The organism is Pseudomonas palleroniana (genome assembly GCF_003031675.1).
GTDB lineage: Bacteria > Pseudomonadota > Gammaproteobacteria > Pseudomonadales > Pseudomonadaceae > Aquipseudomonas > Aquipseudomonas palleroniana.
This window is the reverse complement of record NZ_PYWX01000006.1, coordinates 1-115,343: the sequence shown is the minus strand read 5'-3', so window position 1 is coordinate 115,343 and position 115,343 is coordinate 1. Positions and strand designations below refer to the sequence as shown.

At 60.7% G+C, this 115,343-nt stretch carries 93 protein-coding genes and 2 pseudogenes (1 of these 95 running past the window's edge); 43 read left to right on the top strand and 52 right to left on the bottom strand.

Annotation, left to right across the window (positions count from 1 at the left end):
* The 16 genes from C9383_RS28330 to C9383_RS01645 all read right to left on the bottom strand — a co-directional run.
* Positions 1-772, bottom strand: the 5' end (the start) of a protein-coding gene (locus C9383_RS28330; RefSeq protein WP_235863183.1) for a tail tape measure protein. It extends 896 nt beyond the left edge of the window; only the first 772 of its 1,668 coding nucleotides appear in the window; its start codon is at positions 770-772; its stop codon lies beyond the left edge, outside the window.
* A 5-nt stretch (positions 773-777) separates the two neighbouring features.
* The gene (locus C9383_RS28505; RefSeq protein ID WP_017844653.1) at positions 778-903 is read right to left on the bottom strand and encodes a hypothetical protein; all 126 of its coding nucleotides are present in this window, start codon (positions 901-903) and stop codon (positions 778-780) included.
* A complete protein-coding gene (locus C9383_RS01705; protein WP_090366465.1) occupies positions 900-1,472 on the bottom strand; it encodes a phage tail assembly protein in 573 nt (190 codons plus the stop codon). The genes C9383_RS28505 and C9383_RS01705 overlap by 4 nt, the downstream gene beginning before the upstream one ends.
* Before the next feature lie 50 nt (positions 1,473-1,522).
* On the bottom strand, positions 1,523-2,029 hold the full coding sequence (locus tag C9383_RS01700) for a phage major tail tube protein (RefSeq protein ID WP_060753970.1): 507 nt from the start codon (positions 2,027-2,029) through the stop codon (positions 1,523-1,525).
* The gene (locus C9383_RS01695; protein WP_060753969.1) at positions 2,029-3,195 is read right to left on the bottom strand and encodes a phage tail sheath protein; all 1,167 of its coding nucleotides are present in this window, start codon (positions 3,193-3,195) and stop codon (positions 2,029-2,031) included. Before C9383_RS01695 ends, C9383_RS01700 begins: the two co-directional genes overlap by 1 nt.
* A gap of 2 nt (positions 3,196-3,197) precedes the next feature.
* Positions 3,198-3,371 (bottom strand): hypothetical protein, encoded by a 174-nt coding sequence (locus tag C9383_RS28090; protein WP_162843515.1) that lies wholly within the window; start codon positions 3,369-3,371, stop codon positions 3,198-3,200.
* Between the two features lie 85 nt (positions 3,372-3,456).
* Positions 3,457-3,714 (bottom strand): phage tail assembly chaperone, encoded by a 258-nt coding sequence (locus tag C9383_RS01690; protein WP_090366466.1) that lies wholly within the window; start codon positions 3,712-3,714, stop codon positions 3,457-3,459.
* The gene (locus C9383_RS01685) at positions 3,715-4,332 is read right to left on the bottom strand and encodes a hypothetical protein (RefSeq protein WP_090366468.1); all 618 of its coding nucleotides are present in this window, start codon (positions 4,330-4,332) and stop codon (positions 3,715-3,717) included. It lies immediately after the preceding gene.
* A gap of 59 nt (positions 4,333-4,391) precedes the next feature.
* Positions 4,392-4,931 (bottom strand): hypothetical protein, encoded by a 540-nt coding sequence (locus C9383_RS01680; RefSeq protein WP_090366470.1) that lies wholly within the window; start codon positions 4,929-4,931, stop codon positions 4,392-4,394.
* Positions 4,928-5,659, bottom strand: coding sequence for a phage tail protein I (locus tag C9383_RS01675; RefSeq protein WP_090366472.1), 732 nt, complete (start codon positions 5,657-5,659; stop codon positions 4,928-4,930). The genes C9383_RS01680 and C9383_RS01675 overlap by 4 nt, the downstream gene beginning before the upstream one ends.
* Positions 5,656-6,651, bottom strand: coding sequence for a baseplate J/gp47 family protein (locus tag C9383_RS01670; protein ID WP_090366473.1), 996 nt, complete (start codon positions 6,649-6,651; stop codon positions 5,656-5,658). The genes C9383_RS01675 and C9383_RS01670 overlap by 4 nt, the downstream gene beginning before the upstream one ends.
* Positions 6,648-6,980 carry a hypothetical protein gene (locus C9383_RS01665; RefSeq protein ID WP_060753964.1) on the bottom strand — a complete coding sequence of 111 codons (333 nt, stop codon included), beginning with the start codon at positions 6,978-6,980 and terminating at the stop codon, positions 6,648-6,650. Before C9383_RS01665 ends, C9383_RS01670 begins: the two co-directional genes overlap by 4 nt.
* Positions 6,981-6,992: 12 nt before the next feature.
* Complete coding sequence (locus tag C9383_RS01660) at positions 6,993-7,601, bottom strand: phage baseplate assembly protein V (protein WP_060753963.1); 609 nt, start codon at positions 7,599-7,601, stop codon at positions 6,993-6,995.
* A 3-nt stretch (positions 7,602-7,604) separates the two neighbouring features.
* Positions 7,605-8,120 (bottom strand): hypothetical protein, encoded by a 516-nt coding sequence (locus C9383_RS01655; protein ID WP_090366474.1) that lies wholly within the window; start codon positions 8,118-8,120, stop codon positions 7,605-7,607.
* Positions 8,121-8,142: 22 nt separating this feature from the next.
* Positions 8,143-8,481: a phage holin family protein gene (locus C9383_RS01650; protein WP_090366475.1), complete on the bottom strand. Its 339-nt coding sequence runs from the start codon at positions 8,479-8,481 to the stop codon at positions 8,143-8,145.
* Positions 8,482-9,089: 608 nt separating this feature from the next.
* Positions 9,090-9,833, bottom strand: coding sequence for a LexA family transcriptional regulator (locus C9383_RS01645; protein WP_174554046.1), 744 nt, complete (start codon positions 9,831-9,833; stop codon positions 9,090-9,092).
* Between the two features lie 189 nt (positions 9,834-10,022).
* Here C9383_RS01645 and mutS point away from each other — a divergent pair, with 189 nt between their 5' ends.
* Positions 10,023-12,614 carry a DNA mismatch repair protein MutS gene (mutS, locus tag C9383_RS01640; RefSeq protein WP_090366476.1) on the top strand — a complete coding sequence of 864 codons (2,592 nt, stop codon included), beginning with the start codon at positions 10,023-10,025 and terminating at the stop codon, positions 12,612-12,614.
* A gap of 142 nt (positions 12,615-12,756) precedes the next feature.
* A complete protein-coding gene (gene fdxA / locus C9383_RS01635; protein ID WP_090366477.1) occupies positions 12,757-13,080 on the top strand; it encodes a ferredoxin FdxA in 324 nt (107 codons plus the stop codon).
* Between the two features lie 496 nt (positions 13,081-13,576).
* On the opposite strand, the gene apbC is transcribed toward fdxA, so the two are convergent.
* Positions 13,577-14,671, bottom strand: a complete 1,095-nt coding sequence (gene apbC, locus C9383_RS01630) for an iron-sulfur cluster carrier protein ApbC (RefSeq protein ID WP_090366478.1) — start codon at positions 14,669-14,671, stop codon at positions 13,577-13,579.
* Between the two features lie 172 nt (positions 14,672-14,843).
* Here apbC and metG point away from each other — a divergent pair, with 172 nt between their 5' ends.
* The 4 genes from metG (at position 14,844) to C9383_RS01610 (ending at position 19,321) form a co-directional block, all read left to right on the top strand.
* Entirely contained in the window at positions 14,844-16,895 is a 2,052-nt protein-coding gene (gene metG / locus C9383_RS01625; RefSeq protein ID WP_090366479.1) for a methionine--tRNA ligase, read from the top strand.
* A gap of 232 nt (positions 16,896-17,127) precedes the next feature.
* The gene (rsxB, locus tag C9383_RS01620) at positions 17,128-18,288 is read left to right on the top strand and encodes an electron transport complex subunit RsxB (RefSeq protein WP_090366480.1); all 1,161 of its coding nucleotides are present in this window, start codon (positions 17,128-17,130) and stop codon (positions 18,286-18,288) included.
* A 104-nt stretch (positions 18,289-18,392) separates the two neighbouring features.
* Complete coding sequence (gene nth / locus C9383_RS01615) at positions 18,393-19,031, top strand: endonuclease III (RefSeq protein ID WP_060753955.1); 639 nt, start codon at positions 18,393-18,395, stop codon at positions 19,029-19,031.
* Positions 19,032-19,138: 107 nt separating this feature from the next.
* On the top strand, positions 19,139-19,321 hold the full coding sequence (locus tag C9383_RS01610) for a PA3496 family putative envelope integrity protein (protein ID WP_060753954.1): 183 nt from the start codon (positions 19,139-19,141) through the stop codon (positions 19,319-19,321).
* 82 nt (positions 19,322-19,403) lie between these two features.
* Here the strand turns inward: C9383_RS01610 and C9383_RS01605 are convergent, their stop codons facing one another.
* From C9383_RS01605 to C9383_RS01595, 3 genes are all read right to left on the bottom strand, one after another.
* On the bottom strand, positions 19,404-20,036 hold the full coding sequence (locus tag C9383_RS01605) for a response regulator transcription factor (RefSeq protein WP_060753953.1): 633 nt from the start codon (positions 20,034-20,036) through the stop codon (positions 19,404-19,406).
* A 622-nt stretch (positions 20,037-20,658) separates the two neighbouring features.
* Complete coding sequence (locus C9383_RS01600; protein ID WP_025856870.1) at positions 20,659-21,876, bottom strand: argininosuccinate synthase; 1,218 nt, start codon at positions 21,874-21,876, stop codon at positions 20,659-20,661.
* A 142-nt stretch (positions 21,877-22,018) separates the two neighbouring features.
* Entirely contained in the window at positions 22,019-22,927 is a 909-nt protein-coding gene (locus C9383_RS01595; RefSeq protein ID WP_090366481.1) for a flagellar protein MotY, read from the bottom strand.
* Positions 22,928-23,083: 156 nt separating this feature from the next.
* Between C9383_RS01595 and pyrC the strand changes: the two genes are divergently transcribed.
* Both pyrC and rnt read left to right on the top strand, forming a co-directional pair.
* Positions 23,084-24,130, top strand: coding sequence for a dihydroorotase (gene pyrC, locus C9383_RS01590; RefSeq protein ID WP_090366482.1), 1,047 nt, complete (start codon positions 23,084-23,086; stop codon positions 24,128-24,130).
* Entirely contained in the window at positions 24,127-24,798 is a 672-nt protein-coding gene (gene rnt, locus C9383_RS01585) for a ribonuclease T (protein WP_090366483.1), read from the top strand. The genes pyrC and rnt overlap by 4 nt, the downstream gene beginning before the upstream one ends.
* Before the next feature lie 65 nt (positions 24,799-24,863).
* Here rnt and C9383_RS01580 read toward each other — a convergent pair whose 3' ends face one another.
* The gene (locus C9383_RS01580) at positions 24,864-25,466 is read right to left on the bottom strand and encodes a peroxiredoxin (protein ID WP_034096135.1); all 603 of its coding nucleotides are present in this window, start codon (positions 25,464-25,466) and stop codon (positions 24,864-24,866) included.
* A 244-nt stretch (positions 25,467-25,710) separates the two neighbouring features.
* On the opposite strand from C9383_RS01580, the gene C9383_RS01575 reads away from it, so the two are divergent.
* Together C9383_RS01575 and bfr are read left to right on the top strand one after the other, a co-directional pair.
* Complete coding sequence (locus C9383_RS01575; RefSeq protein ID WP_081086986.1) at positions 25,711-25,929, top strand: bacterioferritin-associated ferredoxin; 219 nt, start codon at positions 25,711-25,713, stop codon at positions 25,927-25,929.
* Positions 25,930-26,130: 201 nt separating this feature from the next.
* Positions 26,131-26,601, top strand: a complete 471-nt coding sequence (gene bfr / locus C9383_RS01570; RefSeq protein WP_090366484.1) for a bacterioferritin — start codon at positions 26,131-26,133, stop codon at positions 26,599-26,601.
* An 81-nt stretch (positions 26,602-26,682) separates the two neighbouring features.
* Here bfr and grxD read toward each other — a convergent pair whose 3' ends face one another.
* Positions 26,683-27,021 carry a Grx4 family monothiol glutaredoxin gene (gene grxD / locus C9383_RS01565; RefSeq protein WP_034137173.1) on the bottom strand — a complete coding sequence of 113 codons (339 nt, stop codon included), beginning with the start codon at positions 27,019-27,021 and terminating at the stop codon, positions 26,683-26,685.
* Between the two features lie 86 nt (positions 27,022-27,107).
* Entirely contained in the window at positions 27,108-29,216 is a 2,109-nt protein-coding gene (locus C9383_RS01560) for a molybdopterin oxidoreductase family protein (RefSeq protein ID WP_090366485.1), read from the bottom strand.
* A gap of 433 nt (positions 29,217-29,649) precedes the next feature.
* On the opposite strand from C9383_RS01560, the gene argF reads away from it, so the two are divergent.
* Both argF and C9383_RS01550 read left to right on the top strand, forming a co-directional pair.
* A complete protein-coding gene (gene argF / locus C9383_RS01555; RefSeq protein WP_090366486.1) occupies positions 29,650-30,570 on the top strand; it encodes an ornithine carbamoyltransferase in 921 nt (306 codons plus the stop codon).
* Positions 30,567-31,673: an ABC transporter ATP-binding protein gene (locus C9383_RS01550; RefSeq protein ID WP_090366487.1), complete on the top strand. Its 1,107-nt coding sequence runs from the start codon at positions 30,567-30,569 to the stop codon at positions 31,671-31,673. Before argF ends, C9383_RS01550 begins: the two co-directional genes overlap by 4 nt.
* 233 nt (positions 31,674-31,906) lie before the next feature.
* Here C9383_RS01550 and ybaK read toward each other — a convergent pair whose 3' ends face one another.
* Positions 31,907-32,377: a Cys-tRNA(Pro) deacylase gene (gene ybaK, locus C9383_RS01545; protein ID WP_060753943.1), complete on the bottom strand. Its 471-nt coding sequence runs from the start codon at positions 32,375-32,377 to the stop codon at positions 31,907-31,909.
* Positions 32,378-32,704: 327 nt separating this feature from the next.
* Here ybaK and C9383_RS01540 point away from each other — a divergent pair, with 327 nt between their 5' ends.
* From C9383_RS01540 to aauR, 10 genes are all read left to right on the top strand, one after another.
* Positions 32,705-33,559 (top strand): MIP/aquaporin family protein, encoded by an 855-nt coding sequence (locus C9383_RS01540; RefSeq protein WP_090366488.1) that lies wholly within the window; start codon positions 32,705-32,707, stop codon positions 33,557-33,559.
* Between the two features lie 81 nt (positions 33,560-33,640).
* A complete protein-coding gene (gene glpK / locus C9383_RS01535; protein ID WP_090366489.1) occupies positions 33,641-35,146 on the top strand; it encodes a glycerol kinase GlpK in 1,506 nt (501 codons plus the stop codon).
* Between the two features lie 95 nt (positions 35,147-35,241).
* Entirely contained in the window at positions 35,242-35,997 is a 756-nt protein-coding gene (locus C9383_RS01530; protein ID WP_060753940.1) for a DeoR/GlpR family transcriptional regulator, read from the top strand.
* A gap of 303 nt (positions 35,998-36,300) precedes the next feature.
* A complete protein-coding gene (gene glpD, locus C9383_RS01525; protein WP_090366490.1) occupies positions 36,301-37,839 on the top strand; it encodes a glycerol-3-phosphate dehydrogenase in 1,539 nt (512 codons plus the stop codon).
* 375 nt (positions 37,840-38,214) lie between these two features.
* Complete coding sequence (locus C9383_RS01515) at positions 38,215-39,141, top strand: glutamate/aspartate ABC transporter substrate-binding protein (RefSeq protein WP_090366491.1); 927 nt, start codon at positions 38,215-38,217, stop codon at positions 39,139-39,141.
* Positions 39,142-39,335: 194 nt separating this feature from the next.
* Entirely contained in the window at positions 39,336-40,082 is a 747-nt protein-coding gene (locus C9383_RS01510) for an amino acid ABC transporter permease (protein ID WP_060753937.1), read from the top strand.
* Positions 40,082-40,753: an amino acid ABC transporter permease gene (locus C9383_RS01505; protein ID WP_060753936.1), complete on the top strand. Its 672-nt coding sequence runs from the start codon at positions 40,082-40,084 to the stop codon at positions 40,751-40,753. Before C9383_RS01510 ends, C9383_RS01505 begins: the two co-directional genes overlap by 1 nt.
* Positions 40,750-41,484: an amino acid ABC transporter ATP-binding protein gene (locus tag C9383_RS01500; RefSeq protein ID WP_060753935.1), complete on the top strand. Its 735-nt coding sequence runs from the start codon at positions 40,750-40,752 to the stop codon at positions 41,482-41,484. Before C9383_RS01505 ends, C9383_RS01500 begins: the two co-directional genes overlap by 4 nt.
* Before the next feature lie 162 nt (positions 41,485-41,646).
* A complete protein-coding gene (gene aauS / locus C9383_RS01495) occupies positions 41,647-43,548 on the top strand; it encodes a two-component sensor histidine kinase AauS (RefSeq protein WP_060753934.1) in 1,902 nt (633 codons plus the stop codon).
* Positions 43,545-44,894, top strand: a complete 1,350-nt coding sequence (aauR, locus tag C9383_RS01490; RefSeq protein ID WP_090366492.1) for a two-component response regulator AauR — start codon at positions 43,545-43,547, stop codon at positions 44,892-44,894. The genes aauS and aauR overlap by 4 nt, the downstream gene beginning before the upstream one ends.
* Positions 44,895-45,070: 176 nt before the next feature.
* On the opposite strand, the gene C9383_RS01485 is transcribed toward aauR, so the two are convergent.
* The 6 genes and pseudogenes from C9383_RS01485 to C9383_RS01460 form a co-directional block, all read right to left on the bottom strand.
* Positions 45,071-46,468 carry a sigma-54-dependent transcriptional regulator gene (locus tag C9383_RS01485; RefSeq protein ID WP_060754438.1) on the bottom strand — a complete coding sequence of 466 codons (1,398 nt, stop codon included), beginning with the start codon at positions 46,466-46,468 and terminating at the stop codon, positions 45,071-45,073.
* Complete coding sequence (locus C9383_RS01480; RefSeq protein WP_090366493.1) at positions 46,458-48,236, bottom strand: sensor histidine kinase; 1,779 nt, start codon at positions 48,234-48,236, stop codon at positions 46,458-46,460. Before C9383_RS01480 ends, C9383_RS01485 begins: the two co-directional genes overlap by 11 nt.
* Positions 48,236-48,355: pseudogene (locus C9383_RS28565) on the bottom strand (GNAT family N-acetyltransferase); the annotation flags it as partial. The gene C9383_RS01480 and the pseudogene C9383_RS28565, both read right to left, overlap by 1 nt.
* Before the next feature lie 123 nt (positions 48,356-48,478).
* Positions 48,479-49,345 carry an alpha/beta hydrolase gene (locus tag C9383_RS01470; protein WP_090366494.1) on the bottom strand — a complete coding sequence of 289 codons (867 nt, stop codon included), beginning with the start codon at positions 49,343-49,345 and terminating at the stop codon, positions 48,479-48,481.
* On the bottom strand, positions 49,342-50,736 hold the full coding sequence (locus C9383_RS01465; RefSeq protein ID WP_060754441.1) for an aspartate aminotransferase family protein: 1,395 nt from the start codon (positions 50,734-50,736) through the stop codon (positions 49,342-49,344). Before C9383_RS01465 ends, C9383_RS01470 begins: the two co-directional genes overlap by 4 nt.
* On the bottom strand, positions 50,729-51,427 hold the full coding sequence (locus tag C9383_RS01460; protein ID WP_060754442.1) for an MtnX-like HAD-IB family phosphatase: 699 nt from the start codon (positions 51,425-51,427) through the stop codon (positions 50,729-50,731). The genes C9383_RS01465 and C9383_RS01460 overlap by 8 nt, the downstream gene beginning before the upstream one ends.
* A gap of 226 nt (positions 51,428-51,653) precedes the next feature.
* Between C9383_RS01460 and C9383_RS01455 the strand changes: the two genes are divergently transcribed.
* On the top strand, positions 51,654-52,424 hold the full coding sequence (locus tag C9383_RS01455; RefSeq protein WP_090366495.1) for a MipA/OmpV family protein: 771 nt from the start codon (positions 51,654-51,656) through the stop codon (positions 52,422-52,424).
* Between the two features lie 3 nt (positions 52,425-52,427).
* Here C9383_RS01455 and C9383_RS01450 read toward each other — a convergent pair whose 3' ends face one another.
* Positions 52,428-53,081, bottom strand: coding sequence for a DsbA family oxidoreductase (locus tag C9383_RS01450; RefSeq protein ID WP_090366496.1), 654 nt, complete (start codon positions 53,079-53,081; stop codon positions 52,428-52,430).
* Between the two features lie 67 nt (positions 53,082-53,148).
* Complete coding sequence (locus tag C9383_RS01445; protein WP_090366498.1) at positions 53,149-54,168, bottom strand: alpha/beta fold hydrolase; 1,020 nt, start codon at positions 54,166-54,168, stop codon at positions 53,149-53,151.
* A gap of 199 nt (positions 54,169-54,367) precedes the next feature.
* Between C9383_RS01445 and C9383_RS01440 the strand changes: the two genes are divergently transcribed.
* On the top strand, positions 54,368-59,974 hold the full coding sequence (locus tag C9383_RS01440) for a dermonecrotic toxin domain-containing protein (RefSeq protein WP_090366499.1): 5,607 nt from the start codon (positions 54,368-54,370) through the stop codon (positions 59,972-59,974).
* 91 nt (positions 59,975-60,065) lie between these two features.
* Entirely contained in the window at positions 60,066-60,983 is a 918-nt protein-coding gene (gene metR, locus C9383_RS01435; protein WP_056858838.1) for a transcriptional regulator MetR, read from the top strand.
* 26 nt (positions 60,984-61,009) lie between these two features.
* On the opposite strand, the gene C9383_RS01430 is transcribed toward metR, so the two are convergent.
* From C9383_RS01430 to nosR, 3 genes are read right to left on the bottom strand one after another with little or no spacing between them, the layout of a single operon-like run.
* Entirely contained in the window at positions 61,010-61,516 is a 507-nt protein-coding gene (locus tag C9383_RS01430) for a GNAT family N-acetyltransferase (protein ID WP_060754447.1), read from the bottom strand.
* The gene (locus C9383_RS01425; protein WP_090366500.1) at positions 61,513-61,923 is read right to left on the bottom strand and encodes an NUDIX hydrolase; all 411 of its coding nucleotides are present in this window, start codon (positions 61,921-61,923) and stop codon (positions 61,513-61,515) included. The genes C9383_RS01430 and C9383_RS01425 overlap by 4 nt, the downstream gene beginning before the upstream one ends.
* Complete coding sequence (gene nosR, locus C9383_RS01420) at positions 61,923-63,233, bottom strand: response regulator c-di-GMP phosphodiesterase, NosR family (protein ID WP_090366502.1); 1,311 nt, start codon at positions 63,231-63,233, stop codon at positions 61,923-61,925. The genes C9383_RS01425 and nosR overlap by 1 nt, the downstream gene beginning before the upstream one ends.
* A 253-nt stretch (positions 63,234-63,486) precedes the next feature.
* Here nosR and C9383_RS01415 point away from each other — a divergent pair, with 253 nt between their 5' ends.
* The 8 genes and pseudogenes from C9383_RS01415 (at position 63,487) to C9383_RS01380 (ending at position 79,246) form a co-directional block, all read left to right on the top strand.
* A complete protein-coding gene (locus C9383_RS01415) occupies positions 63,487-65,361 on the top strand; it encodes a putative bifunctional diguanylate cyclase/phosphodiesterase (protein WP_090366503.1) in 1,875 nt (624 codons plus the stop codon).
* 57 nt (positions 65,362-65,418) lie between these two features.
* Entirely contained in the window at positions 65,419-66,345 is a 927-nt protein-coding gene (locus C9383_RS01410) for a cytochrome-c peroxidase (RefSeq protein WP_090372244.1), read from the top strand.
* Positions 66,342-68,156 carry a DAHL domain-containing protein gene (locus C9383_RS01405; protein ID WP_090366505.1) on the top strand — a complete coding sequence of 605 codons (1,815 nt, stop codon included), beginning with the start codon at positions 66,342-66,344 and terminating at the stop codon, positions 68,154-68,156. The genes C9383_RS01410 and C9383_RS01405 overlap by 4 nt, the downstream gene beginning before the upstream one ends.
* Positions 68,153-69,532 carry an ATP-binding protein gene (locus C9383_RS01400; protein ID WP_090366506.1) on the top strand — a complete coding sequence of 460 codons (1,380 nt, stop codon included), beginning with the start codon at positions 68,153-68,155 and terminating at the stop codon, positions 69,530-69,532. Before C9383_RS01405 ends, C9383_RS01400 begins: the two co-directional genes overlap by 4 nt.
* Before the next feature lie 54 nt (positions 69,533-69,586).
* A pseudogene (locus C9383_RS01395) lies at positions 69,587-69,773 on the top strand (LuxR C-terminal-related transcriptional regulator); the annotation flags it as partial.
* Positions 69,770-71,389: an FMN-binding glutamate synthase family protein gene (locus tag C9383_RS01390; RefSeq protein ID WP_090366508.1), complete on the top strand. Its 1,620-nt coding sequence runs from the start codon at positions 69,770-69,772 to the stop codon at positions 71,387-71,389. The pseudogene C9383_RS01395 and the gene C9383_RS01390, both read left to right, overlap by 4 nt.
* 165 nt (positions 71,390-71,554) lie before the next feature.
* Positions 71,555-72,685 carry an OpgC family protein gene (locus C9383_RS01385; RefSeq protein WP_090366509.1) on the top strand — a complete coding sequence of 377 codons (1,131 nt, stop codon included), beginning with the start codon at positions 71,555-71,557 and terminating at the stop codon, positions 72,683-72,685.
* 108 nt (positions 72,686-72,793) lie between these two features.
* Positions 72,794-79,246 carry an NEL-type E3 ubiquitin ligase domain-containing protein gene (locus C9383_RS01380; protein WP_090366511.1) on the top strand — a complete coding sequence of 2,151 codons (6,453 nt, stop codon included), beginning with the start codon at positions 72,794-72,796 and terminating at the stop codon, positions 79,244-79,246.
* A gap of 29 nt (positions 79,247-79,275) precedes the next feature.
* On the opposite strand, the gene C9383_RS01375 is transcribed toward C9383_RS01380, so the two are convergent.
* On the bottom strand, positions 79,276-80,694 hold the full coding sequence (locus C9383_RS01375; protein ID WP_060754457.1) for an amino acid permease: 1,419 nt from the start codon (positions 80,692-80,694) through the stop codon (positions 79,276-79,278).
* Between the two features lie 383 nt (positions 80,695-81,077).
* Here C9383_RS01375 and C9383_RS01370 point away from each other — a divergent pair, with 383 nt between their 5' ends.
* Positions 81,078-84,257, top strand: coding sequence for a transglycosylase domain-containing protein (locus tag C9383_RS01370; RefSeq protein ID WP_090366512.1), 3,180 nt, complete (start codon positions 81,078-81,080; stop codon positions 84,255-84,257).
* Here C9383_RS01370 and C9383_RS01365 read toward each other — a convergent pair.
* The 5 genes from C9383_RS01365 to C9383_RS01345 form a co-directional block, all read right to left on the bottom strand.
* Positions 84,215-85,426 (bottom strand): hypothetical protein, encoded by a 1,212-nt coding sequence (locus C9383_RS01365; RefSeq protein ID WP_090366514.1) that lies wholly within the window; start codon positions 85,424-85,426, stop codon positions 84,215-84,217. The genes C9383_RS01370 and C9383_RS01365 overlap by 43 nt on opposite strands.
* A 10-nt stretch (positions 85,427-85,436) precedes the next feature.
* Positions 85,437-85,925 (bottom strand): CS1 type fimbrial major subunit, encoded by a 489-nt coding sequence (locus tag C9383_RS01360; protein WP_090366516.1) that lies wholly within the window; start codon positions 85,923-85,925, stop codon positions 85,437-85,439.
* A gap of 19 nt (positions 85,926-85,944) precedes the next feature.
* On the bottom strand, positions 85,945-86,685 hold the full coding sequence (locus tag C9383_RS01355; protein ID WP_090366518.1) for a pilus assembly protein: 741 nt from the start codon (positions 86,683-86,685) through the stop codon (positions 85,945-85,947).
* Positions 86,686-86,712: 27 nt separating this feature from the next.
* Positions 86,713-89,235 carry a TcfC E-set like domain-containing protein gene (locus tag C9383_RS01350; protein WP_090366519.1) on the bottom strand — a complete coding sequence of 841 codons (2,523 nt, stop codon included), beginning with the start codon at positions 89,233-89,235 and terminating at the stop codon, positions 86,713-86,715.
* 119 nt (positions 89,236-89,354) lie between these two features.
* Complete coding sequence (locus C9383_RS01345; protein ID WP_090366521.1) at positions 89,355-89,855, bottom strand: CS1 type fimbrial major subunit; 501 nt, start codon at positions 89,853-89,855, stop codon at positions 89,355-89,357.
* 453 nt (positions 89,856-90,308) lie between these two features.
* Between C9383_RS01345 and C9383_RS01340 the strand changes: the two genes are divergently transcribed.
* Together C9383_RS01340 and C9383_RS01335 are read left to right on the top strand one after the other, a co-directional pair.
* A complete protein-coding gene (locus C9383_RS01340) occupies positions 90,309-90,851 on the top strand; it encodes a PadR family transcriptional regulator (RefSeq protein WP_060754463.1) in 543 nt (180 codons plus the stop codon).
* Entirely contained in the window at positions 90,848-91,615 is a 768-nt protein-coding gene (locus C9383_RS01335; protein WP_090366522.1) for a siderophore-interacting protein, read from the top strand. The genes C9383_RS01340 and C9383_RS01335 overlap by 4 nt, the downstream gene beginning before the upstream one ends.
* A gap of 1 nt (position 91,616) precedes the next feature.
* Here C9383_RS01335 and C9383_RS01330 read toward each other — a convergent pair whose 3' ends face one another.
* Together C9383_RS01330 and C9383_RS01325 are read right to left on the bottom strand one after the other, a co-directional pair.
* Complete coding sequence (locus tag C9383_RS01330) at positions 91,617-92,240, bottom strand: Pr6Pr family membrane protein (RefSeq protein ID WP_090366524.1); 624 nt, start codon at positions 92,238-92,240, stop codon at positions 91,617-91,619.
* A gap of 4 nt (positions 92,241-92,244) precedes the next feature.
* Entirely contained in the window at positions 92,245-92,478 is a 234-nt protein-coding gene (locus C9383_RS01325; RefSeq protein ID WP_060754466.1) for a VF530 family protein, read from the bottom strand.
* A gap of 214 nt (positions 92,479-92,692) precedes the next feature.
* On the opposite strand from C9383_RS01325, the gene C9383_RS01320 reads away from it, so the two are divergent.
* Positions 92,693-94,711 (top strand): TonB-dependent receptor, encoded by a 2,019-nt coding sequence (locus C9383_RS01320; protein WP_090366526.1) that lies wholly within the window; start codon positions 92,693-92,695, stop codon positions 94,709-94,711.
* A 438-nt stretch (positions 94,712-95,149) separates the two neighbouring features.
* Positions 95,150-97,567: a glucose/quinate/shikimate family membrane-bound PQQ-dependent dehydrogenase gene (locus C9383_RS01315; RefSeq protein ID WP_090366528.1), complete on the top strand. Its 2,418-nt coding sequence runs from the start codon at positions 95,150-95,152 to the stop codon at positions 97,565-97,567.
* Positions 97,568-97,645: 78 nt separating this feature from the next.
* On the opposite strand, the gene C9383_RS01310 is transcribed toward C9383_RS01315, so the two are convergent.
* Entirely contained in the window at positions 97,646-100,000 is a 2,355-nt protein-coding gene (locus C9383_RS01310; RefSeq protein ID WP_090366530.1) for a putative bifunctional diguanylate cyclase/phosphodiesterase, read from the bottom strand.
* A gap of 324 nt (positions 100,001-100,324) precedes the next feature.
* Between C9383_RS01310 and C9383_RS01305 the strand changes: the two genes are divergently transcribed.
* From C9383_RS01305 to mvaD, 3 genes are read left to right on the top strand one after another with little or no spacing between them, the layout of a single operon-like run.
* Positions 100,325-101,551 (top strand): hydroxymethylglutaryl-CoA reductase, encoded by a 1,227-nt coding sequence (locus C9383_RS01305; RefSeq protein WP_090366532.1) that lies wholly within the window; start codon positions 100,325-100,327, stop codon positions 101,549-101,551.
* Positions 101,526-102,611: a mevalonate kinase family protein gene (locus C9383_RS01300; protein ID WP_090366534.1), complete on the top strand. Its 1,086-nt coding sequence runs from the start codon at positions 101,526-101,528 to the stop codon at positions 102,609-102,611. The genes C9383_RS01305 and C9383_RS01300 overlap by 26 nt, the downstream gene beginning before the upstream one ends.
* Positions 102,611-103,612 carry a diphosphomevalonate decarboxylase gene (mvaD, locus tag C9383_RS01295; protein WP_090366536.1) on the top strand — a complete coding sequence of 334 codons (1,002 nt, stop codon included), beginning with the start codon at positions 102,611-102,613 and terminating at the stop codon, positions 103,610-103,612. The genes C9383_RS01300 and mvaD overlap by 1 nt, the downstream gene beginning before the upstream one ends.
* 10 nt (positions 103,613-103,622) lie before the next feature.
* Here the strand turns inward: mvaD and C9383_RS01290 are convergent, their stop codons facing one another.
* From C9383_RS01290 to C9383_RS01255, 8 genes are read right to left on the bottom strand one after another with little or no spacing between them, the layout of a single operon-like run.
* The gene (locus C9383_RS01290) at positions 103,623-104,795 is read right to left on the bottom strand and encodes an ABC transporter substrate-binding protein (protein ID WP_090366538.1); all 1,173 of its coding nucleotides are present in this window, start codon (positions 104,793-104,795) and stop codon (positions 103,623-103,625) included.
* On the bottom strand, positions 104,792-105,766 hold the full coding sequence (locus C9383_RS01285; RefSeq protein WP_090366539.1) for a CobW family GTP-binding protein: 975 nt from the start codon (positions 105,764-105,766) through the stop codon (positions 104,792-104,794). The genes C9383_RS01290 and C9383_RS01285 overlap by 4 nt, the downstream gene beginning before the upstream one ends.
* A complete protein-coding gene (locus C9383_RS01280; RefSeq protein ID WP_090366541.1) occupies positions 105,763-106,059 on the bottom strand; it encodes a hypothetical protein in 297 nt (98 codons plus the stop codon). The genes C9383_RS01285 and C9383_RS01280 overlap by 4 nt, the downstream gene beginning before the upstream one ends.
* A gap of 13 nt (positions 106,060-106,072) precedes the next feature.
* Positions 106,073-106,822 carry an SDR family NAD(P)-dependent oxidoreductase gene (locus tag C9383_RS01275; RefSeq protein ID WP_090366543.1) on the bottom strand — a complete coding sequence of 250 codons (750 nt, stop codon included), beginning with the start codon at positions 106,820-106,822 and terminating at the stop codon, positions 106,073-106,075.
* 43 nt (positions 106,823-106,865) lie between these two features.
* On the bottom strand, positions 106,866-107,627 hold the full coding sequence (locus C9383_RS01270) for an SDR family NAD(P)-dependent oxidoreductase (RefSeq protein WP_090366545.1): 762 nt from the start codon (positions 107,625-107,627) through the stop codon (positions 106,866-106,868).
* A gap of 10 nt (positions 107,628-107,637) precedes the next feature.
* A complete protein-coding gene (locus C9383_RS01265) occupies positions 107,638-108,978 on the bottom strand; it encodes an MFS transporter (RefSeq protein WP_090366547.1) in 1,341 nt (446 codons plus the stop codon).
* Between the two features lie 45 nt (positions 108,979-109,023).
* Positions 109,024-109,902: a polysaccharide deacetylase family protein gene (locus C9383_RS01260; RefSeq protein ID WP_010212857.1), complete on the bottom strand. Its 879-nt coding sequence runs from the start codon at positions 109,900-109,902 to the stop codon at positions 109,024-109,026.
* Between the two features lie 11 nt (positions 109,903-109,913).
* Complete coding sequence (locus C9383_RS01255) at positions 109,914-111,245, bottom strand: amidase (protein WP_090366548.1); 1,332 nt, start codon at positions 111,243-111,245, stop codon at positions 109,914-109,916.
* A 337-nt stretch (positions 111,246-111,582) separates the two neighbouring features.
* Between C9383_RS01255 and C9383_RS01250 the strand changes: the two genes are divergently transcribed.
* On the top strand, positions 111,583-112,572 hold the full coding sequence (locus tag C9383_RS01250; protein ID WP_060754478.1) for a GntR family transcriptional regulator: 990 nt from the start codon (positions 111,583-111,585) through the stop codon (positions 112,570-112,572).
* A 118-nt stretch (positions 112,573-112,690) separates the two neighbouring features.
* A complete protein-coding gene (gene lon, locus C9383_RS01245; RefSeq protein WP_090366551.1) occupies positions 112,691-115,111 on the top strand; it encodes an endopeptidase La in 2,421 nt (806 codons plus the stop codon).
* Positions 115,112-115,343: the final 232 nt, after the last annotated feature.

Below are 115,343 nucleotides of genomic sequence, written 5' to 3'. Positions count from 1 at the left end.
CGGTCTGCTTTCTGACGACGCTGGTCTTGATCGACCGTGAAGTTGCCTGGCGGGTCTTGTAACGCTTGCCGCGTGGCCCCTTCGCATTAGCCTTGGCGCTTGGCTTGCCTTTGCCGCTGTCCTTGTCCCTGGCGGTTTCGCCGACACGTTCAGGCAACTGAGCGGTCGCTGAATCCAGCGGGCCGCGGATCCCGGCAGGCAGAGCGCCCGTACAGCAGCACTCCTTGCCTGCGTTGCTGCCCTTGCCCTTATCGTCCTTCTTGAGCCACTTGGCAGCGGTTGGAAACTTGTCAGCCACGGCATCAAGCGCCTTGTCCGAAACCCGTTCCTTGGCTTTATCCCACAAGCTGGTGAGCAGTTCTTTGCCGACAAACTTACCGGCATCCGTTGCGCCTTGCAGGCCTTTGTCCACCCAGGAGGTCGAAGCCGGAGCGGGTTCTTTCGGCTGACTTTTGGCAGGCTCGCCACTGACCTCAACCGTCTTGGTTGCCAGCGTATTACCGGTAATGAACAACGTGCGGGTGAGCGTTTCCAACGCCTCGCGCAGCTGCACTTGCTCCAACGTCAAAGCGTTGATATCCACACTGACGGTCACCAGCGCCGAGGCGAGCACCGACTGCGGATCCTGTTGTGGCCGCGATGCCGCATCCAGGCTTGCTGGCGCTGCAAGGCTGGCGGAAAACGGTGCCAGCACACTGCCAAGGTCCGCGTCGTCAAGCAGCCAGCGTTTGTCTTCCTGGGCGAGCCTCATCCCAGATTGAGTCTCTTGCATCCCGCTTACTCCTGTTTAACGCCAAGGCGGGTGATCGCGATGTCGTAGCGGCGCAATGCTTTGCCGGCGTCCCAGTCGAGGATCTCCGCCTCATTGACCGAGTAGATCAGCGGCACCACATCGAGGATCACTTCGATGTCGCGCTCCGAAAGAAGTCCGCCGGTTGATTTAAAAAATCGTCGATGCGCTCCTGCAATTCCGTCCAGTCGGGCACGGTCAGGTTGGCAAGATCCGGGATCATCAGGCCGGTGCAATGAGCGGTGATGAACTCGGCGCGCTCTTTGTTGGTGGCGAGTTTTTTCATCACCTTGGTGGCGCGCAGCGCCGGCATTTCCAGCGACAGCTCAGTCAGGGCGCGACCTGCGGCATCGAGTGGCAACAGCAGCTGGACGGGCTGGTCGTGGCTAGTTTTTTCGGGGGTTTTCAAGAAGAACGACGCAGGCTGCGTCGACATTTCGTGTACGTACTGCGCAATGCTTACGTAGTCCGGACGCTTGAGTTGGTCCAGTTCTTTTTCCGACAGGCCGGTGGCGAGTTTCGCCAGTTCGAAGAACTGATCGTCCTCGTCATCACCGGCCCGGGCCAGCGCGTCTTTTTGCGCGGCGTAGAACAGTGGCTTGAGTTGAATCTGCTCGATCGTCGCGCCGGTGTCGGCAGCGATCGGCGAGAGCAGCAGGTGCAAGGGTGGCATCCAGGCCATGGGGCTATTCCTTGGTGAAGTAGGGGGCGAGCAGGCCCGCCCCTTTGGGTTTAAGGCATCAGCACGGCGCGGCGGGCGTCGCCGAGAATATCGACGCCGTTGAGCACGAACTTCTGGGTGCGTACGTCGATGTCGATCACCGGGATGCCGTTTTCCAGGCGGTTGTAGGTGCGGCAGGACAGTTCCAGGGTGGTGGTGGGCTTCTCACCCATTTTCAGCGCAGTCTCGGCCAGGCTTTTCAGCTTGCCGCCGACGGTGTGATAGGTGAAGTAAGTCTTGCCATCCTGATCCTGGCCGGCTTCGCGCACGTTCAGCAGAATGTCGTCGCCCAGGCGCACACCCAGGGCCAGCATGACTTCCGGGCCTGCACCTTGCAGCTCCAACGTGGCGTTGAGCACTTTGGCGCTCTTGGCCATTTCCTCGGCGATGAATCGCCCGCCGGTCATAGGCTCCATATCGAAATCAATCTTCGGCGGCGTGAAGGAGTTGACCGTCGCGGACAACGGCAGGCCTTGAAGGGTGGCCGCAATGGCCTGTCTTACACGGTTGGTAAACATTAGAGAACGTCCTCCAGGAACTGCTCGATGATTTCATCGCGGGCGTTGAGTTGATAAATCATGTGTTCGTTCGGCGCGTAGCGGCCGTAGTCGATGACGATGAACCAGGTGCCGTTCTTGTACTTCTCGACACTGTTGAGTTCCGGGTGCAGGTAAACGCTGCCGCCAGGGATGGTTTCGTCGGCGACCAGGGTCTGCAGCCAGTCGTTGATGCGCTTGACCTCCTGGTCCATGAAGGACTTGGTGAGGTTCTTGGCCATGGCTTTCTGGCCGGCCTTGACCAGCTTGCGGCTGATGGCATCTTCCAGGCCGACGTAGCTGATGAACTTGCCGGTAATGGAACGGTTACCCAGCAGCGAGAAACCGCCGAGGATAGTGCGGGCGTAGTAGCTCACGCCGTAACGGTTGAGCAGGTCGCCTTCGGTGGAGGTATCGAGGATGTTGTACTCGACCACGCGGGAAACGTCTTCGGCGAAGGTCACCTGGTTACCCGGGCTTTCCCATTGCTTGACCTTGGCCAATGCGGCAATGGCCAGGGACGATGGCGACAGGAACACGTTTTTCTTCGCGGCCTTGGAGTACACCGACGGCATGTTGTGTACCAGCAGGCAACGGTCGAAGCCGAGGTCGGCACCGCCCAGTTCGCCGCTATAGGTCACTTGGTCGGCGACGGACGCATCCTTGCCATCCAGCACCACGCGGGCCTTGATGCGTTTGCCGAAGGCGGCGAACTCACCAGCCACGGCCTTGGTGCCGGTAAAGCCAGGCGCGCCGATGATGGTCAGGTCTTCCGGCACGCTGCTCAGGGCCGCCAGGCCCAGCTTGCGACCGGTGATGGGGTCGTTGCCGCCGATCACATTGTTGACGGTGTCGGCCGGGGTTGCGCCCTCCTCCACGATCACCACATAGACCGGCACCTTCACCACCTTGAGGATCTGGTACACCGCGTGAAACAACGTGCCCGACTCAGTACCGGTAGGGTCCAGCAGCGCCTGAGTGGTAAAGCTGTTGATACGGAACGGGGCGTTTTTCGGGATCGACGCATGGGCGTTCGGCGCGGTGCCGACCAGACCGATAACGTTATCGCCCAGGCCACCCATGGCCTCGGGGGATTCGGTGGCATTCACGGTGATGCCGTTATGCTCGAAGTTCAAAACCTCAGCCATGATTAGTCAGCCTTCTTGGGGGTGGAGTTAAGGACGCTGGTCAGTTCCAGGCGGCCGGCGGTGCGCAGGGCGGATGCTTCGACGTCGAGCAGTTCCAGCTCCTCGCCGACGGTGGACCAATGGCCACCTCCGGTGGGGAACGGGATGAGGACGGTGTAGGTTTGGCGGTTGTGCATAAGTGGAATTCTCCGGGTGAGAAACGCCAAAGCCCCTACGGAGAGGGGCTTTGGGCGGGCGTAAAAAAACCGCTTTCGCGGTGGGTTATTTCAGGAAGGTTGGCGACTCTGGCCATACAACTTTATAAGGGTCCCCTGAGCCTTGCGGAACATCACGCAATGCCTGCCGATAGAGCGATACCTCACTACGCTGGGTATCCGTGAGCGAGTTGTCTAAAGACAGCATTGCCTCGGTAGACGCCAACAGTTGTTGGCGCAAGGTGCGAATGGATGCCCACTCGGCAAGGGCAATAGACTCAGGATTGGGTTTATATTGAAAGCCCACGTCAATTATTTCGTCCAATTAGAATTCCACCTTATCAGTAAGCGACAGTTTCGATTTAAGACTTCCTACGGCAAACAGACCACCGATGCCTACTTGCATGGTGTCAACACGAATGGTGGTCACATAGATACTTGGAAACTTCAAACGCATGATCACGTTGCCATTTGTATCGGTGTAAATCCCTGGAGACATGTTCCCGAAAACAGCTTTATTCAAGACAGCACGCTGAGGTGAATAGCAATAACCTACAATAGTTTCGTCCACGATACTAGCGCTGCCGTAGCTATAGCCACGAATGTTGAACCAGAACATTTGATCGTGAGTATTGATATTCACAGGTAGTTTAAAGTGCATATAAACGTTTTCTGACGTTCCGAGATCAACGTCAGAGAAACCGCCGGATGCGCCGGTATTTTGTGGACCACCAGTGCCCCAGACGCCACCTTGAAAGACGTTGAGCTGAACTGAACCGGAAGCGCCAACAACACCCACCATGTCTTTTTTACTGCGAAACTCATCAAACTCTGCACGGGCCGCATCCATGCGGCTGTCGATTTGGGAGATTTTCCCATTGACCGCAGTCGTCAAACTATCTGTTGCAGTGACCAAATCACCAATTTTCTGCTCAATACCCATACTGAACCTCTGAACTATCAAAATGCCAAGAATTACTCATGCAAAACAACTCTTTTGAATTATCGCTGCGCCTTACGCTCCAGCGCCATCACACGAAATAACACGCCTAAATGCCTAACCATGTTATTAACGTTAGCGGTGGCAACAGTCGCCAGCTCTTCAGCCATTAACAAATTAAGACTGTTACCGCCCACCACAATCGTCACGCTATCCGCCGGCAACGGCGAAATATCCAGCGTGAACTTTTGCAACACCCGCGCCGCCGCCGCTTTATACGTCAGCAACTTCCCCGCCACCGAATACACCGCCAGCAAGGTCCCGCTGGCGAGGTAGAAACCGAACTCGCCAATTTCATACTCCGCCTCGCCATCGAACAGCGCGGCCATCCTGAGTTGGCGGTCGCCGAGGTCTTCGTAATCGACGATGGCAACCCGCTGACGTTCGTCCCGCAAGGCCACTTCGCTGCCGTCCGGGTTGTAGCGGCCGGTGCCGGCGCCGATGTGAGTGATTTCGCCTTTCAGGCCCTGGTTCTTTGCCTGCAGCACTTCATCCAAACCTTTGGAGGTGAAGCGCACCAGGCGCGTAATGTCATCTGTCATGGCTGCGCCCTGAGGTCGTAGTCGTTAATGGTGTAGTGCTGGGCAATCCCAGTACTGTTAAGCCGGGCGGCTAGCCCGAGTTCCGGTAGTACGCCTTCAAGCTGCAACTCACCATCACTCAAGGGTATGTGGGCTGCGCTGTTGAAGGAGACGGCACCGTGTAGCTTCACTTCGGGCAGCGCACCGGGCTGGCTGTCCTCGCCGATACTCAAGCCAGGATCTGCGGCAGCGGCGAGGCGCAAACCTGCTGCGGTTTCATGCACGATGGTGATCGTCGCCCGATCCCGCTCACTCTGCGCCGCATTGATGCGGCGGATCAGCCGGTTATGGTCACCGCTGGACCAACTGCGCCCGATGATCGCCTGGACGTCGAAGGTGTAAGGCACACCCAGCGGGCGCTGTTGATACCAGGCGCTGATGTTGGGGGTGAAACCCAGCGACTCCACCGCGTAGCTCAAGGCCTTGGGCGTGCCTGCCTGGCGTTGGATCTGCCAGGACAGGGCCACGGTGAGGCGTTTTTCGGTTTCGCTGGCGTCGGCATCCCACTCACTGACGCCACGGTCGGCCGCCAGGTAGGGCAGGAATTGGGTGGGGGTTTGCAGCGGGTTCATCAACGCCGGAAACGGCGGCATGACCCGGTCGAGCAACTGCCCGAACCCCAGGTCCAAGGCTTTTTCCAACGGCGAACTGTTGGCCGGCAGCAGGCTTGCTTTGGGTTCCTCACTCATAGCGTGCGCACCTCCACCTCAACCCCCGTGCAATACGGGGCCTGGAACGCGGTGCTGATAATCGGCTGCAAGGGTTCGAGGATTTGCAGTTGCGCCGCGCCCGCACTGTGGATGGCGTAGTCGATCCAGCTCGGGTCCACTCGCCCTTCCAGGCGATGGCAGGAGTCGGCATAGGTTTGCAGCAGCTTCTGAGCGGCAACTTGAGTGAGCCCGGAGTCAGGGCCGGCATTGATCTTGGCCACCACACGAATTTTGTAGGGTTGAATCTGTGCCCCCTGCACGCTGACCAGGTCTGTCTCCGGTCGTACATCGGGCCGTGCGAAATGGCGTCGCACACCGTCAAGCAGATCGGCGGATGGCGTGCCGTCACCTTCCCGCGAAAGCACCGTGACCATCACTTCACCCGGCGCGGTGCGGCGGGCGTTGCCGTCCTTGACCTGGGCGGCATAGCCGTCCGGGTCGAAGGTGTAGCTGACGGTCACCACGCCCGGCGTTGCACTTTGCACCTTCACCGCAGGGCGTTCACCCAGGGTGAAGACCTCGCGCCGATACTGCATCCGCGAGCCCGCCGCAGGAGCGTGGGGTGCCAGGTAGTAGCGCAGTCGAGCGTCGTCGTCCCTTTCCAGGGTCGGCGGCACCGGCGGGAAAGCCGCGGGGTCGCCCGGGTCGAGCACTTGGCGTTCCAGGCCCATGTCGGCCAGGCGGGCATCCAGGTTACTGCCGGTAGCCCACCATGCCAGCATCTGTTTGATGCGGGCGTTGTATTTGCGTTCGTGAGTCTGCAGGCGCACGCAAAACGCTTCCAGGGCCAGGGTCAGCAGCTCGCTTTCGTTGTCGAGGCTGACCTTGAGTTTGGCCGCGCTTTGCGGCGCTCGGGTGGCGACATAGTCGACGACAAACGCCTTGAATTCGGCCAGCAGCGGTTCGAACTCATCCACCGCAATGATGGCCGGCTCCGCCAGTTGGTTCTGGCCTGGGATCAGCATGCTCATGTCACGACCTCGAAGGTTTGTTGGCGGTTTTTCCAGGTGCCGGCGAACCGCAGCAGCAGGCCGGCGCCCTGGCGGGTGGCGACGATGACCTGGGGTTGAAAGTCGCCAATGCCGTTCTGGGTGTTGTAGAACGCCTGGGCAGCATGGCTTTGGGCGAGGATCAGCAAGTCATCGCCGAGGTTCTGGCCCAGCAGTTGCGGGATCATCGAGCCGTACAGCGGGCGCTTCTGACGAGTGCCCAGGGGGGTAGTCAGCGCTCGGGTGGCGCGCTGCACGAATTGCAGCCAGTCATCGACGGCTGCCCCGGTGTTGCGATCGATGCCGATCATGGGATGTCCTTATCACGGGCTGATGACCCGACCTTGGTGGTCCACCAACGGACCGCTGAAGTGCGCGCCGCCGGCATCCAGCACCAGGCGGGTACCACCGATTTGCAGGATGATGCCTTGGGCGTTGAGGGTCAGGCCGGCAGCGCCGACCTTGACGTCGACTTGCTCGCGCGAACCGCTGAACGTGGTGGGGCCGTTGACCCAGTTGAAGGTGTGGCTGGCGTCGTCGTAATCGCTTTGGGTGCCGTCTTGATGGCGCCGCCGGGTCAATGTCGCCAGGCTCGAAACCGGCGGGAAGCGATCACTGTTCAAACCGAACAAGGCCACGGACTGCCCGCCACCTTCACCGCCGCCATAGTTGAACAACAGGCATTGTTCGCCCACGGACGGGATACGGGTCTCGGTCTGCGTACCGGCGCTGGGGTTGAAAAAGCGGATGGCCGGGGTGAGCAATTCACCGTGGCTGACCTTGCAGGTATGACTGGCAGCGTCGACCTCCTGGCACACGCCGATGCGACAGAAGCTTTCGGCGCGACGATAAAGGTCTTCGAGCTGGGCTTCCATTTCCGCCAGGCGCTCGACAATCGGCCCCAGTTGCATGCGTAACAGTGCGTCGAACATGGGCTACTCCGACAGGGGTTTGTATTGAGCGGGGTCGTCGATGTTCGTGACGTCCCAGGTGCAGGCAAACAGCGGCTGGCCTGTGGGATCGTTGAGCAACACAGGCCCGATATAGAGGGTTTGGGTGAAAGAAACCGTCCAGGTGTCATAGTCCATCCCTGCGCCAGCCCGCAGCGTGGGAGCAGCGACGATATTCGTCGGCAGATCACACTGTGGTTGGGGCAGGTTCCAGCGGTTATCCAGCACCAAATCCATGAGCTGGCTGGCCAGGTCGCAGGCGTCAAACGGCAAGGCGCCTGGCGCGACCATGGCCTTGAGCGAAATCGCCAAGGCGTGCGCCTTGCGCCCTTCGCGGGAGCGGATGCCCGGGCCGTTGCCCTCGACCGTGATCATCACGCCGGTTTCGCCCCCTGTGCCCCGGAAGTCCTGATGACTGCCGACCTTCAAATTCGGGAACGCAGCGTGCAGCGCCTCGCCGATGGCCTGGGGCAGTTGAGATGGCTTTTCAATAAGCGTCATTTAAGTAGCGTCCTTGCAGCGGTTACTGCGGGTCCTGGCGGGAACTTTCATTGACCCCGATGCGCTTGGCTGCCCACCGTTCATAAAGGCCGATGGCAACATCGGCACCGGCCATGGCGGTCAAGCACCCAATGGCGCCGGCGGTCCAGATCGACATGCCGGCGGCGTAGCACAGCATCAGCGCCGAAACCCCGCACACCATGCAGGCTCCAGAGCGCAGGGCGAGTCGGCGGATCAGCGACCAACCACGGGCGCCCTCCTTGTCTGCCCGCCACATTTCGCCGGATACCCCGCCGATCACTGCCAATACGATGACCAGCCAGATAGGCATTTCCGCTAACGCTTGCTGTTCATTTGTCATGTCACGCCTCCTGGCTGAGCACTAGATAGTCCGTTTTTCATTTACACATGCTTCGATAGGTAGGCATTCCAAAAAGCCCGGTCGCCCGGGCTTTTCAGTAATGATGTCCTCGAACTTTCGGCGCTACTGGCGCGGTACGGTTCTTTCCTCAATGTTTTTCCGACCACGATCCCTGTCTGCCGGATAACTGCTTCTGGTGCTTTACGCTGCACACCCGGGTCAGTTGCCAACCCTCTGAACCGTTATTAGGCCGGTTCATCGCTGCCTGTTTTGTGCTTCCTGTCAAGAAAGCCGGTTGAGACTAAAGAGCGTCGGCATCCTTGCCGGTGTTGCCTGGCATCCCTGCCATCGCTTCGATGGCGTCCTTGCCGATGTTGCGTGCCTTCCTTGTCTTCCCTGGCAGCATCCGTGCCGCCTCCACCAAGCCTTGTTGGCTGGCTTGAGACAAAGAATATGCATGTATGCATATACAGTCAATGCGTAAATGCATTTATTTTTGCACTAAAAATGCGCATGTGCATTTTCGACCTTGTGGACAAAGGGTTTGGCGATTTTCTACGGGCGAAAAAAAGCCCGCACAATGGCGGGCTGTGTCTTACGCATGGGGGTTAACGGGCGTACATGCCCCACCAGAACACATGGCCGAGGATGCTGATCTGCTCATCCTGGATATCCTGGAAGCTGTAGTCCTCGTCCGGGTGCTCATCACGGTTGAAACTGCGCAGGCGAATCCCGGAAGGCAGGCGGTAGAGCTGCTTCACACGCAACTGGCCATTGTGATTGATGGCATACAGGTCGCCATCGACGATATCGCCAATGCCACTCTTGCCCGCATTCACCCCCACCGTGGCGCCGTCGCGCAGCACCGGCAACATGCTGTTGCCACGTACCGTCACACACTTGGCCTGGTCGAACTGCACACCGTTATGTCGCAGGCTGCGCTTGCCGAAACGCAGGCTGGCCTTCTCGCTTTCCTCGATGACGAATCTTCCTGATCCAGCAGCCAATTCAACCTCGCGCAGAAAGGGGATCGACACCTCGTCATCATTAACGGGCGTGTCGTCATCCCACAGGCTTATGTCCTTGAGTTCCGAATGCATCGGGTCGCGCCCTTCATCCCGCTGCGCACCCACTGCCGCGCGCCCGCGCAGGTAATCGGTGCCCACGCGAAAGTACTCGGCGATGCGGGAAATGTGCTTGTCCGACGGGTCAACGATCTTGCCGCTGAGGATCCGGGACAACGTGGATTGAGGCACGCCGGTACGCCGGTGAAGCTCCGTAGGGGAGATCCGGTCACGGTCCAGCAGCTCTCTTAAGACGATAGAAACGTTGCGTTTTTGCATAGCGCGGATATTGACGGGAGTTTTGAGGGTTGGCAAATGCTAATTTGCATATTTTATGCATTTTCCCTGCCTTCTCCCTGCCCACTTATGACCTGCGAAGCGCCAACCTCGCGTGTTAACCTTGCGGCCATTGCAAAATCAGCCGGGCCAGTGACCCATCTTTGCCCCACCACTTTCAACGAACTTGCCAACTATCTGATGAGTAAAAACACTTCCGATCTGTCCTCCCACACCCCGATGATGCAGCAGTACTGGCGCCTGAAGAACCAGCACCCTGATCAGTTGATGTTCTATCGCATGGGCGACTTCTACGAGATCTTCTATGAAGACGCAAAGAAGGCCGCCAAGCTGCTGGACATCACCCTGACCGCACGCGGGCAGTCGGCGGGGCAGTCGATTCCGATGTGTGGGATTCCTTACCATTCGTTGGAAGGTTACCTGGTCAAATTGGTGAAGCTGGGCGAATCGGTGGTGATCTGTGAACAGATCGGCGATCCGGCGACCAGCAAAGGCCCAGTCGAGCGCCAAGTGGTGCGGATCATCACGCCGGGAACGGTGAGTGACGAGGCGTTGCTGGATGAACGGCGCGACAACCTGATCGCGGCGGTGCTGGGCGATGAGCGCCTATTTGGGCTTTCCGTACTGGATATCACCAGCGGCAACTTCAGCGTGCAGGAGATCAAGGGTTGGGAAAACCTGCTGGCGGAGTTGGAGCGCATCAATCCGGTGGAGCTGTTGATCCCGGATGATTGGCCGAAGGACTTGCCCGCAGAAAAACGCCGTGGGACCAAACGTCGTGCGCCGTGGGATTTCGAACGCGATTCGGCGCTGAAAAGTCTGTGCCAGCAGTTCTCGGTGCAAGACCTCAAAGGCTTCGGCTGCGAGACCCTGACCCTGGCGATCGGCGCCGCCGGTTGCTTGCTCAGCTATGCCAAGGAAACCCAGCGCACCGCCCTGCCCCATTTGCGCAGCCTGCGTCATGAGCGCCTGGACGACACCGTGGTGCTGGATGGCGCAAGCCGTCGAAACCTGGAGCTGGATACCAACCTGGCCGGTGGGCGCGACAACACGTTGCAATCGGTCGTAGACCGTTGCCAGACCGCGATGGGCAGCCGTTTGCTGACGCGCTGGTTGAACCGTCCGCTGCGCGACCTCGGCGTGCTGCAAGCCCGTCAATCCTCCATTACTTGCCTGCTGGATGGCTATCGCTTTGAAAAGCTGCAGCCGCAACTGAAGGAAATCGGCGATATCGAGCGCATCCTGGCGCGGATCGGCCTGCGCAATGCGCGGCCCCGTGACCTCGCGCGCCTGCGCGATGCCCTCGGCGCGTTGCCGCAACTGCAAGTGGCGATGACCGAACTGGACACGCCGCACCTGCAACAACTTGCTGTCACCGCAGGCACTTATCCGGACCTCGCGGCCCTGCTGGAAAAAGCCATTATCGACAATCCGCCGGCGATCATCCGTGACGGCGGCGTGCTCAAAACCGGTTACGACACCGAGCTGGACGAGCTGCAGTCGCTGAGCGAGAACGCCGGGCAGTTCCTGATTGATCTGGAAGCCCGTGAAAAAGCCCGTACGGGCCTGGCCAACCTGAAGGTCGGCTACAACCGCGTGCACGGCTACTTTATCGAGCTGCCGAGCAAGCAGGCCGAGTCGGCCCCGATCGACTATCAGCGGCGCCAGACCCTCAAGGGTGCCGAGCGCTTTATCACGCCGGAGCTCAAAGCGTTCGAAGACAAGGCACTGTCGGCCAAAAGCCGTGCCCTGGCTCGGGAAAAGATGCTCTATGAAGCCTTGCTCGAAGACCTGATCAGCCGTCTGGCACCGCTGCAAGACACCGCCGCCGCCCTGGCCGAGCTGGATGTGTTGAGCAACCTGGCCGAACGCGCACTGAACCTTGACCTGAATTGCCCGCGCTTCGTCAGCGAGCCGTGCATGCGGATCGTCCAGGGACGTCACCCGGTGGTCGAACAAGTGTTGACCACCCCGTTCGTGGCCAATGACCTGTCGCTGGACGACGATACCCGCATGCTGGTGATCACCGGTCCGAACATGGGCGGTAAATCCACCTACATGCGCCAGACCGCATTGATTGTGTTGCTGGCGCACATCGGCAGTTTTGTACCGGCCGCCAGTTGCGAGCTGTCGCTGGTGGACCGCATTTTCACGCGGATCGGTTCCAGCGACGACCTGGCCGGTGGCCGCTCGACCTTTATGGTGGAAATGAGCGAAACCGCCAATATTCTGCACAACGCCACCGAGCGCAGCCTGGTGCTGATGGACGAAGTCGGTCGCGGCACCAGCACTTTCGACGGCCTGTCCCTGGCGTGGGCGGCGGCTGAACGCCTGGCGCACCTGCGTGCCTATACGCTGTTCGCCACCCACTACTTCGAACTGACCGTATTGCCGGAAAGCGAGCCGCTGGTCGCCAACGTGCACCTCAACGCCACTGAGCACAACGAGCGCATCGTGTTCCTGCACCACGTGCTGCCAGGCCCGGCCAGCCAGAGTTACGGCCTGGCTGTGGCCCAGTTGGCTGGCGTGCCCAACGATGTGATCACCCGCGCCCGTGAACACCTCAGCCGCCTTGAAACCACGGCCCTGCCCCACGAAACCGTGGTCGCAAACCCGGCCAAGGCGCCCCGCAAGCCTAGTGCACCGCATCAGAGCGATATGTTCGCCAGCCTGCCTCATCCCGTGCTGGATGAGTTGGCTAAACTTGATGTGGACGACTTGACGCCGCGAAAAGCGCTCGAAATGTTATATGCACTTAAGACTCGGATATAACGCAGACGCTTGCAAGCTGGTAGACTCTCGCGCGGTTTGGGATGCTGCAGGCTCTTAGCCTGGCCTGCAGACTATCGCTCCCGAACCTCGCGAGCCCTGCCACAAAGGGTTTCGCTGCCGCCGCCTGAGGAGAAAATTAGAAATGACCTTCGTCGTCACCGACAACTGCATCAAGTGCAAGTACACCGACTGCGTAGAAGTGTGTCCGGTGGACTGCTTTTACGAAGGCCCGAATTTCCTGGTCATCCACCCGGATGAGTGCATCGACTGCGCCCTGTGTGAACCGGAATGCCCGGCCGTCGCGATTTTCTCCGAGGATGAAGTCCCGGCAGAGATGCAGGAATTCATTCAGCTGAACGTCGAGCTGGCGGAAATCTGGCCAAACATCACCGAACGCAAAGACCCGTTGCCGGATGCAGCGGAGTGGGATGGTAAAAAAGGCAAGATTGCAGACCTCGAACGCTGATAGCGTCGTCGCCCCCCAAAAAGGCCCCTTGCGGGTCTTTTTGCGTTTCTGGGTGAGCCGTTGCTTTTCTACAGGCAAAAAAAAGGGGCGGTTTGACCCGCCCACATTTTTTCCCTAGTCCCTGTATTCCTTTTCATCATCCTGATGAATCGCATCCTGCGACGTTCCTTCAAACCATCGTTCCTTGATGGCCGTGTCAATCCGTGGACACAGGGCTGATGTTAGAGAGTTCCAAAGGAAGTTCAACGGGATGCGTCCAGCCACTGCGCCAACGACCACCGCCAAAACTCGATAAATAATTCTTATATTTCAAACAATTAGAAAAATCTCTCGACGATTCGAGGCGCCCGTGCAGGGCAAAAAAACCAAACACTTACGAAAAAGTAAGCGAATGCTTACACCCGCAATTGCGTAAAAGCGCGAGCGCGCCTCATTGACCATCTTGCAGGCAAGAAAAAGCCCCGACAGTGTCGAGGCTTCTTTCCCTGCAACCTGCTCAGTCTTCGCTGACGGTAATCGTCGGCATTGCTGGCGCGACGGCCTCCTGCAAGACAATCCGTGCGCCCACATGGCGCGCCAGCTCTTGATAGATCATGGCGATCTGGCTGTCCGGCTCAGCCATCACGGTAGGCTTGCCACCATCGGCCTGCTCACGAATCAGCATCGACAGGGGCAACGAGGCCAGCAATTCGACGCCGTACTGGGTCGCCAGCTTCTCGCCTCCGCCTTCACCAAACAGGTGCTCGGCATGCCCGCAGTTGGAACAGATGTGCACCGCCATGTTTTCCACGACACCGAGTACCGGGATGTTGACCTTGCGGAACATCTCCACACCTTTCTTCGCGTCGAGCAGCGCCAGGTCCTGGGGCGTGGTCACGATCACCGAGCCGGCCACCGGGACCTTCTGCGCCAGGGTCAGCTGGATGTCACCGGTACCCGGCGGCATGTCGATCACCAGGTAATCCAGGTCGCCCCAGGCGGTCTGGGTGACCAATTGCAGCAGCGCACCGGACACCATCGGCCCGCGCCAGACCATCGGCGTGTTGTCATCGGTGAGAAATGCCATGGACATCACTTCCACGCCCAAGGACTCGATAGGTACAAACCACTTCTGGTCCTTCACTTTGGGGCGCGTACCTTCGGCGATACCGAACATCACACCCTGGCTCGGGCCGTAGATATCCGCATCGAGAATGCCCACCCGCGCGCCTTCGCGGGCAAGGGCCAGGGCCAGGTTGGCCGCCGTGGTCGATTTACCTACGCCGCCCTTGCCGGAGGCCACCGCCACCACGTTCTTGACGTTGGCCAGCCCCGGAATTTGCGCCTGTGCCTTGTGCGGGGCAATCACGCACTGGATGTCGACCTTGGCGGAACCGACGCCGTCGAGGCCCTCGATGGCCATTTGCAGCATCTGCGCCCAGCCGCTTTTGAACAGGCCGGCGGCATAGCCCAACTCCAGCAGGACCGACACCTGGTCGCCCTGAACCTCGATGGCCCGCACACAACCGGCACTGACCGGGTCCTGGTTCAAATAGGGGTCGGTGTACTGGCGAAGAACGGCTTCCACCGCTGCGCGATTGACGGCGCTCATGGGCTACTCCCGAAAAAGACTGACTGAAACAGGCGGCTATCCTAACCGTTCCCGTCGCCCAACGGCATGCGTTTCGAACGCCGGGATGATTTTGAAACAACGCCACGGGGTGAAATATATTTCCCGGCGCTTTATAGTGGCCGACCTCCGTTTCATCAAGTAGCCGAGCCCCATGTCCGAGCCACGCAAGATCCTCGTCACCAGCGCCCTGCCCTATGCCAATGGTTCCATCCATCTTGGCCATATGCTTGAGTACATCCAGACCGATATGTGGGTGCGCTTCCAGAAGCATCGCGGCAATCAATGTATTTATGTCTGCGCGGACGACGCCCACGGTTCGGCCATCATGTTGCGCGCCGAAAAAGAAGGGATCACGCCAGAACAACTGATCGCCAATGTGCAGGCTGAACACAGCGCCGACTTTGCCGAGTTCCTGGTGGATTTCGACAACTTCCACTCGACCCACTCCGAAGAAAACCGCGAGCTGTCGAGCCAGATCTACCTGCGGCTCAAGGATGCCGGGCACATCGACCAGCGTTCGGTCACCCAGTATTTCGACCCGGAAAAGAAAATGTTCCTGGCCGACCGCTTCATCAAGGGCACCTGCCCGAAATGCGGCTCCGAAGACCAATACGGCGACAACTGTGAGAAATGCGGTGCCACCTACGCACCCACCGACCTGAAAGATCCGAAGTCGGCCATCTCCGGCGCCACCCCGGTACTGAAGGACTCCCAGCACTTCTTCTTCAAGCTCCCGGATTTCCAGCAGATGCTGCAAGCCTGGACCCGCAGCGGCACCCTGCAGGATGCCGTGGCCAACAAACTGTCCGAGTGGCTCGACAGCGGCCTGCAACAGTGGGACATCTCCCGCGATGCGCCGTACTTCGGTTTCGAGATCCCGGGCGAACCTGGCAAGTACTTCTATGTATGGCTGGATGCGCCGATCGGCTACATGGCCAGCTTCAAGAACCTGTGCGACCGCACCCCGGCGCTGGACTTCGACGCGTTCTGGGGCAAGGACTCCACCGCCGAGCTGTATCACTTCATCGGCAAGGACATCGTCAACTTCCACGCACTGTTCTGGCCGGCGATGCTTGAAGGTTCGGGCTACCGCAAGCCGACCGGCATTGCCGTACACGGCTACCTGACGGTCAACGGCCAGAAGATGTCCAAGTCCCGTGGCACCTTCATCAAGGCGCGCACGTACCTGGACCATCTGTCGCCGGAATACCTGCGTTATTACTACGCCTCCAAGCTGGGCCGTGGCGTCGACGACCTGGACCTGAACCTGGAAGACTTCGTACAGAAGGTCAACTCGGACCTGGTCGGCAAGGTGGTCAACATCGCCAGCCGTTGCGCAGGTTTTATCCACAAGGGCAACGCCGGCCTGCTGGTCGCCGAAAACGCCGCGCCGGAGCTGACCGAAGCCTTCACGGCCGCTGCGCCAAGCATCGCCGACGCCTATGAAGCCCGCGACTTTGCCCGCGCCATGCGCGAAATCATGGGCCTGGCCGACCGAGCCAACGCCTGGATCGCCGACAAGGCACCGTGGTCGCTGAACAAGCAGGAAGGCAAGCAGGCTGAAGTGCAGGCGATCTGCGCCACGGGCGTCAACCTGTTCCGCCAATTGGTGATCTTCCTCAAGCCGGTACTGCCACTGCTGGCCGCCGACGCCGAAGCGTTCCTGAACGTCGCGCCGTTGACCTGGAACGATCACGCCACCTTGCTCGGCAACCATCAGTTGAATGAGTTCAAGCCACTGATGACCCGCATCGACCCGACCAAAGTCCAGGCCATGACCGACGCTTCGAAAGAAGACCTGACTGCCAGCCAGACCGACACCGGCGAGTCCGCCACGACCGGCAACGGCGAGCTGGCCAAGGACCCGATTTCTCCGCAAATCGAGTTTGACGCCTTTGCGGCCGTGGACCTGCGTGTTGCACTGATCGTCAAGGCCGAAGCAGTAGAGGGTGCCGACAAGCTGCTGCGCCTGACCTTGGACATTGGTGACGAGCGACGCAATGTATTCTCCGGGATCAAGAGCGCGTATCCGGACCCGTCCAAACTCGACGGGCGCCTGACGATGATGATCGCCAACCTCAAGCCACGGAAGATGAAGTTCGGCATTTCCGAAGGCATGGTGATGGCGGCAGGCCCTGGCGGCGAAGAAATCTACCTGCTCAGCCCGGACAGCGGCGCAAAGCCGGGCCAACGCATCAAGTAACGGCTGTTGTAGTGAGCGGGCTTGCCCCGCGCTGGGTGGCGCAGCCGCCCCGATAAGGACGCCGCAGTAGTTTCAGAAACACCAAGGCGCCTGGATTTGGGGAGGCTTCGCCCCAATAAGGACGCCGCAGTAGTTTCAGAAACACCAAGGCGCCTGGATTTGGGGCGGCTTCGCCACCCAGCGCGGGGCAAGCCCGCTCACTACAAGCCCTGTTTGTTCAACTGGCATGCCAATGGTCACGAACCTGATTCAACGTATCGACGCGCTGCTGCCGCAGACCCAATGCGGCAAGTGCGGGCATCCGGGCTGCAAGCCTTATGCTGAGGGTATCGCCCTTGGTGAGGCGATCAACAAGTGCCCTCCCGGCGGGGAGGAAACCATCGCCGGCTTGGCGCAATTGCTGAAAGTGCCGATTCTGGCGCTGGATACCAGCCGAGGAGAAGCCCCGGCCCAAGTCGCCTACATCCGAGAAGCCGAATGCATCGGTTGCACCAAGTGCATCCAGGCCTGCCCGGTGGACGCGATTGTCGGAGCCGCCAAGTTGATGCATACCGTTATCATCGATGAGTGCACAGGTTGCGACCTTTGTGTCGCGCCCTGCCCGGTCGATTGCATTGAGATGCGCCCAGTGACCTCTGTGTTGCCGATTGTGGGTGGCCTTGCAGCTAATGACCACCAGCACCATGAACGCGGCCTCAAGCGCGACCGGGCACGACGGCGCTTCGAGCAGCGCAATGCCCGCCTGCAACGCGAAGAAGCGCGCAAGCTCGACGAACGCCTGGCACGGGCCAAGCGCTCGGCGCCGGTTATGCCCATGCCGACCGATTCCGCCCAGGACGCGGCGGTCAAAAAAGCCAAAATCACGGTCGCAATGAGTCGCGCTCAGTTGCACAAATCCCTGAAAGCGTTTGGTCACCCACCGACCTTTGAGCAGCAGTCGCAACTGATCGTGCTGCAACAGCAGTTCGAAGCGGCGGAGCAGGCCCTGGCGGCCCTGGAGGTCCCCAGCCCGACAGCGCTGCCGAGTCAAAAAGACCCAGCGCTCAAGCGCGCAAAAATCCAACTGGCAATGCGTCGCGCCGAACTGAAAAAAGCCCAGGACCTGAACGCTGACCAACAGCAATTGGCAACCTTGAGCGCAGCGCTGGTCAGCGCCGAGCAAGCCTTGCATGACGCTGAGAATGACAGCGAGCAACCCAGGCCCGACTTGCAGCGCGTAGAAAAACGCCCCATCGACGCCGAACTGCGCCAGTTGAAAACCGCCTTGGCCTATGCCCGGGCCGAGGTCAGCAAGTTACAACGCCAACCTGGCTGCGGCGTGGCTGAGCTGGAGGCCGCACAGCACAAGCTGGACGAGGCGCAGCGCCAAGTGAACGCGCGTACCGGCGCGTAAGCCGCGACAGACGCTGCCGGGTGTGCGGGTGATGGTTTATCCTGCACAACCCGGCCCCCACCTTTGAACACTATGCTGCCCGCTTGCAAGGAAACACCTGCCCCATGAACGCTGCCAAACGCCTGGAAATTTTCCGCAGGTTTCACGAAGACAATCCCGAACCCAAAACCGAGCTGGCCTACTCGTCGCCGTTCGAGTTGTTGATTGCGGTGATCCTTTCGGCTCAGTCCACAGACGTTGGCGTCAATAAGGCCACGGCCAAACTGTATCCGGTTGCCAATACACCGGAGGCCATTTACGCCTTGGGGGTGGACGGATTGTCGGAATACATCAAGACCATCGGCTTGTACAACAGCAAGGCCAAGAATGTCATCGAGACCTGCCGCCTGCTGATTGAACTGCATGGCAGTGAAGTGCCGCAGACCCGTGAAGCGCTGGAAGCGCTCCCCGGTGTGGGCCGAAAAACCGCTAACGTCGTACTCAATACGGCATTCCGGCAACTGACCATGGCGGTGGACACGCATATCTTCCGCGTCAGCAACCGTACCGGGATTGCTCGCGGCAAAAACGTGGTGGAGGTGGAAAAACAATTGATGAAGTTCGTGCCCAAGCCGTATTTGCTCGATTCCCACCACTGGCTGATCCTGCACGGGCGATATGTCTGCCAGGCCCGCAAACCGCGCTGCGGGAGCTGCCGCATCGAAGACCTGTGCGAATACAAGGACAAGACGTCCGACGATTGAGTGATTATTAGTTTTTGCAATCAATCGATTGAAAAAATCTTTTTTACCCGATCATGGATTATCGTTATAAGGAGCGCCAACGGCAGTCTTAGCCTGGAGTTAACCTTATGAGCACTGGCAAAGAACAACTGGATGTAGAAGACGACCTCATTGCAGAGGCGGATGACGAAGGAGATGCCCCTGTTGTAGAGGTGGCCAAGACCAATTTGAGCAAACGCCGCACTATCGACAATCTTCTGGAAGAGCGACGCTTGCAAAAACAGCTGGCCGATTACGACTTCGATCTCTGATCGACTCGTGAACGACCGGAAGCCTCCCTGACGGAGGCTTTTTTGCCGGTATACGAATGCCGGAGCGGTGGAATGTCTTAACTCATACCAACCCGTTGCGCTGGGCCAGTTCAATCAGGTCGACGAGGGAGCGGGCATTGAGCTTGAGTAGCAAACGGGTCTTATAGGTGCTGACGGTCTTGTTGCTGAGGAACATACCGTCGGCAATCTCCTTGTTGGTCTTGCCCCGGGCCAGTTGCTGCAGCACCATCATCTCTCGCCCCGACAAGCGCTCGACCATGTCAGCTTCACTGGCGTTGCCCATGGTGGAGCGCACCGAATTAAGCGCCTGGTTCGGAAAATAGCTGTAGCCGGAAAGCACCGCCTTGATGGCACTCAACAACTCGGTCAGGTCCTGCTGCTTGCACACATAACCGGCCGCCCCGGCCTGCATGCAGCGCATGGAAAAATGCCCCGGGGCCTGGGATGTCAGTACCAACACCTTGAACGGTGCAGGTTGTTTGGTTGAAGCAAGCCGGCAAATGACTTCCAGCCCATCGAGCTTGGGAATTCCGATGTCCAGTATGACAATGTCCGGCGTATGTTCCCGTGCAAGTTGCAAGGCATCGACACCGTTATCAGTCTCGGCAACGACCTCATAACCATGACGTTCCATCAGCATGCGCACAGCAAGACGAATGACGGGATGATCATCCACGATCAGCACTTTATTCATGAGAAAGTCCAATTTCGCTGTTCGAATTATTTAGAGCAAGCACAATAGCCTAGTCGTTTCATAGTTGGCATAGCGTTACCCCCCGAGCAACAGCAAGCAGAGACCCAACCCACAACGATATAAGAATTAACCTACAAAAAACCAACAACTCGGATGTGTCGAGTTTTATAAGACCTTTCAGACCTTTCCGGGCTTTTACATATTTTGAGTGAAATCTCCAGCGGGTATGGGGCATGCGGTAAACGTGGCGCACACACCTTTCAGCAAATGCCCCTTGCCTCTTGCCTGTACACGGGAAAGCCGGCATAAAAAAATCGACTGCTTTAGTTCCACTTAACATATTTTCTTACACCCAAAATTCCTACAGACGTTTCAGCGCCAAATGGCTTCGCTGTACTTTTGTGAGTGAATTTCCTGTAAGGCTAGTTCCTGTTCAGGTGTAAAAAATTCATTCCCCCTACAAAATTCAATTATCCCTGGAGCAAATCAAACAAAATAAAATGCGCCAACTACAAAACTATCAACAGGCGTTTATAACTTTAAACACTTCACCCCGGTTAAAAATAACAGGCAAAAAAATGGCCCCTTGAGCAAGGGGCCATTTTCACTGCGGGCGAATCACTCAGAACAACGAGCGACCTTTGTTGGCCGCGATGCGCATGCGCAATGCGTTCAACTTGATAAAGCCTGCCGCGTCCGCCTGGTTGTAGGCGCCGCCATCTTCTTCAAAAGTGGCTATGTTCGCGTCGAACAACGACTCATCGGACTTGCGACCGGTGACGATCACATTGCCCTTGTACAGCTTCAGGCGCACAACGCCGTTCACGTGGACCTGGGAAGCGTCGATCATCTGTTGCAGCATCAGACGCTCAGGGCTCCACCAGTAGCCGGTGTAGATCAGGCTGGCGTACTTGGGCATCAACTCATCTTTGAGGTGTGCCACTTCACGGTCCAGGGTGATGGACTCGATGGCACGGTGAGCGCGCAGCATGATGGTGCCGCCTGGGGTTTCGTAGCAGCCGCGGGACTTCATGCCCACGTAACGGTTCTCAACGATGTCGAGACGACCGATACCGTGCTCACCGCCGATACGGTTCAGGGTCGCCAGTACGGTGGCCGGGGTCATTTCGACGCCGTCCAGCGCGACGATGTCGCCGTTGCGGTAAGTCAGTTCCAGGTACTGCGGTTTGTCGGGTGCGTTCTCCGGGGAGACGGTCCAACGCCACATGTCTTCCTCGTGCTCGGTCCAGGTGTCTTCCAACACGCCGCCTTCGTAGGAGATGTGCAGCAGGTTGGCGTCCATCGAGTACGGGGATTTCTTCTTGCCGTGACGCTCGATCGGGATTGCGTGCTTTTCAGCGTAATCCATCAGCTTTTCACGGGACAGCAGGTCCCATTCGCGCCAAGGTGCAATCACTTTTACGCCTGGCTTGAGCGCATAGGCGCCCAGTTCAAAACGGACCTGGTCGTTGCCCTTGCCGGTGGCGCCATGGGAAATGGCGTCGGCGCCGGTTTCATTGGCGATTTCGATCAGACGCTTGGCGATGAGCGGACGCGCGATCGAAGTACCCAGCAGGTACTCGCCTTCGTAGACGGTGTTGGCGCGAAACATCGGGAAGACGAAATCGCGGACGAATTCTTCGCGCAGGTCGTCAATGTAGATCTCTTTCACGCCCATGGCTTGCGCCTTGGCACGTGCAGGTTCGACCTCTTCGCCCTGACCCAGGTCAGCGGTGAAGGTCACCACTTCACAGTTATAAGTATCCTGCAGCCACTTGAGGATCACCGAAGTGTCCAGGCCGCCGGAATACGCGAGAACGACCTTGTTTACGTCGGCCATGCCATCACTCCACGGGGTTGTACGGAAAGGCGTCGATTCTACCGACCAAAACCGTGAATTTACAGAGGCGCGACAGCAAATGAAGATAAAGCGACAGATTATGTCGAGCGGGCGACCGATGGTCGCACCTTATGAGCGCGCTTTATGAAATATGCGCGGGGTTGCTTGGGGCTGCGGTCGCAGGCGCCGGCTTCTCGGGCGCCGCGACCCGTTCAAGCTGGATATTCACGCGACGGTTGCGCGCACGGTTGGCCGCATTGGTGTTGGGCGCCAGCGGGTAGCTTTCGCCGTGGAAACGCAGGGTGATTTGCGATTCTGGAATACCGTTGGCCTTGAAGTAGTCCATCACTGCCAGCGCACGACGCCGCGACACATCGCGGTTGGTCAGGCGGTTACCACTGTTATCGGAATGACCGTTCAATTCGATATGATTGACCGTGGGATCGGCTTTCATGAACGCAAGAATCACCGACAGCTTTTTCTTGGCCGCCGCATCCAGCTCGATACCGCCGCCAGGGAACCCGACCTCGGTCTGCTTGACCTGATCGTAATTCATCGGCAGCAGCTTCGCGGTACACAACTGATAATCGTTGTAGGCCTTGCTGAACTTCACCGGCAGCAGGCGAATTTCCGAATAGCCGCCTTCACGCGCGTAATGCCGCACGGTTGGGCTACGCCCTTCCAGTAAACCACTGAACAGGCGACCGGCTTGGGCCTGGGAGCTATTGAACAACACGTCGCCGCTGCCCACTCGCACGGCACCGAGGTTGATATCACCGCGGCCGGGTTGCCAGGGAGCAGCGGCGGCCAACAAGGTGGCTGAACCGGCACCCAGCGAGCCGTTAAAGGCTTTCAGACGAAACGTCGCCTGCTCGCCGGCCCGGCGCACGAACTCACCAGAGCCGAAATCGGTGATCGGCTGGGTCAGACGGCACTCGAACTGATCGCCTTCCACCTTCCACTCAATATTCTCCAGGCGTGTCTGGAACGTGAGGGCCATCACAGGCAGGCTGGCGAACGCACTGAGCAGGGCTAGATAATGCTGGCGCACGGGAGGCTCCACTGGTTTCTACAACACTTCAAAGCGTCATACATCGTTAAGGCATACCCGGGGATATCGGTCGCATCCTGCAAAACTTGATAGCGAGTGCCTGCAAGAGTCTTTTCCGGTAGCATTCCCACTAGATTGACCCGCCTGGAATCCCCAATGTCCGACCGCCTGACCCTGCTGCGTCCCGACGACTGGCATATTCATCTTCGCGATGGTGCTGCGTTACCCCAAACTGTGGCCGATGTCGCGCGCACGTTCGGCCGCGCCATCATCATGCCTAACCTGGTACCGCCGGTCCGTAATGCCGCCGAAGCCGATGCCTATCGCCAGCGTATCCTCGCTGCACGGCCGGCCGGCAGCCGCTTCGAACCGCTGATGGTGCTCTACCTGACCGACCGCACCCAACCTGACGAGATCCGCCAGGCCAAAGCCAGCGGTTTCGTGCATGCCGCCAAGTTGTATCCGGCGGGCGCGACCACCAATTCCGATTCCGGCGTGACCAGTATCGACAAGATCCTGCCGGCCATCGAAGCCATGGCCGAAGTCGGCATGCCGTTGCTGATCCACGGTGAAGTCACCCGTGGCGATGTCGACGTATTCGACCGTGAAAAGATTTTCATCGACGAGCATATGCGCCGGGTGGTCGAGCTGTTCCCGACCCTCAAGGTCGTGTTCGAACACATCACTACAGCCGACGCCGTGCAGTTCGTCACCGAGGCTTCGGCCAACGTCGGCGCTACCATCACCGCCCACCACCTGCTCTACAACCGCAACCACATGCTGGTAGGCGGGATTCGGCCGCACTTCTATTGCCTGCCGATCCTCAAGCGCAACACCCACCAGGTGGCCTTGCTGGATGCGGCGACCAGCGGCAACCCGAAGTTCTTCCTCGGCACCGACTCCGCCCCCCACGCCCAGCACGCCAAGGAAGCCGCGTGCGGCTGTGCCGGCTGCTATACCGCGTATGCGGCGATCGAGTTGTATGCCGAAGCGTTCGAACAGCGTAATGCCCTGGACAAGCTCGAAGGCTTCGCCAGCCTCAATGGCCCGCGTTTCTACGGCCTGCCGGCGAATACCGACCGTATTACCCTGGTCCGTGAAGACTGGACCGCCCCTGCCAGCCTGCCGTTCGGCGAGCTGACTGTCATCCCGCTGCGCGCCGGTGAAACACTGCGCTGGCGCCTGCTGGAGGAATACACGTGAGTGAAGACCATTTCGACGACGAACACGAGCACAGTGGCGGCGGCTCCCGTCACCCGATGGCCGAGCGGTTTCGCGGCTATCTGCCGGTTGTCGTCGACGTAGAAACCGGTGGTTTCAATTGCGCCACCGACGCGCTGCTGGAAATCGCCGCCACCACCATCGGCATGGATGAGCAGGGCTTCGTATACCCTGAACACACCCACTTCTTCCGTGTCGAGCCGTTCGAAGGCGCCAACATCGAAGCGGCAGCCCTGGAATTTACCGGCATCAAGCTGGACCATCCGCTGCGCATGGCTGTAAGTGAAGAAGCGGCACTGACCGATATCTTCCGTGGCGTACGCAAGGCGCTGAAGGCCAATGGCTGCAAGCGGGCAATCCTGGTGGGGCACAACAGCAGCTTCGACCTGGGCTTCCTGAACGCCGCCGTGGCGCGGCTGGACATGAAGCGCAATCCGTTCCATCCGTTCTCCAGCTTCGACACGGCAACGCTCGCCGGCCTGGCTTACGGCCAGACGGTATTGGCCAAGGCGTGCCAGGCAGCCGGTATCGACTTTGACGGTCGCGAGGCCCACTCGGCACGCTACGACACTGAGAAGACCGCCGAGCTGTTCTGCGGCATCGTCAACCGTTGGAAAGACATGGGCGGCTGGGAAGACTTCAACGACTGAAGTCATACCCCGCACATAAAAAAACCGGCCTTCTCAGGCCGGTTTTTTTGTACCGCGATTCTGGCTTACAGCTTGCCTGCGTTCTCGGTCAGGTAAGCCGCAACACCTTCTGGCGAAGCGTTCATGCCTTTGTCGCCTTTTTTCCAGTTGGCAGGGCAAACTTCGCCGTGCTCTTCGTGGAATTGCAAAGCGTCAACCAGACGGATCAGCTCTTCCATGTTACGGCCCAGCGGCAGGTCGTTGATGATCTGCGAGCGCACGACGCCCTTGTCATCGATCAGGAATGCGCCACGGAAAGCCACGCCGCCTTCGGACTCAACGTCGTAGGCTTTGGCAATCTCGTGCTTCATGTCGGCAGCCATGGTGTATTTGACTTTGCCGATACCGCCATCATTGATGGCAGTGTTACGCCAAGCGTTGTGGGTGAAATGGGAGTCGATGGAAACGGCTACCACTTCAACGTTGCGCGCCTTGAAATCGTCCATGCGGTGGTCCAGAGCGATCAGCTCCGAAGGGCAGACGAAGGTGAAGTCCAGCGGGTAGAAGAACACCAGGCCGTATTTGCCTTTGATGGCTTCAGACAGTTTGAAGCTGTCTACGATTTCGCCGTTGCCGAGGACGGCAGGTACGTCGAAATCCGGGGCTTGTTTACCGACGAGTACGCTCATGGGGTATCTCCTGATGTGGGGTGACGATTGAAGTGAAAGGACCGGTCGTGAGTCTGCCGCATTCCGACGACAGCCCCGTGACGCAGTCACGCTTCGTGAAGACCGACCATCATACACTGAAAAAACCGTTCGTCAGTGCGGGCGCAGTGCCAGTAACGGACCCTACGATTCTACTTTGACAATCATTCTCGTTAACATTAAGATCCACCGCACTTAAGCCTCAAACCTGCGACGGTTCTCCCTTATGTATGTCTGCCTCTGCACTGGCGTCACCGACGGACAAATCCGCGAAGCAATCTACGAAGGTTGCTGCAGCTACAAGGAAGTACGCGAAACCACCGGCGTTGCCAGCCAGTGCGGAAAATGTGCGTGCCTGGCCAAGCAGGTGGTACGGGAAACCCTGACGCAGTTGCAGACAGCCCAGGGCGCGCTCCCCTATTCAGCAGAATTTACACACGCTTAAATCAGCATATTTTGAAGAACCGGACTTAGTGTCCGGTTTTTTTATGCCCGTAATTCAATTAGTTAGCGCCAAGACGCGGAACACAAACATTCTTATTCCTATTAATTTTCATTTATTATTCAATAACTTAGGTTTGACACCCCGTAATTGGCCGCTCAAACTCCGCCCTATACACAGCAATTACAGGGCAGGACCCCAGTCATGAAAGGCGACATCTCAGTCATCCAGCAACTCAATAAAATCCTTGCCAATGAACTGGTCGCGATCAATCAGTACTTTCTGCATGCGCGCATGTATGACGATTGGGGCCTGGAAAAGCTGGGCAAGCGTGAATACAAGGAATCCATCAAGGCCATGAAGGATTCGGACGCCCTGATCAAGCGCATCCTGTTCCTGGAAGGCCTGCCGAACGTCCAGGATCTGGGCAAGCTGAACATCGGCGAACACAGCCAGGAAATGATCAGCAGCGACCTGAAGTTCGAACACAAGAGCCACAGCGACCTCAAGGCTGCCATTGCACATTGCGAAAGCAAGGGCGACTTCGGCAGCCGTGAACTGCTGGAAGACATCCTGGAAGATCAGGAAGAGCATATCGACTGGCTGGAAACCCAACTGGGCCTGATCGACAAAGTCAGCCTGGAAAACTACCTGCAATCGCAGATGGGCGAATAAGCCCTTCGTACGCAGGTACAAAAAAGCCCCGCTCTCTCACGAGAAGCGGGGCTTTTTATTGCAGGACTTTCTACAAGAGCATCAAGCGTCAGTCTTGGCTGCTGCGTTTGCCGCTGCATCTTTGATCAGCGCTTGCAACGAACCATCAGCCGCCATCTCAACGATGATGTCACTGCCGCCGACCAGCTCACCGGCTACCCACAGTTGCGGGAACGTCGGCCAGTTGGCGTATTTCGGCAGGTTGGCGCGGATCTCAGGGTTTTGCAGGATATCCACGTAAGCGAATTTCTCGCCACACGCCATGATGGCCTGGGAAGCCTTCGCGGAGAAACCGCACTGAGGAGCGTTTGGCGCGCCCTTCATGTAAAGCAGAATGGTGTTGTTGGCAATCTGCTCTTTGATCGTTTCGATGATATCCATGGAACACCTCTGCAGGAACTTCGCGACTCACAGGTCGGCACGGTGACGCATTGTAACGCAAAATTCCAGCCTGGTGCTCAGGCAGCTTAAGCCGCCGCCACCCGCACGGGCACCCCGTTCAGCGCGGCGTTCCCGGATAACTCATCCAACTGCCGTTCATCGGTCAAGTCATTCGCACTGGCCCCTGGCTGCCCGCTGGCGATGGTCATCTGTACCCCGGGGCGGCCATGGCCCCAACCGTGGGGCAGGCTGACCACCCCGGGCATCATGTCCAGGCTGGCTAGCACCTCCACTTCGACCATGCCGATACGCGAGCTGACGCGTACCCGCTGACCATCACTCAACTGGCGCCGGGCAAGGTCGTCGGGATGCATCAGCAACTGGTGGCGAGGCTTGCCTTTCACCAGGCGGTGATAGTTATGCATCCAGGAATTATTGCTGCGTACGTGCCGGCGACCGATCAGCAGCAGCTCATCGGCCATGGGCACCGGCTGTGCCGCGAAGCGCGCCAGATCCGCCAGGATCACGGCGGGCGCCGCCTGCACATGGCCATTCGCGGTTTTCAGGCGCGCCGCAAGATTGGGCTTGAGCGGTCCCAAGTCCACGCCATGGGGATGATCGAGCAACATCGCCACCGACAATTTGTGGCTGGAGGCATCGCCGTACACGCCGGCACGCAACCCGAAATCAATCATCTGTGCGGGCTCCATCGTCGGCTTGAGCGCCACACCGGTCCGCGTGGCAAAGGCCTTGGCCAGCCCGACAAAGATCTCCCAATCATGCAAGGCGCCTTCAGGCTTGGGCAGGATCGAGCGATTGAAACGGGTGACGTTACGCACGGCGAACATATTGAAGGTGGTGTCGTAGTGGTCGTTCTCCAGCGCCGAGGTGGACGGCAGGATCAGGTCGGCATAGCGCGTGGTTTCGTTGATGTAGAGGTCGATGCTGAGCATGAACTCAAGGCCATCCAGCGCTTGCTCCAGCTGGCGGCCGTTGGGCGTCGACAGTACCGGGTTGCCTGCCACCGTCACCAGCGCACGGATCTGCCCTTCGCCTTCGGTCAGCATTTCTTCGGCCAACGCCGACACGGGCAACTCACCACCGTACTCCGGACGCCCGGAAACCCGACTCTGCCAACGATTGAAATGCCCGCCGCCGGTGGACGCCACCAGGTCCACCGCCGGGGTGGTGCACAGCGCACCGCCGACACGGTCCAGATTGCCGGTCACCAGGTTGATCAGTTGCACCAGCCAATGGCACAGCGTGCCGAACGCCTGGGTCGAGACGCCCATTCGCCCATAACACACGGCCCTGTCGGCGGCGGCAAAGTCCCGCGCCAACTGGCGAATCTGCTCGGCCGGCACTGCACATTGACGGCTCATGGCGTCGGCGCTGAAGCCGGCGATCGCGCGCCTCACCTCCTCAAGTCCCTCAACCGGCAAATGACTGGCGCGGGTCAGGTTCTCGCTGAACAGCGTGTTGAGCACTCCGAACAACAGCGCTGCATCCCCTCCCGGGCGCACGAACAGGTGTTGATCAGCTATCGCTGCCGTCTCGCTGCGCCGTGGGTCGACCACCACCACTTTGCCGCCACGCGCCTGGATGGCTTTCAGGCGCTTCTCTACATCCGGCACGGTCATGATGCTGCCGTTGGACGCCAGCGGGTTGCCGCCGAGGATCAGCATGAAGTCGGTGTGGTCGATATCCGGGATCGGCAACAGCAGGCCGTGACCGTACATGAGGTGGCTGGTGAGATGGTGGGGCAACTGGTCCACCGAGGTCGCCGAGAACCGATTGCGCGTCTTGAGCAGGCCGAGGAAGTAGTTGCTGTGGGTCATCAGCCCGTAGTTGTGCACGCTGGGGTTGCCCTGATACACCGCCACTGCGTTCTGCCCATGCCGGGCCTGGATGCCGGCCAGCCGCTCGGCGACCTGTGTGAATGCCTCCTCCCATGAGATCGGCTGCCACTCGCTGCCCACCCTCAGCATCGGTTGGCGCAGACGGTCCGGATCATTCTGGATATCTTGCAGTGCCACGGCCTTGGGGCAGATATGCCCACGGCTGAACGTGTCCTGCGGGTCACCCTTGATCGAGGTGATCGCCAGGTGGCCGTCGTCGGCCAGAGTGGTTTCCAGGGTCAGCCCGCAAATGGCTTCACACAGATGGCAGGCTCGGTGGTGGAGAGTCTTGGTCATGGCCAGTCTCTTTATAAGGGCTTTGGCCAGACTATGGACCCAGCCCCCCAGCGCCGCCAGCACCGTTCGCCGTGTGAATCGACGGCTATCAGGCCAAGCCATGGGGGCAAGCGTGAGCAAATGTTACAAGCTGCGCATGCCCTTCTGAAACCGACACAGCCTGGCCTGGGCCCGCCCTGGCGCATTGCAAAAGGCTGCAATGCCAGTGTACAAAGGCCCCACTGCTGTGAGGAATCAGTCTTCAAAAGCGCCTTCGCGCCCTTCTTGAACACCCATAAAACCGTAGCCCTATTGGTAAGACGCGACATTTAATGTCAATATCGCGCCTTCCCCTATTTCGTCGCCCCGTGCGGCTTTCGCCGCAGGTCTCGCCCGTTGTCACAATAAACAAGGCTTTGAGTATCTGCGGTCTGTTGCAAAAAGGTAGTTAATGATGAGCGCAAGGCACTTTCTCTCCCTGATGGATTGCACGCCCGAAGAGCTGGTCAGCGTGATCCGTCGAGGCATTGAGCTTAAAGACCTGCGTAACCGCGGCGTACTGTTTGAGCCCTTGAAAAACCGCGTACTCGGGATGATTTTCGAAAAGTCCTCGACGCGCACCCGCTTGTCCTTCGAAGCCGGCATGATCCAACTGGGCGGCCAGGCGATCTTCCTGTCGCCGCGTGATACCCAACTGGGACGGGGTGAGCCGATCAGCGACTGCGCCATCGTCATGTCGCGCATGCTCGATGCGGTGATGATCCGTACCTTCGCCCACAGCACATTGACTGAATTTGCCGCCAACTCCCGTGTACCGGTGATCAATGGCCTGTCCGATGACCTGCATCCCTGCCAATTGCTGGCCGACATGCAAACCTTCCTTGAGCATCGCGGCGCGATCCAGGGCAAGACCGTGGCCTGGATCGGCGATGGCAACAACATGTGCAACAGCTATATAGAAGCGGCGATCCAGTTCGACTTCCAACTGCGCATTGCTTGCCCCGAAGGCTACGAGCCGGATGCGCGCTTCCTTGCGCAGGCGGGTGACCGCGTCACCATCGTGCGCAACCCGCGCGATGCGGTGATCGGTGCGCACCTGGTGAGTACCGACGTCTGGACCTCCATGGGCCAGGAAGAAGAAACTGCCAAGCGCCTGACCCTGTTCGCACCCTTCCAGGTCACCCGCGCCCTGCTCGACCTGGCTGCGCCGGACGTCCTGTTCATGCACTGCCTCCCGGCTCACCGTGGCGAAGAAATCAGCCTCGACTTACTCGACGACCCTCGCTCGGTCGCCTGGGACCAGGCCGAAAACCGTCTGCACGCGCAGAAAGCCCTGCTCGAATTCCTGGTTGAGCCGGCGTATCACCACGCATGAGTCATAGTCTTCTGCTGAACCTGCACAATCTGGCATGCGGCTATCAAGCTCAACGGGTGGTGCAGAACCTCAACCTGCACCTCAATGCAGGTGACATCGGTTGCTTGCTGGGCTCCTCGGGCTGCGGCAAAACCACCACCCTGCGTGCGATTGCCGGGTTTGAACCGGTGCACGAAGGTGAAATCCGCCTGGCCGGCGAAGTCATCTCCAGTGCAGGTTTCACCTTGGCACCCGAGAAGCGTCGCATCGGCATGGTGTTCCAGGACTACGCACTGTTTCCGCACCTGAGCGTGGCCGACAACATCGCCTTCGGCATTCGCAAACACCCGCAAAAAGACCGCGTGGTCGCCGAGCTGCTCGAACTGGTCAACCTGAAAAGTCTGGGCCAGCGCTTTCCCCATGAGCTTTCAGGAGGCCAGCAGCAAAGGGTCGCCCTCGCCCGCGCCCTGGCGCCGGAGCCGCAGCTTTTGCTGCTCGACGAACCCTTCTCCAACCTCGACGGCGAACTTCGACGCAAGCTCAGCCATGAAGTGCGCGACATCCTCAAGGCTCGCGGCACCAGTGCGATCCTGGTCACCCACGACCAGGAAGAAGCTTTCGCCGTCAGTGATCAGGTCGGTGTTTTCAAAGAGGGTCGCCTTGAGCAATGGGACACGCCCTACAACCTCTATCACCAGCCGCAGACACCCTACGTGGCCAGCTTCGTCGGCCAAGGCTATTTCATTCGCGGCCAGCTGAGTTCGCCGCAATCAGTCAGCACCGAACTGGGTGACTTGCGCGGTAAGCATGCCTATACCTGGCCTACAGGTGGCGCAGTGGACGTATTGCTGCGCCCGGATGACATCGTTTATGCACCGGACAGCCCGTTGAAAGCGCGGATTGTCGGCAAAACCTTCCTCGGTGCCTCGACCTTGTACCGCTTGCAGTTGCCAACGGGCGCTCAATTGGAGTCGATCTTCCCCAGTCATGCCGATCACCGGGTCGGGGCAGATGTGGGCATTCGTGTTGCCGCTGAACATCTGGTGCTGTTCCAGACGTCAGGCAGCGTTGCCGCGCAGGTCCCGCACGCCGACGCCGGCGTACGCCGCTACAACCCGGCGTAACGACCGGTCACGCCCTAATGCCAGTCAGTTAAAGGGTGGGATGTAGAACACATCGTCTGTAGTGAGCGGGCTTGCCCCGCGCTGGGTGGCGCAGCCGCCCCAACAAGGACGCCGTGGTGTTTCAGGAAGATCGCGGTGACTGGATTTGGGGCGGCTTTGCCACCCAGCGCGGGGCAAGCCCGCTCACTACAGACTTTGGTCGCGGCAGGTTCTCTTAACTGACGAGCATTAGGTCATGCCCGGCCAATTTCGGCGAATTTGGCCTGGGTATGTTCAGCCAGTACGGCCGCCGGTAGCTCAACCTCCAAGCCCCTCCTGCCTGCACTGACAAAAATCGTCGCAAACGGTTGTGCCGTCACGTCGATGAACGTGCGCAAACGCTTTTTCTGGCCCAACGGGCTGATTCCGCCCAACAGGTAACCGGTAGCGCGTTGCGCCGATGCCGGGTCCGCCATCTCGACTTTTTTCACCCCTGCAGCGTGGGCCAGGGCTTTTAAATCCAGACTTCCGACGACCGGCACCACCGCCACCAGCAACTCACCTTTCTCGCTGCTGGCCAGCAGCGTCTTGAATACCTGCGCCGGGTCGAGCGCCAATTTTTCCGCGGCCTCCAAGCCATACGACGCCGCCTTGGGGTCATGTTCATAACTGTGGATGCGATGTTCGGCGCGAACTTTTTTCAACAGGTCCAATGCGGGGGTCATGAGCGCTCCAGGCTGGGCAAACTGATGGCCAATTCTAGGCCAAGTCCATGCAAAACGCTCTAGTGCGCCCCTGAGATAACCCTTGTGCAACGCGCCTGGCATGATCATTCACCACACCAATAGTTCGAAAATGACCAATAGTTCACTTTCGACCTTTGACAGGCGTCATTCTTGTCTATATTTTTTCGTTTACGAATACTGCAGGAATACCACCCGCAGCACTCGAGCAGTAGACCGCGAGTCAGGATGGGGATCCTTTCCACGGTAAAAGTCGACGCTCGCCCATTGCGACGAGACAACAGACAACAACAAAAACAGAGGTTTTCCATGACAACTGCTCTTCAACAGCCTTCACTTTCGAGCCAATGCATGGCCGAGTTCCTGGGGACTGCGCTTCTGATCTTCTTCGGTACCGGTTGTGTGGCTGCGCTCAAGGTCGCGGGTGCCAGCTTCGGGTTATGGGAAATCAGCATTATCTGGGGGGGCGGCGTAAGTATGGCGATCTACCTGAGTGCCGGCATTTCCGGGGCTCACCTCAACCCGGCAGTCAGCATCGCCCTGTGCATCTTTGCCGATTTCGAAAAGCGCAAACTGCCCTTCTATATCCTGGCCCAGATCGCCGGTGCGTTTTGCGCCGCCGCGTTGGTCTATACGCTCTACAGCAACCTGTTTTTCGATTACGAACAAAGCCACCATATGGTTCGCGGCTCCCAGGCCAGCCTGGAATTGGCGTCGGTGTTCTCCACCTACCCCCATGCGCTGTTGAGCACAGCCCAGGCGTTCCTGGTGGAGATGATCATCACCGCGATCCTGATGGGTGTGATCATGGCGCTGACCGACGACAACAATGGTTTGCCACGCGGCCCGCTGGCACCTCTGCTGATCGGCCTGCTGATTGCGGTGATCGGTAGCGCCATGGGCCCGCTGACCGGTTTTGCGATGAACCCGGCACGTGACTTTGGCCCCAAGCTGATGACCTTTTTCGCCGGTTGGGGTGAAATGGCCTTCACCGGTGGTCGCGATATTCCTTACTTCCTGGTGCCGATTTTCGCTCCGATCGTCGGCGCATGCCTCGGCGCTGCTGCCTATCGCGGGTTGATTGCCCGTCACCTGCCGAGCGCCGCACCCACTGTTTCTGAAACAACTGACACGGCTGTCAACGGCAAGACGCATATTTCCTGATAGCGCCGGCCTGGCGCCCACTGCCCTTTTTGCGGCCCAGGCTGGTTAATAACTTCCTTATTTTCGTCCAAGGCAATCGACATGACCGACATTCAGAACAAGAACTACATCATTGCCCTTGATCAGGGCACCACCAGTTCGCGGGCGATCATTTTTGATCGCGACGCCAACGTGGTGTGCACCGCCCAGCGTGAATTCGCTCAGCATTACCCACAGGCTGGCTGGGTTGAACATGACCCGATGGAAATCTTCGCCACCCAGAGCGCGGTAATGGTCGAGGCCCTGGCCCAGGCTGGCCTTCACCATGACCAGGTAGCCGCCATCGGCATCACCAACCAGCGTGAAACCACCGTGGTGTGGGACAAAATCACCGGCCGCCCGATCTACAACGCGATCGTCTGGCAGTGCCGCCGCAGCACCGAGATCTGCCAGCAGCTCAAGCGCGATGGCCATGAGCAATACATCAGCGACGCCACGGGCCTGGTGACCGACCCGTATTTCTCTGGCACCAAGCTCAAGTGGATCCTCGACAACGTCGAAGGCAGCCGCGAGCGTGCCCGCGCCGGCGAGCTGCTGTTCGGCACCATCGACAGCTGGCTGATCTGGAAGTTTACCGGCGGCAAGACCCACGTTACCGACTACACCAACGCCTCGCGCACCATGCTCTTCAACATCCACACCCTGGAGTGGGATGCGAAGATGCTGGAGATCCTGGACATCCCGCGGGAAATGCTGCCGGAAGTGAAATCTTCCTCGGAAATCTACGGCCGCACCAAAAGTGGCATTGCCATCGGCGGCATCGCCGGTGACCAGCAAGCCGCCCTGTTCGGCCAGATGTGCGTAGAAGCGGGTCAAGCCAAGAACACCTACGGCACCGGTTGTTTCCTGCTGATGAACACCGGCGACAAAGCCGTGAAGTCCAAGCACGGCATGCTCACCACCATCGCCTGTGGCCCGCGCGGCGAGGTGGCCTACGCCCTGGAAGGCGCGGTATTCAATGGTGGCTCCACCGTGCAGTGGCTGCGCGATGAGTTGAAAATCATCAACGACGCCCACGACACCGAATACTTCGCCGGCAAGGTCAAGGACAGCAACGGCGTATACCTGGTGCCGGCCTTCACCGGCCTGGGTGCTCCGTACTGGGACCCCTATGCACGCGGCGCACTGTTCGGCCTGACCCGTGGCGTACGCGTGGACCACATTATTCGTGCAGCCCTGGAGTCGATTGCCTACCAGACTCGCGACGTTCTCGACGCCATGCAGCAGGACTCGGGCGAACGCCTCAAGGCCCTGCGCGTGGACGGCGGCGCAGTGGCCAACAACTTCCTGATGCAGTTCCAGGCCGACATCCTCGGCACTCAGGTCGAGCGCCCGCAAATGCGCGAAACCACAGCCCTCGGTGCGGCATACCTGGCAGGCCTGGCGTGCGGTTTCTGGGGCAGCCTGGACGAGTTGCGCGGTAAAGCGGTGATCGAGCGCGAATTCGAACCTCAGCTCGACGAGGCGGCCAAGGAGAAGTTGTACTCCGGCTGGCAAAAAGCGGTCAGCCGCACCCGCGACTGGGAGCCTCACGAAGGCGCTGAATAAGCCAGGCACCGAGCCCAAATCGGGTTGTAACTGGCGGGGAGCCGCTTGCTGCGTCATCATGGGCCACTTTTGTATGGCAGCCCAAAGGACGCCCCATGAATCTGCCTCCCCGCCAACAACAAATCCTCGAACTGGTCCGCGAACGCGGCTACGTCAGTATCGAGGAAATGGCGCAGCTGTTCGCTGTCACCCCGCAAACCATCCGCCGCGATATCAACCAGCTGGCGGACGCCAATCTGCTGCGCCGCTACCACGGCGGCGCGGCCTATGACTCCAGTGTCGAGAACACCGCGTACGCCATGCGTGCCGACCAGATGCGCGATGAGAAACAGCGCATCGGTGAAGCCATCGCCGCGCAGATTCCCGACCATGCCTCATTGTTCATAAATATTGGCACCACCACCGAGTCCATAGCCCGTGCGCTGCTCAATCACAACCACCTGAAAATCATCACCAACAACCTCAACGTCGCCGCCATGCTCAGCACCAAGGACGATTTCGATGTGTTGCTGACCGGTGGCAATGTGCGCCGCGACGGCGGTGTCGTGGGCCAGGCGAGTGTCGACTTCATCAACCAGTTCAAGGTCGATTTTGCCCTGGTCGGCATCAGCGGCATCGACGAAGACGGCAGCCTGTTGGATTTCGACTATCAGGAAGTGCGGGTTTCGCAGGCGATCATCGCCAATGCGCGCCAAGTGATCCTGGCGGCGGACTCGAGCAAATTCGGGCGCAATGCCATGATTCGACTGGGGCCAATCAGCCTGGTGGATTGCCTGGTGACCGACCAGCAACCGGTACCGGCGTTGGTGCAGCTATTGAACCAGCACAAGGTTCGCCTGGAAGTCGTCTGAAAACTACAAATAACCTGTAGTGAGCGAGCTTGCCTCGCGCTGGGCTGCGAAGCGGCCCCATTAGGTCCACTGCAATCTTCCAGACAGACATGCGGTGGCTGGGTTAGGGCCGCTTCGCAGCCCAGCGCGAGGCAAGCTCGCTCACTACAGACTGCCTTCATGTTCACAAATTTTCCTTTCCCCGCCCTTCGATGAGTTTTTTCAATCGAAGTCGGGTGGCTGTGCGCGCGTTTATCAGCTACCATTTTCGCAAATGAACATTAATGTTCGAATTCAAAGACGAAAAGATCGCGAGGCCAGCCGATGACTCCTTCCACCTTGCCTGCTCCACCGCTTGCCGAAGTCTATGACGTTGCCGTAATTGGTGGCGGGATCAACGGCGTCGGCATTGCAGCAGACGCAGCCGGGCGCGGGTTGTCGGTATTCCTTTGCGAAAAGGACGACCTGGCCAGCCACACATCGTCTGCCAGCAGCAAGCTGATTCACGGCGGCCTGCGCTACCTGGAACATTACGAGTTCCGCCTGGTGCGTGAAGCCCTGGCTGAACGTGAGGTGTTGCTGGCCAAGGCGCCGCACATCGTCAAGCCCATGCGTTTCGTGTTGCCGCACCGCCCGCACCTGCGCCCGGCATGGATGATTCGCGCCGGCCTGTTCCTGTATGACCACCTGGGCAAGCGCGAAAAACTTGCAGGCTCCAAAAGCCTCAAGTTCGGCCCTGACAGCCCGCTGAAAAGCGAAATCACCAAAGGCTTCGAATATTCCGATTGCTGGGTGGATGACGCCCGTCTGGTGGTACTCAACGCCATGGCCGCCCGCGAGAAAGGCGCCCATGTCCATACCCAGACCCGTTGCGTCAGTGCACGCCGCAGCAACGGCATGTGGGAAATGAACATGGAACGTGCCGATGGCAGCCTGTTCTCGATCCGCGCCCGTGCGCTGGTGAATGCCGCAGGCCCCTGGGTCGCCAAGTTCATCAAGGACGACCTGAAACTGGATTCGCCTTACGGCATCCGCCTGATCCAGGGCAGCCACCTGATCGTGCCGCGACTGTACGAAGGCGCCCACGCGCACATCCTGCAGAACGAAGACCAGCGTATCGTTTTCACCATTCCATACCTGAACCACCTGACCATCATCGGCACCACCGACCGCGAATACACCGGCGACCCGGCTAAAGTGGCGATTACCGAAGGTGAAACCGACTACATGCTCAAGGTGGTCAACGCGCACTTCAAGAAGCAACTGAGCCGCGACGACATCGTCCACACCTACTCCGGCGTGCGTCCGCTGTGCAATGACGAGTCGGATAACCCGTCGGCCATCACCCGCGACTACACCCTGGCACTGTCCGGCGGCAATGGTGAAGCGCCGATCCTGTCGGTATTCGGCGGCAAGCTGACCACCTACCGCAAGTTGGCGGAGTCGGCGATGGCTCAGCTGGCGCCGTTCTTCACCCAGATGCGTCCAAGCTGGACCGTAACAGCCAGCCTGCCCGGCGGCGAAAACATGACCACGCCACAAGCGCTGGCCGATGCCATTCGCAGCCGGTTCGACTGGGTGCCGAGCGAGCTCGCCCAACGCTGGGCCACCACGTACGGCAGCCGTACCTGGCGCCTGTTGGAGGGTGTGCAATCGCAGGCCGACCTGGGCGAGCACCTGGGTGGTGGCCTGTACACCCGTGAAGTCGACTATCTGTGCGCCGAAGAGTGGGTGACACAAGCGCAGGACGTGCTGTGGCGCCGGACCAAACTGGGCCTGTTCACCACTGCGCAAGAACAGGACAACCTGCAACGCTACCTCTCCCAGGTTGAACAGAACCGCAGCAAGACCCAGGCGGCCTGACCCTCCATCCCGTAGAAGCGAGCCCGCTCGCGAAAAACCTGAGAACGCCGCGTTTATCCAGAATGAACGCGGCGTTTTTGCGCCTGTTGGCGAGCGAGTCTGGTCCTACATGCCCTCCCCATTGCATTCGGTTTTCCGAACGCAACACTCCAACCTATTCGGTTTGCCGGATCCGACGGTTACATATTTGCCGTCACACAAAGTTAATCATCATATAAATCATGCAGTTAACCTTTTATTCCTGGTCTGGCACGACTCATGCTCTACACTCCCTGAGGATTGCCTGAGACGCTTCAGGAGCCGTTACGGGCATTCGCTGTACAAGAGAGCCGTTTAGCCGGCTTTATAAAAAAAACAAATGTCGAGGAAGTATTGATGCGCATCGTTCCCCATATCCTGGGCGCAGCTATCGCTGCTGCTCTGATCAGCACTCCAGTTTTCGCCGCCGAACTCACCGGCACACTGAAGAAAATCAATGACTCCGGCACCATCACTCTCGCGCACCGCGACAGTTCCATCCCGTTTTCCTACATTGCGGATGGTTCGGGCAAACCTGTGGGCTACTCCCACGACGTTCAGCTGGCTGTGGTTGAAGCCCTGAAAAAAGACCTGAACAAACCCGACCTCAAGGTCAAGTACAACCTGGTCACCTCGCAAACCCGTATCCCGTTGATCCAGAACGGCACCGCGGACCTCGAGTGCGGCTCCACCACCAATAACGCCGAACGCGCTCAGCAAGTTGATTTCACCGTCAACATCTTCGAAATCGGCACCCGCCTGCTGGTCAAGAAAGACAAGGATGGCAAGCCGTCCTACGCTGACTTTGCCGACCTGAAAGGCAAGAACGTCGTGACCACCGCCGGCACCACGTCCGAGCGCATCATCAAGGCGATGAACGCCGACAAGCAGATGGGCATGAACGTCATCTCCGCCAAAGACCATGGCGAATCCTTCCAGATGCTGGAAAGCGGCCGCGCCGTTGCCTTCATGATGGACGACGCCCTGCTCGCCGGTGAAGAAGCCAAGGCCAAGAAGCCGGATGACTGGGTCATTACCGGCACTCCACAGTCCTTCGAAGCCTATGCCTGCATGGTTCGCAAAGACGACCCAGCGTTCAAGAAAGCTGTAGATGACGCCATCGTTGGCCTGTACAAATCTGGCGAAATCAACAAGATCTACAGCAAATGGTTCGAAAGCCCGATCCCACCAAAAGGCCTGAACCTGAACTTCCCGATGAGCGAGAAGGTGAAGGAGCTGATCGCCAACCCAAGCGACAAGCCGGCACCTGACGTAAAAATCTGATACCTGACTAAGCTTATCTCCTGAGGGAGCCAACCCTCCCTCAGGCGTCTGTTACTACCTGCTGGCTTTAATTTGGAACACTCGACCTGGCGGTTTTCGAGCCGATCGCGTGTGCCTGGCGTTCACCGTCAGGTGGGAAAGGATCTTCCCCAAGCGGGTGCTTGTACATCGATCGATCTCGAGGGGAGACCCTAATGAATTACAACTGGGACTGGGGCGTATTCTTCAAGTCCACCGGCGTTGGCAGCGAGACTTATCTCGACTGGTACATCGCCGGCCTGGGCTGGACCATCGCCATCGCTGTCGTGGCATGGATTATCGCCTTGCTGCTGGGCTCCATTCTGGGGGTCATGCGCACCGTGCCAAGCCGCCTCGTATCGGGCATCGCGACCTGCTACGTGGAACTGTTTCGTAACGTGCCGCTGCTGGTTCAGCTGTTCATCTGGTACTTCCTGGTGCCCGACATGCTGCCGCAGAACCTGCAGGACTGGTACAAACAAGACCTGAACCCGACTACCTCGGCCTACCTGAGCGTAGTGGTGTGCCTGGGCCTGTTCACCGCCGCCCGTGTGTGTGAGCAAGTGCGTACCGGCATCCAGGCGCTGCCACGCGGCCAGGAATCCGCGGCGCGCGCCATGGGCTTCAAGCTGCCGCAGATCTACTGGAACGTGCTGCTGCCCCAGGCTTACCGGATCATCATTCCGCCGCTCACCTCGGAGTTCCTCAACGTGTTCAAGAACTCCTCCGTGGCGTCCTTGATCGGCCTGATGGAGCTGCTAGCGCAAACCAAGCAGACCGCCGAGTTCTCGGCCAACCTGTTTGAAGCGTTCACCCTGGCCACACTGATCTACTTCACCTTGAACATGAGCCTGATGTTGCTGATGCGCCTGGTCGAGAAGAAAGTCGCCGTGCCCGGCCTGATCTCCGTGGGGGGTAAATAATGGACTTCGATTTCAGCGGCATCATCCCCGCTATCCCAGGCCTGTGGAACGGCATGCTCATGACCCTGCAACTGATGGTCATGGGCGTGATCGGCGGCATCGCGCTGGGCACCGTGCTCGCGCTGATGCGCCTGTCGTCCAGCAAGCTGCTGTCGAGCCTGGCCGGCGCCTATGTGAACTACTTCCGCTCGATCCCACTGCTGTTGGTGATCACCTGGTTCTACCTGGCGGTGCCGTTCGTATTGCGCTGGATCACCGGCGAGGACACTCCGATCGGCGCGTTCACGTCCTGCGTCGTGGCCTTCATGATGTTCGAAGCCGCGTACTTCTGTGAAATCGTGCGGGCCGGCGTGCAGTCGATCCCCAAGGGCCAGATGGGCGCGGCACAAGCGATGGGCATGACCTATGGCCAGACCATGCGCCTGATCATCCTGCCCCAGGCGTTCCGCAAGATGACCCCGTTGCTGCTGCAACAGTCGATCATCCTGTTTCAGGACACCTCGCTGGTCTATACCGTGGGCCTGGTGGACTTCCTCAACTCTGCCCGCTCCAACGGCGACATCATCGGCCGCTCCAATGAGTTCCTGATCTTCGCCGGTGTCGTCTACTTCATCATCAGCTTTTCCGCCTCGCTGCTGGTCAAGCGTCTGCAAAAAAGGTTTGCCGTATGATCTCTATCAAGAACATCAACAAGTGGTATGGCGACTTCCAGGTGCTGACCGATTGCAGCACCGAGGTTAAAAAAGGCGAAGTGATCGTGGTGTGCGGGCCTTCGGGCTCGGGCAAATCCACCCTGATCAAATGCGTCAACGCGCTGGAACCGTTCCAGAAGGGCGACATCGTGGTCGACGGCACCTCCATCGCCGACCCGAAGACCAACCTGCCGAAACTGCGCTCGCGCGTGGGCATGGTGTTCCAGCACTTCGAACTGTTCCCGCACCTGACCATCACCGAAAACCTGACCATCGCGCAAATCAAGGTGCTCGGCCGCAGCAAGGAAGAAGCCACCAAGAAGGGCCTGCAACTGCTTGACCGCGTCGGCCTGTCGGCACACGCCCACAAGCATCCGGGCCAACTGTCCGGCGGCCAGCAACAGCGAGTGGCGATTGCCCGCGCCCTGGCCATGGACCCGATCGTCATGCTGTTCGACGAACCCACTTCGGCCCTCGACCCGGAAATGGTCAACGAAGTGCTCGACGTAATGGTGCAACTGGCCCAGGAAGGCATGACCATGATGTGCGTGACCCACGAAATGGGCTTTGCCCGTAAAGTGGCCGACCGCGTGATTTTCATGGATGCCGGCAAGATCATTGAAGACTGCCCGAAAGAAGAGTTCTTCGGCGATATCAGCGCCCGCTCCGAGCGTGCACAGCACTTCCTTGAGAAAATCCTGCAGCACTAAGTACTCCGTAGCTTCCCTTGTAGAAACCGGGTCAATGTGGGAGGTGGCTTGCTCCCGATAGCGCTATATCAGCCAATGCATATTCAGCTGAACCACCGCTATCGGGAGCAAGCCCCCTCCCACACTGGACCGGCAAGCTCTGGTTGACCCAAGGCATCTGTGATGAAATGCGACCCCAACCAATTTCGCGCCGCACCGCCATCACTTGCCGTGAAACCACGTCTGATTCGCCAACTGTTCCTGCCGCCGTTGATCATCGCCCTGATGATCGGCTTGGGTTATATCGGGTTCTGGGTCAGTGAGTTCTACGGCATCCGCACGCTCAGCGACACGGGCGAACGCCAGTTGGAGCTGCACGCCCGCACCGTCGAAAGTGAACTGAGCAAATACACCTACCTGCCCAGCCTCCTGGAATTGGAGTCCAGCGTTTCCCAACTGCTGGCCGACCCGAACCAGGAGACGCGCAAAACCGTCAACGATTACCTGGAGGGCCTGAACCGCCGCAGTCGCAGTCGGGCCATCTACGTGATGGACACTACCGGCCGCGTGCTGGCCACCAGTAACTGGCGCGATGCCGACAGTTACCAGGGTGAGGACCTGTCTTTCCGCGCCTATTTCCAGAACGCCGTGCGTGGCCAACCCGGCCGCTTCTACGGCATCGGCAGCACCAACGGCGAGCCCGGCTACTACCTGGCCCACGGCCTGGAAGAGCACGGCAAGATCATCGGCGTGGCCGTGGTCAAAGTGCGCCTCGAAGCCCTGGAGGAGCGCTGGCAACGTGCGCGCCTCGAAGCGTTTGTCAGTGATGAAAACGGCATCATCATCCTTTCCAGCGACCCGGCCCGCCGACTCAAGGCGGTGCGCCCGCTGAGCGATGACACCAAGGAACGCCTGGCGCACAGCCTGCAATATTACTGGGCGACCCTGAACGAGCTCGAACCCCTGGCCCGCGAGCGCCTCAACGAAGGCAGCGAGAAACTGACCTTCCCGGCCAACAGTGAAGTGGTAAACGACGAGCACGCCGTCAGTTACCTGGCACAAACCCGTCCGCTCAACGACACACCGTGGAATTTCACCCTGCTGACGCCGCTCAATGACCTGCGCCGCGCTGCGATCAATCAAGGCATCCTGGTGGCCGTCGCCTTTGGCCTGGTGGCCTTTCTGCTGATCGCCTGGAACGAACGGCGCAAGGTCATCGCCACCCGCCTCGCGGCCCGCGAAGCCTTGCAGGAAGCCAACAGCCAACTGGAGCGGCGGATTGCCGAACGCACCGCCGACCTGCGCGCCAGCAATGAACGGCTCAAGGGCCAGATCCGCGAACGGCGCCAGGCCGAAGAAACCTTGCGCCGCGCTCAGGACGAACTGGTACAGGCGGGCAAGTTGGCAGCCATCGGACAGATGTCCACCAGTATCGCCCATGAATTGAACCAGCCGCTGGCGGCGCTGCGCACGCTGTCGGGCAACACCGTGCGCTTCCTTGAGCGCGGCGCCCTCGACACCGCCAGCACCAACCTCAAGACCATCAACGAACTGATCGACCGCATGGGCCGCATCACCGCCAGCCTGCGCTCGTTCGCCCGACGCGGTGACGACCAGGGCGAGGCCAGCCTCGGCAAAGCCGTGGACGCTGCGTTCCAGGTGCTCGGCGCACGCCTGGACGGCCTGCCGATCACCCTGCACCGCGACTTCGCCGACGCCCAGTTGCAGATCGACCAGACGCGCCTGGAGCAGATCCTGGTCAACCTGATCGGCAACGCCCTCGACGCCATGCAGGCACAGCCGGCACCCGAACTGTGGCTGGAAGGCCACAGCGCCGACGGCAAATATCGCCTGCACGTGCGTGACAACGGTCATGGTATCGACCCCGAGGCGCGCAAACATTTATTCGAACCCTTCTTCACCACCAAGCCAGGCGAGCAGGGCCTGGGCCTGGGCCTGACCCTGTCCGCCAGCCTCGCGGCGGCCACCGGCGGCAACCTCGCCGTGGAACACCCGGCCGGTGGTGGTACTGCCTTTGTCCTGTGCTTGCCGCTGGCGGGCGCTCAAACAGCTGAGTCGACATGAATACAGACGCTACAGCCCCCAAGGACGGCCTCACCGTCCTGATCGTCGAAGACGACCCCCATGTATTGCTCGGTTGCCAGCAGGCCCTGGCACTGGAAGACATTCCCAGCGTGGGCGTAGGCAGTGCCGAAGAAGCGCTCAAGCGCATTGGTGAGAACTTTGCCGGCATCGTGATCAGCGATATCCGCCTGCCGGGCATCGACGGCCTGGAGCTGTTGACCCGCCTCAAGGCCCTGGATAAAAGCCTGCCGGTGGTACTGATCACCGGCCATGGCGATATCTCCATGGCGGTGGGCGCCATGCGCAACGGCGCCTACGACTTCATGGAAAAACCCTTCTCCCCCGAGCGCCTGGTCGACGTGGCGCGCCGAGCCCTGGAGCAACGCAGCCTGGCGCGGGAAGTCTGGTCGCTGCGCCGTCAGTTGGCTGAACGCGATTCCCTGGAAGGCCGCATCATCGGCCGCTCGCCGGCCATGCAGAACCTGCGTGAACTGATCGCCAATGTCGCCGACACCTCAGCCAACGTGCTGATCGAAGGTGAAACCGGCACCGGCAAGGAACTGGTCGCACGTTGCCTGCATGATTTCAGCCGGCGCCACGCTCACCAATTTGTCGCGTTGAACTGCGGCGGCCTGCCGGAGAACCTCTTCGAAAGCGAGATTTTCGGCCATGAAGCCAACGCGTTCACCGGCGCCGGCAAACGCCGTATCGGCAAGATCGAGCACGCCCACGAAGGCACGCTGTTCCTCGATGAAGTGGAAAGCATGCCGATCAACCTGCAGATCAAATTGTTGCGGGTGTTGCAGGAACGCACGCTCGAACGCCTGGGGTCGAACCAGAGCGTAGCGGTGGATTGCCGGGTGATCGCCGCCACCAAATCCGACCTCGACGAGCTGAGCCGTGCCAGCCAGTTCCGCAGCGACCTGTACTACCGCCTCAACGTGGTGACCCTGGAGTTGCCACCGCTGCGCGAGCGCCGCGAAGACATCCTGCAACTGTTCGAGCACTTCCTGCAGCAATCGTCCCTGCGTTTCGACCGCGCCGCGCCGGAGCTGGACAACCAGACCCTGTCGAGCCTGATGAGCCACGACTGGCCCGGTAACGTGCGCGAACTGCGCAACGTCGCCGAACGTTTCGCCCTGGGCCTGCCCGCCTTCAAGAAAAGCGGTGCCAGCAGCGGCAACCAGGGCCTGGCCTTCACCGAAGCGGTGGAAGCCTTCGAACGCAACCTGCTCAACGACGCCCTGCAACGCAGCGGCGGCAACCTGACCCAGGCCAGCCAGGAACTGGGGATGGCCAAGACCACGCTGTTCGACAAGGTCAAGAAATATGGCTTGAGCCACTAAGTCACAGGAGCCCCCACTCCTATCGCGACCTAACTTGTAGTGAGCGGGCTTGCCCGCGCTGGGCGGCAAAGCCGCCCCAACAAGACCGCTGCGGTGTTTCAGAAAGATCGAGGGCCTCGGTTTGGGGCGGCTTTGCCGCCCAGCGCGGGACAAGCCCGCTCACTACAGGTCTGCTTTCAGCGGATGATCTTTTCCACCTGGATGCCCAGTTTTTTCAGGCGATACCAGAAGCTTCTTTCAGAAATCCCGATCTTCGCCGCCGCCGCTGCCTGCACCCCGTTGCTCTCTTGCAAGGCCGCCAGGATGTAGGCTTTCTCCACCTCCGCCAGCGCCGCATCCAGGTCCTGAGGCACACCCAGGCCCTCGCTGAGCACCGCCGTCACGCCACCCTCGGTGGGCTTGGAGGCGAACAGGTAAGCCGGCAAGTCGATATCTTCAATCACCGGTTTGGCCGCCACGATGGTCGCGCGCTCCACGCAGTTTTGCAGTTCACGGATATTGCCCGGCCAGTTGTAGGCCGCCATGGCCTGCAACGCCTCCGGGCTGAAGCCGGTGATGCGTTTGCCGGCGGTGGCGCTCAGGGTCTCGGCGAAGTGCCGGGCCAGGGGCACGATGTCTTCGGCACGGTCACGCAGGGGCGGCAGCGGAATCGGGAACACGTTGAGACGGTAGTAAAGGTCTTCGCGGAATTCTTTGTTGGCCACCGCATCCAGCAGGTTTTTGTTGGTCGCGGCGATCACTCGTACGTCGACCTTGCGCTCGCGTGGATCACCCACCGGCTCGATCACCCGCTCCTGCAATGCACGCAGGATCTTGGCCTGCAAGGCCAGGGGCATATCGCCCACTTCGTCCAGGAACAACGTGCCTTTGTCGGCCTGCTGGAAGCGCCCGACCCGGTCACTGACCGCGCCGGTGAAAGCGCCCTTGCGATGGCCGAACATCTCGCTTTCCAGCAAGCCTTCGGGGATCGCCGCGCAATTGACCGCTACGAACGGTTTATCGGCCCGGCTGCCGTGCTTGTGAATGGCGCGAGCGACCATTTCCTTGCCGGTGCCGCTTTCGCCGGTCAGCAGGATGGTTGCATTGCTGTCGCGTACCGAGTCGATCGCGTGCAGCACCTGGCGAAAGGCCGGGCTTTCGCCCACCAGGCTGTCGAATTGGGCATGGTGATCCAGCTCGGCACGCAGCCGCGCGTTATCGCGCAGGATGTCGCGAAACTGCAAAGCCTTGGCCACGGTGATGTCCAGCTCGTCGATGTCGAAGGGCTTGGCGATGTAGTCATAGGCGCCATTGCGCATCGACTGCACGGCATTTTTCACCGTGCTGTAGGCCGTCATCACGATCACCGGCAGGTCCGGAAAACGCACCTTGATCTCGGCCAGCAGTGCCGGCCCATCCATGCCCGGCATGCGCCAGTCACTGATCACCAGGTCGATGTCTTCCTGCTCCAGCACTTTGAGCGCATGCAGGCCGTTGCTCGCGGTGAACACCTGGATGCCATTCTGGCTCAAGGCAGACGACAACAAATCACACAGCTTGGGTTCGTCGTCGACTACCAATACGTTATGCGTCATGACCTTCCTCATCGTCGCCATCGTCTTCACCCTGTGCCGGAATGTACAGGCTGAAGGTGGCGCCGGCATCTTTCTCACTGGCGCATTCAATGCTGCCGTCGTGACTTTCCATGATCGAATAGACTTTAGCCAGCCCCAGGCCGGTGCCCGAAGCCTTGGTAGTGACGAATGGCGTGAAGATACGCTCCATCATATCCGCCGGAATGCCCGGGCCGGTGTCGGCAATGCTGATCACCGTGTAGCCGTTCGTGCTGGCGATACCCAGCGTCAGACGCCCGCCTTCAGGCATTTCGTCGACGGCATTGAGAATCAGATTGAGGCACGCCTGCTTGATCTGTTTGGCATCCGCATAAAGGGTCGCGCCGGGGGCCTGGTCGATAATTTGTGCATCGATATTGTGGGTGGCCAATTCGGGGCCGCAGAAGCCGAGGATTTCTTCGACCACCGGGCGTGCCGCCTGCAACACACGCAACGGTGGGTTGGGTTTGGCGAAGTCGAGAAACTCGGTGATCAGTTCATTGATGCGGCTGACTTCGCTGATCACGTATTCCAGATGGCGCTTGTCGGTCTCCGCCAAGTCCGCACGGCGGTGCAACAGCTGGGTGGCGGTCTTGATGATACCCAGCGGGTTGCGGATTTCGTGAGCCAGGCCCATGGCGACTTCGCCCAGGGCGTGCAACCGGTCTCGACGGCGTAGTTGCGCTTCCAGGTGGTGCAGCTCGCCCAGGCGTTCGGTCATGTGGTTGAAGGTGCTGCTCAACTGCGCCAATTCGTCGCCGCCACTGACCAGCACCCGGTGCTCATAATTGCCGGAGATCACCGCGTTCACCCCCAGGGACAAGTCCCGCAGCGGCTTGGTCAGGCGCCGTGACACCAGTACCCCGGCGCCGAGGGACAGCGCCGAGCTGAGCAGGAAAATCAGCAAGAACAGGTTGCTCTGGTTCACCAACCCCACCAGGCTGGTATGGCGCAGCAGGCCACTGAAGATCACGCCTTGCAGGTCGCCGGCGTCGTTGAAGATCGGCCAGTACAAACCGCTGTAATTGTTGGTGAACTGTTCGCTCGGTTGTTTGGTGGCGCGCATGGCCGTTTCGACATTCTTCGGGATGCGCGACGGGTGATTATCAAAACGCTGGGTCGAGAATATCTCGGAAAAACCCGAAGGGTTGGCCAGGTACAGGCGCAGGTCGAGGGAGTGGACATCCGCCACACTGGTGAGGAAGCTGCTGTCCAGGTAGGTAGCGACCAGGAGCAGGTAGTCCTCCCCGTCCTGCGTAGTTTCGAACGTGGAGACCACCATGCCCGTCGTCACGCCGGCCACCTGCACCGTCTGCAAGACGGCATTGCTGGTCAGGTTGATCTGCTTGACCACATCGTCAGCCGCCGTGGTGAACACCACCTTGTGATCGCTGGCGCGGATCAGCGCAACTACGTCGATATCAGTGGCGTTGGCAATGTCGGCGGTCAGCCGGTCGTGCTTGGCGGCTTGCTTGCTTGACGGCGGGCTGGTGTAGCGCAGGAACAGCTTGGCCATGCGCGCGTTGTCATGAAGGATGTTGCCGACCTCGTCCTTGACGATCTTGGTCGACTCTTGCAGCCAGATGCGCACGTTGCTGTCGAAGATCTGTGACAGTGTGGTTGCCGCCAGTTCGGCCGCAATCATGGTCGGAATAACGCTGACCAACCAGAACGCCAGCACCAGCTTGCGCTGGACGCTCCAGCGCGAGATGGCAAAGGGGCGGGCTTTCGGGCGGGTCTTGGTGATCATCAGGTTTCGCTTATCACAGCAGCCATGGCAGGGTCGGAACGATCCGGTCGAAGAAACATTTTCGCGAAATTGAACAGCCCGTTCACCCACCGGTTAAGCCGGCGCAAGAACAGGCTGTTGTACTCAGGCTCGCTCGTTTACCCAGACACAGACCGCGCGTTCTTCAAGCCGTTCCAGACACAGCGCTGGATGGCTCGAACGCCCAAGCTGGCTTGGGCGATGATCACGTCGAGTCCTCAGGTTCATGCCCGCTGTCGGTAATCCACGGGCGCTTGGACAGCGGCGGCATGTTGCTCGACAAACTCGGCACTCAACTCGATCACCCGGCGGTATTGCAGGTCGACGGTAATCATGTGATAGCAGTTGTCCAGCAGGATCTTGGTCACGGGACCACCCAGATGGCGCTCCACGTAATCGGCGTTCCAGCGGCTGGTGATGTCGTCCTCGATGGAGTGCAGCACCAACGCCGGGACCTTGATCTCAGGCATGCGTTTCTTGACCACGGCGTTCATGCGGTGCAACTCGCGCACCGTGATGCCCTCCATGGTCAGCAAACCGGCTTCGCTGCTCTCCCCCTCCTTCATCTGCCGTTCGACGATCGAGCGCAGGCGCTCGTTCTTGATGCCATACGGCGGCTTCTCTTCAAAGCGGCAGACGTGCACGCCGAATGGAATCTTCATCAACAACGGCGTCAGGAACGCCAACTTGTTAATGCTCCAGCCGTCGTACTTCAAGGTAGTGGAATACATCAGCAACCCGGCCACTTGCCCTGGGTGCTCGGCGGCCACATACATCGACATCACCGCGCCCATGGACAAGCCACCGACAAACACCTGCTCGTGGCGCTGCTTGACCTGCGCAAAGGTCTTGCGCACGCCTTCATACCAGTCCAGCCAGCCGGTCGCCTGCAAGTCGCTGTTATCGCCGCAGTGGCCAGCCAGGGTGGGCACGTACACCGTGCAGTTGCCCACCTTGGCCAGCCCCTTGGCGACTTGGCGCAGTTCCGTCGGGGTGCCGGTCAGGCCGTGGATCAATAGAATCCCGACCGGACCTTCACCCAACACGAAGCCGGCGTCACCTTCACCGAGGTCGACTCCGATGTTGTTCACCGCTTGGTCGCTCGCACCAGCAGTTGCTCCAGGAGTTTCAGGCCCAGGTCGATTTCCGGGTAGCTGATTTCCAGGGACGGTGCCAGGGTGATCACGTTTTTGTAGTAGCCGCCCACATCGAGAATCAAGCCCAGTTTCTGGCCGTCAACGACCATGTCGCCTTTCATGCCTTCTTCGACCATGTAGTCCAGGGTCGCCTTGTCTGGCGTGAAGCCGTCCGCAGCGCAGATTTCGCAGCGCAGGGCCAGGCCCAGGCCATCGACGTCGCCAATGATCGGGAAACGTTTCTGCAGGTCTTGCAGACCTTCCAGGAAGTATTTGCCCTTGGCCATGACCATGGCGCCGTAGTCGACTTCGCTGGTCATCTTGAACATTTCCAGACCTACCGCCGTACCCAGTGGGTTGGAGGCGAAGGTGGAGTGGGTCGAACCTGGTGGGAAGATCTTCGGGTTGATCAATTCTTCACGAGCCCAGATGCCGCCCAGCGGGTTCAGGCCGTTGGTCAGCGCCTTACCGAAGACGATCACGTCCGGCTGCACGTCGAAGTGCTCGATCGACCACAGTTTACCGGTACGGTAGAAGCCCATCTGGATTTCATCGGACACCATCAGGATGCCGTGCTGATCCAGGACTTGCTTGAGTTCGCGGTAGAAGTTCATCGGCGGGATCACGTAGCCGCCGGTGCCTTGGATCGGCTCGACGTAGAACGCTGCGTATTCGCTGGAACCGACTTTAGGGTCCCAGACGCCGTTGTACTCGGTCTCGAACAGACGGGCGAATTGCTGCACGCAGTGGCTGCCGTATTCTTCCTTGGTCATGCCTTTAGGGCCGCGGAAGTGGTACGGGAACGGGATGAACTGCGCACGCTCGCCGAAGTGGCCGTAGCGGCGACGGTAGCGGTAGCTCGAAGTGATCGACGACGCGCCGAGGGTACGACCGTGGTAGCCGCCTTCGAAGGCGAACATCAGGCTCTTGCCGTTGCTGGCGTTACGCACGACTTTCAGGGAGTCTTCGATGGACTGCGAACCGCCGACGTTGAAGTGCACGCGACCATCGAGGCCGAATTTCTTCTTGGCGTCGACTGCGATCATTTCCGACAGTTCGATCTTGCCTTTGTGCAGGTACTGGCTGGCGATTTGCGGCAGGGTATCGATCTGCTGTTTCAGCGCGTTATTCAGGCGCGGGTTGGCGTAGCCGAAGTTTACGGCCGAGTACCACATTTGCAGGTCGAGATACGCCTGGTCTTCGGTATCCCACACGTAGGAGCCTTCGCAGCGGCTGAAAATGCGCGGTGGCTCGATGTAGTGAACGGTGTCGCCGTAAGAGCAATACTTGGCTTCTTTATCCAGAAGAACCTGGTCTTCGGCGGTAGCGATACGGATATCAGACATGGTGGAAGAGTTCCTGATTTTCAGCGGTAAAGGTGGTGGCGTTGGCGGCGATGCCCATCGGCAGTTTGGCCAGCAGCGCAGGCAGTTCGGCAAAAGTGTCGAAGCGCACGTGAGGGATATGGTTGGCTTCGCAGTATTTGGCCAGGCTGCCTTTGGCGAAGACGAAGTCGGCGGTGGAAGCCACACACATGTCGGACTTGCCGTCGCCGATCACCAGCACGCGTTTGTTGCGTGGGGTGGATTTGCACTTGCAGTTGCCGGCCGCGGCACGGCAGGCATCGCTGGAATACGGGAAGTCGATGCGCCAGCTGTTCTGGTCGACCTGGCGCAGCCGGTTGGCGAGGATCGGCAGCAGGGTCACGTAGTTGCGCGACAAAATGCGCGCGATGCCCTGTTCGATGCCATCGCTGACCACCTCGATGGTGGCGCCCAGGCCCATGACGTGATCGACGAAGTCCGGGAAGTCCGGGTCGATTTCGACGCTGTCAAAATACGCCAGCAGTTCTGCCGGGGTCGCTTTGATCAGCGCCAATTGGCGGCTCAGGCATTCGCGGGAACCGATATGTCCATCCAGCCATTCCTGTTCGATGGTTTCCCACTCGGGGCCGGCGAAGCGTTGGAGGACGTTGTCGATGACATCGGTGGGGGTGATGGTCCCGTCGAAGTCACACACGATATGCCACTGGATCATTGCGTTTACCTTGATGGAGCGCGCTGTATGCGCTTGCCCAAGAGGCATAGCAGAGAGTGTGCCAACTGGCTGAAAACCAGCGGGGCTGGGGTTTTGGCTAAAATGAGTGGTGATATGTGTCGAGCAAGCTACAATTTTTGTAGCTTGCTACAAACAAGATGAGTGCTTGCGCGCAGGGCTACCTTCGCGCGTGAATGCGCGCCAGTTCAGGTAAGGAATCCGCTCCATGCTCAAAGTCACTTGCGCGGTACTCACAGGTCTGTTCGGTCTGCTGGACGTTTCCAGCGCCGCCTGGGCCGCCGGTCTCACCGGCCAGGTGGGTGCCGGCTTCAGCTATCAGCCCCGCGACCCCACCGCCAGCAGCTACGAAGTCAAACCGGTCCCCGAACTCGACCTGGACTGGGGCAACGTGAGCCTGGCGACAGACGACGGCCTGACCTGGAGCGTACTCAATACCAACGGTTTTACCGCCGGCCCCTACATCAATTACCTGCCGGGCCGGACCGCCAACGGCTCACTGCGCGGCTTGCGTGATGTGCCGGACATGGCCGAAGTCGGCGGGTTCGTGCAATACGCCCCGGCCGATTTCTGGCGCATCTACACCCAGGTCGGCCAGGCGGTCGGCGGCGCACACAGTCGAACCGGCATGCTGGGCAAACTCGGCGGTGAACTGGGTTACCCGATGGGCGGCGACATCATCGGCAGCACGGGCCTGATGGCCTACTTTGCCGACGCCCGTCAGACCCAGGCGTTCTTTGGCGTCGACGCCAATGAATCCGCCGCCTCAGGTATCCGGGCCTACAACGCCAGCGCCGGCTTCCAGAACCTGACGCTGACCCAGAGTTTCGAGTTCCCGCTGACCTCCCATTGGTCGTGGCTGACAAGCGCCAGCTGGACGCGCCTGGTCGGCTCGGCGGCCAACAGCAGCATCGTCAAGAAAACCGGCGACGTGAACCAGGGCCAGGTGCAGACGGCGATCAGCTACAAGTTTGACTGAAGCTCAGCCTTTGGCTTCGCTGATAATCTGACGAATCGCGCCCACAAAGGCTTCCGCCGGCTGGCCGCCGCTGACCGCGTACTGATCGTTGAACACGATGGTCGGCACCGAGCTTACGCCACGGGACACCCACAGTTCTTCCTGCTCGCGCACTTCGGCGGCGTACTCGTCGCTAGCCAGGATCTGGGCCGCACGCTGGATGTCCAGGCCGACGCTCTCGGCGATGATCGCCAGGGTCGCGTGGTCGGATGGGTCCTGGCCATCGCTGAAATACGCCTTGAACAGCGCTTCCTTGAGGTTGTACTGCAAGCCTTCTAGCCCCGCCCAATGCAGCAGGCGGTGGGCGTCGAAGGTGTTGTAGATACGGCTCTGGCCGTCGGTGCGGAAAGCGAAGCCCAGGGCTGCGCCCATGTCGCGGATGCGTTCGCGGTTGGCCTGGGACTGCTCGGCGGTGGAGCCATATTTCTCGGTGATGTGCTCAACGATGTTTTGCCCGCCGGCGGGCATGTTCGGGTTGAGTTCGAATGGCTGGAAATGAATCTCGGCCTGTACCTCGCTACCCAGTTGGTCGAGGGCTTCGGTCAAGCCGCGCAGACCAATGATGCACCAGGGGCAAGACACGTCGCTGACGAAATCGATTTTCAGGGGAGTACTCATGGCAGGCAACCTCGCAGGCGTTCTTGTCGGCACTGACGCGCCGTAAAGGTTGCACCATACACCAAGTTCACAGCACCTTCGAAGACTCACCCAGGTCAATCTGCGCCCAATGCGCAACGTCTTCGCGATGGGCTTGCAGGTAGGGCAGCACCGCCGTCAGCAGCGGTGCCTTGAACGCTTCCTGGAATCGATGGGCCATGCCCGGAATCAGTTTCAGTTGGCTGCCCTGGATATGCGCGGCCAGGTGCACGCCGTGCATCACCGGCAACAAGGGATCGGCGGTGCCATGCACCACCAGTGTCGGGACCCGCAGCTGGTTGAGCAACGGCACGCGGCTGGGCTCGGCGAGGATTGCCATGATCTGGCGCTTCACACCCTCGGGGTTGAAGGCACGGTCATAGGACAGTGCCGCCTGATGCAGTAATACCTGACGATCATCTTTCACCTGCGGGCTGCCCAGGGCCGCGAGCAGGTCCGCCTGCTGCTCCAGCGCCACCTCGCGATTGGGCGCGCTGCGCCGCGACAACAATTGCACCAGCGCCGCACTCGGCGCCGGCAGGCCCTCGGCGCCGGAGCTGGTCATCACTAACGTCAGGCTTTCCACCCGCTGCGGTGCCATCGCCGCCAGGTGCTGGGCGATCATGCCGCCCATGCTCACGCCCAGCACGTGGAATTGCCGGATCTGCAAGGCATCCATCAAACCCAGCGCATCATCGGCCATATCCGTCAGCGTGTAGGGCGTCGCCACCGGCAGGCCGAGCTTGTAGCGCAGCACTTCGAAGGTCAGGTTGGCGCTGGCCGGGGCCTGGCGCCAGGTGGACAGGCCGACGTCACGGTTGTCGTAGCGAATCACCCGGAACCCCTGCTCACACAGGGCCACCACCACTTCATCCGGCCAATGGATCAACTGCCCGCCCAGCCCCATCACCAGCAGCAACGCAGGATCCGACGCCCGCCCGATACTTTGGTAGGCGATGCTGACTGTTTCCAGGTCGACCGTTTGGGTCGGGACATTGACATCACATCGAGAAGCCGCAAAAGACGGCAGGCCGAACAAGAGAGCGGCCAGTAGAAAAAACACGCGCATGAAAAACACCGAAACGCAGAACCCCAGTAGAGCGCGAGTCTGATGAAGTTTGTTCAAGCGCGCTGCCACAGTTCCATGACAGTTTGATGAAGAGTGCCCAGCGGTCAGGTCTACACATGTAGCGCCAACGCACGGGAGCAGGTGCGTTCAATGGGCGGATGCCGGAAGCCATCGGCCTTTTGCCCAAGGAACCCCCATCATGCCCGACCTATCTGCGCCAGCACTCGCTGACCTGCCACTGCCGACTTTTACCCCTTCACATACGACCCTGGCGTTGAACCAGGACGAGAACCTGCTGCTGCGCGCCGAACAACGCTTGCGTGATTGCCGCAGGGACATGCTCGAACTGATGAGCCACGCGCCGACACTGCGAGCGACCATCCATGACACACTCCAGCAACATCTGGGCCTGGACGGCGCCCAGGTAGGGCTGCAAACCCCATCCGAGGGCCAGCACGCGGCCGGCCGCTGTTCCCTGACCGACGCTTGCGCGTTCCTCCTCAAGTACCCGGCCACTGACACCACGACACTGAGTGACGTGCAGGTATTACACCTGCCCGCCAACCATCCACTGGCCAAGCTGACGACGCCGCAACTGTTGGAGCAGGTCCGCCGCCTGGATATCCGCGCCGCCCTCACCCAGGCCTGGAACCGCTATTGGGCGGGCCGGGCACCGCAGACCCCGATCAGCCGACGCCAACGTGCCGCACAGTTGTATCGCGAGCATTTCGAGGCGACGGGCTTGTGGCTCAAGGCTCAAGACATTGAGCGGGCGACCCCGCTCACACCGCTGTTCGTACTGCTTGAGTCGTCGGACGACACGCCGTCAGTGAACGAGCAGAAAATATTCACCGAACAGCTGATGCTCAAACATTCCGACGCCAGCCTGCGTGCACTGCCCGGCGCCTGGGTGGTCACACTGGACGGGGAACAACCCGTCAGCCAGCTTTTATATGTGCCGTTTCACCAACCGGCCTGGCAGGTCTTCAGCCAACGTGCGGGTATGGAGCGTTGGCTGCTGGAGCACCAGCGCGAACTGTTCGGTACTGAAGCCCCCCTGGCGACCCTCCACTACCGGCTCCAGACACAGCCCTTGGCCAACGGCATCGAGCAATGGCTGGCCTGGCTGGTCGACGCGCAATGGCAGAGCCTGGGCAGCGCGCCGCAGCACCCGGTTTTCCGCGATGGAGCCCCCCTGGCGCTGTTGCACAGTGACGAACTGGACTTGCTGCGACGCACCCGCCCGCTGTTCTCGGCGGCAGCGCCCAGGCAAACGCCGTCGGCCGAAGAAATCGAGCTGGATTCACCGCCACCCTTTGGTTGGCTGGGCGCCGACCTTGACCCCAGCCATCGCCAGGCGGTGATCCGACAACAACGCCTGGCCCTGGAAACCCTGCAAGGCGATGAGCCGCGTATGAACGCCTTCAAGCAAGCCCTCGCAGAACTCACTGCCCAGCAATTGGCGGCAGACGCCGCCGCTGTGGCGATGCTGGAAAGGCGGCCATTGGATACCACGACCCTCAATATTCAGTACACAGCGCTGTATACCGCCAGGCGCGAAGGTTTGAGAGCCGAGGCCAGGCTGCAACGCAGCCTTGAGCAAATCAACCCACACGAACTGACCCGCCTGGAAACGGTACTCGACCAGCCGCTGCGCGCCGCGCGCAACGAGGACGCGTGCGTGGCCGCACTATGGCTGTCGATCACCCGCCAGAACAACGCTACGACCACCGTCACCACCACCGAACTCAAAGGCCCGCTGGTCATCACCTGTGCGCTTGCGCTGACCGACCCACCTGACACTCCTCATAGCCTGTTGCTGTATTGGCCCGGCACCGGCGGCGGCCTGCAGCGGTTCGACTCGTGCCAGGCCCTGGCCACATCGGTATTACGCCTGATGCCCGAGGAACAGGCGCTTTCCATGCAACTCAAGGAGCTGACCGTCGACCCGCTCGACTACAGCCTCAACCTGCAACACGTCGCGTTCGAGGAGCAGGCCGCACAGATACGCTCGGACCATCCGGCACCACCCCACGGCCGCCGCCGTGCGGCCGAACTGGAAAAACTGCGCCTGCAGACACTTCACAGCCTGCGCGTACCGGTGCATGAAGCCCGGGACCTGGCCTGCCTGCAAGTGCTCGAACAAGACAACAGTGCCCATCTGGCCCAACAACTCCCCGATTGGCTGCGCAGCCTCACCGCGCAACAACGTGCAAGCCTCAAACCGTTGATGCAGGCTTACCTGCCGGCGATCGAACAGGCACAACAGTTATTCGACCAGTCCCTGCCCGCGCGTGGCGACTTTGTGCGGCGACACATCGATGCGCGCCTGCGCAAGGACTTCGCCCTTGAGCAAGGGTTTTCCATCGCCGTGGAACTGCCGGACTCTGTCCAACAGCAGCGCGACATCATCCCCGGCGGCAATATCGGCGGCACACCGACACGCCTGGTGGATGTTCCCAGTCGCGCACGCAGCAGCCTGTCCCTGGAACAACTGGCATTGGCCAACATTGACAGCACGCTGAGCCTGCGCCTGGGTTTTATGCGCGCAATCGTGACCAGCGACGCCGCCGAGGAAGGCCGTGCCTTGCAGGCCGGACTCAGCGCCGACTACCTGAGCAAGATGGTGCGGGACCTCAACCTGGCGAAGAAATATGAAGATCATATCTACGCCACGTTCAGAGGGCACCCGGATGAATCGACCTTTGAGCAGCAGTACCGCCGTGAAGTGCTGGTCAAACCCTGGCGCCTGCTGTTGCAGCTGCAAGGGCGCTACGCCGTGCTGCAAAACCAGCTGACGGAAACGGACCTGCAACTGCTCGACATCGCCATCGATGCCGACACCGCCACGGCCTGGGACTCAGGGTCACGGCGCATCCGCCTGCTGCCGGCCCACCTCGCGACGGGAGGGCGTGATACCCGTGACGAGCAGCCGATCACCTTGTCGGGCATCACCTTCATTCACGACGCAGCGAGCGGCTTGACCTTGTTGTACCTGCCCGACACACCCGACAAACGTTTTTTCCGTCGCTACGACAGCCTGGACCAGGCGCGCAAGGGCCTGTTCGATCTGTGCCGGCTGGACAAGATGGTGCAGTACGTCGCCGGCCGTGCGATCAAGGGCGATGTCCGTGCGCACATCCAGCGGATCGGCCAAGCCCAGCAAAAACACTTTACGGGCATGATCGGCGCGGGCGAACGCTGGCCGGTCACCACCTCGCTGTCGGCGCATCTGCTGGATGCGCACATGGGGCGGCTGATCGAGGCCAACCGCAATGATGCCCGCTCCAACGAAGACCTTGCGCTGGAACGCTATGCGCTGCAAAGCGGGCACCTGTTCAACGGGATCAAGATCGCCTTGGGGTTCGTGCCTTTCGTGGGTACGGCGGTGTCGCTGGTGGATGGTGTCACCCAACTGGCCGGTGCCGTCGACGCATTCCACCAGGGTGAAACGCACGCCGGCATTGAACAGCTGGCGTCAGTGTTCGAATGCCTGTTGTTCGCGGCCATGGACATTGTGCCGATGGCCGCCGTGCCGTCGGTACGGGCCGATGCGGCGCGCCGGTTGATGCGCTTGCGACAATCGGCCCATGCCGGCGTCAGCAGCGGCGCCTGGCGCTCCCTGGCATCACACAGCCGGGCAAGCATCCTGACGCGGTTCGACGGTTATGCGTATGAAAAACCGCTTTCACTGGCGGGCCTGCAACCGGGCAAACAGGGCATTTATCGCCAGGTCTATCGCCACCCCGCAGGTGACTTCATCCTCAACCAAGGCCAGATCTTCCAGGTGGAGTTCGACAAGGCTTATCAAACCCTGCGACTGAGCGGCACGCGTAAAAAATCCTATAAGCAGCCCGTCGGGCTGGACGAGAACGGCCAATGGGACACCCATGGCGCGCTCTACGGCACCTTGGTGGATGGCGGGCTGCCGGGGGGCGGCAATGTGCTGGGCGCCGTGGCCGACCGCCTCGACCCGCTGTGGCCGGCGATGATTCGCCAATGGCTGCCGCGCTGGTGGACCGACCATGCCTTGCGCCAGCAGCGCAGGCTGATATCGCGGATCGGCACGGCGCTGCAGTCGATAAACGCCAGTGGCGCAGAGGTCAATCGGTTGCTGCCGCGCTACCACGCGGATGACCTGTCTGTGATCCCGGAGCTTGAACGCGCCATGGACAATCTCACGGCGCAGGCCCAGAAAATGGATGAAGAGTTGGTGTCCATCTCACGCTACCTGCGAGGGAACCGCAGCCAGATGTTGAGGAAGGCCCGCGGCGATGTGGCCGATGATGTATGCCTGTGCACACAACTGCAGGTGAGGGTGTCCCTGCAACAAGTCCTGAAATACTCCGACGAAGCCGCCGCCCTCAACACTCGTCTTCAGGCCATGCCCTTTGACCAGGTGAGCGGCAGGCAAACCCTCAGGGAACAGATCCGCAACCTGGATATCCAGGCATTTGACTGCTACCAGCGAACCGACAGAGCGGTTGAACTGATGAACCGATGGCTGCCCCTGGGCCCCGGAACCAATCGAAAAACCCTGGTCACGACTGCCGAGGTCATCAACCGCCGTTATTCCGAACTTGAACGCGCACGCTTCAAGACCGAGGCCCTGACCGAGCTCATCGCGCATCGCAAACCCGGGCACGACATCGCCTGGCACTACCTGCAGGGGCCGCTGAACAACGCCGAGAACGCCTTGATACAGGCGCTGTACCTGCAACGTCATCTGCTCGAGGCAAGCCCCAACCCCAGCCAGCGCAACCGCATCTTGCAGCACTGCATCAACACCTACGACACCTATCAGCGCCAGCTGAACAGTTGGACGGCCGGTGTACCGCAGCTGTTTGATGACATCTATGTCGCGCAGATGCACCAACAGCTCAGCGCCCTGCGCGCACGCGCCGAAAAAGCCCTGACCACCGTCACGCCCAAGACCACGGGCGCACCCGGCAAACGCGTGTTCGAGACCGACGACAACCTGCTGCTGATTGGCGACGCCGATAAAACCTCAGCCCCGCAAAAACCGCGCTACACCCTCACGGGTAAACGGGGCGAGGAGCATGTCTGGGAACAAGGCAGCGACGGCAAATTCCGCCGCGTCGATGCAGCGAGCCCGACGGCATGGCAACCCACCCCCCGTGACCTGAACGCCTTGACCCAGGACGCCAAGAATCGTTTGCAGAACCTTGCCGCCCACCAGGCCCGAGTCGACGGCTACAGGCGCCAGAAAATGCTCCCGGCGGACCTTGAGTTCATGATGACCAGCGAGGCAGATACCCTCGACCTGCAAGCGCGTCACCTCGCAGAGTTGGCGGGAGATGCGGCCTTGGTCCGGCAACTGCGCCAGAAGGCCACCGACCTGCGCGAGCAAGGCCGGCGGCTGCGGATCAACCAGTCAATCAGCAGCCAGACACCGACCGAGGGCTACCTGGACTATCTGCTCAGTCAGCAGTTGGATGACAAACCGATTGTCGACATCCGCAAGACCGGCGCCCTGGAAGACCTGGGACGGCGCCAGGATGGCCGGCCGGATTTCATGCAGGAATTTGAAATCCGCGATATACGCCAGGCCACGCCCAAGCCGCTGTGGTACGCGCACTTTCACTACGAGTCGGCAACGCCCAAGCAACTCGATGTCTTTGTCAAAGGCCACCTCAAATTGCCTGCTCAGCGTCGCCTCGGGCTGAAATGGCAACAGACTCAAGCCCGCGACGGGGCAACGGGCGACGTGGCGATCTGGCGGGGAGACATTAATAAACCACTGGCAAGGCAGCATTTCCAGACGGCGTGGGATGGATTGCTCTAGTCGCCACCACGCACCGGCTTGTCCGCAACGGGAACATGAGACAAACTCAACTTAATTAATGTGTTGGCAAGTTTTACTCATGGAGGCCCTGGTGCTGGAAATTCGTCACCTCAAGACCCTGCACGCTTTGCGCGAAGCCGACAGCCTGGTGGAAGCCGCCGAGCGCCTGCACCTGACGCAATCGGCACTGTCCCACCAGTTCAAGGAACTGGAAGAACGCCTGGGCATGCCACTGTTCGTGCGCAAGACCAAGCCGCTGCGTTTCACCAGCGCCGGCCTGCGCCTGCTGCAATTGGCCGACGCCACCCTGCCCTTGCTGCGCGGTGCCGAGCGCGATATCGCACGGTTGGCCGGCGGCACCGCCGGGCGTCTGCACATGGCGATCGAGTGCCATAGCTGCTTCCAGTGGCTGATGCCGACCATCGACCAGTTCCGCGACGCCTGGCCGGAAGTCGAGCTGGACCTGGCCTCGGGTTTCGCCTTCGCCCCGCTGCCGGCCCTGGCCCGTGGCGATCTGGACCTGGTGGTGACCTCCGACCCGCTGGAACTGCCGGGCATCACTTATGTACCGCTGTTCACCTACGAAGCCATGCTGGCGGTCGCCAACCAGCATGCGTTGGCGAACAAGTCCTATATCGTGCCGCAAGACCTGCTCAGCGAAACCCTGATCACCTACCCGGTGGAGCGTGACCGCCTGGATATTTTCACGCGTTTCCTGGAACCGGCCGACGTCGAACCGGCCCAGGTGCGCACCTCGGAATTGACGGTGATGATGATGCAGTTGGTGGCCAGCGGCCGTGGCGTCTGCGGCATGCCCCATTGGGCGCTGCATGAGTACAGCTCGCGGGGTTACGTGAAGGCCAAGCGCCTGGGCGAGAAAGGTTTGTTTGCGACGCTGTATGCCGGGATTCGCGCCGACATGCTGGATGCGCCGTATATGCGCGACTTCTTGCTGACGGCCAAGGACACATCGTTTTCGACGCTGGATGGGGTCAGCGCCGTTCGATAAACGACGCGGAGCAGCAGCGTGGCTGATCACTGACCTTTCAATTCACGCCACATGTGGATTTTGTCGAAATACTCGATGCCCACCCGCACCGCCAACGGCTCCAGGCCGTATTGGATAAACCCGCACCGCTGGTACAACGCCAAGGCTGCATCGTTGCCGGCGGTGACGGTCAGTTGAATCACTTTGAGGCCGGGCTGGCGGCGTGCGTCATCGAGCGCCGCTTCCACCAATTGACGGCCAAGCCCCTGCTGCTGATGCGCCGCGCTCACGTACATACCGAACAGGGTCACTTTGTGCCGAGCCTTCTCGCGGGGTTCAAAGGCCAGGCCGACAATCCCGGCCAGCTCATCACCGTCGAACCCACCCAGCAACCGATCCAGCGGGCTGGAAAGGCGCTTTTCCCACCAGCTCGACGGCATCGCTGCACGCTCGGCCACGCTGGAGGTGAACGCCTGTGGATAGGCGCCGTAGGCCTCCAGCATCAACTCGCGATACGCGGTGGCGTCGCCGGCCACCAGCGGGCGAATCTTCATGCCGTCAGCGACTGGCGATAGAACGGCAGGATCAGGTCACGCGTCAACGGCGCCAAGTGCAGGCCGCCGTCGCCCATGGGGTCGATCCAGCGCACTTCCTCGATTTCCGCCGCAGGCACCACCGCCACGTCGATGTGTACCTGGAACAACTCGGCGTGCACGGTAAAACCGGGCTCATTGGCGGCCGGGGCCGAGAAGTGGCCGAGGTAAAGGGCCTGGCTGGGGTCGATGTGCAAGTTGAGTTCTTCATGCAGCTCGCGGGCCAGGGCCTGGGCCGGTTGTTCCCCGGCGTCGATCTTGCCGCCCGGTTGCATGAATGCCTGGGTGCCGCGCTTGCGCACCAGCAGGGTCTGGCCGTCGCGACCGATCAGCAGGGCGGCGGCAATACGAATGGTTGAATGGCTCATTAAAGAAGGGGGGTCTCTTCGGGTAGTTTGATAAATACGCTGTATTTGGCGCCTTCCATCGCTTCGAACGCGATCAGCTTGTCCACCAGCGGCAGGTTCAACACCTTGCCCGCGTTGAGCAGCAGCATGCCGTTATCGGCATTGAGGTTGCGCGCCAGGACCATGCCGGCTTCCAGTTCTCGGGTGGAAAGGACTTTGACGCTGGGGTCGCCCAGGGTCACATCGCTCAAAAAAGTGGCGCAGGCTTTGACGAAGTCTTCGACCAGTGCCGGATCGTACAGGCGCCCGGCATACTTGCGGATATACAGCAGCGCTTCGTCGCTGTTCAGATACCGCTCAAGGATCAAGCCCTTTTGCAGTTCGATGAAGTCCACCGCCAGCTTCAGCAGGCGTGAGCCGAACGGAATCGCCTCCTCCTTGAGATGGTCGGGAAAACCCGTACCGTCCCAGCGTTCCTGGTGATGCCGAATGAGCCGCGCCGCATCCTTCATCGGCTCCAGGGTCATCAACAGCGACTCGCTTTGCGTCGGGTACGCGCGATACAACTCACGGTCGGTGCTGTGCAGCCTGTCCGACGGCGCAACCATCATGCCGTCGGTCCAGCTCAGCTTGCCGATGTTGTACAACGCAGCGGCCATCGTCAGGTCGCGGGTACTGGCTTCATCCATCGACTGGGCGGCGCAATACACCCGAATCAGCTCGATCAAGGCGCGGTTGGTCTGCTTGTCCTTGGGCAGGCGCAAGTTGGCCAGCAGCGAGAACACCTCAGTGCCCGTCACGTAGCTGCGCTTGAGCTCTTCGTAGGCCAGGTCAAGCATGTCGGCGGTCTGTTGCAACTCGGAGGTGCGCGCCGCCACGCGTTTTTCCAGTGTGCTGTTAAGCACCTTGAGCTGCTCATTCTGCTGCTGGGTCAAGCGCTCCAGGCGCTGGTGCTCAAGGCACTGATTGAGGACCAACTGCAATTCGTCGTCATTCCAGGGCTTGCTGATGTAGCGGTGAATCTGGCCCTCGTTGATCGCCTTGATGATGGTTGCCACATCGGCATAACCCGTCAACAAAATGCGGCTGGTGGCGGGATACAAACGATGCACTTCGGCCAGGAGCTGCGCGCCGTCCATTCCGGGCATGCGCGCATCGCTCATCACCAGGTCGACGTGCCGCCCGGCCAGAATCTCCAGCGCCTGGGCACCACCGCCGGCCAGCAGTATTTCGTAGGGCTGAGTGCGCAACAGGCGGCGCAAACTGTTGAGGATCGATTCTTCGTCGTCGACCAGCAAAACGACGGGTTTCGTAGCGAGCTGTTCATCCATGGTGACTCTGCCTTCAAATAAAACAAAGTTGAGCTAAATTGAACCCTCGTGTCGTACCTTGCGCCTTCGCTTGTAGGCAAGGGGGACTCACGCTGCAGGTCATCGCGCGGCAAACGCGTTAATTTGACGCCAACTGGCCGTCGATATCAAGCGAGCTCGACTATGCTGTCAGAGCAACTCGCCCCCCACTCAGAGGTGAAGCCAAGGAAGGAGCCGTTATGCAATCGAGCCTTTTGCCTGTGCGGAGCGCGCCATGAACATCGACCCGGGACGGGCCAACCGTCGCATCCTGATCGTCGATGACACCGCCTCGATCCACGAGGACTTTCGCAAGATCCTCTGCGCCGAAGCAGAGGGCGAAAAGTCCCTGGACAGCCTCGAAGCAACGCTTTTCGGCACCTCCGCGCCCGTGCGCCAGGCGTTTGTGCTGGACTCGGCCTATCAGGGCCAGGAAGCCCTTGAGCTGGTGAACAGAGCCCTGGCACAGCAATCCCCCTACGCCATGGCGTTTATCGATATGCGCATGCCTCCGGGCTGGGATGGCTTGCAAACCATCGAACAGCTATGGAACGTCGATCCCAAGCTGCAAATCGCACTGTGTACTGCCTATTCCGATTATTCCTTCGAGGCCATCGAAGCGCGGCTGAAGTACAACGACCAATTGCTGATCCTGAAAAAACCCTTTGATCACCTGGAAATCCGCCAGATGGCCAGTGCCCTCACCTGGAAATGGCAACTGGCCCAGGATGTCGCCCTGAAGATGATCGACCTGGAGCGCACCATCGAGGAACGGGTGCAGGAATTGCTCAAGGTCTCGCGCCTGTTGCAATACGACACGCTCACCGACCTGCCCAACAGCACATTGCTGGGGGACCGTCTGTCCCAGGCGATTGCCCTGGGCCGACGGCACGAGACTGAGTTGGCGGTGGTCTTTATCGGCCTGGACCGTTTCAAACGCGTCAACAATGCCTGGGGCTACCCGGTGGGCGATGAAGTGCTGCAACAGGTCAGCCAAAGCCTGCTGGAGGCCGTGCGGGAATCGGATTCGGTGTTCCGTTATGGCTCTGATCAGTTCGTGGTCCTGCTCAACGATGTCCAAAATATTCAGCAAACCCAGCATATCGCGCAAAAATTTCTCAATGCCATCAGCGTGACCCGCCATGTGGCCGGGCATGACCTGAGCGTCACCGCCAGCCTGGGCATCAGCACTTACCCCAATGACAGCGGCTCGGCGGTGGAGTTGATCAAGCACGCTGAAACCGCCATGCATAACAGCAAGGAACTGGGGCCGAACGACTTCCGTTTTTACACTGAAGACATGAACCTGCGCGCGCAACGCCAACAGGGCCTGGAAAGTGCGATCCGCCAGGCACTGGAGCGTGATGAGTTTGTACTGCATTACCAACCGAAGCTGGATTTGAAGTCCGGGCACATCGTTGGCGCCGAAGCGTTGATCCGCTGGTTCCAGCCACGCTCCGGCTGGGTCAGCCCCGCCGAATTCATTCCAGTGGCCGAAGACTGCGGGCTGATCGTGCCCCTGACGAAATGGGTGCTGCGTCGCGCCTGCGAGCAGGCTCAAGCCTGGAACGCCCTGGGCCTGAACCCGCTGAGTATCTCGGTGAACATCTCCTCGATCGACTTCCGCCAGCGCGACTTCGTTGAGAACCTGGCCGCCATTCTCAAGCAGACCGGGCTGCCCCCGGCCCAGCTGGAACTGGAGATCACGGAAAGTGTGTTGATGCAGAGCGTCGACACCACCGTCATCACGTTGAACCGGATCAAAGCCATGGGTGTCCGCCTGGCCCTGGATGACTTCGGCACGGGTTATTCCAGCCTCAGCTACCTGCGGCGCTTCCCCATCGATGTGTTGAAAATCGACCAGTCATTCATTCGCGGCCTGATTGTGAACAATCAGGATGCGCAGTTGATCAGCGCGATCATCGGCATGGGTAAAAGCCTGGATTTGAACATTATCGCCGAAGGGGTAGAGTCCCTCGAACAGCTGAAATTCCTCCAGGCCGAGCGATGCGAGGAAGGCCAGGGTTTCCTGTTCAGCAAGGCAGTGCCTGCGCAGGACTTCATCTTGTTGCTGCAGGCGGGCAAAGCCAGCCTGATGCCCGATCATTAGTCGTTTGCAAGGAGTGCGCGATTGAAAGCAGTGTCAACCTACGGGCTTACCCTGGCGATGTGGCTGGGCCTAGGCGCGCCGCTGATGGCCGCGCCGCTGGACGAAGCGCTCAAACCGCTGCCGCCGGTGCCCTCCCTGGATCCGGCCAAAGTCGAGCTGGGCCGCCAACTGTTCAATGAGCCACGCCTGTCGGTGAATAACACATTGTCCTGCGCCAGCTGCCATCGCCTGGAAACCGGAGGGGCCGACAACAAGGCATTCTCCCTGGGCTTCGATGGCAAGCCGCTCGGTATCAACACGCCGACCGTGTTCAACGCCAGCCTGAACTTCAAACAGTTCTGGAATGGCCGGGTAGATACCCTGGAAGCCCAAGCCGAACACGTGGTCATCAACCCGACTGAAATGGGCAGCGACTGGAAAACCGTGGTGCAGAACCTGGCCGCCATGCCCCTCTACGCATCTGCATTTTCCAAGGCCTACCCGGATGGCATCACCGCCTCCAACGTGCAAGACGCCCTGGCGACTTATGAACGTACGCTGCTCACCCCCAACTCACGGTTTGATCAATATCTGCAGGGCAACACCGAGATTTTGACGATCCAGGAAAAGTACGGTTACCAGCGCTTCAAGGATTACGGCTGCATCGCCTGTCACCAGGGCGTGAACATCGGCGGCAATATGTTCCAGAAGTTCGGCGTGATGGGCGATTACTTCAAGGCCCGCGGCAACCCGCTCGAATCGGACCTGGGCCGTTACCTGGTGACCCAGGATGAAGAAGACCGTCACGTGTTCAAGGTGCCCAGCCTGCGCAATGTCGCGGTCACTGCGCCGTACTTCCACGACGGCTCGGCCAAGACCCTGGAGGACGCAGTGGATGTCATGTTCAAGTACCAACTGGGCCGCAACCCTTCCCAGGACGACAAAGACCTGATCATCCAGTTTCTCAAGACCCTGACCGGCCAATGGGAGGGTAAGCCACTATGACCCTGTCCCGCAGCCATACCAGCACTCTGCTGCTCACCCTGATGACCTTGTTTCTGGCCTCGACCCTGGTGTTTCTGTACCTCAAGTCATCCCGCGACCAGACCGCCACCTATACCCAGTCCCGGGACCTGATCCGGCAACTGCAGCAACTCAATGCCCAGTGGGACAGTGAAGTGCTCAAGGCCAGGATCTCCATTACCCGCAACTACGACCCGCTGGTCTCGCCTTTGCTGGAAATGACCCGGATATGGGCCGATCTGAAAAACCGCGAGTCTTACCACGACAGTGCCGACCAGGCTGGCTGGCAAGCCAGCCAGCAAGCTTACGAAGCCGCCCTCCAGGAAAAAGCTCGGCTGGTGGATCAGTTCAAATCCCACAACGCGGTGCTGCGCAATTCCCTCGCGTTCCTGCCGACCGCCGAAGACGACATCCAGGCCCAATTCAACCGCGTTGACGATGAAAGCAGGCTGCATGTACAAAGCGTGGCCACCGACACCTACGACCTGCTGCTCAGCAGCCTGGAGTTCGCCCAGGTCACCAGCGATGAGCGGGCGGCGGATATTCTAGTGGGCCTGGGCAAACTGGCAATCAACAAGGAAACCCTGCCCAGTGAGTTTCAGGCGCCAGTCGACATCCTGAGCAATCATATTGAGTTGATCCTGCGCGAGCAGCCGCTGGTCAATGGCCTGCTTGAGCACATTGCCGCGGTCCCGGTGGCCGAAAGTCTGGATAACCTGAGCACCCATCTCGACCTGGACCAGCAGGCGTCTGACCGGGTGGATCATCAGTACCATCGCTACCTGCTGATCTTCTCGACCCTGCTGGTGGTGATGCTGCTCTACCTGGCGGTGCGCCTGTTACGCAGTTTCGCCGAGGTCAACCGGGTCAACCGCGCCTTGCAGGCGGCCAACGAAACCTTGGAGCAACGCGTGGAACGGCGCACCCAACAGCTCAAGGATGCCCAGAGCGAGCTGATGGACAACGCCCGCCAGGCCGGCATGGCCGAGATCGCCACCAACGTGCTGCACAATGTCGGCAACGTGCTCAACAGCGTGAATATCTCCGCCGACCTGGTCGCACGCAAACTGCGCAGCAGCAAAGCCCAGGGCCTGGGCAAAGCCATGCAGTTGATCAATGAGCACCCGCACGATCTGGGCACCTTCCTGAGCGAAGACGAAAAAGGCAAGTTGCTGCCCAACTACTTGAACCAACTGGTGGACGCCATTGCCGTGGAACAGCAAGGCATGGCTGAAGAACTGGCGCAACTGAGCAAAAGTGTCGATCACATCAAGGACATCGTTTCCACGCAGCAATCCTATGCCGGTGTCGCAACCCCGCTGGAGCCGGTCCAGATCAGCACCCTGATGGAAGATGCCTTGCGCATGAACGCCGGCGCACTGAGCCGTCACCACGTCACGGTGGTCAAGGAGTTCGCGCCGGTACCCGAGGTAATGGGTGACAAACACCGGCTGCTGCTGATCATGGTCAACCTGATCAGCAACGCCAAGTACGCCATGTCCAACCTCAGCGACCGGCCACGGCAGATGACCCTCGCGGTCCGGACGCAGGGTGACGACATGCTGGAGATCAGTGTAAAAGATGAAGGCGAAGGTATACCGGCCGAAAACATGACGCGCATCTTCACCCACGGTTTCACGACCCGTAAGGAAGGCCATGGTTTCGGCCTGCACAGTTGCGCGCTGGCCGCCGTTGAGATGAACGGCCAACTCAGTGCCCACAGCGATGGGCCAGGCCAAGGCGCGGTCTTTACCCTGAAAATCCCTCTTACCCCTGCCGGAAGCCCCGCATGAACCAGCCTCCCAACCGGCGCATCCTGTTGATTGATGACACGCCGTCGATTCACGAAGACTTCCGTAAAATCCTGATGCCGCAGGATGACTCCAACCAGGCGCTGGATGACATGGAATCAGCGTTGTTTGGCGACACGAGTAAACCCAAGACGCAGGCATTCGAGCTGCATTCGGCCTATGGCGGCGAAGAGGGCCTGGCGCTGCTGACAACGGCCATGGCCGAACAACGGCCCTACGCACTGGCCTTCGTCGACATGCGCATGCCCCAGGGCTGGGACGGGGCAAAGACCATCGAAGAACTCTGGAAAGTCGCTCCCGACCTGCAAGTGGTGGTCTGCACGGCCTATTCGGATTACTCCTGGGACACGCTGCTGGAGCGCCTGCACGCCCATGACCGCTTGCTGATCCTGAAAAAGCCCTTCGACAATATCGAAGTCCAGCAGATGGCCAATACCCTGGCCAACAAATGGGACATGGCCCGACGCGCCTCGCTGCAAACCGCCCATCTGGAACAGTTGGTGGAGCAACGCACCCAGGCGCTGCAAGTGGAAATCGCCGAGCGCAAGCTCCTCGAAAGCCAGCTGGTGCAGTCCGAGAAACTCGCGTCGCTGGGGCAACTCGCAGCCGGTGTGGCGCATGAGATCAACAACCCGGTGGGCTTTATCTCCTCCAACCTCAGCACGCTCGACAGCTATTTCAACCAGCTGCAACAGATGCTGGACGCCTACCACCATGCCGAAAGCCAGCTGGCGCCGGGGGAAACACTGGATCGGCTCAAGGCTTTACGCACCGAACTGGAGCTGGATTTTCTCAAGGAAGATGTCCCCATCCTCATCCGTGAATCCAAGGATGGCATTGGCCGCGTGGTACAGATCGTCAAAGACCTGAAAAACTTTTCCCGGGTGGATAACGACCAGACCTGGCAATTCGCCAACCTGCAGCACGGCATCGACTCCACGCTGAACATCGTCGCCAGCGAACTCAAATACAAAGCCGATGTGGTCAAGCATTACGCGCCCTTGCCGGAGATCGAATGCCTGGCCTCGCAACTCAACCAGGTGGTGATGAACCTGGTCATCAACGCGGCGCAGGCCATGGGGCCGGAGCGCGGCACGATCACCATCAGCAATGGGGTGGAAGGCGAAAACGTGTGGCTGGAAGTGGCGGACAACGGCTGTGGAATAGCCCCGGAAACCGTGCAGAAGATTTTCGATCCGTTCTTCACCACCAAGCCGGTGGGCGAAGGCACCGGGTTGGGATTGTCACTGTCCTACGGCATCGTCAAGAAACACCGGGGTGATATTTCCGTCAGCAGCGAAGTGGGCAAGGGGACGAAGTTTCGCGTGGTGCTGCCGATCCGGCAAACGGCGGCATAGAACGCGCCAAGATAACGGCGCTTCTCCTGACTGACGGGCATCAGGGCCTGCTATTTGATGCCCAGCGGTTGCTCCAGCAAGGAGATCGCTCGTAAGCTTCAAGGCTCTGTAAACCGTGAAAGTCCATAAGAAATACCCGTACAGCACGCTGGGCAGCCAATCCCAGTCGCAGCTGTCGTCGATTTTTCTTCAGGCGCAAAACGCCTGGCCGATGAGTCCGAACCCAAGGAACCCCGTATGAGCCTGTCGTTACTAAGCCGTTACGCTTTCTTTGCCGTGTGCGTCATTTTCACCCTCGCCAGCCTCCCCTTTATCGAACACGAATGGTTGTGGCCGATTACCGTGGTCACCGGCCTATTGAGCCTGATCGGGATTTTCGACCTGCTGCAAAGCCCCCACGCCGTGCGCCGCAACTACCCGATCCTGGGCAATATCCGTTATCTGGTGGAAACCATCCGCCCGGAAATACGCCAGTACCTGCTGGAGTCCGACAGCGACGCCCTGCCCTTCTCCCGGGCCCAGCGTTCGCTGGTGTACTCGCGCGCCAAGAACGAAACCGCCGACAAACCCTTCGGCACGCTGATCGATGTGTACCAGTCGGGCTTTGAATTCATCGGCCACTCCATGCGCCCGGCTCCGCTGAGCGACCCCAGCACCTTCCGCGTGATGGTCGGCGGCCCTCAGTGCACGCAGCCTTACTCGGCGTCGGTGTTCAATATCTCGGCGATGAGTTTCGGCTCCCTGAGCGCCAACGCGATCCGCGCCCTCAACCAGGGCGCCAAGCTCGGCAACTTCGCCCATGACACCGGTGAAGGCAGCATCAGCCCCTATCACCGTGAGAACGGCGGCGACCTGACCTGGGAACTGGGCAGCGGCTACTTTGGCTGCCGCACCAGCGACGGCCGCTTCGACCCGGAACGCTTCGCCCTGCAGGCGCAGAACCCGCAAGTGCGCATGATCGAAATCAAGATGAGCCAGGGCGCCAAGCCCGGCCATGGTGGGATCCTGCCCAAGCACAAGGTGACCAAAGAAATTGCCGAGACACGCGGCATCATGATGGGCGAGGACTGCGTCTCCCCGTCGCGCCACAGCGCATTCTCCACCCCCATCGAAATGATGCACTTCATCGCCCAACTGCGTGAGCTCTCCGGTGGCAAACCCGTGGGCTTCAAGTTCTGCCTCGGCCACCCGTGGGAATTCATGGGCATTGCCAAGGCCATGCTGGAAACCGGCATTCTCCCGGACTTCATCGTGGTCGACGGCAAGGAAGGCGGCACCGGCGCCGCGCCCGTGGAATTCACCGATCATATCGGCGTGCCGCTGCGTGAAGGCCTGTTGTTCGTGCATAACACCCTGGTGGGCCTGAACCTGCGCGACAAGATCAAGCTCGGTGCCAGCGGCAAGATCGTCAGCGCATTCGACATCGCAAGCGTCCTGGCCATCGGCGCCGATTGGGCCAACTCGGCGCGTGGCTTCATGTTCGCGATTGGCTGCATCCAGTCGCAAAGCTGCCACACCAACAAATGCCCGACCGGCGTCGCCACCCAGGACCCACTGCGCCAACGGGCATTGGTGGTGCCGGACAAGGCCCAGCGCGTATTCAACTTCCACCGCAGCACCCTCAAGGCGTTGGCGGAAATGCTCGCGGCGGCAGGTCTCGAACACCCGTCGCAACTGTCGGCCAAACACCTGGTGCGACGCATGTCAGCGACGGAGATCAAGCTGTTCTCACAACTGCATGTGTTTCTCAAGCCTGGTGAGCTGCTGACGGGTGAGGTCAACGGCGAGTTCTATTCACGTATGTGGCAGATGGCGCGGGCGGATAGTTTTGAGCCCAATGACGTCGAGGCTGCGTGATATCCCCAAGGCCTGCCCGACATCGGGCAGGCTTTACATTCAGTAATAACCCGCTTTTGCAATCATTTACAAATCCCGCCACCCTGCGCCCGCCCGACGTGCGGCGTACGACAACACGCGCGTTCGCCTGTCTTCATTAAACCTATTGTTCAAGAGCCAGCCGCCATGCTGAACGGACGCGACCCGCGCATCGATTTTTTTCGGGGCCTGGCGTTGATCTTCATTTTCTGGGATCACGTCCCCCACAACCCACTCGGCCAGATCACCTTGCGCAACATCGGTTTCAGCGATGCGGCGGAGGTGTTTGTGTTCCTCGCCGGCTACGCTGCCGTATTGGCCTACGGCAAGATCCTGCAACGCGACGGCTACTGGTTCGCCTCGCTGAAAATCCTGCGCCGAGCCTGGGTGCTGTACGTGGTGCATATTTTCTTATTGGCCATGCTGATGGGCATCGTGTTCTTCGCCAACAGCCATGTGGAGACCCGCGACCTGGTCCAAGAGATGGGCCTGACGCACTTCATCACCCATCCGCAACAGGCACTGACCGACGAGCTGCTGCTGCGCTTCAAGCCCAACCTGATGGACCCGTTGCCGCTCTACATCGTGCTGCTGGCCGGCCTGCCGCTGGTATTGCCGTTGATGCTGCGCCGGACTTGGGCCGTGGTGGCGCTGTCCGCCACGGTGTACCTGCTGGCGCCCTGGATGGGCTGGAACCTGCGGGCGATTGCAGATGGCGTGTGGTATTTCAACCCGGTGACCTGGCAATTCCTGTTTGTACTGGGCGGCGCGGCAGCGATCTACAGCCAGAGGCTTGAGCCCACTCAACCGCGACCGTTGTTGCAGCAACCCGTGTTTGTGCTGGCGGCGCTCTACGTGCTACTGGCCGGGGTTCTGACGCTGTCCTGGCGCTGGCCTCAGGTGCACGACGCCTGGGTGCCCGCTGCCCTCAGCGACCTGATCTACCCCATCAGCAAGACCGACCTGTCACCTGTGCGCCTGGTGCATTTCCTGGCCCTGGCCTACGTGACCGCCAAGTTGCTCCCGACCACCGGCTGGACGCGCAACTGGCCGGCCGAACAGGTGTGCCGCATGGGCCGTTACTCGCTCGAAGTGTTTTGCCTCGGTGTGTTGCTCGCGCCGTTGGCAGACATGCTTAACGCACTCATGGGCGACACCCTGCTCATGCAATTACTCACCGCCATCACCGGCATGCTGCTGATGGGAGGCTTGGCCGCCTGGATGGAGTTCAACAAACGCCTGGACCAGCGGCCGTTCGTCCACACGCTCGCACGGTAGCCGCGCCAATCGCCCCGTGCCGTTCACGCAAGCTATATAGGTAGCGCCAGCGAACGGTACGGGGATGCTTCCATTTGCCCTCCACTTAACAGTGAAAGGAAATGGTCGATGCCTACCCATCCACCGCTCAATGAATTGTCGGGCGAGCTGCAAACCAGCGAATCCTGGGCTCGCCAAGAAACCCTGGAAATGCTCCGCGAAACCTTCGCACGCTCCATGAGCAGCCTGAGCCATGAGCAACAACGCGACTACGTCAAGCTGCAACGCGAAGCCCACAAGGCCCTGCTGGCCGTGGACGCGCAAAACGCCAAGCTGATCAGCGACTTCAAGGCCAGCGGCTTGGCCCAATTGCGCAGCCGCATCGGCGGCCAGGACCCCGAAAAGGCCTACCTGCACACCCGCTACCTGGAAGAGTTGCAAGCCCCCCTGCCCTGGGAACCGCGCACCAGTGCCATGAACGATGGGCGAGGCGCACGCCGTTTTCGCCGGGCCTACGATACGTGGAAATACCGTGCCCACCATTCCAGCCTGTCGTTGTGGGATGCGGCCTGTCTCAACTTCGACTTCACCACCAGTCATTCGCCCAAGGCGGGGCAAACCTTTGTCGATGCATCGTCGCTCAGTGGCGTGGACGACCCGGATCTGACCGTCGAAAAATTCATCCAGATCAGCCGCGACCTCGACCTCGGCGGCCAACTGCAAACCACCCTTAACGACGCCCTGCGCAAAGGCGGAAAACTTCAGACTCTACTGCTGGCCAGTGCGCGTGCCAGCCTGGCGTTCGAAGCCCTGGAGGCGTATCGCAACCGGGCCAGTACCGGCGTGACCCGTGAGCTCTACGATAAGCTCAGCCAGGCCATCGACGGCCGCGGCCCCGCGCTCGAATTCGAGACGTTCAGCGTCCGCACCGGCAAAACCATTGCAGTGCCCTTGCTGATGATCCGAGTGGCCAGCCTGGGCGTCGTCTCCTACTTTCCGTTCCGCCCCGACGGTGCCTTGCGCTATCACGTAGACGCCAACAGCGCCAACCAGACATTTGTGCAGCAACTCAAGGACAGCCACCGCAAGGGCGACCTGGGCTGGTTTGCAAGACAACTGCCCACCCCCGAACTGCGCGGGTTCCAGAAGTTACTCAAGGATGAACCGCGCCCGCCCGGCCTGAACCCGTTGGCGGGGTTCCTGTATGACACCTTTCATCGTCTGTTCCCCGAACGTACTCTCGACAGCCTGCGTTTTAGCGCCGACCCCAAGCAAAACCGCAAACACACCCTGGTCGAAGCCCTGACCCAGCGCCAGGTGAAACGCTACCGGGCCAACCTTTCAACCCTCGCCACCGCCCGTTCGGAGCGCGACCTGCAAGCGGTGATCGACGGTGCAGCGGCGATCGCCGATGAAATTCTGCAACTGCTGCTGACCCCCGTGCCAGGTGGCGTCAGCGGGTTGAACCGGGTCATGCAGGCGGTAGTGTTCGGTAGCCTTGGCTACAGCCTGATCACCGGCATCAACGAAGCGGCCAAAGGCGAAGCCAGTCAGTTCGCGGCGGCGCTGAGCGATGTGGCCGACCTCGCGGTCAACGGCTTGTTGATCACCACCGCCGGGCGTGTGCACCGGCAACGCCTGGAGCAGTTGATCCAGCGATTGGGCCAGCCACGCAAAGTCATGCGCAGCGACAGTACCTATGAACTGTGGACACCGGATATTCGCCCTTACGCGGTGCCGGACCAGAACCTGCTCGACGGCCAGCGCATCAGCCCACAAGGCACTTACACGATCAAGGGTCACCAGTACGCCTGGCTCGAGCAAAACGGGCAACGGCAGGTGGTGGAGGTCGACTACGACGCCCAAGCCATGCGCTGGAAAATCAAGCACGGCGATGGCACCGCCTACGCCCCGACGATTGTCTTCGAGCCGGCGCAACAGGTCTGGGTGCTGGACCTGCAAGATGCCCATACCCTCTCGGACCGCCAATTGACCGAGCGCATGCTGCCCAACGGCACCCATGCGCTCACCGATGCCGATATGCACACGCTGCTGCGCAGTACGGCCACCACGCGCGCCATTCTGGACCGCGTGTGGTCGGGCAGCCCTGCCCCCATCACCCTGACTGAAGGGGTACGTCGCCTGCAGGCGGACCAGTTGATCAACCAACTGATCAACCACTTTCACCGGCGCGGACATTGGCCGCCGCATGCCGACAGCCTGGTACTGAGCCTGTTGACTCAACTGCCGGATTGGCCGGCGCAGGTGCTGATCGACGTGTACGACCCGTACGGCACGCCGCTCGAAAGCTACGCCAAAAGCGACCCACCGCCGGCCACACCACAGCGCATTACCCTCACGCGCCGCGATGACGGCACCTACAGCGCCTTGGGCGACACCGGCAGCGGCGCCGTGACCCAGGAGCCCTTGTTTGAATTGATCCTGCGCGCACAACCCGCCGCCTCGGTACTGGGCAAAGAAGGCAGCCCCAACCTCACCGAAGCCCAGCGCATCGCCCGGATACGCCTGCAGATCAGCGAACTGGCGCGAGCGCGGCGAATCGACCTGTTCAGCGCCCTGACACGCTACTCAGGCTTTGCCCGCCATGAAATCACGGCCACCGATACGGCGAGGGTGTTTGTGCCGGTCAGGGCCGCGCCGGCGCGGGTGGAAGTCACCCCGGTGTTGAAAAAACTGCGTGGCCTGTACCGCCCCTTGAGCTCGGCCAACCTTGATCAACTGCTGCGCGACCAGCGCTTCAGCAGCACCGAGCGGGCGCAGTTCCTGCAGGATGGCACGCTGCCCCATGTGCTGCGTGAACACCTGGAAAACCATCGCACGGCCCTGCGCATCGACGCCGTGATCGATGGTTTGTATCACGCCAGGGCTTTTGATGCGGACACCGATCTATGGGCACGGGAGTTTGCCTCCAGCCTGATCCGCAACACCCTCAAGCGGCACTTCGTAATCACCGAGATCGACGACAAGCCGTATGCCAACAGTGGCCCGGATGACACCACCGTGGAGTTGCGGCACCACGGCGACGGCCATTACCAGGCCTATGACATGCGCAATGCGGGCCTGATCCCGGTGTCGCCGAGCGTCGACAGCTTCTACCTGGCCATCGGCTCAGTGCTGCAACCCCACGAACGGCTGAAACTGGGCATGACCTCAGACACCGATGCCCAGGGTTTGCGCAACACCCTTGGCGACCTGATGAGCGCCCAACGCAGCCCCGAAGGCTACATCACCCTGCTCGATCAATCGTTGGGCCAATACGCGCAAAGCGTGGTGCTGCCCGCCAACCTGTTACCCGACGCCCTGGGCCTTTACGAACTCGACGGGCAACAACTGTTGCCCCTGTATGGCTCGTTGTACCCGGTGACCTATGACCACAACCGGCTCAAATGGCGGCTCAAGCACCCGAAAAAAGTCGGTGTCGACACGCCCCGCCTGGAGCACAATCGCCGCGGCGCGTGGCGGCTTTCCAACGAAAACCCACTGTCCTGGGACGACCACCACCTGTTCTATCGCCTCGGCAGCGAGGACTTCAACGTCGACCAAGCCACCGCGCAACACATCCTCAAGCTCACCGACACCCCGTCGCGGGCCTTGCGCGAAGTGCACAGCGCCGGCTTGGCTCCCCCTCCGTTGCTGACCGATACCAGCAAGCGCTTTCGCATCGAGCGCGAGATCCTGCACTTCATCCGCGCCATGACCACCTACACGGCCAACCGCAGTGCACGGGCTTCGCTGCAATTGCTGTTGGTCAGCGCCTTGCCCGGATGGCCGCGCAGCCATGCCTTGGAAGTGGTCGACAGCCACGGCAAGGTGCTCGGACAGTACCCGAGCCAACTCAACCCCGACGCCGAGAAGATCCGCATCAGCGAGGCCGACAGCCACGGCCCCGAGCCGCTGAAAAATATCGTATTGAACACCGCCTTGATCGAGGCACTGCTCGGCGAACTGCCCGCGACCCAGCAGGAACGGTTGTTCAAACTGGCGAAAAAAATCGCCGAGCATGCTCATCAGGAACGCGCTCAGCTATTCGATATCCTCTACCGCCAGAGCGAACAGAGCGGCACGCGCCTGGAAAAGCGCTTGCAGAACCATCATCCGGCACTCCCCATCAGCGCGGCCAAGGCGATTCTGGAGCATGCCAGCCGCCAGGAACTCAAGCAGTTGCACGATCACGACGAGGTCGGCCTGCGCCTGGCAGAACAGGCGCGCCTGACCGCCCATGATGTGCGCCTGAACCGCGCCTTCGAAGGTTTGTACCTCACGACCCTGGCCAACCCCGACAGCGCAAAGATCATCCTGCATTTGCTCAAGAGCGTCCCCGGCTGGCCGGCGGCCCTGCGCCTGGATATCCACGCAGGTACGCCTGAAGGGCGCTTGCTGGAGCACGCCGGGATCCTCGACGGCAATGATCGTCGGGTGCTGGTGAAGATGGACAACGGCTATCGGGCCTACGACGGCATGGGCCAGGCGCTGGGAGAAACCACCGACCTGCTCGGGGGCGTCGCCGACCTGCTGTCCGAAACTGAGCGCCAAGCCCTGGGCATTGACGACAGCAGTGACTTGACCCCGTTGCGGCACCGCCTCGCTGACCTCGCGCTGGGCCAACGCGTGGCGATCAAGGCCCTGCTCGATCTGCCGCATATTCCGTACTGGCTGCAGCCGCCGATGGCGGTCAACAGTTCATTCACGGCCTACCCGTTTACCTTGAGCGACCTATGGCCGTTCCACGCCCGCCAGCCGGTGGATCTGGTCAGCAAGGTGCGCGAGATCTACCCCAGTTTCAGCGTGGCCAAGGCCAACGCCCTGATTGATGCACTGGGCATGAGCGAACCCGCCGCGTTACTCGAACTGGAGCGGCGCAAGGCCGAATACCAGGCCTTGGATTACGGCCTCACCCGCTGGGCGGAGTCGCCCCACGCCAACGATGACCCCGCCACCGACCCCTTGGGCATGAACCTCGGCCAGCGGCGCTACCTGGCCGAACAGATCCGCAGCGCGTGGCGTCAGGAAACCCGGGTACTGTATGCCGACGGCCTGCTCGACGTGCACGTGCTCAAGCTGCAACTGGGCGACAACGACTTGCCCGACACCGATTTTCTCCTGGGCACCCAGGGCTTTGCGCATATCGATTACCTGCACATCGCCGGCGATACCTTCCCGGCCACCGGTAATGCGTTTCTGAGCAAATTCGCCAACCTCAAGTATCTGAAAATCGACTGCATGCTCACCGATCTGCCCGCCAGCATCACCGCCATGATCCAGTTGGAACAGTTGTTCCTGGCGGACAACAACATCGTGCTGACCGACGAATCCCGGCAACGCCTGGCCACCCTGACCCGCCTGGAAGAACTGCATCTGGATAACAACCCATTGGGCCTGGCACCGGATATCAGCAGCATGCCGAGGTTGACGGTTCTGTCACTGCGCAATACCGGCCTCACTCAATGGCCAATAGGTGCCGAAACCCGCGACGACCTGGGTGCGTTGCTGCTTCAGGAAAACCGTATTACCACGCTTCCCGACGCGTTGTTCAACACCAGCATGGCCCGCACCAATCGCAATACCGTGTTGCACGACAACCCCTTGGACGCCGACACGCTAGACCGGATAAACGACTACTTCGCCCAGACCGGCGTCAGGCTGGGCGGCCCCTTGCCAGGCATCCAGCATCAACAGAACGTGCCGGCCGACTTGAATGATTGGCTTACCGGCATCCCTGCGGCCGAACACGCGGCCTGCAAAAAGCTGTGGGACCTATTGAAGAGCAACGAGGAGGCGAGCTCCGATGACGCATTTCGCGTACTGAAGGACCTGACCCAGTCTTATGCCTATGTAAAGAACGAAACCTCGAAAAAAGCCCTGACCCAACGGGTGTGGCACCTGCTGAACGCCATGGGCGATTCCACCGAGTTACGTAACGACGTATTCCTCAACACCTACCTGGCAGGCACCTGTGGTGATGGGGCGATCCTGGCCTTTATCGATATGGAAATCCGCCACCTGCGCTACGTGGCCAAGGCGCAATCGAACATCGCCATAGCCGAACGCGAGCTGCTGGCTTTGGCGCAAAGCCTGTTCTACCTGCGCACACTCGACCAGTTCGCCGAGGACCATCTGAAATCACTGCGCGAGGCCCAGGTCGATCCTGACGATGCCGAGGTGAAGCTGTATTTGCGCATGAGCCTGGCAAAGGAGTTCAACCTGCCGGTGCATCAGGAAGAGTTGTTGTATTCGGCACGGGAGTGGGTCAAGTCCAGGGATATTGCCAATGCCCGGCAGAAGCTGCGGGACATCAGCAAGACCGACGCGCCGCAAACCTCTTTATTGCAGGAAGACTTCTGGCTCGAATACCTCGCCCGCAGCTACCCGGAGCCTTTCAGCACCATTGACACCATCACCCGGCACCAGGTGAATGCGTTGAACCAGGCAGTGGCGGACAAACGCTCCGACACCTACCTGGACCGACGCCAGTCGATTACCGACCAGGAAACTGCCGAACGTGAACGCCTGATCCGTCAATTGACCCAGGCGGCACAACTGGCCAACCAGAGACGCAGCTAACGCCAGGGGAGCGAACTCGCTCCCCCGCACTAAACGGAGCGTGGCACACCCTCACTCGCGTCGGTCGGCTGCAACTTGAAGGCATAGAACACAAGCGTCAGCAGCACCAGGAACACCGGCCCCACATACAGCGCCACGCGGGTGTCCGGGAAGTACGCCATCAACCCCACGACCAACACCAGGAACGCCAGCGCCAGGTACGAACTGACCGGGTACAACCACATGCGGTATTTCAACCCGGCCTGTTCTGCGGCGCTCAAGCTTTTACGGAATTTAAGCTGGGCCAGCAGGATCATCAGCCAGGTCCAGATCGCGCCGAAGGTGGCGATGGAGGTGACCCAGACAAAGACTTTCTCCGGCACCAGGTAGTTGAGCAACACCCCCAGCAGCAGCGCGAAGATCGACAACAGCAGGGCGCGACGTGGCACACCGTTGTTCGAGGTCTTGGCGAAGGTCGCCGGGGCCTGGCCGTTCTGCGCCAGGCTGTAAAGCATGCGCCCGGTGCTGAAGATGCCGCCGTTGCACGACGACAGGGCCGCGGTGATCACCACAAAGTTGATGATGCCGGCGGCGGTCTTGATCCCCAGACGCTCGAAGGTCATCACAAACGGGCTGCCTTGGGTACCGATCGCATTCCACGGGTAGATCGACAGAATCACAAACAGCGCCCCCACATAGAACAGCAGGATGCGCCAGAACACCGAGCCGATTGCGCTGGGGATGGTCTTCTGCGGGTTCTTCGCTTCACCGGCGGTCAGGCCGATCATCTCCACGCCCAGGTAGGCGAACATGACCATTTGCAAGGACATCAGGACGCCCTGCACGCCATTGGGCATGAAACCGCCGTGGGCCCACAGGTTGGAAATACCCAGCGCCACGCCATCGTTGCCGAAACCGAACGCAATGATGCCGACGCCGCCGATGACCATCGCAATGATCGTGACGATCTTGATCAGGGCAAACCAGAACTCGAACTCACCGAACGCCTTGACCGCGATCAGATTGATGGTGCCCATGCTGATCAGCGCCGCCAAGGCCCAGATCCAGCGCGGCGTATCGGGGAACCACACGCCCATGTACACCGCGACCGCGGTGATTTCCGCGACACAGGTCACCAGCCACAGGAACCAGTAGTTCCAGCCGGTCAGGAAGCCCGCCAGCGGGCCGAGATAATCCTGTGCATAACGGCTGAACGAACCGGCGACAGGGTTGTGCACGGCCATCTCGCCGAGCGCACGCATGATCACCAGGATCGCCAGGCCGCCGATGATGTACGACAGCATGATCGCCGGACCGGCCATTTCAATGGCCTTTGCCGAACCCAGGAACAGACCGACGCCGATGCAGGCGCCGAGTGCCATCAAGCGAATATGTCGCTCACCGAGTTCGCGTTTGAGCGGGCCGCCTTGAGCGGTCTCGCCATGGGGCAGGGGGTTGCCGACTGGCATAGGGATACAACCTCATCTTGTTATTGGATAGCCCGTCGCGTTTCACACGCCGTTGCCGGTAAGGCCAGGCGGAAATCGAAACCGGGGCCGTCTCATGAACAGCCCCGCCTTGCAGGGCAAGACGATGGGCCGTGCAGTATAAAAAGCCTCGACCAGTGCCTTTCACTGTAAAAGCCAGTCAATTTAGTGGAAGCGCCCACAATAATGCAATTTCACAGGCGCATATGACCTATACCCGGCGACCAATCGCCGCAGCTGCAATCGTTCACTCAAGGGCGGATTCAGAAGCTTCCCACGCAAAAAACACAATTTCCTCACATCAAGCCCACACCGTCTAAGCTTCAAACAAGTCCGATCAATCTGCGTGAATGGATCAATCGACTATGGGCGCACTGTGGCAAACCGAATCGACCAAGGCTGCGAAACTACAAGGCAGTTCGGAACCAGCGCCTTTACCCCAAAATAAACCCAGGCCCCGCTACGGGCGCAGGCTGTTCTGGCTGATCGTGCTGATGGCGTTGGTGGCCCTGGGCTTTGCCGCCGCCAGAGAGATGCGCACTTCACGCCTGCAAGCCGAGCAATTGAGCAGGCTGGCCAACCAACTGACCTACCGGCTGGCCGACGGTCCCAGTGATGCCATCGTGTACCCAGGCCCCGGACCGTTTGATCGACGCCTGGGCTACAGCGACCTCGACGACTTCCTGGCCCGCTTGCTCAAACGCGGTTACGTCGTGCAATCCCAGACGCGCTTCTCCTCCCAATTGATGGATTACACTCGCCAGGGGCTGTTCGTGCCCTACGCGGAAAAAATCCAGGCCGGTTTGTCGCTCACCGATTGCCAGGCGCTGCCGCTGTACCAATACACCTACCCGCAACAGCTCTACGCCAGCTTCGCCGGCATTCCGCCGCTGGTGGTCAACAGCCTGCTGTTTATCGAAAACCGCGACCTGCTCGACCCCGCCGCCCCACAGGCCAACCCCGCCGTCGACTGGCCGCGCTTTGCCAAGGCGGCCTGGTCGCAAGTGGCCAAGACCCTGCACCTGCCCGGCCAGAGTGCCGGCGGCAGTACCCTGGCGACCCAGTTGGAAAAGTACCGGCACTCCCCGGACGGCCTGACCCTTTCCGGCGCGGAGAAACTGCGGCAGATGTTTTCCGCCGGCGTACGGGCTTACCAGGCGGGGCCGGACACCGCGATCGCACGGCAGAATATCGTGCGTGACTACCTCAACAGCGTGCCGCTGTCGGCCGTGCCGGGGCACGGTGAGGTGCACGGCCTGGCCGAAGGTTTGCGGGTGTGGTTCGGCGCCGATTTCAACCAGGTCAACCAGGCGCTGGTGGGCAATGACCTGCGAGCCAAAGCGCTGGCCTTGCGCGAGGTGCTGGCGTTGATCATCGCCCAGCGCCGCCCTTCACATTACCTGGTCAAGGGGCGTGACGAACTGGCGCAACTCACCGACAGCCATCTGCGATTGCTGGCCCAGAACGGCGTGATCGATGCGCCCTTGCTCAACGCGGCCCTTGGCGCCCCGCTCAGCTATCGCGACTGGGTGCAACAACCCACGGTGCAACCGATTGAAACCAACAAGGGCATCAGCGTCGCACGCAGCCGGGTTGCCGCGTTGCTCAATCGCCCGCTGTACGACCTCGACCGCCTGGACCTGTCGGCGACCAGTACCTTGCAAGGCACCCTGCAGACCCAGGTCAGCGATTACCTCAAGCACTTGGCCGACCCTGACTATGCGCGCCAGCTCGGCCTGCTCGGCGAACGCCTGCTGACCGCCGCCAGCACGCCTCAAGTCCGCTACAGCTTTACCCTGTTCGAGCTGACCCCGGACGGTTCGCGGGTCAGGGTACAGACCGATAACACCGACCAACCGTTTGATATCAATGAAGGCAGCAAGCTGGAGTTGGGCTCCACGGCCAAGCTGCGGGTGCTCACCACCTACTTGCAAATCGTCAGTGAGTTGCACGACCAATACGCGGCGCAATCCCCCGCTGCATTGAAAAAAGTGCCGATCAACGATCAGGACCGCCTCAGCCGGTGGGCCATCGACTACCTGATCCAGACCCCGGACAAAAGCCTGGAGAAAATGCTCGACGCCGCCCTTGACCGCACCTACTCGGCCAACCCGGCAGAAGGTTTTTTCACCGGGGGCGGCCTGCATCACTTCCATAACTTTCGCAGCCAGGACAATGGCCGCAGCCCCACCCTGCGCGACGCCTTGCGCGAATCGATCAACCTGCCGTTCATTCGCCTGATGCGCGATATCGTGCGCTACACCACCTACGCAGGCCCCAACAACAGCGCGCAGTTGCTCAAGGACGACAACGACCCTCGGCGCCAGGAATACCTGGCCAGATTCGCCGACCGCGAAGGCACCGCGTTCCTGCTCAGGTTCTGGAAGAAGTACCAGAAAAAAGACACCCAGGCCCGCCTCGATACGTTCCTCGACAGTGTCCGTGCGACGCCGATCCGCCTGGCGGCTGTGCATCGTTACTTGCTGCCCGACGCGAGCCAGGAAAGCTTCAACCGCTTCGTGCGCTCGCACCTGGCCGGCAGCAAGGACGTCGGCAAGCTCAGTGACGAGCGCCTGGCCAAGCTCTATCAAGACTACCGTCCCGGCAGCTATGACTTGCCTGACCAAGGCTTCATCGCCAAGGTCCATCCGCTGGACCTGTGGCTGCTCGGCTACCTGCTCAACCATCCCGACGCGACATTCGGCGAGGCCGTGAAAGCCAGCCAGTTCGAGCGCCAGGAAGTCTACAGCTGGCTGTTCAAGAGCCGTCATCAAAGCGCACGCGACAGCCGTATTCGCACCATGCTGGAGATCGAGGCGTTTCTCGATATCCATCAGCGCTGGCAGGCGGTCGGCTATCCCTTCGATCACCTGGTGCCCTCCCTGGCAACCGCCATTGGCAGCTCCGGTGACCGACCTGCGGCGCTGGCGGAACTGATGGGCATCATCCTCAACGACGGTGTGCGTTCCAAAGTGCTGCGCATCGACAGCCTGCACTTTGGCGCCGACACGCCCTATGAAACCCGCCTGATCAACGACCCCGCGCCCGGCAAGCGGGTCATGCCGGTGGCGGTAGCGCAAGCCCTGCGCGGCGCGTTGTCCCAGGTGGTGGATGCGGGGACGGCAAAACGCGTCTCCGGCAGTTTCAAACTGGCCGACGGCACCCCGCTGGCCATGGGCGGCAAGACCGGTACCGGCGACAACCGCATCGAAGCCATCGGCGCCGGCGGCCGGGTGATCAGCTCCAAGTCGATCAACCGCACCGCGACCTTTGTGTTCTACCTGGGCGATAGCCATTTCGGCACGCTGACCGCCTTCGTTCCTGGCCGCTCGGCGGAACACTTCACCTTCACCTCGGCCTTGCCGGTGCAAGTGCTCAAAGGCATGGCGCCGATCCTGATGCCGTACCTGCAACCGGGTAGCCATACCCAATGCGTGCCGGCCGCAGAAAACCGCCAGGCTAATGGCGAAGCCGGCGCAAGGGCATGGGGCTCGGCAAGCGCCTACAACCCCGAGTCCCACACCACGGTGGCCGTGCCTGAGTAGGCGCTGCCCCCCCCGTGATCGAGCATCTGCGACACGCTGTCCGCCTTGATCTCAAAGTGCAGGGTGCTGGGCTTGCGGTCGATGTACCGGGTCGGCTGGAACAACTGGGTGCCCACACCGTCCAGGCGCAAGGGCAGCCGGTTGACCGGTCGCCCGACGCTGTCGTTCAACCCGACGGGCAAGGTGACGGCGACGTCCAGCGGGACTTGATGGCCGGCGGCGTTGCGCATACTGCAGGTATTGCCCATGGGCTCGCCGCATTCCAGGGTCATCTTGAATGGCGAGCTGGCCCACAGGTTGACGGTCTGGTCGCGGAACAGGCGCGTGGGTTTGCGTCCGTTCTTCAACCACGCCTGCCAGCCCTCCTGGGGTTCGAGTTGCACACGATTGCCACCCGGCGGCACCTCGACCTTGAGGTGGTGATCGACGTCCAGGGTAAAGTTAAAGGTCAGTTGGTTGTCGTTGGGCTGCATGATGTCACCGAAATCGAAATCCGCCCGGGGGCCTACGCTGTAGGTGATGCTGCCGGTGTACACACCGCTGTCCATCGCCAGCGGGTTCGGGGTTTTGAGCTCGTAGGAGTACTCGAAAACCGGATAGCGGATGTCCGGGATATCCTTGACCGCAGCCATGTCACAGGCACCGACGTTGAGCGGTGTGATCCAGGACCATAAGAAAAACGAGTTGTTGCCCGTGCCGTAGTTTGTCCCTAGACACGGTGCAGGGGCATATTTCCAGCCAAGTGCGCCCCTGGCCCAGACCGTTTGACCCACCCCCTCGTACAAATCGAATCGACCACCAATGCCTGCGATGCGCATCTTTACCGTCTCGGACGCGCCGGTGACCGCATGGTTGACGGTCACATCGCGCCACTCGCTGGGCACCTTGAACATCGCGCCTTTGCGTACGTCGGTATGGCCGCCCTGGATCGGCACGCTGGATGAGAAGGTCAGGTCGCTGGTACGGATGCTGAAAATCCCCAGAGCCTTGCAGCGCTCAGGGATGTGCCAGGGGCAGATCCCGCTCTCGGGTGTGGTGTTGACGAAACGGTTGAGCAAGGGGTTGGACGGGTCCGGGCGAAATACCGCCGTGATGTCCTGGGTCAGAGCCTGCGCGGCCAGTGGTAACAGCAGTGCCCACGCGCACAGGGCGCGAATAATAAACTTCATCAAAGAAACCTCATAAGCCCGGCGCAGTAGCGTCGAACACCACCCGCACCGTGCCGTAGTAATTGCCGGGAAGGTAGTCGTCGGCGGGTTTGATCGCGACGATTTCCAGCGGGACGCGCCTGCCGGGCTTGGCTTCAGCGGTGGACACCACTTCGCTGCGGTCCAGGCTCAATTCCTGCCGGTTGAAACTCACACGCAGGTCGATACGGTCGCTGCCGTTGTACAGAAATGGCTGTTCCTCAAGCCGTGCACCAATGGCACCGCCGATATTTTTCACATCGAACTGCGCACGCAGCGGACTCAATTGCGACGACACCGGGTTGTAGTCCAGGCGTTGCTCACGGTGGAACAACTGCGGGTCGACCGGCAGCACATAAAAGTCCGGCGTGGGAATTTCGACAAAAACCTCGAAAGTCTCCCGCTCGAGCGCCGCCCGGTTGGGAGTGGCAGTCAGCAGGCTGACGATGGAGACAGCGGCGCACATCAGTAACTTGAGCATTTTTTGCCTCGGCACGGGATCAACCCTTGATCTCAACGGTTTTCTTCGCGGAGCCTTCGATCAGGTTGAAGCGGTATTCGCGCCCCGCTTCCTTGTCGAAGCTGAAACTGCGACCGGCCATGATGTGGTGCTTGACGGTGGGCCGGCAGTCACGCGGGTCGTCGACCCGGCAGTCCTTGAATTCATCCACCACCACGACGCTGTTGCCGTTGTTGTGCAGGGCGTAGCGCCTGGGGGCGTTATCGGCCTGGGTGTCGAAACGCGTGTTTTTCGGGCGCACGAAAAACACCGTGCCGTAGCCTGCGAGCACCCGCACACCGGCGGCGAGGTTGTCTTTGTATTCGGCGCGCTCTTCATCGGTAAGGGCGAATTCATCTTCGCTCTGTGGCACTACGGGCACGAAGCGCACGCGGAAATATCGCTCCTTGTCGCGGTTGCCCATGAACAGCAAGCGCGTGCCCTGGGTACCGTTGGCCGGCACGATCAGGCGCGCCGGGCTGGCCATCAGGCCGTCACGGGCGGTGCCGCCGGCGTGGTCCTGCAACGGCACTTCCCGGTAGCTGCCATCGGCGGCGTAGATCATCTCGAGAATGTTGACCTTGACGAAAGCCGTGGAGGTGCCGCCGTTGAACACGCGCTTCATATAGGTACTTTTTTCCGCATCCAGGTAGTCGTAGACCACCCCGACATTGATCTGCGGGCCGGCGTGGCTGCTCAGCGAAAACAGCGTGGCGCCTAACAGCATGCAAAAACGTTTCATTGCTTGAACCTCAACGGATAAAGGGTTTCAACCGGCGGTTTGCGTGCCATGCACCACATCGGCCAGGGTGTCCGGCGTACAGCTGAGGTCGCCGATCATCAGCACGTCGCCTTCGCGGCGGGCGGTGCCTGGGTCCACGCGGAACTGGCAGAGCAATTGATTGGCAAAGCTCACTTGCAGGGTGGGTGTACCGGTGTGCATCTCCAGGGAGAAGAACCCGTCCACTTCGCTGACCCCACGGCTCGCGTGGTTGATCACGTGGTGGCCCTTGAGCGGATTGCCCTGGGCATCGAGCAACCGTCCGAGCACGGTGACGGTTTGCATCACGCTGATCTTGCGATAGTCCACACCACCCTTGTTCAGGTGGTAGTTGCTGCGCGCCGGCTGGATGGCGGCGGCCGGTGGGTGGTTGCCTTCGAAGTCAAAACTGAGGGTGCTGCTCTTGTAGGCTGTGATCGGCACAAAGTTGCGCCCGGGGCGCAAGGTGGCGCTGCCGCCGGCCAGGTCATCGGCGCGCAGGGTGATGTCGTCGAGGTCGGTCTCGACATCCACGATCATCCCGGCCCCTCCGGTGTGGTACTGGCTGCTGAGCACCATGTTTTGCGCGCCTACGGCGACGGTGCTATTGAGGTTCAGGCCGCCGCTGAGCTTGTCGTTGAACGAGGAGCGCTGCAAGAATGCGTCGCCGTAGAGCGCTTCGGTCTGGAAGCTGCTGCGACCGGACAAGCCGACGCCATAGGTGTCCGCAGTCGCCGTGGCCGAGACGCTCTGCAGGAAGTGATCATCCAGACTGCGCTGGTAGGTCAGCGAGCCATTGTTGTCGCGGCCGCCATCGCGCGCAGTGCGTGTGCCGAGGCTGGCCGACCATTGCTCGCCTGGGCCGCCAAGGGCGAGGCTGACGCTGATGTCGACACCCCGGTTACGCTTGTCGCCGGTACTGGCCGTGGCCGGGCGATCGAACACCGAAACACGCCAACTGGCATCGCTGCCCAACACCGTACCGCGCTGGTTCCAGCCCAGGTCCAGGCCGAGACCTTCGATGTTGCCCTGGCTGTAGGAGAGCCGGGAGTTGATCGAACTCTTGTTGCTCAGGCGATGGTTGATCGACAACGACGAATTGCTGGCCTGCCCGACGAAGGTGCTGCGCGGCCGCACACGCGTGCCATCGGGCAAGGTTTCATAGGTGCGGCGCGTGTCGAGCCAGCTGCGGTTGTGGCTGGCCACGAGGCTGCCATGGCCGTAGCTGTACAGGCCCTGGATATCAAGGCCGGTGCCGTGATCCTGGGTCTGGTAGACATTGGCATATACGCTGGTGGCGTTGGCCAGGGTCCAGTCGACCGACACGCCATTTTGCAGCTTCTCGCGCACCTTGCGCGTCGACAAACCCAGGATGACCCGGGGATGGGCCAGGTAGTTGGCGCTGGCACCATAGGTCATGAAGCCGCTGGCCTGTTCGTCCCAGTTGCTCAGCAGTTTGCTCTCGCGCCCGAGGAAGCTGCTGTAACGCCAGCGCTCGTCGGCGTTGCGCCAGTTGTTGGGTTTGTAGACCAGTTCCTGGGTGGTGGAGGTGGTGCGGCCGTCTTCGACCAGGCGCACTTCCACCTCGTAGATACCGCCGGGGAGTGGCCGAGTATCGAGGGTCTGCAACCCGGCTGCCACGGCCTGGCTGTTAAGCAGCAAGCCGTTGCGGTAGATCTCCACCGAAGCCTGGCGGCTGGCGGTGACATAGATCGGGTACACGCTGGGCTTGGGGTTGTTGATCAGCAGGCTGTCGGAGCTGCCATACATCACGCCCACGGCAGTGTCGGGATTGGCGCCGAACGCACGTATCTGTCGGGTCAGACCGTCGGAGCCTGGAGTGAAATAACCCAGGCGCAGGAATTGGCCTTGCAGTTCGCGCTGGCTATAAAGCTCGTGTACAGCGTGGTAAAGGGTGGTGTCGGTGCCGCCGAGGCGTGACAACTGCAGGTTCAACGCCTGGGTCCAGTTGCCCACGCTGGAGCTGGCCTCCAGGCCATAGCGCCCACCGAGTTGCTCCTCGGCGCCACCGTTGAGGTTGAGTTGATTATTCAGGATCAGGCCCATGCTGCCTGTTTCAGGCTGATCGTAATACCGTTTGACTTCTGTACTACGCTCGACGTTTTCGGTAAGGATCGATACCAACGAATTTTCAATACTGTAGTGCACCGCCAACAATTGCGACGGGCAACTTCGCTCACAACTTCCCAGGGGCATGCCCTGTTGCAGCAGTTGCTGCCACTTATCACGCTCACTGGCTGAAAACTGACTGTCGGCAACATCGCCGAACGCCAGTAACGTGATGCGATCATCCCGACCCAGCACGATCATCGCCTCGCCGAGAAACTGTTGATCGAGTTCGACGCGCACGGCCAGCGGCACATCGAAGAAGTGTTGCTCGAAATCGCTGGGCAACTCCTTGGACTGCAGCAACAGGCTGCGCGGCGTGGTGCCAGGCGCTGAGGGCGCTGCCAGCGCGCTGGCGCACAGCGATAGCGCCAGCGCGCCCGCGATAGGCGTCATCGGAAACATGCACGGAATACTCACTTTTACGGACAGCCGAGGCAGTCAAACGGGGCGGCGGCCAGGACAGGCCACCGCTCCTTCATCAACGCCTGGCGTTCAACCAGGCGCTCCACGACACGACGGCGTTACAGCGCCGGCGCGCGCGGCACAGCGTCGAAGATCACGGTGTAGTTGGCGGTGTACAGGCCGTTCTGGTTGTCCGCCGGTTTGGCCGGAGTAATCACCAGGTCAGCCTGGGTGCCTGGGGTGGATTGCGGGTCATCCACCACTTCTTGCGGTGAGGCGGTCAGCACGATGCCGTTGAAGGTGTTGGTCAGCGCAATACTGTTGCTGCCGTTGTACAGCGCGGCTGCCGTAGGGCCACCTTCAATGTAGGCGTGCACGGAGCCATCGGTATGTTTGACGCTGAAGGTTGCACGTAGCGAGCTCAGCTCACCGCTGACGGGGTTGTAGCTCATGACTTCGTCTTTACCGAAGTTGGGATCCAGCGGCTGGGCGTGGAACTGCTTGGTGGGAATGTCTGCCTTGATCTGGATGGAAGTGCGCGCATCATCTGCGGCAAACGCCAGGGACGAACCCAGTACAGCGGCAACCAGTGGCGAGGCAATGGCGATTTTTTTCAACATGACTGAATACCTGTTTTCTAACTTAAAGGAGTTGGCGTTACAGAACGCGCCTTAGCGTTTCCAATAACGTGCATTGACAACTTCGCAAGTTTCAACGCGACACAAGTATCCCGTGAGTTTTCCAACACGTAAGCAGGTGATTTCCTCGTATCGGGTAGCCCGACAACGATCAAGTCAATAGGAAAAATATGGCACTTTGCCAAAACTTATTAATTAGCTGTAAGAAGAAGACTACTCACAATTAAACGAAAGCTTTTATTAGTGGATCATTCCGTCAGAACAATATTACAACCCGTCATTTATACAACTAACAAAGTTCTTTCCGGATATGAATTCACGGTGCTGCCACGCGTAAACGCAGCGACAGCGACAGGTAGCCATTCGTCCGAAAGGCTTGCGCTCATCTTAAGATATATCTTACGTTATATCTAACCAAGACGGAGAGCCAAGCACATGAGAGAGCATCATCCCCACCACCCCCATCATCACGACGGCTTCGAAAAACGCCCAGGACGCGAACGCGGCGGCCGAGGCCCTCGGGTATTTGCACCCGGCGATCTGAAATTGCTGCTGCCGGCGCTGATCGCTGAGCAGCCGTGCCATGGCTACGACCTGATCCGCCAGATAGAAAGCCTATTCGATGGCACCTACAGCCCCAGCCCTGGTGTGATTTACCCGACCCTGACCTTTCTGGAAGAGAGCGAACTGATCACCGGCGACACCGAAGGCGGAAAAAAACGCTACACAATCACCGACGCCGGTCGTCTCTTCTTAAGCGAGCAAGCCGTTGCCCTGGAGGGTGTACGCATGCGTCTGGACGTCAGCAAACGTTCGCTTCGTGGTCACGACCGCCCGCCGGAAATCCACGAAGCGGTACACAACCTGCGCCATGCCTTGCATTCGCACCACGGGCGCTGGAGCCCGGAAGAAATCGTTCGTGTCGCGGCGCTGCTCAACGGCACCGCTCAAGCCATTGCCGACGGGAAAGCTCAATGAATACTCAAGCCATCCATCGCGTTACCCATGAAATCAAACGTCGCCGCCTGCAAGTATTGAGGGTGGTGGATATCACCCCGCGCATGCGCCGCATCACCTTGGGCGGCCCTGAGCTTGCGGGTTTTGTCAGCCTGGGCAGTGACGATCACATCAAGCTGCTGTTCCCACAGAACGCCGCCGAACAGGCAGCACTGGAGAGCCCGACCTTCACGATCAAGGGCGACGGCCCGCAGCCCGCCATGCGCGACTACACGCCACGGCGCTTCGATCTGAGCATCGGCGAGCTGGACATCGACTTTGTCCTGCACGGTGACGGCCCTGCCTCGACGTGGGCAGAGCAGGCGCAGGTCGGCCAGCACCTCTATATCGGTGGGCCTCGGGGCTCGATGATCGTGCCGGATATGTTCGACAGCTACCTGTTGATCGGCGATGAAACCGCCCTGCCCGCCATCGCCCGCCGCCTGGAAGAACTGCCGGCCGGGCGCCAGGTATTGGCGGTGATCGAGATCGCCAACGCGGCGGAACGGCAACCCCTCGAGAGTGCTGCCGACGTAAAAGTGATCTGGGTGATCCGTGGCCAGGATGACCTGCTGGAAACCGTACGCACGCTGACGCTGCCGAGTGGTTCGCTGTACAGCTTCGTGGCGACCGAAAGCAAACTGTCGCGCCAGGTGCGTCGTGTATTGCTGGACACGCACCAGGTCAATGAAGAATTCCTCAAGGCCGTAGGCTACTGGCGTGCCGACGGTAGCGACGAGGAGTGAATCAGGCGTGGGGCTTGATGAGTCTGTCCAGCCCCACCACCGCCAGCGCGATTACGACAAACCCCGCCAGAATCCCCCCGGCATTCACAAACACTTGTGGATAACCTAGGGTGCCGACATCGATGAACGGGTACTGATACTGCCCGAGCAAATCGCCCCGCAGCAGCACATAGCCGAAGTACACCAGTGGGTAGATCACCCAGGCGCCGATATGCCCGAGGCGCAAATGGCCCTTGGGCACGCACCGCCACCAATAGATCAAAAACAGCACGGGCATCACGTCATGCAGCAGTTCATCGGCGATGAATTGAAAGCCTGCAGGGCTCCACAAATGCCGCAGCAACAGGTTGTAGGCCAGGCTGACCACGATGATGCTCACAGCGATCCCACTGCTGACCGTAGGCGCCAGGAAAAACCGCCTGGCCGCTGAATCCCGGTTGACCAGCGCATAGCTCAGCACCACGACCACCAGGGTATTGGTCAGTACCGTGAAGAAACTGAAAAAGTTGATCAACCCGCCCAACAGGCTGGCATCGGTGAGCCAGCGCGAATAGAAAATCAGGTACTGCTGAATCGCCAACCCGACCCAACCGGCCAGTGCCGCCGTGGCCACAAAGCGCTTCATGGGATCAATCCAGCGGGCGTTTGGTGCGCATCAGCTTCACGTACAACCCTTCGACTTTCTCCCGCGCCCATGGGGTTTTGCGCAGGAACGTCAGGCTCGACTTGATACTCGGATCGCTCTTGAAGCAGCGGATATCGATGCGTTCGGCCAGGCCTGCCCAATCGTAATGTGCCACCAGGGTGGTGAGGATATGTTGCAGAGTCACACCGTGGAGCGGGTCGTTGCTTGTCGCGGTCATGCCAGGCCTTTTTGCAAATAGAGAAAACACAGCCGCGCACCTTAGCCGACGAGGCGTACAGGTGGAAGCACTGCATTGAATATAGCCCCCGGAGAAAAGTTCCCGCTATTCAGCTGAAAAAGAGATGTTATATTGTAACTACAAGTATCAAATGCAATGATCTCGATACCGTCTTGAACCTGCTCTTTTTCGCTGTTTTGCCAAGGAATGTCCGATGTCCCTCTTCCCTCTCTGGCGCTTGACCCCGCTCGCCGCCGCCTTGTTGATCTGCTCCGAAACCCACGCCCTGGAGCTGCAACCTCAAGTCATCACCGCCAACCCGCTGGGCAGCGAGCAACTCGCTTCGCCCACCACCGTGCTCGCAGGCGACGACCTGACCCTGCAACAAAAAGGCAGCCTGGGCGAAACCCTCAACAAGCAACCCGGTGTGTCGTCTTCGTACTTTGGCCCCGGCGCCAGCCGACCGATCATTCGTGGCCAGGATGGCGACCGCATTCGCATCCTGCGCAATGGCGTGGGCGCGCTGGATGCCTCGTCCCTGTCCTATGACCACGCCGTGCCGCTGGACCCGATCAACGTTGATCGCATCGAGATCGTGCGCGGCCCGGCGGCGCTGCTGTACGGCGGCAGTGCCATCGGGGGCGTGGTCAACACGTTCGACAACCGCATCCCCACCGAGGCCATCGAAGGCATCCACGGTGCCGGTGAATTGCGCTACGGCGGCGCCGACACCACCCGCAGCAGCGCGGGCAAACTGGAGGCTGGGAATGGCACCTTCGCCTTGCATCTGGATGCCAATGCGCGGGAATTCAACGACCTGAAAATCCCGGGTTATGCACGCAGCCGTCACGCCCCTGAAAGTGAAGACGGCCCTGGCAAAGATGGCCGTTTGGGCAACAGCAGCGGGCGCCAGGACGGCGGTGCGCTGGGGGGGTCCTACACTTGGGACGACGGTTATGCCGGCCTGTCCTACAGCAACTACGACAGCAACTATGGCTCACCCGCCGAGCAGGACGTGCGTATCCGCATGAAGCAGGATCATTACGCCTTTGCCTCCGAGTTGCGCAACCTGCAAGGCCCGTTCAGTTCGGTGAAGGTCGACGCGGGGTATACCGACTACCAGCACCGGGAGATCGAAGGCGGCGAAACCGGCACCACCTTCAAGAACAAGGGCTATGAAGCGCGGGTCGAGGGCCGTCACCTGCCTATCGGTCCGTTCGAGGGTGTGGTCGGTGCCCAGGTGAGTCGCAACGAGTTCTCGGCCCTCGGCGAAGAAGCCTTCGTGCCACAGACCGATACCAACGCCGGCGCGCTGTTCATCCTCGAAGAAATGCAAGCCACCGAGCGCCTGAAACTCAGCCTTGGCGGGCGCCTGGAACACACCCACATCGACCCGGATGCCAAAGGCAACGCGCGTTTCGCCAATGCCGACCACTCCAATGACTTCAACGCGGGCAGCCTGTCATCAGGCGCGGTGTATAGCCTCACGCCGGTGTGGTCCCTGGCTGCCACCCTGGGCTACACCGAGCGCGCCCCGACATTCTACGAGCTGTACGCCAACGGCGCCCATGTCGCCACCGGCACTTACGAAGTGGGCGATGCCAACCTGTCGAAAGAAAAAGCCGTGTCCAGTGACCTGGCCCTGCGTTTTGACAACGGTACCCACAAGGGCAGCTTTGGCGTGTTCTACAGCCGCTTCTCCAACTACATCGGTTTGCTGGGCAGCGGTCGCACGCTGAACGATGAAGGTGAAGAAGACGCCGGCGGGATCCCTGAGTACAAATACTCCGGCGTACGCGCACGTTTCGCCGGCTTCGAAGCCCAGGATCACTGGAAGTTGGGCGAAGGTGCCTACGGCAAATTCGCGCTGGAACTATCGGGCGATTACACCCGCGCCACCAACCTGGACACCGGCGAAGCCTTGCCACGCATCGCGCCGCTGCGTTTGAACAGCGGTTTGCTGTGGGAACTGGACCGCTGGCAGGCACGCATCGATGTGGAACATGCAGCGGGTCAAGGCCGTGTGCCGGCTAACGAAAGCGGCACCGACGGCTACACCACCTTGGGCGCCAGCGCGGGTTACCGCTTCAATGTGGGCGGCAGCGAGTGGCTGGCGTTTGTGAATGGCGAAAACCTGACCAACCAGACCGTTCGCTACGCCAGCTCGATTCTGCGTGATATCGCACCGGCTCCAGGGCGCAGTGTGCAATTGGGCATCCGCACCACCTTCTAAAACCACAGCCAAACCCTGTGGGAGGGGGCTTGCTCCCGATGACGCAGTTCCAGTCGCTGTAGCCAATGACTGAACCACCGCCATCAGCAGCCCCCTTTTTTCATCCTGTTTTTGCAGCGACATTTAGTCACTGTTACCAAAACTGAAACGATGCATCTTGCGATTCGTGCTTTCTCTTGTTTCGCCGCCGCATTATCCTTGCCCGCAATAAACTGAAACGTTTCACGCCTGCGGTCGACCCCATCTTGCCGAATTTTTTCCTTTTTAAAGACAGCGCTGTCTTACCCCGACCTGCGCCTGGGAATAAATCACCCGCCTGTGGATAACCCCGCTGCACCCCAGAAAAACCAAAAACAACGATGAACCAAGCCCGCGCTGAATCGTCATCTACAGTGAAGCACGGGGTTACATAATTCCAACGTAACGGAGAAACACACTATGAGCACTGATGGTGCCTCAAGCCCAAGCCGCCTGCTGCCCAGGCTGCTAGGCGTCTTGCTGCTGATCATGGGCCTGGCCTTGCTGGCCGGTGGCGTCAAGCTGAGCATGCTCGGCGGGTCGCTGTACTACCTGCTGGCCGGTATCGGCATCGCCCTGACCGGCGTGTTGCTGCTGGCTACTCGCCGTGCTGCGCTGGGCCTGTACGCACTGGTGCTGTTCGCCAGCACCGTGTGGGCGCTCTGGGAAGTCGGCCTGGACTGGTGGCAATTGGTGCCGCGCCTGGCGCTGTTGTTCGCCTTGGGCATCGTCATGTTGCTCCCATGGTTCCGCCGCCCGCTGCTGCGCGGCCAAGCGGCGCCGCTGGGCACTGGGGCACTGAGCGTGGCCGTGGTATTGGCCGGTGCAACGGCGCTGGCCAGCCAATTCACCAACCCGGGTGAAATGGTCAAGACCGGCCAACTGGACCGTGACGCCGTACCTGGCATGGCCAGCGCAGCGCCGAGCCAGGCCGACGGTGAATGGAACTCCTATGGCCGTTCGGCCTTCGGTGATCGTTACTCGCCACTGGCCCAGATCACCCCGGAAAACGCGCACAAGCTGGTGCCGGCCTGGACCTACCGTACCGGTGACATCCCCGGCCCTGGCGACCCCGGTGAAACCACCGCGGAAAACACCCCGCTGAAAGTCAACGGCATGCTCTATGTATGCACGCCGCACAGCCAGGTGATTGCCCTGGACCCGGACACCGGCAAGGAAATCTGGCGTTTCGACCCGAAGCTGAGCACCGAAGGTGCGGCAAACTTCAAGGGTTGGGCGCACATGACCTGCCGTGGCGTGTCGTATCACGATGACGCCGTGTACGCTTCCGAGCAGAGCCCTACCGGCAGCGCGAGCCCAGCGCCGGTCAGCGCCGTATGCCCGAAACGCATTTTCGTGCCGACTGCCGACACCCGCCTGATCGCCCTGAACGCCGACACCGGCAAGATGTGCGAAGACTTCGGTGACAAAGGCCAGGTCGACCTGCGTGCCAACATCGGCAGCTTCGCTCCAGGCGGTTACTACTCCACTTCGCCTCCGGCCGTGACCAAGAACCTGGTCGTGATCGGCGGTCACGTGACCGACAACGTCTCCACCGACGAGCCAAGCGGTGTGATCCGCGCGTTCGACGTACACACCGGCAAGCTGGTGTGGAACTGGGACAGCGGCAACCCGGACGACACCACCCCGTTGGCCGAAGGCAAAACCTACACCCGCAACTCGCCGAACATGTGGTCCATGTTCAGCGTCGATGAAAAGCTCGGCATGTTGTACCTGCCGATGGGCAACCAGATGCCCGACCAGTATGGTGGCGACCGCACACCGGCCTCTGAGAAATACAGCGCCGGCCTGACCGCACTGGATATCGACACCGGCCACGTGAAGTGGACTTTCCAGTTCACTCACCATGACCTGTGGGACATGGACGTGGGCGGCCAGCCAAGCCTGATCGACATCAAGACCGCCGACGGCGTCAAGCAAGCGGTAATGGCATCGACCAAGCAAGGCAGCATCTACGTGCTGAACCGTAACAACGGCGAACCGATAGTACCGATCAACGAAATCCCTGTACCACAAGGCGCAGTGGCCGGCGATCACACCTCCCCGACTCAACCGAAGTCCGACCTGAACTTCATGCCACCGCCGCTCAAAGAGCGCGACATGTGGGGTGTGACGCCGTTTGACCAACTGATCTGCCGGATCGATTTCAAGTCGATGCGCTACGACGGCCCATTCACACCGCCATCGCTGCAAGGCTCGATCGTGTACCCCGGTAACTTCGGTGTGTTCGACTGGGGTGGTATCTCCGTCGACCCGGTCCGCCAGATCGCATTCGTGAACCCGAGCTACATGGCGTTCAAATCGAAACTGATCCCGGCTGCGGACATCGCCAAGCAAGGCCCACGCGTCAGCGAAACCGAAGGCGTGCAGCCGAACAAAGGCGCGCCGTATGGCGTGATCCTCGAAGCGCTGCTGTCGCCGATGGGCCTGCCGTGCCAGGCTCCGGCCTGGGGTTACGTGGCAGCGGTCGACCTGACCACCCACCAAACCATCTGGATGCATAAAAACGGCACCGTGCGTGACAGCTCGCCGGTTCCGGTCCCACTGACCATGGGCGTGCCAAGCCTGGGTGGTACGTTCACTACCGCCGGTGGCGTAGCGTTCCTCAGCGGCACCCTGGACCAGTACCTGCGTGCCTATGACGTGAAAAACGGCAAGCAACTGTGGGAAGGCCGCCTGCCTGCAGGCGCGCAAACCACACCGATGACCTACACCGGCAAGGACGGCAAGCAATACGTGCTGGTCATGGCTGGTGGTCACGGCTCCCTGGGCACCAAGCAGGGTGACTATGTGATGGCGTTCAAACTGCCGGACTAAGCAATCCCGGTAGCCTGTGAGAGGGGGCTTGCTCCCGATGGCGGTCTTTCAGCTGAATCTTTTTTGGCTGGCGCATCGCTATCGGGAGCAAGCCCCCTCCCACATCGGGCCGCAACGCCGCATCCACATCTCGAACGCCATGGCATTCAACGGCCGGCCGATCAGGTAGCCTTGAGCGGTGTCGCACTTCCACTGCTTGAGCAATTTCAGGCTGGGCTCGAATTCCACGCCCTCGGCGACCACCTTGAGCCCAAGGTTGTGGCTCATCTCGATGGTCGAGCGCACGATCACACCGTCACCGGTGGTGCTGTCGAGGTTGCGCACAAACGATTGGTCGATCTTCAATTCCTGCACCGGCAGGCGCTGCAATTGCGCCAGCGACGAATAACCCGTGCCGAAATCATCCACCGACAAGCTGATGCCGCAACCACGCAGCTGTTCCAGCACGCTGAGCGCCTGCTGCGGGTTATGCATGATCGCGCTTTCGGTGATTTCAAAGATCAGCCGCTCGGCCGCCACCTCGTATTGCATCAGCAAGGCGGTGACGCGAATGGCCAGGTCATCATCGGCCAGATCATCCACGGAAATATTCACCGACACCTGCATAGGCAAGCCCCGTTGCCCCCACTCGGCGATTTGCCGAACCGCCTCTTCGATCACCCACAGGGTCAGGGCGCCCATGCTGCCGGTGCGCTCGGCCAAGGGGATGAACTCGCTGGGCGACACCAGGCCCAGAGTCGGATGCTGCCAGCGTAACAGCGCTTCCGCCTGGCGCACGTGGCCCTGGTTGAGGTCGAGCTTGGGCTGGTAGCACAGGAACAATTCGCCCTCGATCACCGCACGGCGCAGATCGCGGATCAGGGTGATCTGGCGCTGGTGGGCCAAGTCGCGGTCCTGCTGGTAGATCTGCAAGTAGCCCGGCGAGGCCGCCGCGTCATGCCGGGCGATGGCGGCGCGGCTGATCAACTCGTCCACCTGCTGGCCGTCGGCGGGGTACGCGGCGATGCCGATACTGACCTCATGGCGCACTTCGTCATGGCCGATGCGCTGGGGCTCGGTGAGCAGCCCATACAGGTGGTCGGCACGGGCCACGGCGCGGTCGATCTCGGTGTTTTCCAACAGCAGCAGAAACTCGCTGCCGGCAATGCGCGCGGCCGTGTCGCTGGCCAGCAGGCTCATGGACAAGCAGCGGCTGGCTTCGCGCAGCATGTCCTCGACACCTTCAGGGCCAAAGCCTTCGTTGATCACCCGGTAGTTTTCAATGCCGATATATAACAACACCACCGGGCGTCGGGCGCTGATCGCACTGCCCAGGCGCTCCATGGCCAGGGCGCGATTGGGCAGACCGGTGAGCGGGTCGTGCAGGGCATTGTGGGCCAACTGCCGCTCACGCACGGCGATACCGCTTTGCATCGCATTGAAGGCCCGGGCCAGCAAGCCGAATTCGTCGTGGCTGCGTACCCGCACGGCGGTGCGATAGTCACCGGCCCCAATCCGCCCGGCCGCCGCCACCAAGGCGTCGAGTGGCCGCGATACGCGGCGCGCCAGGAACAGCGCGGCCGCCAGTGCTACCAGCAGCACGGCCAGGGCAATCCCGAGAAATTGCCGGTCCAGCGGCGCAAAGGACTCCAGGGCGTGGTCCAGCGGGCTTTGCAGCAAGACGCGCACCTCGTCGCCATCACCGGTATTGGCCAGCGGCAGAACCTGGCTGAGTACACGCTTGCCATGAAACACGCCGACCTGCGCTTCGGGGTTCAAGTGCACGTCACGCAGCCGCTCGATGATGCTGGCCTGGTACTCGTAGGGTTGGGTGGTGAACAGGCGGCCGACCTGGCCGTCCTGCACGCTGAGGAAGGACACCTCCAGGTTGCTCATGGAGCGCAGCTCATTGGCGAACAGCGTGTCCATGGGAAAACCCATGACCACCCGGGCGATGGGCTGCGGGTCGAGGACCACATCCTGCACCAGCAAGTAAGGCTGCCCGTCCATCGCCACGATCAGCATCTGCAGCCCGCTACGTCGCGCCTGCCGCAAGGCATGGTCATAGGGAAACGGCTGACCGCGGGTGAGTATCGGCAAGGTACTGACCATGACCTGCCCCTCCAGGTCCAGCACGAACACCTCGCTGGAGCTGATACCGCCGCCATGCCGACGCAACTCGGCCAGGATAGGTTCACTGCGGCCGGCGGCCACGGCTTGCATGAACGGGCCATCGGCGGTGAGCCAGTCCAGCCCGGATTGCAACCGACGCCCGCGCAGGTCCAGCAGGCGCTCGAACACTTGGCGGCCGGTTTCCAACTGCACCTCGGCCTGGTTCTCCACGGCGCGAGTGGTGGCGGCCTGTACGGCAAAGTAAGTGGCCGCAACGACCACCAGTAGCAACAGCGCCAACACCCCGGCAATGCGGGTCTGAAAAGTGTGACGCCACTTCATCGCAGTGCCCTCGGGCAGTATTCGCCGCTCTCTACCAAGCCGTCCCTGTGTCATGCGCCTCCCTGGCGACTGCTGATCTGGCGTCAAAAAAACATCCATTTTGATTGGATGTTGTGTTTTAGCAGATTAGCTGGGACCTGGGATAAGTACACCCAATAAAGGCAGGATCTATCGCGTCATATAATTGACGAAACCACTCATAAGCGAGGATCTACCTGTGAAGTCTGACAGTAGCGGCACCGGCTGACAGTGTGAAAAACTTTTTCTATTCGATTGCCAAATCTGCATCGTCAGCCGGCGCTGACAGCACAGAGGAGTCACGCCATGGTTGCCGTCCGTTCAATAGAAGAATGGGTCGAGGCTCTGATCCAAGGCACCCTCAACATGCATCAGCTACCCGCAAGCGTATCGCCAAAACAGGCGGCAACGATTCGCCGATTGGCCCTGGAGAGGATCACGCATACCTCGCTGTCCAGCATCGGCGACTTCAGCTTCGATCCACGCCCGGCCAAATGCGAGAATCTGATTGGTGCTATCCAGGTACCGGTAGGGATCGCAGGCCCACTTCTGATTCAGGGGCAACACGTCAAACCTCAAGAGCGGGTGTTCTTGCCATTGGCCACCACCGAGGGCGCGTTGATCGCCAGCATCAACCGCGGCTGCAGCGCCCTGCACGCCGCCGGTGGCGCCATAGTGCGGGTGCGCGACATGGGAATCAGCCGCGCCCCAGTGTTTCGCACCACCGGCATCGAGCAGACCGAGTACTTCCTCGCCTGGGTCAGTGAGCACTTCGAGGACATCGCACAGTACTGCGAACAGGGCAGCCGCTACCTCAAATTGCTGGATATCACGTCCGCCGTGGTGGGTACTTCGGTTTACCTGCGTTTCTGCTTCCATTGCGCCGACGCCATGGGCATGAACATGGCCACCCTGGCCTGCGCCCACGCCATTGAACACCTCATCGTTCCCTCAACAGGCGTGTGCTGCGTCAGCGTCTCCGGCAATTACTGCACAGACAAAAAGCCCTCTGCGGTCAACTTTGTGCTCGGACGAGGCAAAGACATCCACGCCGAGGCACATTTGAGCGCCGACATTGTGCAGCACATATTGAAAACAGAACCCGATGCGATGGTGGAGGTGCAGTACCGCAAGAACCTGCTGGGTTCAATCATGGCGGGGGCCCACGGCTTCAACGCGCATCATGCCAATGTATTGGCCGCCTTGTTCATCGCCACGGGACAGGACCTGGGGCACATCGCCGAAAGTGCTGGAGGTGTGACCTGCCTCGAAGCCCGTGACAAGGGTGCCCTGTATGCCAGCGTCCTATTGCGCGACGTGCCCCTGGGCACCGTCGGCGGCGGTACCGGCCTGAGCACCCAGCGTGAGGCGTTGGCCTTGCTGGGTATCGTTGCGGGCCGCCGAGAACCCGGGGAAGACTGCTTGCGCCTGGCGGAAATCATCGGTGCTGCGGTTTTGGCAGCCGAACTGTCGATCATCGCCGCCCTGGCCGGGCACCATCTGGCCGATGCACACCAGCAGTTGGGGCGTTGAAGTCATGGTCCAGGCATGTGCGCCAGGCAAAGTCATCCTGATGGGCGAACATGCCGTGTTGCACGGCTGCCCTGCGCTGGCTATGGCCGTCGGGCTGCATTGCTGTGCTAGGGTGCACCTGCGACAAGACCAGCAAATCCACGTCAACTCACCCGCCTTGGGACTTAGTGGCGACTACCATCGTGAAGCACTGCTACGTTATACCCAGCAAGTGCGCGAGGCCTGGGCGCGATACCGACAGGCCCCGCAGCAGCAACACTTTGCCCAAGTCCGGGGCAACGATGCCGATCACCTGCTCAAGTGCGCCTTGGGAGAAAGTCTGGCCAGCTTCACACAAAAGGGTTGTCGAGGACTGGACCTGACCTTGCGTTCGGAGCTGCCCATCAATGCCGGATTCGGCAGTTCCGCCGCGCTGGCGGTATGCATCCCGGCGGCGCTGGCCAGTCTCTATAAACGCCGCACCACAGTGTCAGACCTGCAAACCCTGGCGATGACTATCGAACGTTACCAACACGGCCAACCGTCGGGCATTGACCACACGACCGCACTGCTCGGTTCGATCATTGAGATGCGGCCCGGTAATCGCGGCGAGCCCTGCGTCATCCCGTTGCCCGCCGGCACCGCTGCGCTTCACTTGGCGGGCGCTCAGCTCTACCACACCGGCAGTGCCCGAGAGAGCACGGGCGAAGTGATCGCCGGCACCTGGGACAAACTGACCGGGCGCAATAATCCCCTGCTAGAGGCTATGCGTCGAACCCTTGCGCAGTTCATTCAATTGCTACGTACACCTAGGGCCGATCATGGCCAGTTGCTGCGGCTGATCCGTGATTATCAACAGGCTCTTGAGCGCTTGGGCGTGGTTCCCGAGAGCATCTGTCAGACAGTACGGGCCGTGGAACGCGCTGGGGGCGCCGCCAAACTGTGTGGCGCCGGGACCTTGTCGGGCGAAGGTGCGGGTTGCCTGCTGGTGTTTCCCCCCACCGCGCTCATTGATGAATTGGCTGCTTACCGTCGAATCGACGCCATCCTGGCCGCCCCCGGACTGCAGGTAACTGTGTAATGGACAAAATCAGCATTGCCGCGCCCAGCAATATCGCACTGGTCAAATACTGGGGGATGAGCAACAGCCAACTGACGCTTCCCTGCGCCCCGTCCCTCTCAATGACACTCAAGTACTGCGTCAGTCACTGCACGGTTGAACCAATACCCGGCGCACGGGCTGATCAAATTCTCTGGAAGCCGGCCAGCGGTCCACTCATTCCGGCCGAAGGGGACATGCGGCGAGGTATTGAAAATCATCTGGCGCGCCTGCGCCGGCATCTCAACTATCACGTGCCTTTGCGCATAGCGACCAGCAATAACTTCCCGACCGGTGCAGGGATTGCGTCCTCGGCATCCGGCTTCGCCGCCGTGGCGCTGGCATTCGCCCAGTTATGCACCGGGAAAACGCCAGCAGCAGACCTCAGCCTGCTTGCCCGAATGTCCGGCTCAGGCTCGGCCGCACGTTCAATACCCGGTGGGTATGTACTGTGGCCCGCAAACGCCACCGACCTCGACAGCCCAGCCCAACGCATTGCCACAGCCGCCCATTGGCCGCTGGCGGATTTGATTGCGGTGGTAGACAGTACGCCCAAGCCCGTCAGTTCCCTTGAAGGGCATCGTCGTGCCGCCAGCAGCCCTTTTTTCAACACGCGCCTGGGTTTGTTACCCGACCGCCTGTTGCGGGTTCGCCGCGCCATTGAGCAACGGGACTTCAACACACTGGCCGAGACCGTTGAGCAGGAAGCCATTGAGTTGCATATTATCGCCATGACCTCGCTACCGCCCATTTTCTATTGGTTGCCCGCCACGTTGCAGGTACTTGCCCACGTTCGCAAACTGCGGCATGACGGCCTCAAGGTCTGCGCGACGATGGATGCCGGGCCTAACGTGCACATCCTTTGTGAAGCCACTGAGAGCGAAGCAGTACTGGCTGAGCTAAAAGGATCGGCGGCGGTTCAGGAATGGATCATCGACGGCGCCGGTGATGGCCCGACACGCCTGGACCAGCATTTGTTTTGAATGCCCGACCTTACTCCCGTGCGCGCATGAAGTCCCCCCAGCGGCGCACCAGGTAGTTGTGCTCATCCATCACCGAATTCCACACCGCGACATGCCCCATGCGCTGTTCATAAGAACCGCCATCGCGCACCTCGCCCACATCGATCAGGGGCAAGCCATCGCTGCCCGGCAATTCTTCCCGCGCAGGCTTGCCGGCATACCAGTAATCCCATTCGGCGCAGGTCAAATGATCACGGCTGCGCGCCGGGTTACCGATGTAGTAGCCCTGTCGAGCCATCACCGCCCCGGGCCAGCCGGACAGCCACCAATTGAGGTAGGCATAGGCCGCATCCAACACCGGGCCCCGCGCATGACGGGACAGCGACAAGCCGCCGAACCAGGCGCGATAGCCTTCGCGGGGCACGGCCAGGCGGTACTTCACGCCGGCACGGTGCAGGCGCATCAAGGTCGGCGACCACAGGCTCTGGATATCGATACTCGGGCTGAGCATCAGTTGTGCCGCCTCTTCATCATCCGACCAGAATGCGGCGAAATGCCCCTCCTTCTGCTTGCGCACCAGGATATCGGCGAGCACATCGATCTCTTCGATGCTCATGTTGCCGATGTCCTTGAACTGCGCCAGCCCTGCGCCCTGCACCGCCAGCGCCGCGTCGAGGGCTCCGATGGCGGCATCGCTTTGCAGCGCGGTGCGCGCACGCCACGCCGGGTCGAGCAGCCAGCCCCAGCTTTCATTGCCGTGGCTGAAACCCTCGGGCAAGCGTTCGGGGCGGTAGGCGAAACTGTCGGCGTTATGGGTCAGCGGCAACATGCTGATGCGCTCGGTCACCGTGCTGCCAAGGCTGCCGTCGTGCTGCACGAACAGGCGCTCGCTCGGCACGCTGCCACTGCCCAGGCGGTCATTGGCCGATAGACGACCGCGTTTGGGCAGGTCGTTGATCTCATGCCACAGCGCAATCCGCCGGGTGTCGATGGGCTGGATCGCCCGCGCCGGCCACACGAAGTCGACGTTGTGGAACCACTGGTCGTACAGGTCGTAGCTGTCGGGCTGCATCACCGCGATGCGCTGGGCCTGTTCGACATCGTGCACCTGGTACACCAGGCGAATGCCCAGCTCCTGTTCGGCACGCACCCGCAAGCATTCGAGCAGCGTCACCGAAGTGCCGAGGACACGTAGGGTGATCATGCCGCGAACCGCCGTGAAAACACCTCAAAGGAGTGACGCAACCGCGCCGGGTCGAGCCCACGCAGGATAAAGACCAGGCGCGATTGCCGATCGCTGCCCGGCCACGCAGGCAAATGGACCGGTGCATGCAGGCAGTGCTGCACACCATGGATGACGATAGGGGCCGAGCTTGCGTTCACGTTGAGCAGTCCTTTGACGCGAAGGATTCGTTCGCCATGGCATCTTAACAGCATCGATAACCAGACCCCGAAACCGACCCAGTCCAGCGGCTGCTCGAACGTCAGGCAACACACCTGCGCTGCACCGTGGGAAGCGGTGGTGGTTTGATGCAACTGCCAGCGATTGACCTCCACAACCGGCTCAACGCTGCGCAAGCCCTCACCGAGCAACAATTGATCGCCGCTGTGAATGTCCTGGGTCGCGAGGATCGGCGTGCCGGCGTTGAGTGCCTGCAAATGCCTGCGCAAAGGAGCACAGTCGCCCGCCACGTCGGTTTTGCTCAGCAGCAGCCGATCCGCCGCCGCGACCTGGGCCAGCCATTCGGGGTGCAAGCGCTCCTGCAGCGCGGCGTGGCTGGCGTCCACCAGGGTGACCACCAAGCCAATATGGAAACGCCCGCGCAGTTGCACGTCGTTATTGAGCGTGGCGAGGATCGGCGCCGGGTCAGCCAGGCCGGTGGTTTCCAGGATCACCCGTTTGAACGCGGGGATTTCACCGCGCTCGCGGCGTTGCCACAGGCCGAGCAAGGCGTCTTTCAACTCGCCGCGAATCGAACAACAGACGCAGCCACTGGGCAGCAGCACGGTGTCCGGCGCGACCTCCTCCACCAACAGATGATCAATGCCGACATCGCCGAATTCATTGATCAGCAACGCTGTGTCGCCCAGGCTTTCACCCTGCAGCAGACGCTTGAGCAAGGTGGTTTTGCCGCTGCCGAGGAAGCCGGTGATAACGTTGAGGGCGATACTCATAATGACTCCAGAGACTCCAGCAAGCGTGGATCAAGCGGGTCCAACGGTCGGCCGAGCATGTCTTCAGCCGCCTGCCACAATGCATCCAGGCCACTGGCCAAGGCTTGTTTGCCGGTGGCGCCCAGCAGCAGGTAAGAGGCGCCCTGGAAGTCCTCGACCTTGAGCCGAAACACCGCCAGTACCTGATTGATCGCGGCGATCCGGCGCAGGCGCTCACGGCGCCGGGGCAGTTCATCGCCCAGGGGATCGCTCCAGTGCAGGTCTTCGCCGAGCAAGCCGCAGAGCCCACACATCGCTACACCCCGCTCATGGCATGACGTCGCCGGAGTTCGGGCCCAGGGTCTGGCCGACGAACAGGTTGCCGCCCGGCTCGCTGGCGAGCAGCACGGCGGTGGGTGCCACCTCGTCGGCCAAACCGAAGCGCCCCAGAGGCAACTCGGCGGCCTTGGCGCGTTTCCAGGTATCGCTGATACCGCCCACCAAGGGGGTTTCGATCGGGCCGGGGGCGATGGCGTTGACCAGCACATTGTCCTTGGCCACTTCCAGCGCGAGGGACTTGGTAAAGCCGATCACCCCAGCCTTGGCCGCTGCGTAATGGGTCAATTCGGCGCCGCCCTTGATCCCCAGTTGCGAGGCCACGTTGATAATCCGCCCCCAGCGCTGCGCGAGCATATGCGGCAAGGCACGCTGGCTGGCGACGAACACACTGGTGAGGTCGACGCGCAGCATGTCGTTCCACATTTCAAGGGTGAGGTCGACGCAGCGCGCCTGGGTGAGCATGCCGGCGTTGTTCACCAGAATATCGATGCCACCATAATGCTCGACGCAACGGTCGACACTGGCCTGTGCACCGTCGACGCAGCCGACATCGGCCAGGCATTCGACGACCTCGGCGCCGAGGTTGCGGCAGGTGATCGCGGTTTCGGCCAGGCTTGCGGCATTGCGGTCGGCCAGCAAGAGGCGCGCACCTTCAGCGGCGTAGGCCCGGGCGATGGCGGCACCGATACCGCTGCCGGCGCCGGTGATCACGGCGCGGCGGTTGGTCAGTTGAGGCATGTCAAATCTCCTGAAGCAAACACGGAGCCCATGTGGGCACCTGTCAATCGGGCCAGCGCACGGTCAGGCCGCCATCGATAATGATGCTTTGCCCGGTCAGGTAGCTCGACGCATCACTGGTCAGGAATTGCACCAGCGCCGCCACTTCATCGGCCCGCCCGACCCGCCCCAGCGGGATTGCCCGCGCAGCTTTTGCCAGGCCCTGCGGGCCAAGGGAGTTCTGCGCATCCAACGACTGCGGCGTCTCGATCAACCCGGGAATTACCGCGTTGCAACGAATTCCCCTGGCCGCCAACTCCACCGCCAGCGAACGGCAAAGCCCCGGTACGCCCGCCTTCGCCGCCGCATAGTGACTGTGCTCCTGCCAGCCATACACGCCGCCGGCAATCGATGAAATCGCCACCAGTGCGCCGCCCTCGCCCATGTACCGGGCGGCAGCACGAAAGGTACGCATCACGCCGGTCAGGTCGACATTGAGCATCTCGTTCCACAACTCATCGGTCATCTCCAACAGCGGCGCGCGGCGCAGCAAGCCGGCATTGGCCACGGCGTAATCCAACCGCCCGAAATGCTCCACGGTCTGCGCCGCGAGCGCGTCCACCGAGGCGCTGTCGCCTACATCGAGCGGCCACATCACGCACTCGCCACCCGCCGCCTCCACCCAGCGAACCGTGGTCTGCGGGTCATGTGGATCAGCCGGGTAATACCCGCCCGCCACCGCGACGCCGCTGCGCGCATAGGCCACGGCGAGGGCTTGGCCGATGCCGCTGGCGGCACCGGTGATCAAGGCAACTTTACGCTTCATCGCACACTCCTTACTGAACGGTTTCCGGGCGCACATGGCGTGCGGCGAACATCAGGGCACCGGACAAAAAGCACGGCAGTGCGCCGAACCACAGCGCGGCGGTTTGCCAGTCACTGCCGGCGGACAACACCTGGGTCGCGCCGAACCCGGCGACCACCGCGCCAATCGGCCCCATCGCATGGATGATCGCGCCGCCGGTGGCGCGGATGCTGGTGGGAAAGCTCTCACTGATAAAGAACAGCGCCGCCGAGTAAGGCCCGATCAGGAAGAACAGCCCCAGGCTGTACAGCCCCACTACCATCGGCATGTTGCTTGGCCCGAACAGCATCCCGGCAAACGACAGCCCACCGAGCATCCAGCCCAGGCCGATGACATTGCGACGGCCGATCTTGTCGCCCATCCAGCCGTGGCTGAGGTAACCGCAGTAACCCACCAGGTTGGACAGCACCAGGATGATCAGCGAGTTCTCAAACGAGATGTGGTGCACGCTGACGATCACCGACGTGCCGAGCACGCTGAACACCTGGATCGCCGCCCAGTTGAGCAACAGCGCGGCGCCGATCACCAAGGTGGCGCGCCGCGCGGGGCCACGGAATGCCGCCTTGAGGCCGGCGTTGCTGTGTTCGTCGTAATCCACGCCGTAGGTCACGGCGACGTTCTGCGCTTCGTTCACTGCGCCGTTTTTACGCAGTTCGCTGATGCGTTGGTGGATCTGGAATTGCGGGCTTTCCTTGAGCTTGCGCGCCAGGATCGCGATCACGACGGCCGGGATCGCGGCGAAGATGAAACAGCCCTGCCAACCGATGACCGGCAGCAACAACGCGGTCAACCCGGCGGCGATCAACGCGCCCACCGGCCAGCCGCCTTGTACCAGGCTGTAGATGAAGCCACGGCGCTTGGTCAGCCGCGGATCTTGCGAGGCACCGTACAGCTCACTCAGGTAAGTGGCGTTGACGGTTTCCTCGGCATAGCCCAGCCCGCCCAACGAACGGATCAGAATCAATGGCGACTTGCCCCAAGCCCCGCCGATGGCCGTCAACGCCGAACACAGCGCAGACCCGGCCACGGTGAAAATGATGCCTTTGCGTCGCCCCAATTTATCGACGACAGGGCCGATGGCAAAGGCGACGACCGCCGTGCCCACCGCCACCCAAGTCGCAATTTGCGCTTGCTCCACTTCACTCCAGCCGAAATGCCGGCCGATCTCCGGCAGCAAGGTGCCGAACAGAATGAAGTCGTACACCGCAAACACCCAGGCGAAAAACGCGATCCAGGTTGCGAAGCGCACTTCCTGGGACGTCAGTTGCCGGGGTTTCCAGCCAGTCAGGTCAAGCTTGTTGTAGATGGACATGAATCGCGCCTCGCAAAGTGGGGGGGTCGAACGCATCCTGTAGGGTCAGGTACGCGGTTGGCGGCGGATAAAGTCGTCGGCGATTTCGTCGAAAGTGACGAAGCGCACGCCGGCATGGCTCTGGATGTGCTCGATCAAACGCTCAAGCATCAACAACACTTGCGGGCGACCGGACACGTCGGGGTGGATGGTCATGGTGAACACGGCGTGTTCGTGTTCGCGGTAGACCCAGTCGAACTGGTCGCGCCACATTTCTTCCAGGTGACGCGGGTTGACGAAGCCGTGGCTGTTGGGGGCTTTTTTGATGAACATCATCGGCGGCAGGTCGTCGAGGTACCAGTTGGCCGGGATCTCCACCAGATCGGTTTCTTCGCCGCGCACCAGGGGTTTCATCCAGGTGTCGGGGTGCTGGCTGTAGTCGATCTTGGTCCAGCTGTCGCCCTTGCGCACGTAGTAAGGGTGGAAGTCGTTGTGCATCAGGCTGTGGTCGTACTTGATGCCTTTTTTCAACAGCAACTCGTTGGTGACCTTGCTGAATTCCCACCAGGGTGCGACGTAGCCGGTGGGGCGTTTGCCGGTGACTTGGGTGATCAGTTCGATGGACTTGTCCAGGACGATTTCTTCCTGCTCGGCGGTCATCGCGATGGGGTTTTCATGGCTGTAGCCGTGCACGCCGATTTCATGTCCGGCGTCGGCCACGGCCTTCATCTGCTCGGGAAAGGTTTCCATCGAGTGACCGGGGATAAACCAGGTGGTGCGCAAACCGTAGCGCTCGAACAATTTGAGCAGGCGCGGCGCACCGACCTCTCCCGCGAACAGGCCACGGGAGATGTCATCCGGCGAATCTTCGCCGCCATAGGAACCGAGCCAGCCGGCAACGGCGTCAACGTCGACGCCAAATGCACAAAGGATGTCTTTAGCCATGGTGTGTCTCCTTAAATAGTCAGTACGGATTCGACGGACAACGCGGCCCGTAACAAGCGTGCGTCTTCGCCCATCGGCGCGCTGAGCAGCAGCCCGGTGGGCAAGCCCTGGGCGTCGCGACCGCTGGGCAGGGTGACGCCGGGCATATCCAGCAAGCTGCCGGGCATGGTCAGGCGCAGGGTGGCGAGGTTGGTCTGCACGAACAGTTCGTCGTCGGCCTCCAGCGGTGCCAGCGCGGGGGCCACATGGGCAACGGTGGGCGTGATCAGGATGGCGCCGTCGAGGTCGTCGCTCAGCTGTTGCTGCAATTGCCGACGCGCATCGAGCAGGTGGATCAGTTGGCTGGCCGGCAATGCGCGCGCAGCTTCGAGGCGGCGGCGTACGCGGGGGTCGAGTTGCTCGGCATCGGCGCTGTCGAGCAAGGCTTGATGCAGGGCGAACGCTTCGAATGAGCCGAGCCAGCCGTGGTCCCGGATCAGGTCCAGCGTGGCCTGGAACGCGATGCACGGGCGCACGCTGATCAGCGCCCCTGCGGTTTTCAATTGATCCGTCGCACGCAGCAGGTTATTGCGCACGGCGGGCTCAATGCCCTCCAGTGCGCCCTGCTCCAGCACAAAACGCTGGCCCTTGAGGCTGCGCGGAATGTGCAACTGCGTACGCCCGTTGAGCAGGTCATCGATGGCAAGCGCGTCGCGCACGCTGCGGGTCAACGGGCCGAGGCTGTCGAGGGTGCGGGCCAGCGGGAACACGCCGTCGCGGCTGTAGCGACGGCTGCTGGCGCGGTAACCCACCACGCCATTGAAGGCCGCGGGAATGCGGATGGAGCCTGCGGTGTCGGTGCCCATGGCGATCGGCACGATCCCGGCGGCGACGGCCACCGCCGAACCTGAAGACGAGCCGCCAGGAATGCGCGGCCGGTCAGTGCCATGGGGATTGTACGGCGTGCCGAAATGCGGGTTCAGGCCCAGGCCGGAATAGGCCAGCTCGCTGAGGTTGGTCTTGCCCACGCTGACCATCCCGGCACGGCACAGCAGCCCCACGCTCGGTGCATCAAGCAAGGCGGCCGGTGCCGTGCGACGGTAGGCGGCGCCGGCGGTGGTGACGCTACCGGCCACATCGAACAGATCCTTCCAGGCCAGGGGCACGCCATCGAATACGCTCAAGGGTTGGCCGGCGCGCCAGCGAGCGGCGGCCGCTTCGGCCTCGCGACGGGCACGTTCGGCGCTCAAGCCGATAAACACGCTGGGGGCCATGCTCGCATGGACCAGCACCTGTTCGAGCACCTCTACCGGATCGCTGCGGCCGCTGGCGAAAGCCTCAGCCATTGAAGTGGCGTCTGACATAGTGACGACTCTCTATAAAACGTACTTATTAATAAAATGTACATTTTACAAAGGCAGATTCCGTGCCAGTCTTAACGGGTGACTTGTGTATGCCAGTCTGGTTTATCTCTAATAACTACGGGATAGAGGGGCTGGGATCCGATAAAAAATTCAAATGAGACCGCCGGGACAAACCGCGACCTGAATAATGTATCTTTTATCAATAAGTACATTTTGGTGCAGAAAAGTAACATTCCTGCCGTAACGGCCCCAGAAAAGTGCCTTTGCCGGGGTACAGAGTGACAGGCGCAACTGTGAGAGAATCCCCGGCCACCGTCCTACCTGACCAGAGAACGCGATGAAAGCAGTGTCCGCCTCGGCCTCCCGCTACGCGATGATTCATCAAGTGTTGCGCGATGCGATCGTCAGCGGTACCGCCCGCCATGGGCTGGTCCTGCTGGAAGCGCCACTGGCCGAGTTGTTCGGCACCAGTCGCGTACCGGTGCGCAAGGCGCTGGACCTGCTGCACGCCGAAGGCTTGATCTGCCGCTTCAACGGTCGCGGCTACCTGATCAACCCCGAAGGCCTGGCCATGGAGCCCCTGCGCCTGCCCTTGAGCCATGCGCACCTGGGGCTCAATGGCGAAGTGGAGCTGGTGGACACGCGGCCACTGGGCGAGCGCATCGTCGAGGAAATCGGTGCGGCGCTCTCCACGTGCATCGCCTTCGGCCATTACCGCCTGGACGAACAAGCCGCCGCCGACCACTACGGCGTCAGCCGAGCCGTGGTGCGTGAAGCGCTGATGCGGCTGCGCGACCGTGGCTTGGTCGAGAAGGAGCCCTACTCGCAATGGCTGGCGGGGCCTTTGACCGCACGCGAAGTTACCGAAGACTACGAACTGCGCGCCTGCCTGGAGCCCGAAGCCCTGCGCCAGAGCGCCCCTCACCTTGATCGCGAGCGGCTTGAAACGATGCTGCAGCGCGTGCTGGACGCCCAGGACAACCCTCAGTGCAGCCTGGAAGCCATCGAACAGATCGAAGAGGACTTGCACCAGCACTGCCTGGCCGGCCTGCAAAACCGCAAGATTGCCGCACTGATCCGCCAGGGCCAGAGCCCGATGATCATCAGTCGGATTTTTTACCGTTTACTGGGCATTGGTGCCGACCCTGCGATGTTGGCCGAACACCGGTTGATTCTGGAATTGCTGCTGCACGGTGCGTTTGATGCGGCGGCACTGAACCTGCGTGAACATCTGCAACGCGCACGCCAGCGGATGTTGCAGCGTTTGAAAGTGTTGTCGGTGCTGCCCGAGCAGCCATTGCCCGCCTACCTGCACAAAATCAGCTGACGCCATCGGCCGAGTCACCGCAGGAATTTCATGCAATTTGTTGCTAAGTGCTCGCGGCCATTGAAACCACCACGGTCCCGCCCCATCTAACCTGCATACTTACTGATGCAGGTGCCCCATGAGCGACCAGCAAGCATTCCCTGATTACGATATCAACGACTACGCCGACCCCGAAAACGCAGAAACGCCGTCTTCCAACACCGGCCTGGCCCTGCCTGGGCAGAACCTGCCGGACAAGGTCTACATCATCCCGATCCACAACCGCCCGTTCTTCCCGGCGCAAGTGTTGCCGGTGATCGTCAATGAAGAGCCGTGGGCCGAAACCCTGGAGCTGGTGAGCAAATCCGACCACCATTCCCTGGCCCTGTTCTTCATGGACACACCGCCCGAAGATCCCCGTCACTTTGATACCTCCAGCCTGCCGCTGTACGGCACCCTGGTGAAGGTGCACCACGCCAGCCGCGAGAACGGCAAGCTGCAATTCGTGGCCCAGGGCCTGACCCGTGTGCGCATCAAGACCTGGCTCAAGCACCACCGCCCACCGTACCTGGTGGAAGTCGAATACCCGCATCAGCCCAGCGAGCCGACCGACGAGGTCAAGGCCTATGGCATGGCGCTGATCAATGCGATCAAGGAACTGCTGCCGCTCAACCCGCTGTACAGCGAAGAGTTGAAAAACTACCTCAACCGCTTCAGCCCCAACGACCCGTCACCGCTCACCGACTTCGCCGCCGCGCTGACCTCGGCCACCGGTAATGAGTTGCAGGAAGTGCTGGACTGCGTACCCATGCTCAAACGCATGGAAAAAGTGCTGCCGATGTTGCGCAAAGAGGTAGAAGTCGCGCGCCTGCAAAAAGAACTCTCAGCCGAAGTGAACCGCAAGATCGGCGAGCACCAGCGCGAGTTCTTCCTCAAGGAACAGCTCAAAGTCATCCAGCAAGAGCTGGGCCTGACCAAGGATGACCGCAGTGCGGACGTCGAGCAGTTCGAGCAGCGCCTGGAGGGCAAAGTGCTGCCGACCCAGGCACAGAAACGCATCAGCGAAGAAATGAACAAGCTGTCGATCCTGGAAACCGGCTCGCCCGAATACGCGGTCACGCGCAACTATCTGGACTGGGCGACCTCGGTGCCGTGGGGCGTGTATGGCGAGGACAAGCTCGACCTCAAACATGCACGCAAGGTGCTGGACAAGCACCACGCCGGCCTGGATGACATCAAGAGCCGCATCCTCGAATTTCTCGCGGTGGGTGCCTATAAAGGCGAGGTCGCCGGCTCCATCGTGCTGCTGGTGGGCCCGCCGGGCGTGGGCAAGACCAGCGTGGGTAAATCCATCGCCGAGTCCCTGGGCCGGCCGTTCTACCGTTTCAGCGTCGGCGGCATGCGCGACGAGGCCGAGATCAAGGGCCACCGCCGTACCTACATCGGCGCCCTGCCGGGCAAGCTGGTGCAGGCATTGAAAGATGTGGAAGTGATGAACCCGGTGATCATGCTCGACGAGATCGACAAGATGGGCCAGAGCTTCCAGGGCGATCCGGCTTCGGCCCTGCTGGAAACCCTCGACCCGGAACAGAACGTCGAATTTCTCGACCACTACCTGGACCTGCGCCTGGACCTGTCCAAGGTGCTGTTCGTGTGCACCGCCAACACCCTGGACTCGATCCCCGGCCCATTGCTGGACCGGATGGAAGTGATCCGCCTGTCGGGCTATATCACCGAAGAAAAAGTCGCCATCGCCAAGCGCCACCTGTGGCCCAAGCAGTTGGAAAAAGCCGGCGTGGCGAAAACCAGCCTGACCATCAGCGACGGCGCCCTGCGCGCCTTGATCGACGGTTATGCGCGAGAGGCCGGGGTGCGCCAGTTGGAGAAGCAACTGGGCAAACTGGTGCGCAAGGCGGTGGTCAAGCTGCTGGATGAGCCGGACTCGGTGATCAAGATCGGCAACAAGGACCTGGAAAGTGCCTTGGGTATGCCAGTGTTCCGTAACGAGCAAGTGCTGTCCGGCACCGGCGTAATCACGGGGCTGGCCTGGACCAGCATGGGCGGCGCGACCCTGCCGATCGAGGCGACGCGCATTCACACGCTCAATCGCGGTTTCAAGCTCACCGGGCAGTTGGGCGAAGTGATGAAGGAGTCCGCCGAAATCGCCTACAGCTACATCAGTTCGAACCTGAAGTCGTTTGGCGGTGACCCGAAGTTCTTCGACGAAGCCTTCGTGCACCTGCACGTACCGGAAGGCGCCACGCCGAAAGATGGTCCCAGTGCGGGCGTGACGATGGCCAGTGCACTGCTGTCGCTGGCGCGTAACCAGCCGCCGAAAAAAGGTGTGGCCATGACGGGCGAGCTGACGTTGACCGGGCACGTGCTGCCGATTGGCGGGGTGCGCGAGAAGGTGATCGCGGCGAGGCGCCAGAAGATTCATGAGCTGATCTTGCCGGAGCCCAATCGCGGGAGCTTTGAAGAGCTGCCGGAGTATTTGAAGGAAGGCATGACGGTGCACTTTGCCAAGCGCTTCGCAGACGTGGCCAAAGTCCTCTTCTGATCCCGTAGTGAGCGGGCTTGCCCCGCGCTGGGGGGCGAAGCCGCCCCAATAAAAACGCCGCATTTCTGCCTGGGAGAATGCGGCGTCTGGTTTTGGGGCGGCTTCGCCCCCCAGCGCGGACAAGCCCTAATGCCAGTCAGTTAAGTATTAACGCGGTCACTGTGGGAGGGGGCTTGCTCCCGATGGACTGCGTAGCAGGCCCATTTTTGAGGCCGCTGCGCGGCCTATCGGG

Coding starts and splice junctions, on each gene's coding strand:
- C9383_RS28090 (WP_162843515.1), bottom strand. CDS start 3,371: ATGCACAACCGCCAAACCTACACCGTCCTCATCCCGTTCCCCACCGGA.
- C9383_RS01440 (WP_090366499.1), top strand. CDS start 54,368: ATGCCCGACCTATCTGCGCCAGCACTCGCTGACCTGCCACTGCCGACT.
- C9383_RS01305 (WP_090366532.1), top strand. CDS start 100,325: ATGGTTGCCGTCCGTTCAATAGAAGAATGGGTCGAGGCTCTGATCCAA.
- metG (WP_090366479.1), top strand. CDS start 14,844: ATGTCCGAGCCACGCAAGATCCTCGTCACCAGCGCCCTGCCCTATGCC.
- glpK (WP_090366489.1), top strand. CDS start 33,641: ATGACCGACATTCAGAACAAGAACTACATCATTGCCCTTGATCAGGGC.
- C9383_RS01390 (WP_090366508.1), top strand. CDS start 69,770: ATGAGCCTGTCGTTACTAAGCCGTTACGCTTTCTTTGCCGTGTGCGTC.
- grxD (WP_034137173.1), bottom strand. CDS start 27,021: ATGGATATCATCGAAACGATCAAAGAGCAGATTGCCAACAACACCATT.
- C9383_RS01605 (WP_060753953.1), bottom strand. CDS start 20,036: ATGAATAAAGTGCTGATCGTGGATGATCATCCCGTCATTCGTCTTGCT.
- C9383_RS01405 (WP_090366505.1), top strand. CDS start 66,342: ATGACCCTGTCCCGCAGCCATACCAGCACTCTGCTGCTCACCCTGATG.
- aauS (WP_060753934.1), top strand. CDS start 41,647: ATGAAATGCGACCCCAACCAATTTCGCGCCGCACCGCCATCACTTGCC.
- C9383_RS01505 (WP_060753936.1), top strand. CDS start 40,082: ATGGACTTCGATTTCAGCGGCATCATCCCCGCTATCCCAGGCCTGTGG.
- C9383_RS01340 (WP_060754463.1), top strand. CDS start 90,309: ATGAGAGAGCATCATCCCCACCACCCCCATCATCACGACGGCTTCGAA.
- mutS (WP_090366476.1), top strand. CDS start 10,023: ATGAGTAAAAACACTTCCGATCTGTCCTCCCACACCCCGATGATGCAG.
- C9383_RS01665 (WP_060753964.1), bottom strand. CDS start 6,980: ATGATCGGCATCGATCGCAACACCGGGGCAGCCGTCGATGACTGGCTG.
- C9383_RS01425 (WP_090366500.1), bottom strand. CDS start 61,923: ATGAGCCATTCAACCATTCGTATTGCCGCCGCCCTGCTGATCGGTCGC.
- C9383_RS01320 (WP_090366526.1), top strand. CDS start 92,693: ATGTCCCTCTTCCCTCTCTGGCGCTTGACCCCGCTCGCCGCCGCCTTG.
- lon (WP_090366551.1), top strand. CDS start 112,691: ATGAGCGACCAGCAAGCATTCCCTGATTACGATATCAACGACTACGCC.
- C9383_RS01540 (WP_090366488.1), top strand. CDS start 32,705: ATGACAACTGCTCTTCAACAGCCTTCACTTTCGAGCCAATGCATGGCC.
- C9383_RS01260 (WP_010212857.1), bottom strand. CDS start 109,902: ATGGCTAAAGACATCCTTTGTGCATTTGGCGTCGACGTTGACGCCGTT.
- C9383_RS01410 (WP_090372244.1), top strand. CDS start 65,419: ATGTGGCTGGGCCTAGGCGCGCCGCTGATGGCCGCGCCGCTGGACGAA.
- C9383_RS01460 (WP_060754442.1), bottom strand. CDS start 51,427: ATGATCCAGTGGCATATCGTGTGTGACTTCGACGGGACCATCACCCCC.
- C9383_RS01510 (WP_060753937.1), top strand. CDS start 39,336: ATGAATTACAACTGGGACTGGGGCGTATTCTTCAAGTCCACCGGCGTT.
- C9383_RS01290 (WP_090366538.1), bottom strand. CDS start 104,795: ATGATCACCCTACGTGTCCTCGGCACTTCGGTGACGCTGCTCGAATGC.
- C9383_RS01465 (WP_060754441.1), bottom strand. CDS start 50,736: ATGTCTGATATCCGTATCGCTACCGCCGAAGACCAGGTTCTTCTGGAT.
- C9383_RS01685 (WP_090366468.1), bottom strand. CDS start 4,332: ATGGGTATTGAGCAGAAAATTGGTGATTTGGTCACTGCAACAGATAGT.
- C9383_RS01355 (WP_090366518.1), bottom strand. CDS start 86,685: ATGAAACGTTTTTGCATGCTGTTAGGCGCCACGCTGTTTTCGCTGAGC.
- C9383_RS01655 (WP_090366474.1), bottom strand. CDS start 8,120: ATGACGCTTATTGAAAAGCCATCTCAACTGCCCCAGGCCATCGGCGAG.
- C9383_RS01415 (WP_090366503.1), top strand. CDS start 63,487: ATGAACATCGACCCGGGACGGGCCAACCGTCGCATCCTGATCGTCGAT.
- C9383_RS01530 (WP_060753940.1), top strand. CDS start 35,242: ATGAATCTGCCTCCCCGCCAACAACAAATCCTCGAACTGGTCCGCGAA.
- C9383_RS01430 (WP_060754447.1), bottom strand. CDS start 61,516: ATGAAGATTCGCCCGCTGGTGGCCGGCGACGCCACCGCGTATCGCGAG.
- C9383_RS01300 (WP_090366534.1), top strand. CDS start 101,526: ATGCACACCAGCAGTTGGGGCGTTGAAGTCATGGTCCAGGCATGTGCG.
- C9383_RS01400 (WP_090366506.1), top strand. CDS start 68,153: ATGAACCAGCCTCCCAACCGGCGCATCCTGTTGATTGATGACACGCCG.
- C9383_RS01455 (WP_090366495.1), top strand. CDS start 51,654: ATGCTCAAAGTCACTTGCGCGGTACTCACAGGTCTGTTCGGTCTGCTG.
- C9383_RS01700 (WP_060753970.1), bottom strand. CDS start 2,029: ATGTTTACCAACCGTGTAAGACAGGCCATTGCGGCCACCCTTCAAGGC.
- nth (WP_060753955.1), top strand. CDS start 18,393: ATGAACGCTGCCAAACGCCTGGAAATTTTCCGCAGGTTTCACGAAGAC.
- C9383_RS01350 (WP_090366519.1), bottom strand. CDS start 89,235: ATGTTTCCGATGACGCCTATCGCGGGCGCGCTGGCGCTATCGCTGTGC.
- C9383_RS01370 (WP_090366512.1), top strand. CDS start 81,078: ATGGGCGCACTGTGGCAAACCGAATCGACCAAGGCTGCGAAACTACAA.
- C9383_RS01680 (WP_090366470.1), bottom strand. CDS start 4,931: ATGACAGATGACATTACGCGCCTGGTGCGCTTCACCTCCAAAGGTTTG.
- C9383_RS01675 (WP_090366472.1), bottom strand. CDS start 5,659: ATGAGTGAGGAACCCAAAGCAAGCCTGCTGCCGGCCAACAGTTCGCCG.
- C9383_RS01575 (WP_081086986.1), top strand. CDS start 25,711: ATGTATGTCTGCCTCTGCACTGGCGTCACCGACGGACAAATCCGCGAA.
- C9383_RS01335 (WP_090366522.1), top strand. CDS start 90,848: ATGAATACTCAAGCCATCCATCGCGTTACCCATGAAATCAAACGTCGC.
- C9383_RS01660 (WP_060753963.1), bottom strand. CDS start 7,601: ATGTTCGACGCACTGTTACGCATGCAACTGGGGCCGATTGTCGAGCGC.
- C9383_RS01315 (WP_090366528.1), top strand. CDS start 95,150: ATGAGCACTGATGGTGCCTCAAGCCCAAGCCGCCTGCTGCCCAGGCTG.
- C9383_RS01560 (WP_090366485.1), bottom strand. CDS start 29,216: ATGACCAAGACTCTCCACCACCGAGCCTGCCATCTGTGTGAAGCCATT.
- C9383_RS01325 (WP_060754466.1), bottom strand. CDS start 92,478: ATGACCGCGACAAGCAACGACCCGCTCCACGGTGTGACTCTGCAACAT.
- C9383_RS01270 (WP_090366545.1), bottom strand. CDS start 107,627: ATGAAGCGTAAAGTTGCCTTGATCACCGGTGCCGCCAGCGGCATCGGC.
- C9383_RS01445 (WP_090366498.1), bottom strand. CDS start 54,168: ATGCGCGTGTTTTTTCTACTGGCCGCTCTCTTGTTCGGCCTGCCGTCT.
- apbC (WP_090366478.1), bottom strand. CDS start 14,671: ATGAGCGCCGTCAATCGCGCAGCGGTGGAAGCCGTTCTTCGCCAGTAC.
- C9383_RS01285 (WP_090366539.1), bottom strand. CDS start 105,766: ATGAGTATCGCCCTCAACGTTATCACCGGCTTCCTCGGCAGCGGCAAA.
- bfr (WP_090366484.1), top strand. CDS start 26,131: ATGAAAGGCGACATCTCAGTCATCCAGCAACTCAATAAAATCCTTGCC.
- C9383_RS01330 (WP_090366524.1), bottom strand. CDS start 92,240: ATGAAGCGCTTTGTGGCCACGGCGGCACTGGCCGGTTGGGTCGGGTTG.
- C9383_RS01580 (WP_034096135.1), bottom strand. CDS start 25,466: ATGAGCGTACTCGTCGGTAAACAAGCCCCGGATTTCGACGTACCTGCC.
- C9383_RS01380 (WP_090366511.1), top strand. CDS start 72,794: ATGCCTACCCATCCACCGCTCAATGAATTGTCGGGCGAGCTGCAAACC.
- mvaD (WP_090366536.1), top strand. CDS start 102,611: ATGGACAAAATCAGCATTGCCGCGCCCAGCAATATCGCACTGGTCAAA.
- C9383_RS01345 (WP_090366521.1), bottom strand. CDS start 89,855: ATGTTGAAAAAAATCGCCATTGCCTCGCCACTGGTTGCCGCTGTACTG.
- C9383_RS01275 (WP_090366543.1), bottom strand. CDS start 106,822: ATGCCTCAACTGACCAACCGCCGCGCCGTGATCACCGGCGCCGGCAGC.
- C9383_RS01515 (WP_090366491.1), top strand. CDS start 38,215: ATGCGCATCGTTCCCCATATCCTGGGCGCAGCTATCGCTGCTGCTCTG.
- ybaK (WP_060753943.1), bottom strand. CDS start 32,377: ATGACCCCCGCATTGGACCTGTTGAAAAAAGTTCGCGCCGAACATCGC.
- C9383_RS01480 (WP_090366493.1), bottom strand. CDS start 48,236: ATGATCACCAAGACCCGCCCGAAAGCCCGCCCCTTTGCCATCTCGCGC.
- rsxB (WP_090366480.1), top strand. CDS start 17,128: ATGGTCACGAACCTGATTCAACGTATCGACGCGCTGCTGCCGCAGACC.
- C9383_RS01600 (WP_025856870.1), bottom strand. CDS start 21,876: ATGGCCGACGTAAACAAGGTCGTTCTCGCGTATTCCGGCGGCCTGGAC.
- C9383_RS01255 (WP_090366548.1), bottom strand. CDS start 111,245: ATGTCAGACGCCACTTCAATGGCTGAGGCTTTCGCCAGCGGCCGCAGC.
- C9383_RS01670 (WP_090366473.1), bottom strand. CDS start 6,651: ATGAGCATGCTGATCCCAGGCCAGAACCAACTGGCGGAGCCGGCCATC.
- C9383_RS01310 (WP_090366530.1), bottom strand. CDS start 100,000: ATGAAGTGGCGTCACACTTTTCAGACCCGCATTGCCGGGGTGTTGGCG.
- C9383_RS01250 (WP_060754478.1), top strand. CDS start 111,583: ATGAAAGCAGTGTCCGCCTCGGCCTCCCGCTACGCGATGATTCATCAA.
- C9383_RS01705 (WP_090366465.1), bottom strand. CDS start 1,472: ATGGCCTGGATGCCACCCTTGCACCTGCTGCTCTCGCCGATCGCTGCC.
- nosR (WP_090366502.1), bottom strand. CDS start 63,233: ATGGATGAACAGCTCGCTACGAAACCCGTCGTTTTGCTGGTCGACGAC.
- glpD (WP_090366490.1), top strand. CDS start 36,301: ATGACTCCTTCCACCTTGCCTGCTCCACCGCTTGCCGAAGTCTATGAC.
- pyrC (WP_090366482.1), top strand. CDS start 23,084: ATGTCCGACCGCCTGACCCTGCTGCGTCCCGACGACTGGCATATTCAT.
- C9383_RS01610 (WP_060753954.1), top strand. CDS start 19,139: ATGAGCACTGGCAAAGAACAACTGGATGTAGAAGACGACCTCATTGCA.
- C9383_RS01450 (WP_090366496.1), bottom strand. CDS start 53,081: ATGAGTACTCCCCTGAAAATCGATTTCGTCAGCGACGTGTCTTGCCCC.
- C9383_RS01550 (WP_090366487.1), top strand. CDS start 30,567: ATGAGTCATAGTCTTCTGCTGAACCTGCACAATCTGGCATGCGGCTAT.
- C9383_RS01280 (WP_090366541.1), bottom strand. CDS start 106,059: ATGTGTGGGCTCTGCGGCTTGCTCGGCGAAGACCTGCACTGGAGCGAT.
- fdxA (WP_090366477.1), top strand. CDS start 12,757: ATGACCTTCGTCGTCACCGACAACTGCATCAAGTGCAAGTACACCGAC.
- argF (WP_090366486.1), top strand. CDS start 29,650: ATGAGCGCAAGGCACTTTCTCTCCCTGATGGATTGCACGCCCGAAGAG.
- C9383_RS01500 (WP_060753935.1), top strand. CDS start 40,750: ATGATCTCTATCAAGAACATCAACAAGTGGTATGGCGACTTCCAGGTG.
- C9383_RS01650 (WP_090366475.1), bottom strand. CDS start 8,481: ATGACAAATGAACAGCAAGCGTTAGCGGAAATGCCTATCTGGCTGGTC.
- aauR (WP_090366492.1), top strand. CDS start 43,545: ATGAATACAGACGCTACAGCCCCCAAGGACGGCCTCACCGTCCTGATC.
- C9383_RS01695 (WP_060753969.1), bottom strand. CDS start 3,195: ATGGCTGAGGTTTTGAACTTCGAGCATAACGGCATCACCGTGAATGCC.
- C9383_RS01485 (WP_060754438.1), bottom strand. CDS start 46,468: ATGACGCATAACGTATTGGTAGTCGACGACGAACCCAAGCTGTGTGAT.
- C9383_RS01265 (WP_090366547.1), bottom strand. CDS start 108,978: ATGTCCATCTACAACAAGCTTGACCTGACTGGCTGGAAACCCCGGCAA.
- C9383_RS01385 (WP_090366509.1), top strand. CDS start 71,555: ATGCTGAACGGACGCGACCCGCGCATCGATTTTTTTCGGGGCCTGGCG.
- C9383_RS01375 (WP_060754457.1), bottom strand. CDS start 80,694: ATGCCAGTCGGCAACCCCCTGCCCCATGGCGAGACCGCTCAAGGCGGC.
- C9383_RS01360 (WP_090366516.1), bottom strand. CDS start 85,925: ATGCTCAAGTTACTGATGTGCGCCGCTGTCTCCATCGTCAGCCTGCTG.
- C9383_RS01365 (WP_090366514.1), bottom strand. CDS start 85,426: ATGAAGTTTATTATTCGCGCCCTGTGCGCGTGGGCACTGCTGTTACCA.